Origin of the sequence: Acinetobacter qingfengensis (assembly GCF_008693185.1) — a bacterium.
In the GTDB taxonomy this organism is placed as follows: Bacteria; Pseudomonadota; Gammaproteobacteria; order Pseudomonadales; family Moraxellaceae; genus Acinetobacter; species Acinetobacter qingfengensis.
This window is the reverse complement of record NZ_VXKN01000003.1, coordinates 1-115,343: the sequence shown is the minus strand read 5'-3', so window position 1 is coordinate 115,343 and position 115,343 is coordinate 1. Positions and strand designations below refer to the sequence as shown.

The following is a 115,343-nucleotide window of genomic DNA, read 5'->3' as shown; positions in this document are numbered from 1 at the left end:
ATCTGGCACATCAGCGCATTGATCGGAATGTGTTTTGGCGTGGTACAGATGTTTGTTTATGTTTTTATCCCTGAACATTGGACAGTGCCGTTTTTTGCTTCAATCTGGGGATTTTTGACCAATTGGATTGCAATATGGATGGTATTTAACCCGATTAATCCACATCCTGTAAAATATCCGAAGTTTTTTACCCGATTAAAAAGTAAAAAAATTCCATGGATTCGCCCTGTCATTCCGCATATTGCCACCTATAATATTCAAGGTGCTTTTATGAAACGTCAGGAAGAGGTTTCTGATGTGTTTGCAGAGGTAGTAACCAAGGACTTAATTACCTTAAAAACCATCATGACTGAAATGATGTATGGTGAGCGCAGAGCAAAAACTCGGCATATTATTAAAAAATATATCAATAAAATTCTCGAATCACCTATTGTTCTGGCGTCTTTACATTTATTATTTAAACCAGCCGAATTTGCCGACTTCAAAACAGACTTGATTGATCGCTCAATTGAAATTACGATGGTTCCGGTAAGTGATCCAGAGTTTAACGCAAGTCGCGCCCGAAAAATCTTTACCATGTTTCGGGATCGAATACGTATGCTGACACCAAAAGAATTCCAGAATTTATTGCGTCCGGCTTTTCAGGAGGACGAATGGATTTTGATTGTACTTGGCGGGGTTACAGGCTTTGGGGCAGGTCTGATTCATTTATCCATAGCATTTTTATAGTGAACTTTTACATAGAGCATCACAGATAAGTGTGCTATAGACCTGTGGTTTAAATAATAATGGCTTTAAAAGCCTAAATTTTTTTCTTTAAAGTAGAGGATGTTTCCATATGCGCATTATATTACTCGGACCACCTGGGGCAGGTAAAGGAACACAAGCTCAGTTGATCTGTAAGCGCTACAATATCCCACAAATCTCAACTGGCGATATGCTTCGTGCAGCGATTCGTGAAGGTACAGAACTTGGTTTACAAGCTAAATCAGTCATGGAAAACGGCGGTTTGGTTTCTGATGAGTTAATTATTGGACTGGTCAAGGAGCGTATTGCACAACCTGATTGTGTAAATGGCTGCATCTTTGATGGTTTCCCTCGCACCATTCCACAGGCTGAAGCATTGGAAAAAGAAGGCATTAATATTGATCATGTGATTGAAATTGAAGTGCCTGATGAAGAAATTGTAAAACGTTTATCCGGTCGTCGTCAGCATCCTGCATCAGGCCGTATTTATCACATCGTTTACAACCCACCAAAAGTAGAAGGTAAAGACGATGAAACTGGAGAAGATTTGGTTCAACGTCCAGATGATCAGGAAGAAACAATTCGTAAGCGTTTGCATGCTTACCATGCAGAAACTGAACAGTTGGTTGGTTTCTATCAGGAACGTACTAAATCTAGCCAAAATGCGCCAAGCTATGACAAAGTCAATGGTCTGGATGCAATTGATCATGTACAAGCTAAATTATTTTCAATTTTAGGATCTGTTGAGGTTTAATTTTTAAGCAGCTTTGGATTGATGCAAATAATTTAGTTTGTCTAAGTGATAAAAAAGCTCTATCTTGCAGATAGGGCTTTTTTATTGAAAACAGTGTAATAAATGAAAATTTTAATTGTGATTTTAGCGATACTGAGCATTATTTTACTCATTGGTTTATTTTTAATGAGCGCAAAATTGTTGAAAAATGCGCATAAGCAGCAAAATACCCTGAATCCTGATCAAAAAAGTAAACCGGATTCAAATAAATAACAACTTAATCCTGATAATAAAAGGCGAGGTAATCAATTTTATCCTGTAGCTGAGGAGATTGCCGAATTTCAGGATGTTGCGCAAAATGTTTAAGTAATTGAGAGAAATGCTGTTGGATGAGTGGCTGTTGTAACCATGTTTTAATCCCTGCTGTAACATGATCAAAGTCATCAGCAAAATATTGGTTTTCATCCATCATCACTGCAAACGCAATTAAGGCATATATATCATCTGATTGTTGCCAATATTGCAAAAAACGCTCAGATTGAAATACCTTGGCTTGAAAGCGATAAAACTGTAAAAAAATATCTTTCTCCGGAAAATTTTTAAGGTTTTGGACAAAATGATTAAGGGCAAAATCTGCCAGTATTTGCTTTTCTGTACTTGTCCAGTATTTTATTTTTTTAATAAAACTAAGCTGTTCTGTGATGCTCAATTGTTCTAATTGATCATTGCAACTTAATTGTAAAATGTCTGCAATATAAGGTTTGATATCCGATTCAGACAATTGTTGTAATCGAAACTGTTCAAGCACGTTATAAATTTCTTCTACGCTCCTATGGTTTTTCTGCTTTGCCTGATATGGGGATGAAAATACCGATTCAAGTCTTTCGAGTGCAGTTTTTAGATCAGTATGGATATGTATCAGCATGATTTTCCAAGGAATCAAAATGCCCGGTCATTAAGATCCGGGCAGTTATGTTTAGAACCAGTCAACCAGAGAAATTCCCAGACCAACATAAGTTGCTCGATGATTATAATCGATTAAACTTTCTCCATAACCATCAAATACCTGTAAATGTCCTCGTAAATTATTTTTGATTGGGAATGCCCAGTCAAATTGTACGGCACCTTTATTGTCGCTTTTGAAGTTATTTCGGAACATTAAAGAAAAGTTATGATTATTATGCCGATAAAAAGCAGTCAGATCACCATGACCCAAATAATGGGTAATATCCGGATTATTGTCATCATTAGCATCCTCTTTGAAGCGATACCATGGACGAAGCATGATGGCAAAATTATCTTTTTCCAGACCAATGTTTAAAATAGCACGGTTCCAGCTACGAGAGAGAGGGTTGGAGCGACCATTCGACTGATGATTGAATGTGAGTCCAAGTAAGCGTCCATGTAGCCCCATAAAGTTATAGTTGGTTCTAAACATTAGACTGGCTTCAGGTTCATAATTGGTTTCACGAAAAGGTCTGGACTGCTCACTGTTATAAACCTGCCAGTGAGAGGATTGGGTATAGCCAAGCCATAAATCACCATTGTTTCCAAAAATATTGTCCCACGCTTTGGTTTTCAGGGAAATCTGGAATTTTCCTTCTGCACTTTTAAGTTCCTGTGGATCGGTCACTGTATTTTGTGGATTTGGGCTGGATGGTGTTTCATTCTTTTTGGATGTCCAGAATACTGGAAAAACATATACAGGCTGATAGGGACGAATTTGCCAAGTGCCTAGTTTGGAATCCTCTGACAGTTCCCAACGCTGGTCAAGTAAAGAGGTGTTAGGGTTGAAGGCTGGCGCGCGACCAAATAAGGCGTGTGCATGTACAGTTTCCCGGACTTTATCTCGAAAATTAAGTTGTCGTTGTTCTGTACTTTCTTCGGTGACAGCAGGGGTTTCAGACGCAAGTGCCGTGATCGGTGCTTGATCTTCAATGCTACTGCTTACAGGCTGTTTAAATAAAGTATCGTAGCAACTTAAGCGATCCCGATCTGATGATAGGGCAACGCATGCACTTGGTGAATTTGGTTGCATATTGGCCGTCGTGGTGGAGACTGTTTCATTGGCAAAGCCATAACCACTGATCATGGCTGTACCAAGTGCTGTCATTGGCCAGATAAAACCTTTTTTGATTACATCGGGGTGCATATAAGGCATCCTGTCAAAATTAATTTTCGATACGTTGAATTTTGAAACCAAGTTGAGAAAGTTCTTCCTGACGATTAAATGGTGCAACAACGGCACGCACAGGTGTTTTTTCCCATAAATATTCTTGGGTGATTCTGCGTAAATCATCCAGAGTTACGGCTAGAATTTGTTGACGTAAGTTTTGTCTGAAATCGTGATCACGACCATGCAATTGGGCATAACATGAAGTAATTGCTTCTCCAGCCGGTGATCCTGGCTTGTCCATGCTGGCAATTAATCCCAGAATAGCTTCCTCAAGTAAATGGCTCGGTTGTTGTTCATGCAATAACCATGCAATAGATTGTTCAAAATCTGCAAATGTTTCACTTAGACGTGGGTCACGATAACTGTAAAAACGAAATGCACAAGCATTGCCATCATAACCTGCACCGCCACCATAAGCACCGCCTTGTTCACGAATGACACTATGTAAAAATCCATTGCGTAAATAACCTCCTAGTACCATAAATGCTGCTGCATCTGCATCTAGGACATCAACGACCGGATAGGCTGCTGCACAGAATTGAACATTGCTTTGAATTAACCATGCTTCATCATGATTTTCATCATAATTGGTGTTTAGTATAACGGGTGCTGTTGAATGAATTTGTTGCTGTGCCCATACCTGTTGTAAATGTGCCAGATGCTGCTCACTATATTGTGCTTCACAAACCAGTAAAAAAGATTTGGGTGCAGTCAGAATTCGTTGGTGAATGCCTTTTAAGCGATCAATGAATTGTTGATAGTTGTCAGTGTTGTCGCGAATATCTTCAATCAGCTGACCAAGCCAGCGTAGGGCAGGTAAGCCGGTAATTTCATAATCACGACGAGCGAGTGCACTCATATTACGTGAGGCTATCTGCATGGCATAGCTGTGTGCTGCACCGGAAATACGTGACTGCCAGCGGGCTTTACGTTGCTGTAATAATTCGATAATACGATCTTTTTCGTCAAAACGTATTTGACTAAAAGCGGTATGTAATAAGTCCATAGCATCTTCATGACGATGCAGTGCTTTGGTAGTCAGTGCCAAGACAGCGCTGATCTGTTGCTTGTCATTCAGTTGACTGCGTAGACTTAATCCCATACCGACACCGCCACTGATGGCTGTTTGTTGTTGTTGTAATTCAAGATAATCATAGTCACCTGCACCGACTTCTCCCATCAAAAGACTGAGTAGGTTAAAGTAAGGCGAACGTACGATATCTTGCGGTACCTCAATGAGTACCTGTTGATAGAATAGGCCATTGGTGCCCGTGTGATATAAATGAACAGAACTTTGCTGTTGTCCTAGTTTGATACTGTGTTGAATTTCATTGACACGTTTAAGTTCGGCAGGGATATCATCAAGAGTAACTTTAGGCAAAATATCTAGATTGTCTGGAGTTGCCTGACGCTGTTTTAATGCTTCTGTATTGGCAATAATTTGTTGGTGTTTTTCTTCGTCCAGTTGCGCTTCAATTTGGTCTAATCGGGCTTGTTCAGCGGCTTGTTCACGTTTACTTTGCTGATTATCAGGTACCAGTGTTAGACGAACACGATGAGGATTATCAATCAGGTGTGTTTGAATCAGATTGGATAGCCACATTGGATCTTCAAGTTCTTGTTTGATTTCAGCCAGTGCTGTATCAACATCCCAAATGGTGACCGGATCACCGTGATGGATTGCACCACTTAGACCATTCAATAATAAACTTAAACCATAAGGTGTGCCGTCACCGCCGACTTCCCGTTGATGTAGTTCAATTTGATGCAAAATTGCTTCAACCATATTGGCATCAATTGGTTTCTTGGCAATTTCTTGTAATTTAGCCAGTACACCCTGTTCAAAAGCGTCGGCACAATCTGCTTCAGAACCCTGAATACCACAATAAAAGGTCAGTTCATAATTACTGTCATCTACACCCATTAAAGGTCCTGTAGATTGACCAAGTTTGCTGGTTTCCAGATAGTTGCGCAAAGGCGATGCGGAATTTTCCATTAAGATGCCTTCTACAATACGCATTCCCAAACGTAATTTAACATCTGTCATGACTGGTAATAACCATGCTAGTACATGATAAGTTTTTTGACTTAAATCTGTTTCATCAACAGCGTATGTGTCCTGAACCTGAATTGGATGTTTTAAGCGTTTTTCCGCAACGGAATAAATCGTTTGTCCCTGTTCAAACTGACCAAGTGCTTGAGTCTCAAATTTTTCCTGTAATTCGTAAACATCAGCATCACCAAATGTCATCAAAATGGCATTGGATGGATGGTAGTGGCTACGATAAAATTCTACCAATTGTTCATAAGTTAGATCAGGAATATCTTTAGGATCACCACCTGAGTTGTAGTGATATGTTGTTTCTGGATAAAGATGAAAAGCCAGTTTATGATAAAGCTGATCTGTTGCAGCGCTCATGGCTCCCTTCATTTCATTAAAAACGACACCTTTAAATACTGGCTTATTATTTTCAAGTTCAATACGAATACCTTCCTGAGCAAAATCCAGCGGATTCAGATTGGCAAAAAAAGCGGCATCCAGATAAACAGAAAGTAGATTATCAAAATCTTTTTTGTTTTGTGTAGCAAACGGATAACAGGTCCAGTCTGCTGCTGTAAAAGCATTCATAAACGTATTTAACGATCGGCGAATCATTAAAAAGAACGGATCACGAACTGGATATTTTTTTGAGCCACATAATGCAGTATGTTCGAGAATATGCGCAATCCCTTTATTGTCCATCGGCTGAGTACGAAAGGCTACCAAAAAAACATTTTCGTCATGATTACTGGCAAGATGATAATGTACAGCGCCGGTTTTTTGATGGCGAAACTCATAAACTGTCGTATTTAAAGCATCGATAAATTGTTGACGTACCAATTCAAAAGCAGGATGTACGGTCGCTTGGTTAGAATTTGAAATGGTATGCGTCATAGAAACTCCAGTGTTTTAAATATCATGGGATAGGGCAAGGAATTTGCCAAAGTGCAGCAAATTGAAGACCTGAAAGTATAGCGAATTCGTCTGGTTAATGCTGCTTTTTCATGGTTTTTCTTTTGTGTCACTTAAGTCACGGTAAGCTTTCATGCTAATCTAGGCAAAATTTTTATTGGGTAGTTTTTATGTCAGCGGTTGAATTGTTTTCGATTGGTAATGCGTTGGTTGATCAGGAGTTTTTGGTCAATGATCAGTTCCTTGTAAATGCTGGATTGGCGAAGGGAACAATGCAACTTTGTGATGCACAACAACAACAACAACTGGTTGAACATCTTGTCAAAGCTAGTCACAAAGGGCAGGCCAGTGGTGGTTCAGCAGCCAATACAACCGTAGCTTTTACAGCGTTGGGCGGGTCAGCTTTTTATGCTTGCCGTGTGGGAAATGATGCGTTGGCAGAATTTTATCTGGATGATCTACAAAAAGTTGGCGTAAAAACAGCATCATCTTCTTTAAGTGAAGGTCAAACCGGCACATGTATTGTCATGATTACTCCCGAGGGGGAGCGTACCATGTATACGCATTTGGGGATTACCGCAGAGCTTAGTCCGCAACAAATAGATTATGTCCCATTAAAACAAGCCAGTTGGTTATACATTGAAGGTTATCTGGCAACTAGTCCGACAGCCCATCAAGCTGTTTTGCAGGCACGTACTATTGCAAAACAACACCAAGTAAAAATTGCCTTATCTTTATCTGATCCTGCAATGGTACAGTATGCCAGAGAAGGTCTGGATATTCTGATTGCAGAAGGTGTAGACGTTTTATTCTGTAATGAGCAAGAGGCGTTGATGTATACCAAGGCAATTACCATAGAACAGGCCAGTGAAGCCTTATTAAATATTGCTCAAACAGTGGTGATTACTTTGGGAAATAAAGGCGCTCTAATTGCCAAAGCAGGACAGACTATTCAATTGGTGGTGGGCGAAAGTGTTGAAGCAATTGACAGTAATGGTGCTGGCGATGCTTTTGCCGGAGGATTCCTGTATGCTTTATCCAACAATAAAACGCCCGAACAAGCTGCAAAACTTGGCAATCGTGTGGCAGCGCAGGTGGTATCGCAATATGGACCACGATTGACTCAGGCACAATATCAGCAGATCGCACAGCAAATCTAAATTGAGGTCGCCATGCATTTAATTTGTCGAACAGAAGATATTCCAGAACGTGAAGCACGCGGTTTTGAAACGCCTTTAGGTGATATCTTCATTACACAAAGAGATGGATCTTTTTATGCATATCAAAATTTATGCCCTCATCTTCAGGTCAGTCTGGAGTATATGGAAGATCAATTTCTGGATAGGGACAAGGAATATATCACTTGTTCGACTCATGGCGCTTTATTTAATGTTGAAGATGGTGCGTGTATCTGGGGACCTTGTCAGGGTGAATCCTTAACTAAGGTGGCTATTGAAATTCATTCGGATGGCGGTATTTATTTGAACACATAGTATGGTATTCATTTGAAGATCATCTATAAAACGTTGCTCCATAGATTTTAAGGTAATTCATAAAATGATGATGTCCAGGGACTGGTTATTACAATCTGCATTTATGCCATTTCATCTTTGTGTAGTGGCAATTTTTATTTTGATTATTACGGAAACATTGGGAATCTACATTGGTCATCGTCCATCTAATCTCATTCGTAAAATCATTCCGTTATGGATTAAAGATTCTCCTATCTTCAGGGTAAAAATTTCACGTTATTTTGTACTATTATTTTTCCTGATTAATCTAAGTTTTGCAGGATATTTTATCCAGCTTATTTTTTTTGCATTCAAACAACATTTTATTAATTCTGGCGTTGTTTTTATTCCTGCATTCATGTTGGCATGGTTTTTTACATTGTTTATGCTGCACTGTCTGGATCAGGTTATTAAGCCAAATCAAAAAGTCGATCAGACCGAACTAATTGGTCGTTTTGGTATTATTTTATATCGGTCTGCACGTCCTGATGCGAGCACAGAAGCCAGTGTGCGTGACCAATTTGGTCAATTGCATCGAGTGCAAGTTGTGCCTGAATTTGGTGAACTAGAACCGAATAGTCAGGTTATTTTGATAGATTATCATGAGCATTGCTATATTGCACATAGGATTACGCCTTTACGAGATGTTTAACTGAAGCTAAATTTATAAAGATGTCTGAATCGATTCAAAACGTGGAATTTTCTGTCCGTCCTCTAGGGTAACCATTTCCAGAAACATCTCAAGTGGACGAACCCATAATGAATAATCGCCATACATACATTGATAAATCACAAGTTCTTCTTGTGTTTCACTGTGTTTTGCAACACTAAACACCTGATATAAATTGCCTTTATAGTGGCGGTAGATACCGGTGGAAATTCTGGACATGCTTTTCCCTTATATGATAATTTGCCTAACAGAATATTAAAAAAAGCTGAATGCGTCATTGTCATTCAGCCTCAAAGTGATTTATTTTAAAAAGCGTTTATAGCCTTCATTTTCACTGATTTCCACAAATGGGTAATTAATGTTTTCCAGCGTTTCAATCAAATCATCTGGTTCCGAAATATCTGATTGTAAGCCTAACAATACACGACCTTCGGCTGCACCATGATTGCGATAATGGAATAGCGAAATATTATGATGTGGGCCAAGACGTTCAAGAAAGGTCAATAATGCTCCTGGGCGTTCGGGAAATTCAACCCGAAACAAACGTTCATTATCAAGATTGGCATGACCGCCGATGAGATAGCGAATATGCAGTTTGGCAACTTCATCATCGGATAGATCGGCAACATCATAATGTTGTTTCAGGTTGTTGAAAATATCCTGACGTTCAACTTCACCACCTTTCAGGCTAATACCGACAAATACCTGTGCAAGATTACCACTACAACGGTAGTTAAATTCAGTAATATTACGTCCCTGCAAAGCTCGGCAAAACTCCAGAAATGAACCTTTTTGTTCAGGAATAGTTACGGCAAAAATTGCTTCACGATGTTCACCAAGTTCAGTCCGTTCCGCAATGTAGCGTAAGCGATCAAAATTCATGTTGGCGCCACAGACAATTGACAACATTTTTTTGCCTTGTAACTGGTGTTGGGTGATATATTTTTTGATGCCTGCAAGTGCTAATGCACCGGAAGGTTCAACAATACTTCGGGTTTCATCAAAAATATCTTTGACCGCAGCACAAATTTCATCAGTATTTACGGTAATAACATCAGGGTCAACAATAGTGCCGGAATGATCTGATTTTTGCATGCGGATAACATCAAATGGTAGAGCACCAATTTGTGCAACAGCAGTGCCATCGGCAAATAATCCAACTTGTGGTAGGACAACACGTTCATTGCTTTCAAGTGCTGCTTTTAAACATGCGGATTCTTCATATTCAACAGCAATGACTTTAACGTGTGGTGCAACTTCGCCCAGATATGCTGCTACTCCGGCAATCAAGCCACCACCACCGACAGCAACAAAGACATATTCTACGTCACGCCATTGACGTAATACTTCTGCAGCGATGGTACCTTGTCCAGCAATGACCAGTTCATCATCATAAGGTGGAATAAAAATTAAGCCTTCATCTTTAGCACGTTGCTGCGCATAACGATTGGAAACATCAAAGCTATCCCCATGTAATACTACGGTACCACCAAGCGCTTTAACTGCTTCAATTTTAATGTCCGGTGTAGTGCTTGGCATCACAATAATGGCAGGGATTCCTAGTTTTTTTCCTGATAGTGCAACACCTTGTGCATGGTTACCCGCAGATGCACAAATCACACCACGTTGTAATTGTGATTTTGGAATTTGACTGATACGGTTATATGCACCACGTAATTTGAACGAGAAGACTGGTTGTAAATCTTCACGTTTAAAACGAATGTCGTTGTTTAAACGCCGACTAATTTTGGGTGCAGCCTCAAGCGGGGATTCGATGGCAACATCGTAAACAGTTGCTTGTAAAATTTGTCTAACCCAATGAGACAGCATGACATTCTTTCCCTTTAGCATTAAAATAGGCGATATTGTAGCAAATCTATCAGCTTTCGGCTGTGCTTAACGTGATTTTAATCATCTTCAACAGAGATTATTCTTTATGAGTTTATATTCTTCTCAGGATGCAAAAAAACAGGCTGCCGCAGAAGCCGCAGTTACCCAACTTCCTAAAGGAGGTATTTTGGGTGTAGGTACGGGAAGTACCGTAAATTTTTTAATTGATTTATTGCCACAGTTACAACTTGAAGCTGCTGTAGCAAGTTCAAAAGCAACCGAAGAACGTCTGAAAAAACTGGGGATAGAAGTTGTTGAATTGAATCATGTCGGAAGTCTGGATGCTTATGTAGATGGTGCAGATGAAATTGATCGGCATTTACACATGATTAAGGGGGGTGGTGCAGCCTTAACCCGTGAGAAAATTGTCGCTTCTGTTGCCAGAGAGTTTGTATGCATTGTTGATGATTCCAAATGGGTTACCCAGTTGGGACGAGAATTTCCATTACCGGTAGAAGTAATTCCTATGGCACGTTCGGCTGTCGCCCGCAAACTGGTAAGCCTTGGCGGTGATCCAGCATATCGAGAAGGTGTTGTGACAGACAATGGTAATGTGATTTTGGATGTTTATAATCTGAATATTCTTAATCCGATTGAACTCGAACAGACCATCAATAATATTCCTGGTGTAGTGACCAATGGTATTTTTGCTTTAAGGCCGGCAAATATTGCCATTGTTGCAACTGATCATGGCATTGAAGTACGTCACGCTGAATGATTATTGATCCAGAACTACCAGCCATTAAAGTTGCTGTGCATCCTCGTGCCAAGCAACTGAAACTGGCGGTTTCCACCAAAGGAATCCGCCTGACTGTTCCACCATTTGCTTCCAGACGACAAGTCATGGTTTTTCTGGAAAATACCAAAGTCTGGTTAAAGCAAACCTGGCTAAAACAAAAAACTGTTCAGAGCGATGCAGTACAACCACAATCTTTACCTTCTCAATTACATTTGAACTTTGGTCTGAAACCTGTACATATTGATTATATTGATTTAGATGATTCTTATTTTTTGGAACAGCCTTCATCAAATCGATTGTATATTCACCAAGATAAGGCAGGACTGGCTTTAACCCATTATGTGATTCAACAGGCAAAAAAAATCCTGCCACAACAACTTAGGCAATATGCTCAGCGACATCATTTAGCAGTGAGGCAGATTCGTATTGCTACACCAACAACCCGTTGGGGTAGTTGTAGCCATGATCAAAACATCATGCTACATGCTGGGTTAATGTTAATGCCTCGGGATTATGCCGACTACGTCATGTTGCATGAACTAGCACATATTCGAGAAATGAATCATCAAGCAGGTTTTTGGCGATTACTGGAACACATGTATCCGGCAGCAAAATCGAAGCAACGTGAAGTAAAAACTTTTAAACTACCGGTATGGTGGCAAAGTAAATAAATAAAATTGAGAGAAAAGCTCAACTTTATAAAATTTCAGCATTTAGTTTAAAAGCACATCCTGTCATACTATGAATAATGTTTTTTATAAGGAAACAACTGTGATTGATGTAGGTATTGTTGGTGGTACGGGGTACACAGGCATTGAATTAATTCGGCTGATTTTACAGCATCCACAAGCCCGTCTTAAAATGCTCACTTCACGAACAGAAGCTGGTGTCAAAATTGCAGACATGTTTCCAAGCCTACGTGGCATACTGGATCTGGAGTTTAGTCCACTTGATATTGAGCAGCTAAAAACCTGTCATGTGGTGTTTTTTGCCACACCGCATGGCGTGGCCATGAAACATGCCAAGGCTTTAACAGAAGCTGGTGTCAAAATTATTGATCTTGCTGCGGATTTTCGTTTACAAAATCTAGATAGTTTTAAAAAATGGTATGGCATAGAACATGAATGCCCTGAATTATTAAAGCAGTCAGTGTATGGTTTATCGGAACTTAACCGTGACAAAATTAAAACTGCTCAGATTGTTGGTAATCCGGGATGTTATCCAACAACAGTACAATTGGGGTTGGCGCCATTGCTTAAATCGACTGAGCAGCTTATTGATTTTAAAAATATTATTATTGATGCTAAATCGGGTGTTTCAGGTGCCGGACGTAAAGCCAGTATGTCAATGATTTATACAGAAAATACAGACAATTTTAAAGCTTATGGTGTTGCTGGACATCGCCATCACCCGGAAATTATAGAAGCACTGGAACATATTTCAGGACAAGAGCGTGTATTTGATGATTTAACTTTTGTGCCACATTTAGTGCCAATGATTCGTGGTATGTTATCCACCATTTATGTCAGCCTAACTGATGCTGGACAAGTCGCAAATCTACAAAAAATATTTGAAGATTTTTATCAGAATGAAACTTTTGTAGATGTAATGCCAGCCAATAGTCACCCAGAAACTCGTAGTGTACGTGGTGCAAATTATTTGCGTATTGCGTTACATCAACCAACAGCACAACGTCTAGTGATTATTGTGACACAAGATAATTTGGTCAAAGGTGCTGCTGGCCAAGCGATTCAAAATATGAATATTATGTTTGGTTTACAGGAATCATTTGGTCTGACCAGTATAGGGCTGTTGCCTTAATAGACAAGAAAAATTGAGATTTAGTCTAAGATGACTTCTGAATTTGGCTTGTAGTTGGCGACCTATGAAAATGTCAACATAATGAAAGTTTTTTTGTTAAGATGTTCGCACATCACAAATCCATTTCTACTTTGGGTGACAATGTGAAGTGTGAACTTTTATTCAGGTGCCCGTGGTTATTATGAACAATACAGAGCAGTCAGATCAAAATTCTGTAATTGAGCAACCAGCAAAAAAGTCTTATTTAAGTCAGAGTAAAGCCTTGATTGCTGCGGCAATTGTGCTTGCTGGAGGAAGTCTTGCTGTAGGCTACAATGTAGGGCATAAACAAGGACTTACCGCTGTAGGGTACGATGCCGATGCACAGGATCTGGCAGAAATTGTTGAAAAACAAAAACAATCCTTGAATTCGGTAAGTGTGGCGTTAAATACTGCAACACAGGAACGTGATGTTGCCATAGATAATGCCAAACAGCTTAGTGATAGTTTAAATCAAGCCAAACAAGACAAAAATCTCTCAGAATCTTTGAGTAATACATATCGACAAAAGTTGCGAGAACGTGGTGGTTTAAGCCTGACAATTCAAAATTTAGCAGTGAAACCATTGCCGGGAAATGCTTATGAATATGTGCTTGATCTGGTACAGGTAAGCCCTAATAATCGGCGCATTGCAGGACGAGCTGAATTACATTTGATTCAGGGTACAGAAGTTGTGGTTATTCCAATGGAAAGTGCAAACTTTAATTTTGATAATTATGAACGATTAACAGGGCGTTGGACCATGCCAAATGGTTTTAACCCACAATTTATTGAAGTCCATTTAAATGCTGCGGGTGAACCGATAACACAGCGTTTTATTTGGCAAAAAGGCAAGCAGGAAATTGAATCCTCTGCATTTATTACCGAAATTCCAAAAACGCAAGCGAATGCTGAATAAAGAGTCGTTATGTCGCACAACTGGTTAAAGCAATTTAAAAAACACAACCGTCCATCACTTGAAATGATGAAACAGCGCTTTATGGCTTCAGGACTGATTGATTGGCATTTACCACACGTACCAATCACTGCCCATATTGAATTGCAGGAACAAAGTGATGGAGATCATGACACCAATGTCATGACTGCACCACCGCAACTTAAGCAACCACCATTGTATGCAGTTGTTGTACTTAATGACGATTACACTCCAATGGACTTCGTTATTGAAATTTTACAAGAATATTTCTCATTAGACCTTGACCACGCCACCCAAGTAATGCTAACTGTACATCATACAGGAAAAGGTATTGCTGGCATTTATCCTCGGGATATTGCTGAAACCAAAGCAAACCAAGTAAATAACTACGCTCGATCTCAAGGACATCCATTACTTTGCCAGATTGAGCCACAAGAATAGAAAAGAGGTCATCACATGCTCAGTCGTCATTTAGAAGTTTCCCTGCGTTTGGCTGTTAGCATGGCTCGTCAAAAACGACATGAGTTTCTAACAGTAGAACATTTACTTCTGGCTCTTTTGGATAATGATTCAGCCGTTACCGCACTGAAAGCATGTGGTGGGGATATTGTTAACTTAAGAAAAGAAATTGAAGAGTATATTGATCAGCACACACCAAAATTACCAGAAACTGCTGATCAGGCACCGCACCCGACCGAAAGTTTTGATCGTATCTTGCAACGTTCAATTTTTCATGTGCAATCCAGCGGTGGAGATCGTGCTGTAGAAGGCGCAGACGTACTGGTTGCCATGTATTCAGAACGTGATTCATTTGCCGTGTATCTACTTAAACGTCAGCAAATCAATCGACTGAATTTGACCCAATACCTTTCTCATGGTGCACGCAAAGAGGATGCACCGGCTGAAGAGGAAACCGAAGAAACAGAACAGGATAGTCAATTAAGTAACAGTAATGCTGGGCCGCTAGAATTATATACTGTCAATTTGAATCAAGAAGCACAAGCTGGCAAAACCGATCCTTTAATTGGCCGACAAAAAGAAATTGAACGTACAGCACAAATTTTATGTCGCCGCCGTAAAAATAACCCATTGTTGGTAGGTGATCCTGGCGTAGGTAAAACTTCAATTGCAGAAGGTTTGGCATGGTTAATTGTTAAGGGGCAAGCGCCTAAACCACTGGCTGACGCAGAAATTTACAGTTTGGATATTGGAGCACTGGTTGCCGGAACCAAATATCGTGGTGATTTTGAAAAACGTTTGAAACAGTTACTGAATGCATTAAAGAAAAAGCCACATGCGATTTTATTTATTGATGAAATTCACATGATTATTGGTGCAGGTTCATCTATGGGAAGTACCATGGATGCCTCCAACTTAATTAAACCTGCGCTGGCAAATGGTTCATTACGCTGCATTGGCTCTACAACCTTTCAGGAATACCGTCAGGTTTTTGAGAAAGATCATGCATTGTCCCGCCGTTTCCAGAAAATTGATGTGGTTGAACCAACCATTACGGAAACAATAGACATTCTGAAAGGCTTAAAAACACGTTTTGAAGAATTTCATAATGTTGAATATGACGATGCAGCATTAACTGCAGCGGTTGAATTATCTGCGAAATATATTCATGAACGTTTTTTACCAGATAAAGCGATTGACGTTATTGATGAAGCTGGTGCACAGCAACGTTTACATGCCGAAGGTGAAACCAAACATATTGGTGTAGCTGAAATTGAAGACGTTGTTTCCAAAATTGCGCGTATTCCACCCAAAACAGTGTCACAGGATGACAAATCTGTACTGCAATATTTGGAGCGAGATTTAAAACGAGTGGTATTTGGTCAGGACGAAGCAATTACTGCTTTGGCATCAGCCATTAAGTTATCTCGGGCGGGACTAAAATCACCAGATAAACCAATTGGTAGCTTTATTTTTGCAGGTCCGACCGGTGTAGGCAAAACTGAGGTTACCCGTCAGCTCGCAAAAATTCTGGGTGTGGAACTGGTACGCTTTGATATGTCTGAGTATATGGAGCGCCATGCGGTTTCCCGTTTAATCGGCGCACCCCCGGGCTATGTTGGTTTTGATCAAGGGGGATTATTGACTGATGCCATCAATAAAACGCCACATTGTGTTTTATTACTAGATGAAATTGAAAAGGCACATCCGGATGTGTTTAATCTGTTGCTTCAAGTTATGGATCATGGTGCACTTACCGATAACAATGGACGTAAATCAGACTTTAGAAATGTTATTCTGGTAATGACCACCAACATTGGTGCAGAGAGTATTTCCAGAACCAGTATTGGTTTTACAGAACAAGATAATAGCACTGATAACACGGAAGCCATGAAACGTGCGTTTACACCTGAGTTTAGAAATCGTCTGGATGGCGTGATTCAATTTAAAGCTTTACCAACCACTGTAATTGATTCTGTTGTGGATAAATTTTTGACAGAATTACAAGCGCAATTAGACGATAAACAAGTGGTGCTGGAAGTAGATCAGGCTGCTCGTGACTGGTTGGCTGAAAAGGGCTATGACAGGCTTATGGGCGCACGTCCAATGCAACGCCTCATCCAAGACCAGTTGAAAAAACCATTGGCAGAAATGATCTTATTTGGTGATCTGCTACAAGGCGGTACGGTTAATGTTTCTGTTTACTCTAAAGATAGCGGACAGGATGGTTTAAAATTAACAGTCATTGAAGAACATCGCCCACAACCAGCATAATGAGTAAGTAAAGACTTGGACTTATCCAGAATTGTTATCACATTTTTTTTGTTTATTTGCACGGCAATAGCAGAAATTGTAGGCTGCTATTTGCCATATCTCATTTTAAGAGAACATAAATCTGCATGGTTGTGGCTACCTACAATTTTAAGTTTATCGATTTTTGTTTGGTTATTGTCTTTGCATCCGACAGCCACGGGACGAGTTTATGCGGCATACGGTGGTATTTATATCAGTATGGCATTGATCTGGTTGCGTTATGTTGATCAGGTCCGTTTAAGCTGGTGGGATATTGGTGGAGGTTGTGTGGTATTAATCGGTGCAGCATTAATTATTTTGCAGCCGCAAGGTTTTGTTCGCTAAATTATTGTTGTACCCAGATATTTTTATATTGATTTGTCGTGAAACATAAAAAATATTTATACTATTTTTGCCATAATTAGAAACAATCTTGCTGATTTATCCAGAACATGATCACAGTTTGAATATATTGAATTTGCTTAGCATTAAGTTTTTGATGTTGTGGAAAATGATGCCATTTTTCCAGACAAGAACGACAACAAGTTGCAGTGGCATGCTGTGCAACAAATACGGGATGTCCACGCATTGGTGTTTGTTTACCATCATTGGTAATGATTGCTGGGGCAAGACGTTTTTGAATAAAATTAAGGGCATGCTGTTCAATAATAGTTATGCCTTTTATTTTTGCATAATTTTTATCTTTTGTATTTAGGCGAAAACGGCTGCGAAATTTGGATTTCGACAACCGTTGCCAGAGTGCAGCAGGAATATAAATGGATGATGTTGTTGTTTCAGGTGGAAATAAATCACCTTGAATCATTATTTATAAACCCTCTTTGTAAATATAAATGGAATTAAATTTTTGCTTGATTTAATAAAAATTCAACTAGTGCTTTTTGTGCATGTAAGCGGTTTTCTGCTTCATCCCAAACAACAGCATTAGGATGATCCAGCATGGTTGCTGAAATTTCTTCACCACGATGTGCAGGTAAGCAGTGCATAAACAGACAATCTTTGTGCGCTAATGCCATAAGCTGTTCATTCACTTGATAATTTGCGAAAGCTTGTTCACGAAGTTTTTGTTCTTCTTCTTGCCCCATGCTTGCCCAAACATCTGTAACAATCAAATCAGCATTTGCGGCTGCGTCTTCAGGTGTGTCAACTAGTTCTACACAATGGGAAAATTCACTTAAAAACTCTTCTTTAGGTGTATAACCTTGTGGTGAAGCGATGTTAAGTTTAAAACCCATGATATGTGCTGCTTCCATATAGGAATTACACATATTATTACCATCACCAATCCATGCTACAGTTTTTCCTTCAATACTGCCACGATGTTCAATATAGGTTTGTAGGTCGGCCAACAATTGGCAAGGGTGGTGATCATCTGTTAAACCATTAATAACCGGAACAGAGGAATATGCTGCAAACTTTTCAACAATATCATGTCCAAAAGTACGAATCATTACAATGTCTAGCATACGAGAAATGACACGTGCCGAATCTTCAATAGGCTCGCCACGGCCTAACTGGGTATCTCTTGGTGATAAGAAAATTGCGGAACCACCAAATTGGCTCATGCCGGCTTCAAACGAAATACGTGTACGGGTGCTGGATTTTTCAAAAATCATCCCCATGACTTTACCGGAAAAAGGTTGGTAGCATTCACCTTTGTTCTGCATTTGTCGTAATTCACTGGCGCGAACAAGAAGTTGCTTAAGTTCAAATTGGGTAAGATCACGTAATGTTAAAAAGTGACGTAGAGCCATATTTACTCCACCTAATTGCTAAAATAACAATTAATTTGTTGGTTAAAAATGAAAAAATGAATAGAAAATCATATCGCTGGCACCATTAAAAAACAAGTTTTTTTCACATTATTTGATGATTATGCTTAATTAATCATCAAATAAATATTTGTATTCTATATAGCAGCATTGATTTAAATTAATTTGTATTTTTAAATAAGATATTGAAAAATAATGAAATTATTCAATTTTTTGATGTTATTTTTATAAAAAATAACTATATTCTACTATAGTCGAATTGCTTTATTTTTGCTTTGAACGAGCGATGGATGTGTTGTCAAGTCAAATATGTAATTGGTACTCTCTTTCAATGCGAAAATGGCTCTCGTCAGTGACTTAAAAATGCGAGAAATTAAGCGCACATTCGATGATCATGTAAATAAATGACCTCATTTGATGACATGATCATGATCTCATTATCCCAGGGATTATCGGTTTTATTACAAGTATAGGAGTACGGCATATTGTGAGTACACAATCTAATTTATCAGGTGGGCTGAAATCACGCCACCTCACCATGATTTCTATTGCTGGTGTAATTGGTGGGGCATTGTTTGTTGGGTCTGGTAAGGCAATTTATAGTGCTGGTGCTGGTGCAGTCCTTGCTTATGCAATAGGTGGTCTACTGGTGTTATTCGTCATGCGTATGCTTGGTGAAATGGCCATTTCCAATCCAGATAGCGGTTCATTTTCAACGTATGCAGAACGTGCTATTGGTCGCTGGGCAGGTTTTACCATCGGTTGGCTATACTGGAGTTTCTGGACATTATTGATGGGATGGGAAGCCTATGTCGCTGGTAAGATTTTAAATAGCTGGTTTCCAATGATTCCAATCTGGGGATATATGTTATTTGTGATCGTATCTTTGACCTGGGTCAATTTTCAGAATGTTAAAAATTACGGTGAATTTGAATTCTGGTTTGCTTTGATTAAGGTGATTGCAATTGTACTATTCCTTGTGGTGGGTAGCCTTGCAGTTATGCACTTGTGGCCTTGGGGTAATCAGGAAGTTTTACATCATAATTACATTGCCGAGCAGGGATTAATGCCAAATGGCTTTTCTGCGGTTGTTACGGCTTTGCTTGGGGTGATGTTCGCTTATATGGGCGCTGAGATTGTAACTGTCGCAGCTGCAGAATCAGAAAATCCAACGCATGAAATTCGTAAAGCTTCTAACTCAATCGTTTGGAGAATTTTGCTATTTTATGTGGGTTCTATGCTCATTACGGTTTTATTAATTCCACATAATAATGAATTATTGAAAGATCCAACTTGGGGTACTTATAGTGTTACGCTGGATATCCTAGGTATTCCTTATGCACGTCAAATTGTCAATTTTGTAGTATTAACATCGGTATGTAGCTGCTTTAACTCGGCTTTATATACTTGTTCACGTATGATGTTCTCATTATCTAAACGTGGTGATGCGCCAAAAAGTTTTGCATATACCAACATTAAAAGCAGTCCATGGGTTGGTGTGTTGGTCTCAGTTATTTTTCCATTGGTTGCTGTTGTTTTAACTGCAACAGATAGTATGGATATGTACGATTCGCTTATGTGTGCGACGGGTGCGGTTGCATTGTATGTTTACTTAGTAATTGCATTATCTCAACTTCGTATGCGTAAAAAGCAGGAAAGCGAAGGTGTAAAACTGGATTTCAAAATGTGGCTATTTCCATGGCTAACTTATCTGGTGATTGTTTCTATTATTGCTGCATTGATCGTAATGTTAGTTGAGGGAACATATTTTAAAGAAGTGACTTATACTTCTGGATTGGCAATTGTGATTATTATCTTGGGGATCTGTGCGCAGAAATTTAACTGGGGTAAAGAAGCACATGATCGGACAAGTACAAAATCAAATTAAGTCATCAAATTAGCAACTAGAATTAAAGATTAATTTTATGTGAATCAACAACCCGTTTATGAAAATAAGCGGGTTTGTTTTTTGTTGTTTTTAGGGTAAATCATGATGGTGTAATTAAAATATTGTTGCGTTAAATTTTAAAATTACTTGGTGGTTGGTGTCCTTCAATAAAAATATTCACAATATAATCAATCTGTTGTTCAATATTCTCATTTTCATCTAATGGCGGTAGGCCAACCATAATCCGCCAGTGCGTATTATGGAAAAATCCCAGTAAATAAACTGCAGAATTGTGCGGGTTGGAACAATAAATTTGATGTTGCTCATGGGCTTTTTGTAAATGCTTTGCGAGTAACTGGTGCGCATGTTTGGGGCCAAGGTTATAAAGTTCTTGAGATAGATCAGGGTTTTCCTGAGAAACTAAAACCAGTAATTTTGCAAAAGCTGAACTTTTTTCATCAGTAAATGCCTTAAATAAGTCATTTAATAAATTTTTTAATTGTAATTTGAAATCGCTATGATGATGCTGAAAAGCTTGTTCAATCTGTGTGGTGAAGCGATTACATCTTGATTTACATATTTCCAGAAATAATCCTTTTTTACTCCCAAAATATTTATAGATTGTTGCTTTTGAGCCACCAGCCTGTTCTACAATTTGATCAAGGCTAACATTATTAAAACCATGTTTTAGAAAAAGATCTGTAGCCACTTCAAACAATAATGCACAACGTTCTGTACCACGTGTAGTGGATGGGTTGGATTGTTTGAGTGTGGTTGATTTCATCTTTTGCTAAATACCCATATAAGGATTATGTTTTTATTTTAACATAGAGTATCTATTGCTTATAGCGCCTTGCTGTAGAGAATTTTGGAAAAGCTAATACACACAAGTAAGATATAAAATAAAGCTGCTGAATATGGATAATCAAATACTCAGCAGCTTTTATGGAAAATGATAGTAAGTGGCTATTATTTTTCCTTGAGATATGTTGATATCTTAAGGTTTATTTAAGCGTTACTCTTCATCGTCGTCCGTTGAATCCATTCCTAATTCTTTCAGCTTACGAGTAAGCGTATTGCGTCCCCAGCCTAATAATTCGGCAGCATGACGTTTTCTGCCTTTAGTTTGAGCAAGTGCAGCCTGAATTAGGGTTCGTTCAAACATTGGCGTAGCGATGTCAAGAATCTTCATTTCTCCATTTTGCAGTTTTTCGACAGCCCATTGCTCTAGTAATTCATCCCATGCAGATACCGTGAAGTGTGCTGTTGAGTTAGGCGTAGTTGATGTTGTATTGTGACTGATTGCTGATATGGCGGGTGTTATCGTTGAAGTTTTTTCTTCAATTGGAATTTGCTTTAATTCGCTAGGCAAGTCATCTGGATAAATGTCTCGACCAGTAATCATAACAGTTAACCAACGACAAGTATTTTCCAATTGTCTGACATTCCCAGGCCATGGTAATTGCTGTAGATATGTTACTGTTTCAGATTTTAAGATTTTGGGACTAACAGCAAGTTCTTTGGCGGCTTGAGCAAGAAAATGCTGCGCAAGCATTGGAATATCCTCATTGCGATGAGCAAGTTTTGGAATATGAATGCGAATAACATTGAGGCGATGATATAAATCTTCACGGAACTTGCCTGCATGAACTAGTTTTTCCAAATCCTGATGTGTTGCAGCTACGATACGTACATTGACTTTAACCGGAATATGTCCACCTACACGATAGAATTCACCATCGGCCAGCACACGCAGTAGACGAGTTTGTGTTTCAAAGGGCATATCGCCAATTTCATCTAAAAATAAGGTGCCGCCATTGGCTTGTTCAAAGCGCCCTTGACGTTGTGTATTGGCACCGGTAAATGCTCCTTTCTCGTGACCAAAAAGTTCGGTTTCAATCAAATCTTTTGGAATGGCTGCCATATTTAATGCAATAAATGGTTTATTGCTACGTGGCGAGTGGCGGTGTAGCGCATGCGCAACCAATTCTTTACCTGTACCGGATTCACCATTAATTAATACGGTAATGTGAGATTGTGATAAACGACCAATTGCCCGAAAAACTTCTTGCATTGCTGGAGATTCACCAATGATTTCAGTGGAAGGTAAAGCGATACTGGTTTTGGTGTTTTCTTGCTGCTGTAGTTTGGTAATGTGTAAGATTGCACGATTGACCAGTGCCAATGCTTCATCAATATCAAATGGTTTTGGTAAATATTCAAATGCACCAGTTTGATAACTGGAAACAGCAGATTCTAAATCCGAATGTGCAGTCATGATGATTACAGGTAATTCAGGATAGCTACTTTTAACTCTAGATAAAAAGTTTAAGCCATCCATACCCGGCATACGAATATCAGTTAAAATGACATCAGGTTGATTGGTAAGTAACAAATCCAGCGCACTTTGTGCTTCTTCAAAACTTGTGACATCAAAACCTTCTTCCTTAAACGTTTTTTCCAGAACCCAGCGCATGGCCCGGTCATCATCAATTACCCAGATTTTATTACGTGTCACGATTTATTCTCCCAAGGTAAATATAAGCTAAAAATGGTGCGGCCAACTTCTGAATTACATTCAATCATTCCCTGATGTTGGCGCATAATATTCTGTGCAATACTTAATCCTAAACCAGTGCCATTGGCTCGCCCAGTGACCATTGGATAAAATACTGATTCAATAATTTCAGGTGGAATTCCGGGGCCATTATCTTCAATATCAACACGTACAGCACTACGATGATGAACGCCCTGAATCGTAACCAGACGCTGAATTCTGGTTCTGAAAATCAGTTGTGGTTTTTTATCCACATAAAATGCTTTGTTTTCAGTCATGGCTTGTACTGCATTCACACTGATATTTAGGATTACCTGAATCAGTTGATCACGATCTGCAATAATATCGGGTAAAGATAAATCATAATCCCGAAGTACTGGAATTTTATTTTTGGTTTGACTCAGAACCAGTGAGCGCACACGTTCTAGTGGTTCATGAATATTGACAGGTTCATAACTTGGTAGCTGACGTGAACCCAGCATGGTATCGGCAAGATTACGCAAACGATCCACTTCATTGATAATAATTTCGGTGTATTCATTAATATGTGGATCTTTGACATTGCGTGCCAGTAATTGAGTTGCACCCCGAATACCGCCAAGAGGATTTTTAATTTCGTGGGCCATGCTTCGGATTAATTGGCGGGCAACTTGATGTTGTTGATCCTGTAAATCATCTTTGGAAATTCTTAATAAACGATCAATTGATTGGAATTCAATCAGTAGTAATGGGTCTGGATGTTGGGCAGAAGTAGGCAATAAGGATACTGTGTAATCAACATATCGATCCTTTAGACCAATACTGAGTAGCGCTTCTCGATGCGTATAGGGCTGATAGGTGTGTAATGTCTTTTTTAATGCTTCAGTAAAGGTAAAGTGGCTGTCATTTAGCTCGATAAATTGTGCAATTGGCTGTAAATGAATTCTTAAATAGCTAATTTCAAAAAGGGTTTCACAAGATGAATTCATGTAATGTACTGTGAGATCACCATTAACAATCAGTACGGCTGTTGCTAAATGATCAATCATCATTTTATAGTCGATATTGGTGCGCACATTCATAGAGCATTATATCCAAGTGTAAAAATAGCGCATAATTATTAATCTGTTCAAAATGGAACCATGATGTCATTTAAGAATGGATATTTTTCTGCAAAAATTAAGCCAACTTATAAATGATGGTTCATATTTGCACTAAAACAAATCATATCTCGATGTTATTGATATTTTTGATTCAGTACAGTGATAAACATATTTTAAAGGAAAGGGTATTATATTTTAAAATGCACTAATTTGGTTCATTATTTTTATTGGATTAATGGTTTGCACCAAAATAATGCAATCATTCATCTGCATGGGTTGACTATTTTTCTCTGTTAAAACGCCTTACAATATGCGGATTATTTCGGAGTGTGTGTGAATGAAGTCCCCCAAAGTTGGTTTTGTTTCTTTAGGTTGCCCAAAGGCACTGGTTGATTCTGAGCGTATTTTAACACAGTTGAAAACTGAAGGTTATCAGGTTGCACAGGATTATGACGGTGCTGATCTTGTCGTGGTCAATACTTGTGGTTTTATTGAATCTGCCGTACAAGAGTCTTTGGATGCCATCGGAGAGGCAATTAATGAAAATGGCAAAGTCATTGTGACCGGCTGTTTGGGAAAAGATGAAAATAAAATACGTCAGATGCACCCGAATGTTTTAAAAGTTACAGGTGCTGCGGCTTATCAAGATGTCATGGAAGCAGTGCATGAGTATGTGCCACCACCACCAAAACATAATCCATTTATTGATCTGGTTCCAGAACAGGGCATTCGCCTGACCCCAAAACATTATGCCTATTTAAAAATTTCTGAAGGCTGTAATCACCGCTGTACATTTTGTATTATTCCAAGTTTGCGTGGTGACTTGGTTTCTCGCCCGATTGGGAATGTCATGAATGAGGCACAAGCTTTAAAACGTGCCGGAGTAAAAGAATTACTGGTGATTTCTCAGGATACTTCTGCTTATGGCGTAGATACCAAATATAAGTTGGATTTCTGGAATGGCCAACCTTTAAAAACCAAATTCTTGGATTTATGTGAAGCTTTGGGGCAATTGGGGATTTGGGTACGTTTACATTACGTTTATCCTTATCCACATGTTGATGCTGCAATTGAACTTATGGCGCAAGGGAAAATATTGCCATATCTGGATATTCCTTTTCAGCATGCCAGCCCGAATGTATTAAAATTAATGAAACGACCTGCGCACAGTGAAAATACCTTAGCGCGTCTTAAAGCATGGCGTGAAAAATGTCCTGAATTGGTTATCCGCTCAACCTTTGTGGTTGGTTTTCCGGGTGAAACAGAACAGGATTTTGAATATTTATTAGAATGGCTAAAAGAGGCACAACTGGATCGTGTGGGTTGTTTTACTTATTCACCTGTAGAAGGTGCAACGGCCAATGATTTACCAGATCCGGTTCCGGAAGAAATTAAACAGCAGCGATTCGACCGCTTTATGCAAGTACAGCAGGAAATTTCATCAGCAAAATTACAACAACGTATCGGTCAAACCATGACTGTATTGGTAGATGAGCTAGAGTTGGATTATCCTGTTGCAGTAGCTCGTTCCTATGCTGATGCACCAGAAATTGATGGCAATGTTTTTGTTGAAGATATTGACCGTAATCTTATTAAATCAGGTGATTTACTCGAAGTTGAAATCACAGATGCTGATGAATATGACTTATTTGCCAAATTAATTCGTGTACAGAATGCTTAATTCTGTACATCATAAATCAGATTAAAATATCTCTTGGAGTTGAATATGAGCGAAAAAAGCCCTCGCTACTCACGTATCTTGCTTAAATTATCTGGTGAAGCCTTATCTGGTAATCGTGAAATGGGGATTGATGCAACAGTCCTTGATCAAATGTCTTTAGCAATTGCCCATCTGGTAGGTTTAGGCGTACAAGTTGGCATTGTTGTGGGTGGTGGTAACTTATATCGTGGTAGCCAATTGCAAAAAGATGGTCTGGTTGGTCGTGTAACCGGTGATCAGATGGGAATGCTAGCCACAGTAATGAATGGTTTGGCAATGCGCGATGCATTGGTCCGTCGTAATATCAAAACTCGGTTAATGTCTGCATTGGAAATTGGTACAGTGGTTGAACCTTATTCAAGTCGTGATGCCATTCGGCACTTAAACAATGGTGAGGTTTGTGTATTTGTTGCAGGTACAGGTAATCCATTCTTTACTACAGACACGGCAGCATGTTTACGCGGTATCGAAATTGAAGCTAAATTGATTTTAAAAGCCACTAAAGTGGATGGTGTCTATAATAAAGATCCAAATAAATATGATGATGCTGTGAAATATGATCATTTAACATTCGATCAAGTGCTTGATGAAAAACTTGGTGTGATGGATTTAACGGCAATTTGTTTGTGTCGTGACCATAATGTTCCGTTACAAGTCTTTGATATGAATAAGAATGGTTCGTTATTGTCAGTTGTTATGGGCGAAAATGAAGGTACTCGCGTCAGTAATTAATGGCGCATTTTGTACAAAAGCATTTTATAATAGACAAATTTTTTGAAAACCAATACGGAATGATCCATGATTAATGATCTGAAAAAAGATGGCGAACAACGTATGCAAAAAAGCCTTGAGTCTTTAGAACAGGGTTTTGCCAAAGTACGTACAGGTCGTGCGCATCCTTCTATGCTAAATGGTGTAATGGTTCCTTATTATGGTTCAGATGTGCCTCTGAATCAGGTTGCCAATATCGGCGTGGAAGATTCCCGCACATTGATTGTACAACCTTTTGAGCGCACTATGGTTTCTGCCATTGATAAAGCCATTCGTGAAGGTGATCTTGGCTTAAACCCAATCACAGCAGATGCGATTCGAGTACCATTGCCAGCATTGACAGAAGAAACACGTCGTAATATGCAAAAATTGGCACGTTCTGAAGCTGAAAATGCCAAGGTTGCTATCCGTAATATTCGTCGTGATATTTTAGGTGATATCAAAGATTTATTGAAAGAAAAAGAAATTTCTGAAGATGATGAGCGCCGTGCAGGTGATGAAATTCAGAAATTAACTGATAGATTTATTGCGGAAATTGATAAACGTTTGGCAGCAAAAGAAGCTGAGTTGCTGCAGGTATAATGCATTGACTCAACAACTTCATCAGCTTCCCAGGCATGTTGCCATCATCATGGATGGCAACAATCGTTACGGTAAAAAAAATCACCTTGCTACGGGTGAAGGTCATCGTGTCGGTAAAAATCAACTTGATCCGATTGTTGAGCATTGTCGTGAAATTGGCATAGAAGCATTAACAGTCTTTGCCTTTTCCAGTGAAAACTGGAATCGCCCTGAGCAGGAAGTGGCATTACTTATGGTGTTGCTTGAGGAGGCGATTCATGAACAAATGCCTCGAATGGAAAAATATAATATTGCCTTGCGTTTTATTGGCGATCGCAGCAAAGTATCTGCTAAGTTACGGCAATTAATGCTCGAAGCTGAGCAAACAACAGCACATCATACTGCCATGACATTAACCATTGCCATGAGCTATGGTGGGATGTGGGACATTGCTCAGGCTGCCCAGCAAATTGCAATCAAAGTGCAGGCAGGTCTAGTTCAGCCGGATCAAATTGATGCAAATTTATTTAATCATTACACTTGTTTGAGTGATTTGCCACCTGTAGATGTACTAATACGCACGGGTGGGGATTATCGCTTATCTAATTTCCTGATCTGGCAATCTGCTTACGCAGAACTATTTTTTACCGAAACTTTATGGCCGGATTTTACGATTCGGGAGTTTGATCAGATTTTACAATCTTTTGCGCATCGAGAGCGCCGATTCGGGAAAACTTCTGAACAGGTGCAAAGCCTGAAAACCATGCAAGAGAATTAAAACTATGTTAGAGCGTATAGTGACTGCATTGGTGCTGGTTGCGGTAGTACTGGGTTGTATGTTTGCAACGACATCTTATTATCCGATGCTGGGACTTATGACGCTTGCTGCACTTGGTGCAGGTTATGAATGGTCAAAATTAATGCCTCATTCAGAAAATAAACCATTTAAATTAACTGTTGCTTGGGCTTGGGGATTATTCAATGCCATATTTACCCTAATTTCTTTTTATCTTATTAAAGATTTATGGATTTTATTCTGGTTGGCATCAATTGCAGTTTGGCTGGTCAGTATTTATTGGGTGAAACGTTACCCTGAATATGACGGTTGGTACAATACTACGCTATATGGTTTGGGTTCATTGTTGATCGTGTCTGCGGTCACAGCCATTTTTTCACTGTGGAAATTATCGCCATGGTGGTTGATGTATGTATTTTTATTGGTGTGGGGTGCAGATAGTGGTGCATACTTTGTTGGACGTAAGTTTGGTATGCGTAAATTGGCACCGTTAGTCAGTCCAAACAAATCGATTGAAGGTTTGGTTGGCGGATTGATGACTTCTAGTTTGATTATTCTGGTGGTTGCTTTTAGTTTTCTGGATTTACATGTCCTGCCATTTTTATGTTTTATGTTATTGTCATTGATTACAGTCATTGCTTCAGTACAAGGCGATTTGGTGGAATCAATGATTAAGCGCCGTGCAGGTATTAAAGATTCCGGACGTATATTACCAGGACATGGTGGTGTACTGGATCGTGTAGATTCTTTACTTGCCGCAGCACCTATTTTTGCAGCAGGCATGTATCTATTTAAAGTATTAGGATTTGATATTTAATGAAACAGTTAGTTGCGATTTTGGGTGCGACCGGTTCAATTGGACAAAGTACACTTAGAATATTGGAGCAACATCCGGAAATATATCAATTGTATGCGGTATCCGGTTATCAGCATATTGCAGAACTTATAGACATTTGTTTGCAGTTTTCCCCAAAGATTGTTGCATTGCCACAAGCAAAACAACAAGAATTCTTACAGCTTGCGCAACAAAAAAAACTAACGCCTGTTCCTGAACTGGTTTTTGATGAAGCTGGTTTGATTGAAATTGCTTCAGCAACAGAAGTAAATGTTGTTATGGCTGCTATTGTTGGTGCTGCGGGGCTGCAACCTACACTTGCCGCGATTCGAGCAGGTAAACGTGTTTTGCTTGCCAATAAAGAAGCATTGGTGATGTCAGGCGACATTATGTTGGCAGAAGCAAAGCAACATCATGCGTTATTATTACCTGTCGATTCAGAACATAATGCAATTTTTCAATGTTTGCCAGAGCAATATTTTGATTATCGTCAGGCAGATAAGACACCACAATTGGGTGTTGCGCAAATTTTATTAACAGCATCTGGTGGCCCTTTTCTAAATTTTACGCAAGAGCAACTTGACTGTGTAACACCAGTGCAGGCTTGTAAACATCCAAACTGGTCGATGGGACGTAAAATTTCTGTTGATTCGGCAACTTTGATGAATAAAGGATTAGAGCTCATCGAAGCTTGTCATTTATTTTCAATATCAGAACATTTTGTTACAGTTGTTATTCATCCACAAAGTATCATTCACTCTATGGTGCAGTACATTGATGGCTCTACGCTCGCACAAATGGGCAATCCTGATATGTGTACACCAATTGCTCATGCTTTGGCGTGGCCAAAAAGAATTTCAACTCATGTACAGGCTTTGAATTTGTTCGATATTCAGCAACTGGATTTTTATCCACCAGATATAGAGCGTTTTCCTGCATTAACATTGGCACGTCAGGCGATGAGAACAGGTGGTACGGCTCCAGCGATTTTAAATGCTGCTAATGAGGTTGCAGTTGCAGCTTTTTTGACAGATCAAATCAGCTTTATGGACATTACCAGAATTGTGGCGGATACGTTGGATAAAACGACAATTGCTTTGGCACATGATCTGCAAGGTATTTTACAGGCTGATCAGATTGCACGACAAACTGCCAAGCAATGGATTACACAATACGGGGTACAGTGATGAATATTCTATTTATTATTGTTGCAGCAATATTATTGTTGGGTCCTTTAATTGCCATTCATGAATTTGGTCATTATTGGGTTGCACGTCGTATGGGTGTCAAAGTATTAGTCTATTCCATTGGTTTTGGACCAAAAATATTTCAATGGACATCCAAAAAATCTGGTATTCAATATCGTCTTGCGGCTTTACCTTTTGGTGGTTATGTCCGAATGTTGGATGAGCGGGAAGGCAATGTTCCCGAAGATCAGTTACATTTGGCCTTTAATCGACAATCGGTATGGAAAAGGTTTGCGATTGTTGCTGCAGGTCCATTGATTAATTTATTACTTGCGGTGATTCTGTTCTGGATTTTATATTTACCTGCCAGTGAGCAATTAAATACTCGAATTGGTAAAGTTATTCCGCAAACACCGGCAGCGCAAGTGGATTTACGTGTAGGGGATAAAATTACTGCCATAGATCAACAGGCCACACCAACTTGGGAAAAATTAAATTATACCTTGCTGGAACGTATGGGCGAAACTGGTACGGTAACTGTAGAAGTAGATCGTGCAGGGCAAATATTACAGAAACAATTACCGATTAAAAATTTTATTCAGGATCAAAACCAATCAGCATTGCAAAGTTTAGGTTTTATGCCTTATCAGCCTAAAATTAAACCAATTATTGGGCAGATTAATGCAGATGGTGCAGCAGCCAGACAGGGCATGAAAGTTGGTGATGAGATTGGGGCAATTAATGGGCAAGCTGTCAATGACTGGCTAGATGCAGTTGAAATTATACGTAAATCTCCTGAAAAATTATTATCTTTTACGATATTACGTCAGGGACAAATATATACACTGGAGATTATGCCTCAAGCCAAAAAAGATTCTATGGGTAATGTAACTGGTATGATTGGTGCAGGGATTCAGGCAGAAAAATTTAAAATTCCAAGTGAATATGCTTTGACGGTAAAATATACGCCATTGGAAGCCTTCTCATTAGCAATTGATAAAACATGGCAATTGTCAACCATGACTGTCAATGGTATTGTCAAAATGATTCGTGGTTTAATTGGTTTGGATAATATTTCTGGCCCAATTACCATTGCCAAAGTTGCAGGTCAAAGTGCAGAAATGGGATGGCAAACTTTTTTATCTTTTATGGCACTCATGAGCGTAAGTCTTGGTGTGTTAAATTTGTTACCAATTCCTATGCTAGATGGTGGACATCTAGTATATTACCTGATTGAAGCATTGCGTGGACGCCCTGTATCGGAGCAAGTTCAGCTTTTTGGGCTAAAAATAGGTATGGCGCTACTTGGAACAATGATGCTATTAGCTTTATTTAACGATATTATGCGTTTTTAAAGTATTTTGACCAAATTATTGAAAAACTGGAAATGAACAACATGCGGCACAACCCTCTTTTTATGCCTTTAGCTTTAGTCAGTGCAATGGCGATCGTTCAGACTGCACATGCCGAAAGTTTTCAAGTAAGTGATATTCGTGTTGAAGGCTTAGTGCGTTTAACCCCAGCCAATGTTTATGGTCTTATTCCAATCAGTGCTGGAGATCAAGCAAGTGATGCTTCTATTGCGAATGCAATTAAAGCTTTATATGACTCTGGTAATTTTGATGATGTACAATCTTACCAACAAGGCAATACACTTTTATTTAAAGTTATTGAACGTCCGATCATTGCAAGTGTAGAGCTAGATGGAAATAAGTTAATTCCAAAAGAAGCTTTACTTGATGGCCTAAAAAAAATGGGTATTGCTGAGGGTGAGGTATTAAAAAAAGCCACATTACAAAATGTTGAAAATGAATTAGAACAACAATATTCACAGCAAGGTCGTTACAACGCAAATATTACTGTTGAAACAACGCCTCGTCCAAATAACCGCGTTGCAGTCAAATTGAAATTTGATGAGGGTAAGGCAGCAAAAGTTGTCAGTATTAATGTGATTGGTAATCATGTTTTTAGTGATAAAGACATCGAACGTGCCTTTGCCGTAAAAGAAAGCTCATGGTCATCAATTGTGACACGCAATGACCGTTATGCTAAAGAAAAAATGAGTGCAAGTTTAGAAGCCTTGCGTGCCATGTATTTAAACGATGGTTACATTAACTTTACGGTTAATAGTTCACAGTTAAATTTAAGTGAAGATAAACAGCACATCTTTATTGAAGTAAATGTGGATGAAGGCGAAAAATTTAATTTTGGTGAAACCAAGTTTCTAGGTGATGCCTTATTCGAAAATAAAGATCTACAAGCACTGCAAATATATAAGAATGGCGAAACCTATTCTCAAGCGAAGGTCAACGCACTAAAACAACAATTGCTACGTAAATTTGGTAATGCAGGTTATTACTTTGCTGAAGTAAATGTAGTACCTGAAATTAATGCAGAAACTAAAACAGTTAATCTGAATTATTATATTAATCCTGGCCAGAAAGTAACGGTACGCCGTATTAACTTCTCTGGTAACAGCAAAACCAATGATGCGGTGCTGCGTCGTGAAATGCGTCAAATGGAAGGTGCATTGGCAAGCAATGAAAAAATTGATTTGTCAAAAGTACGTCTAGAGCGGACAGGTTATTTTAAAACAGTAGATATCAAGCCTGTCCGAGTTCCAAGTTCACCTGATCAGGTGGATCTGGATGTCAAGGTTGAAGAGCAGCATTCGGGAACCAGTACTATTGCAGTAGGGTACTCACAAAGTTATGGTGTAACTTATCAATTGGGTTTAAGCCAAAATAACTTTATGGGAACGGGTAATAAATTTAATATTGATTTAAGCCGTTCATCCTACTACGACTCCTACAATATTGGCGTATATGACCCATACTGGACAATTGATGGTGTAAGCCGTGGTTATAATGTTTACTACCGTAAAACCAAACTGGATGATGACTATAACGTTAGTAACTATTATACAGACTCTATTGGTGCAAACGTTACTTTTGGTTATCCCTTAGATGAAAATCAGAGTATTAGTGCAACAGTTGGCGTTGATAAGACTAAGGTAACCACAGGTCCTTATGCATCATCTCTGGTTGTAGATTATTTGCGTGATCATGGAACGAATCGTAAAGAATCAACGGGAAGCTGGTGTCCAAGTGCAAATTATGATACCGATTCTGATAGTGATGGTACTAATGATAGTTGTAGCGATGCAGCATTGGTGACATATCCTGATGGTGTATCAAGTGAATTTTTATCTTATAACTTGAGTTTGGCATGGGCTTATAATTCACTAAACCGCCCAATGTTTCCAACCAAAGGTTTTTATAACAAAGTCAATTTAGACATTGCATTACCAGGTAGTGATCAGGAATACCAAAAAATTACCTATGATGCACAAGCTTACTTCCCAATAGGTAAAGGTTTTGTTGTGCATGGCTACGGTAAACTTGGTTATGGTAATGATTTACCATTCTTTAAAAACTTTTTTGCTGGTGGCTGGGGTTCAGTACGTGGGTATGAATCTAATACTTTAGGTCCTAGATATGACTCATATTATTATACTAATGCTGGGCAATCAGATTCCGATCCAGAAGAAACAGGTGGTAATGCTTTGATTCAGGGGGGGGTAGAATTAGTTCTACCTTTACCAAGCAAGAGTGACTGGGCAAGTCAGGTTCGACCTGTAATATTTGCTGAAGGCGGACAGGTCTTTGATACTAAATCAGCAGATTATGATATTGATATGAGTGAGCTACGCTATAGTGTGGGAGTTGGTTTCACTTGGAATACTATGATTGGGCCATTATCACTTAGTTATGCATACCCGCTAAACAAAAAAGATGGCGATGATACACAAAGTGTTCAATTCCAGATTGGTACAACCTTCTAACTGCAATACATCATCACATTTAAAAATTAACCAAGGAGTTTGTTGTGAATAAATTACTTGTATCATCTATGCTAGCAATCGGTTTATCCATGACTACAGCTGCATTTGCAGAAAAATATGCAGTTGTGGATATGCAAAAAGCCGCAACTGACACAAACTATATGAAAGCTCAAAAGGCAAGTCTGGATGCAGCACTTAAGCCGCAACAACAAACACATGAGCGTTTGACCAAAGAAATTACAAGCCTTCAAAATAAAGCGCAAGCTGAAGGTAAAAACATGAAAGAAGCAGACCTACGTAAATTGGAACAAGATTATGCTGCAAAAATGAATGCGTATAATGAAAATGCTGCCAATATGCAAAAACGTGTACAGACTTCTTTGGAAACAATTAATCAGACTTTAGGTCCTAAAATTGAGCAAGTGGTTGAAAACTTGCGTAAACAGGGTGGTTATAGCATGGTGATTGATCGTAAAGCAGTGGTAAGCTATGACCCATCTATTGACCTAACCATGCAAGTCACTCAACAAGTGAATACTGTATTAAAATAAGGTTGTATTGTGAGTTTTAACCTTGCTGATATTTGTCGCCATGTTCAGGGAACTGTACATGGTGACACTGAATTTATTGTCGAACAATTAAAAAGTCTCGAACAAGCTGGCGTGCAGGATATTTCTTTTGTCAATGGTGAAAAATATCTCGATCAGGCTAAAGCATCTCGAGCAGGTGTACTGATCGTATCTTCTGATCTGGTAGATCAATTGAAAGATCAATGTATTGTCCTTGAAGTGAAATCACCTTATTTGGCATTTGCAATACTGACACATTTATTCGCTAAACCGCCATATAACCAGCAGGGTATAGCCAACACTGCCAAAATTCATCCAACAGCAACAATTGGTCAGAATGTAACAATTGGTGATTTTGTTGTGATTGGTGAAGATACTCAAATTGGTGATAATAGCATTATCCACCCATCAGTATTTATTGCTGATCATGTCAAAATTGGTCATTCTGCTTACATTGAAAGCCATGTAACGATTTCTGAGGGTACGGAGATAGGTGATTATGTTAGAATTCATGCCAATACCAGTATTGGTGGGGAAGGTTTTGGTTTTGCTCCGTATCAGGAGCAATGGCATCGTATTGCACAGTTAGGTAAAGTACGTATAGGAAATAAAGTGCGTATTGGTTCAAATTGTAGTATTGATCGAGGTGCTTTGGATGATACGGTCATTGACGATGGCGTAATCATTGATAATCTAGTACAAGTTGCCCATAACGTACAAATCGGTTCACATACTGCGATTGCAGCCAAGACAGGCATTGCTGGCAGTACGAAAATAGGTGCACATTGTATTATTGGCGGTGCATGTGGTATCGCAGGGCATCTAGAAATTACAGATCATGTGCATTTGACCGGAATGTCAATGGTAACTAAATCCATTGATAAATCTGGTTTATATTCTTCTGGTACAGGGTTATTTGATAATCTTAACTGGAGAAAAGCAGTTATCGGATTTAGGCAATTAACAGAAACGCCAATCAATAAACTCGTTAAGCAACTCAATCTTTTGCAAAACCGCATTGAGAAGCTAGAACTTGAAAAACACACTGATACAAAAGATTAAATATGACAGATATACAAACTCAGGATGATTTAATCATTCCACAATTACCAATGAATATTCAGAAAATTCGTGAATATTTACCCCATGCTTATCCATTTTTATTAGTAGATCGGGTCACTGCGATTGAAAATGCTACTAAAATTCAAGGGTATAAGAATGTTAGCATGAATGAGGAGTTTTTTCAGGGGCATTTCCCTGCATATCCAATCATGCCAGGTGTATTGATTATGGAAGCCTTGGCACAACTGTCAGGAATCTTGGGCATGATGATTATTAATAAAAAACCGCAAGATGGTGATACTTTCCTATTTGCAGGTATGGAAAATGTTCGCTTTAAAAAACAGGTTGTACCAGGGGATCAACTTGTTTTAAACTCTGAACTGATTTTAAATCGTCGTGGCGTATTTAAATTTAATGCAACAGCGTGTGTTGATGATAAAGTCGTAGCACAGGCAGAAATTATTTTATCTAGACAAACATTATCTTTATGATCAATATTGAGTTGATTCATCCAACGGCGATTATTCATCCGGATGCACAATTAGCAGCTGATGTACAGGTCGGACCTTATTCAATTATTGGTCCAAATGTTAGCATTGCTGAAGGCACTAAAATTTTCTCCCATGTTGTAATTGCTGAAAATACCCGTATTGGTCGCCATAACGAAATTTTTCAGTTTTGTAGTATTGGTGAGCGTTGTCAGGACTTAAAATATAAAGATGAAGATACTTGGCTGGAAATTGGCGATTACAATTCTATCCGTGAACACAGTACTTTACATCGTGGAACAATACAAGATCAGGGACTAACCCAAGTAGGGAGTCATAACCTATTGATGGTAAATACCCATATTGCACATGATTGTATTATTGGTGATCATAATATTATTGCCAATAATGCCGGCATTGCAGGGCATGTTCATATTGCTGACTATGTCATTATTGGTGGCAATTCAGGTATTCATCAATTTTGCCATATCGACTCTTATAGCATGATTGGTGGTGCATCACTGATTGTGAAAGATGTTCCAGCTTTTGTCATGGCATCGGGTAACCCGGCACATGCTCACGGAATGAATTTTGAAGGTATGCGGCGTAAAGGCTGGACTAAAGAAACAATAGATGGTTTAAAGCAGGCATTTAAGATTCTATATCGTTCCAATGCAACGACTAAAGAAGCCATTGAACAAATTGAACAAGACATTTTGCCAACAGTTCCTGAAGCACAACTATTAATTGATTCACTGAAAAATTCCAAGCGTGGTATAGTCCGTTAGTTTTTTTATATAAAATGATCAATTTCAAAGCCTTTTCATTTATTGAAAAGGCTTTTTGCTTTAAAGATTAATCTCTTTTTTTGCCTTTTGGGCTTCATCACTATTTGGATATTTTTGAATCAGTCTTAGATAATAATCCTTAGCTTCAGGAATGTTGTGAGTAATATTTTTACTGATTTCGCTCAAACGATATAAGGAAATAGGTGCCTTGGAAGATTGGGGATAATTGCCGGCGACAATAGAAAAATTGTCTTTGGCAGCTTTAAAATTGGGTGGAGTAGTTGATAAATGAAATTCTCCTAACCAGTAATATGCATGACTGACATACGGACTGCGAGGATATTGGTTAATGAAATTTTCCATCGGTTTAATGGCTTTTGCTGCGCCGCCTTGTTGGTAGGCTTCATAAGCTAGTTCATAAGCTTCCTGATCATTTTTTGCAGTGTTGGGCTTATTTGTTGTTGCAGTATTGGAACCAATCGGACTTGAAGCTGGCGTTGCATCTGGCTTTTGGTCAGTTTCGGCTGGACCATTGTTTTCATCATCTGTATTTGCTGAATCTGGATCAACTTTTTGATTTAATAATTCTAAACGTTGATCAAGGTCATCATAACGACTTTTTATATCTTGCGTAAGTTGATCAATCTGATTATCTTTTTCTTCTAGTTGACCGCGTAGTTGACGAACTTCTGTTTGTAATTGGTCTACAAGTTGCCGTAACTCCCACAATTGAGAAGGCTGTTGCTGTAGGGGCGTTGTGCCACTATTGTTTTCAGCAATAGGTGTGTTTACAGATAGAGAGCCTTGTTGAATTGGCGCGGCAAAAACAGAACAAGAAAGCAGTGTACAACTTAAAAATGCTATTTTCTTCATAAGAAAAATCAATACTGTTGTGTAACAATGTTAATGATAATGCCAACTCTGATCAGGGATGTAAACTAGAGATTGTTATGGATTTGCTATTGATATTGTGAAAATTGCGGAGAAATTAAACAAGTCTATAATCTCTAATAGAATTTTACTTGCAAGTAATCAAAATTACTCTATAATTTGCATTGCAATGGTAGCCCTGCTGGTGGCTTCGCAATTGTACTCTGTGAACCCCGCCAGGACCGGAAGGTAGCAACGGTAGCAGATCTATGATGTGCCGAAGTATTGCTAGTAGGGTTGCCACCAGTCTTTATAATTACAATAATATTGCGTCTTAATCATTTTCTTTATATTTTACAACTTTCATGATGATATCTATTGCATAACCACGATATTGTAAAAATCGGATTTGTTTTGCCAGTTGTTTTTGATCTTGCGCAATGTTTTCACCAAATTTTTTAATTTTTAATTGTAATGCCTGTTCAAACCAGTCTATTTCTGCCAAATCTGGCTGAGCCAAGTCATGATCAATTTGGTGTTTTTGTAGGCGCTGTTGAATACGTCTAGGGCCACGTCCCTGCCTAATTTCCTGCCTAACTAGCATACCTGCCATACGTGTATCACTTTGATAATTCGCCTGAGATAATTCCTCAAGTAGTAATTTAACTTCGTCAGCATCGGCTGCATATAGCATCAATTTTTGATATAGCTCTGTTTTGGAATACTCTCGTTTTGCCAAAAGTGCAAAAGCAAAAGCACGTAGTTTTTGACCTCGATAAGCAGGTTGAGAGGGTGTAGATTGAGAATGTGATGTCATTATATTCTGGAAAAGCAGCCTGAATAATCTCAGGCTGCAAAGTTTTTTAATTAGTGATTTAAATCAAATGTAGCTTCATTATCTGATTCAGCCATTTGATCTGCCGGAACAACTTTAACTAATGTATTTTGGCGGATAATTCCTTCAATTTCCTGAGCAATCTGTGGATTTTCCTCAAGGAATCGGATGGTATTATTTTTACCTTGACCAATTTTATCGCCTTTATACGAGTACCATGCACCTGCTTTTTGTACAATTTCCTGAGCAACTGCCAAATCAATCACTTCTCCAAGTAGATTGGTACCTTGGCCATATAGAATCTGGAATAGTGCTTCTTTGAATGGTGGCGCCATTTTGTTTTTGACGACTTTGACTTTGGTTTCATTACCAATAATTTCATCACCTTCTTTAACTGCACCAACACGGCGAATATCCAGACGAACAGAAGCATAGAATTTTAAGGCATTACCACCAGTTGTTGTTTCTGGGCTACCAAACATAACACCGATTTTCATACGAATCTGGTTAATGAAAATGACCATACAATTGGATCGTTTGGCATTACCAGTAATTTTTCGTAATGCCTGACTCATTAGTCGGGCTTGAAGTCCCATGTGTGAATCGCCCATTTCACCTTCGATTTCGGCTTTAGGTGTTAAGGCTGCTACGGAGTCGATAACAATCAGATCAATTGCACCTGAACGAACCAACATGTCTGCAATTTCCAAAGCTTGTTCACCATTATCTGGTTGTGAAACTAACAGATTATCGATATCAACACCAAGCTTTTTGGCATATTCTGGATCAAGGGCATGTTCTGCATCTACGAATGCGCAGGTACCACCAGCTTTTTGACATTGTGCAATTGCTTGTAATGTCATTGTGGTTTTACCAGAAGATTCAGGGCCATAAATTTCGATAATACGGCCTTTTGGTAAACCTCCAATCCCAAGAGCAATATCAAGGGTGAGTGAGCCAGTAGAAATTGCTTCTACAGGTTGTACGGTTTCATCACCCAAACGCATAACAGTGTTTTTACCAAATTGTTTTTCAATTTGACTGAGCGCTGCGTTGAGTGCTTTTGCTTTATTATCATCCATCTCAAAACCTCTAAACTGTAAATTGTTAAATTAATGACCAAAGTGGATGCCTTAGTTTGTATTCAGGATCAGGTGATCATTTTGAATGCAAGCATAATGGCAGAATTTGTAGAACAATGCGAGTGTTGTAAAACATGTTTGCGACAGATTGTGTCGTATAATTAATTGGTATAATCAAGCCAGTCATCACTGAAATTATTTTCCTGTTTGAATTTGTTGATCTGACGACGATCCTTTTTATTGGGACGATGATCTGGCCGTGCCAGATTGTTTAATTTACGTTGTGAGCTAATTAACTCTCTGCGGGCAATACTGGTCGGTGTTTCTTCATACAATAATTGTGCTTGTGGCGCACCACCACGTTTGGCAGATAAAGCTTTAATCACAACGGTTTTTTTATCAAAGCCTTGTTGGATAGTGAGTTCCATACCTATTCTAATTTCTTTAGAAACTTTTACTCGCTCACCTTCATGGTGTACTTTGCCACCTTCAATTGCTGTTTTGGCGATTGAACGGGTTTTAAAAAAACGTGCGGCCCATAACCATTTATCGACACGCATACTGTCGTGATTTAAGCTATCTGATGAATTCATCAATGCACATAGTCCTCGTGATGGATAATGATTTGATCAAGTAAGTCTGTCAGTTGTTGCAAGTGTGTAAAGTCAGCATGATATTGGCTTCGAATAGTTGTGGAATCGGGTTGGCTGATGCTCCACAAATGCTTGATGCCAAATTTTTGCGCACTTTCAAGTACAGCATAATTATCATCAATTAAAGCGACATACTGTTGTTCAAATAGATGCATTTGTTGTAGCTGTTGCCAAAATTGAATCTGTTCTTTGGGAAATCCAAGTGATTCACTACTAATGATATGAGAGAAATAAGGGCGCAAAGTAATAGTTTCAAGTTTTAATTGTAAGGTTGCTTCATCTGCATTGGTAACTAACCAGCAATCAAAGCCTTTTTCTTGAAGTGAAGAGAGTAATTCAAAACACTCAGCTCTTGGTTGAATACGTTGTCGGTAATTTTGTTGTAAGGCAAGAACATCAATCCCTAATTGTTGCTGCCAAAATTTGGATGAATACCAGTTTAATTGTCCCTGATGCTTAAGATAAAACTGATACAGTATTTCTTTTGCCTTTATAATTGAGCATTGCTGTTGTTGAGCCCAGAGTTTGGGGACGCATTCTAACCAGATAAAATTATCAAAAGCGAGATCCAGTAAAGTACCATCCATGTCGAAAAATAAAGTTTGAATAGGCTGTGGTGTGCCAACTGAATGACTGAAATTAATCATGATGAACAGGAATAAAAGAGATGTTTATTGAAGTTGCATTACAACAAATGCCGGAAAAATTGCAACAGCTTTGTCAAATTTTACAACGTGCCAGTGAGTTGCTTGAACAAGAATATCAAGACTATATTGCAGGCGCTGCATTTGAAATTCAACAAAAAGCGGATCAATCTCCAGTAACACAAGCAGATTTGAAATGTAATGCAATGATTCAATCGCAATTACAGCACATTACACCGCAATTACCCATTTTATCAGAAGAGGGGGAACATCAATTACGTCATCAATGGTCACAATTCTGGATGTTGGATCCGCTCGATGGTACTAAGGAGTTTTTACATCAAACTGGCGAGTTCACGATTAATTTAAGCTTGATTGATCAAGGAGAATCAGTCATTTCGGCTTTAGCTGTACCGTTACAACATAAAATTTATATTACACAAAAAGACCTATTGCCTTTTCGTTGGCAGTGGCATCAAGAAAAAAAAGTGATTGTGACACAATATCAGCGACAATTCAGGTATCAGGAAACTTTACGTATTGCAATGAGTCGGCGCCCGGAACGTAGTCCGATATATGCCGAGTTTTTAACTTTTCTGGAACAGCATCATATTAATTATCAAAAAATTATGGCAGGTAGTGCTTATAAGTTCTGTATGATGCTGGAAGATCAAATTGATATTTATCCACGTTTTCATCCGACTTGTGAATGGGATACTGCAGCAGGGCAAGGTTTACTGAAAAGTATTGGTGGAGAGGTCTATAGCCTGAAACATCAGCCATTTTATTACAATCAGCGTAAACAACTTCTTAATGGTAATTTTATTGCTTTGCGTTATGCGGATGATTGGCAAAAAATTTCACAATTTATCGCTCTTCTGTCAAGGAACAATTGAGTCGCGGCCAGATCATGTTATAGTCATCAGGTTGAACTGATGAAGTTTTGATACTGTGACTGTGTTAAATCGTTTACCTAAAAGTATGTTGCAGGCAATAGAATTGTTGCCAGTACAAGCAACACCCGTATTATTATTTACCCGCCATTCTTTACGTGAAGTAGTCCGTGGGATTGGTTTGGCTGGTTATGATTTACAACTGACTGATCAAGGTCGAGAGTTGGCTTTTGCATGGGGAGAACATTTAACCCAACAAACCAGTCGCAATATTACCAATTGTATCAGTAGTCCAATTCAGCGTTGCGTTGATACTGCTGAGCTGATGATTATGGGCGCAGATCAGATTAAACAAAATAATACACATAAAATTGATATTGCGCAGGAATCCTTATTGGTTGAGCCAGGTAGCTTTGTCGTGGATATCAAACAGGCAGCCCCTTATTTTAGAGAGCAGGGAGCAGTTGGTTTTATTAATAGCTTTGTACAGAATTGCCTACCGGGGATGAAACATCCAGTGACAGGTGTATTAGATGTTTTGAAGTTATTGTATCAGACCTATCAGGTGGAACAGCAGCACTTAGACCATTGTGGACATCTATCATTAGCTGTAAGTCACGATACGATTCTTGCTGCATTTATTGCGATCATTGCGGGACATCAACAGGTAGAATCAAAAGATTGGCCTGAAATGATGGAAGGAATATTTGTCTGGTTTGAATATGTAGATGCGCCTTTTGAACAAAATATTGTACATTGGATTTGGCGTGGTCAACATCAGCGTCTAGATATTGCTCGATTGATCAAGCATATTGATAAGAAATGAGCAATCATTCGTGGCAAGTTATTTTTATGTGATTAAAAAACCCAACATTGCGTAAACAAGTTGGGTTTTTATTATTGCTTCAAATTAGTTCGCAGCTAATGCTTTAACTTGAGCATTTAAGCGGCTCTTATGGCGAGCAGCTTTATTTTTATGGATGATACCTTTATCAGCCATACGGTCAATGACTGGAACAGCCTTTTGATATGCTTCAGCAGCAACAGCGTGTTCACCAGCAGCAATCGCAGCAACAACACGTTTGATGTAAGTACGAACCATAGAACGCAAACTTGCGTTGTGTTTGCGCGCTTTAAGGTTTTGACGCGCACGTTTTTTAGCCTGAGCAGAGTTTGCCACTCTTGCACTCCTTGAAATCAGTTAGTCTGGGGCGGGCCTTTTTGTTTATACTTCTACAAATTCAAAGCAAAACCAGCCCGTAAACAAGTCGCATATTTTGAAGACATCCGACTCTAATGTCAAGATCAACAGTTAAAATTGATCTTTTAATTGCCTTAGTTTTTGAAACTCCTCTACATTTTGACACCGTAAAAACGGATTGGTTTTTAGTTCTAGTGCAATTTCTGAGGGTAAGGTGATTTGCTTTTGCTGATGCAATTGTTGAACTTGCTTTAAGCGTTGCTGAAGTATCAGATTGTCAGGTTCAATATTAATAGCAAAGTTTGCATTGGCTTCGGTATATTCATGCGCACAGTAAACTTTGGTATAGGCGGGCAGCGCCGCTAAGCGATTCAGAGAATGATACATTTGTGCATAGGTACCTTCAAAAATCCGACCACACCCCATAGCAAACAGTGTATCTCCGCTAAACAATGCATCTAGTTCATCAACAAAAAAGCAAATATGTCCGAGTGTATGGCCTGCTGTTGCAATTACGTCAATTTTTAATCCAGAAAAATAAAATTGATCTTGATCCGTTAAAGTATGATCAAAATATTCAATACAGTCCATCTCTAGTTCAGGTACATAAATTTTTGCCTGAGTTTGCTGGCGTAATTGTGCTAATCCACCAATATGATCATGATGTTTGTGAGTAATCCAGACTTGTTCTAGAATGAGTTGTCGTTGTTGGCAATAATCCAATACCAGATCTGCTTGAGTTGGATCAATGGCAACAGCAGTACGTTGTTGTTCATCAACCAATATCCAGATGTAATTCTGTAATGAATTTCCAACGTCAATCGGCTGTATAGTAAAGCGTTGACTCATTCTTGTTCCCCAATCACTAAAAGGTTTGTTCCAGTGCCTGTTTCAGATATGGATCCAGATTATCCTGACGTAATAACCATTGTACATAATCAATTGGAATATCAGTCAGTGGATAGCCTTTGTATTTTCCAAAAGGCATAAATTGTGGTAGACGTGCCAATTGTGACTGCTGATATAATGCACCAATATTATCAATATTAAGCAAAGTAATAATTTTTTGTAGCAAAATTGCTGTGAGTAAAATATCTGTTTTGGCATTATGTGCATTACGTAGCATTTCCCGGGTTTTTTCAAAATCATCCGAGATAAAGTAGCTTAAACTACTCAGGGAGTGGCTTTCTAGCTGTGGCCATAAATAACGTGCCAATGCTAGAGTACAAATGGGTTTTATATGCTGAATACTTTGACCGCAACGCGCAATCGCCTGTATATCATAATCAATATTATGACCAATCAGGTAAATACAATCCTGCGGTAATCGAAATTGACGGAAACTGGGTTTATTTAATAAGTCCTGCGGTAAAATATGATGTACAGCCATTGATGCAAAATGAATGGATGTATCTGCATCCAGACTATAATATTCATCAAAAATACCTGTTTGATCTGTATGCAGGATTTGTTGCTCTAAGGTTATGGGTAAATACGCAATTTCGATGGGATAACCATTTAAGGTATGCGTTTCGGTATCTAGAATTAAACTAAGACAAGACATGATTTCAACCATTAAAATTAAATTAGTTTAAAAAATTCGGGTGACTTAAACGATATAAGAATACTGAAATAATCCGTGGTTCCAGCAAGATAGTGCAGAGAATGCCGTAAGCTGCTCCCCAAAGATGTGCGCTGTGATTGATTGCTGTATTACCACGTCTGGCTGCCCAGATACTATAAGCAATATATAAAATGGCAAAAATGATGGCAGGCACAGGAATGAAAAATACAAAAATCAGATTCCATGGTTGAAACAAAATAAAGGCAAATAATACTGCTGATACTGCACCAGAAGCACCTAAGCTCATCCATTGTGGATCATCACGATGTTGTAGATAACTCGGTAAAATAGAAACAATCAAGGCGCCAAGATAAAACAAGGCAAATCCCATATTGAATGCATATTGACGATAAAATTGTTCGATGAAACTACCAAAGAAAAATAAGGTAATCATATTAAATAGTAAGTGAAAACCATCAGCATGTACAAAACCATAGGTAATAAAGCGATCAATCTGGCCTTGTCGTATTGCTGGACTCCAAAAAATCAGTCGTCCCATAACTCTTGGTTGACTAAAAGCTACGAGTGAAACGACAACGGTAATAATAATGAGCGAGATGGTATGATTTATCGGTAAATTAAACATGAAATCTTGATCAAGGAATCGAATGAAGTTAATGATCTAAACATAACTGTTGAGATGGTAGTCGGTCAATGCATTTTCCGTGATCTATAAGAATCTGCATGGGATTATGAGTGAAATTCGCTGAATACAGTATGATTGGATGTAGTTTAGTCATTTAATGACTTCATCACTTGACGGATAGCAATGAAAATATAATAATGCGTCCACAGTTTACGGCTATGTAGCTCAGTTGGTTAGAGCACAGCACTCATAATGCTGGGGTCACAGGTTCGAGTCCCGTCATAGCCACCATTTTCAAGACCATACATCCCAGTATGGTCTCTTTTTTTGTCTGTAAAAAATAAAAAATGCCATCAATTATGAATTGATGGCGCTGTAGTTTACTTAAAAATTATAATCCAGCTGTCCAACCATTAACGATTGGATAGCGACGTTCACGGCCAAAAGCACGAGAACTGATGCGTGGGCCAATTGCACCTTGACGGCGTTTATATTCGTTACGATCGACCAGTCGGATGATTTTTTTCACCACATCTGCATCAAAACCTTTTTGAATAATATCTTCCTGACTTAGATCTTCTTCGATGTACATATATAAAATTGCATCAAGAATATCGTAGGTTGGTAAGGAATCTTGATCTTTTTGATCTGGGCGCAATTCTGCGGAAGGTGGGCGGGTAATCACACGTTCAGGAATCACAGGAGTTTCTTCAATGGAGTTACGATATTTGGCGAGTTCAAAAACAATGGTTTTGTAGACATCTTTAAGTGGTGCAAATCCTCCTACCATGTCGCCATATAACGTACAGTATCCAACAGCCAATTCTGATTTATTACCTGTAGATAGAACCAGATTACCAAATTTATTGGATAACGCCATTAATAACGTACCACGTGAACGCGCCTGTAGATTTTCCTCGGTTGCATCTGCCGGACTATTCCCAAAAAATGGAGTCAAAGTCTGCATAAAACCATTTACAATTGGATTGATTTCTGCGATACCAAAGGTAATTCCTAAGCGCTGTGCCTGTGCAGCAGCATCTTCAACACTGATTTGTGCAGTATAAGTATAAGGCATCATGACCGCTTGTACACGATTTGCGCCTAATGCATCTACGGCAATCGCCAGTGTGAGTGCAGAGTCAATTCCACCAGATAAGCCCAAGATAACGCCGGGAAAACCAGAATTGTTGACATAGTCACGTACAGACATCACCAGTAATTGATAAATTTCAGCAATCGTATCAAGTGTCTGTGGCTTTTCCTGAGAAATAAACTTTTTATGTTGCGCATCAAAATCAACGTAGAGCATTTGTTGTTCGATAAGTTTGGCTTGTGCAACAATTTCGCCATCACCATTAATGACTGTTGATGCACCATCAAAAATTAAATCATCCTGACCACCTACCTGATTGACATAAACAATATTCAAGTTGTATTGTTGCGCCAGTTTGCTGACCAGTGCTTGACGTTGTTGTGGTTTACCAGCTTCGTAAGGTGAAGCATTTAAAACTAAAATCGTGTCTACACCAAGTTTTGATAATTGCTGGGTATTTTTTTCAATCCAGATATCTTCACAAATTAAAATACCAAACTTATGTCCTGCATGTTCAAAAATCAGGTGTTGATGTCCTGCTTCAAAATAACGTTCTTCATCAAAGACACTGTAGTTGGGTAGATTTTGTTTATGATAAATCCCAAGAATTTCACCATTTTTGATAAGAGCAGCAGAATTATAGCGTTGACCATTTTCATCCACATGTACATAACCTGCCAACATAATGATATCTTTGGCTTGCTGTAATGTGCTTAGTCCTTGTTGAGTACGCTTGAGTAAACTTGGACGAAGTAATAAATCCTCTGGTGGATAACCGATCAATGCTAGCTCTGGGAAGACGATAATGTCTGCACCTTGTTGTTGAGCTTGCTGCGCAAGTGCCAACATATTTTGCGCATTTTGGGCAATATTGCCGATAGATGGAGAATATTGTGAAAGAGCGACTTTAAAATTACGCATTTGAAATTTATTCCTGTTTTTTGGGGTGCTTTAATATTGTCATCATCAAAATTTTTGCTTTTATATTGATAACAACAATCATAGCAAAATGATACATTTGCCTATCGGAAATTTGGCTAATCACGCTAGTATACAGTACCGATATTGCTAAAGTTGTTTTTTGAAATTCAACTTTGGCTATTGTATTTTAAAATTTTATTTAAATCATAGCATTTTAGATGGCTTTTTGTTCTATAGATGCTTATTTATACAGTGAATTCTCAATGATACAGATTTTAAAGCATTTTTTATTCTCAAAAAAAATGGTTGTACAGCGGCGTTTTCTTACTGTAGGGGAGAAAAAACTGGCTTTCGAGGTTTTTGCAGAGCATTTAAAACTTGATCAGATTGAAATTGTAGCGCATCGGTTGATGTTAAGACACTATGCTATGAGTCCAAACGGTAATGTTTATTTTCATCCAAAAGATTGGGTCGAGGATTTTTCAAAAGAATCGATTGCGACACAATCATGGTTAATTCATGAATTGACGCATGTATGGCAGGTACAGCAGGGGATGGCGTTAATTCGTAAGGCTTTATTTGATCGACGTTATCGTTATGTTTTAAAAGAAGGTAAAAAATTTTTACAGTATGGCGTCGAACAGCAGGCTCAGATGGTACAAGATTATTTTTTGAAATCCAAAACGGGGCAGTCTTGTCAGGATTTGGCAGATTGTATTCCATTTATTGCAGCATCAATGCCAATCAAAAATCAGAAATTGCTTTAAAACCATTATGATAATTTTCTTTTTTATTATTAATTCAATCAAAAAAGCATCCAATAATGATATTGGATGCTTCCTAGCAAGTGGTCTGAGCCACTCTTTATGTACTAAAGCATAAAAAATACAGTGCAAGGCAGAGTTGTTTGATATGCTTTGTTACGTTAGGCAGTTTTTTCAGCAGCAATAGAAGCAATCGCGTCATCAACGCCTTCAATAGAATCTGCTGCTTTTTTGATACGAGCCAGCGCATCTACAAGCACTTCATCCGCTGTTGCGTAAGAAATACGTATATAACCGCCTAAACCAAACGCATCACCCGGAACAACGGCAACACCGGTTTCTTCAAGTAACCATGCTGAAAACTCTGTGCAGGATTTTAATCCTTTGGCGCGAATTAATGGGCGAATGTTGGCATACGCATAGAATGCACCGTCAGCAGGTAGACAAGAAATACCTTTGATGTCATTTAAGCCATTGACCACTAAATCATGGCGACGTTTAAATGCTTCAATCATTGGATTAAGTACATCTTGAGGGCCATTTAATGCCGCTTCAGCAGCAACTTGCGAAATAGAGGTTGGGTTAGATGTAGATTGCGACTGGATTTTTTTCATTGCACCAATGATTTTTGCTGGACCTGCAGCATAACCAATACGCCAACCTGTCATGGCATAGGCTTTGGATACACCATTTAGTACAAAGGTACGATCATAAAGATCAGGTGCTACAGTTGCAATATTGAAGAATTCATCTTCCCAGCGAATTGGTTCATACATATCATCAGATGCAATATAAACCTGAGGATGTTTGCGCAAAACTTCTGCCAGTGCTTCAAGTTCAGCTTTGCTATAGATCATGCCTGTTGGGTTGGATGGGCTGTTCAATACCAATAACCGGGTATTTGGTGTGATGGCTGCTTCCAGTTGTTCTGGTGTGATTTTGAAGCGTTGTTCTTCACCACATTTGACAATAACTGGCGTACCTTCTGCAATGATCACCATATCTGGATAGCTTACCCAATATGGTGCAGGAATAATGACTTCATCGCCTTTATTTAATAATGCAAGGGCAAGGTTAAAAAATGATTGTTTACCGCCACAAGATACCAGAATCTGGTTAGCTTCATAATCTAAATGATTGTCACGTTTGAATTTTGCAATAATAGCTTTTTTTAGTGCTGGCGTACCGTCTACCGCTGTGTATTTGGTAAAACCATCATTGATGGCTTTAATGGCTGCATCTTTAATATGTTGAGGGGTATCGAAATCTGGTTCCCCTGCACCTAAACCAATAACATTTTTACCCGCAGCTTTTAATTCAGCAGCTTTGTTGGTGACTGCAAGTGTTGGGGATGGTTTGATGGCATTGACACGATCTGACAGACGTACGTCCACGGCAGCATTCCTTCTATTTGGGATTGATAAATGTTTCACAAAAACGAGTGCTATCTTAGCGCAAAAAGATACACTGCGTGGAATTTAAATCAGGATATTTTTAAAAAAGTTTTAGGAAAAGTAAACAATTGCAATTCTTGATTTTATCTGTTGTTATGATTTTAAAGGTTTCTTCACGATAATGCACAAAAGGCTACAAGACTATAAACAAGAATCAGAGAAAATATCTTTATAAATAAAGTATCATGCGCTGTTGCTTTCGATGAGTTTTGGGAAAATCATGCGATATTACGCAATGATATTGAAAATAAGTGTATATTGCATCGCCATATTCTGTGGAGTGTTTAGTCATGCCAATGTAATGCCTGTACCTGCACATCTACAACAAACTCAAATCAGTTCAATTCCTGTCGATCATCCCAAAATTGCATTGGTTCTCGGAAGTGGTGGTGCCAGAGGGTATGCTCATATTGGTGTAATTAAAGTTCTGGAAGATTATGGTATTAAACCTGATATGATCATTGGTGTGAGTGCTGGAAGTATTGTTGGTGCTTTATATGCCAGTGGGAAAAGCCCGGCTGAATTAAAAAATATTGCAATGAACTTTAAGCCTTCAGATGTAAGAGATTTTACCTTGAGTAAACAGGGTTTTTTTGATGGACAAAAAATAGAAGATTTTATTAATAAAAATATTAATCAAAAAACGCTTGAAGAAATGCCAATTCCGCTTTATGTGGTTGCGACTGAATTACAAAGTGGTAAGCAAACTATTTTTTATCAAGGAAATACTGGGCAAGCTGTACGTGCATCGACCAGTATTCCCAGTATGTTTGTCCCTACTAAAATAGGTGACACTGAATATGTCGATGGTGGCTTGGTTAGTCCTGTACCTGTTGAAGTTGCCAAAAAACTGGGAGCAGATATTATTATTGCGGTTGATATTTTAGCCCGTCCAGAATATACAGAAACCACCAATGTTTGGGGATTATTTAATCAAAATATTAATGTCATGCAAAATCGCCTTGCGGCCTATGAGTCGCAACAAGCAGATATTTTGATTCAGCCAGATATTCGTGAAAAACAGCATGTGTTTTCTACGAAATCAAGACAGCAATCCATAACAGCAGGAGAAAACTCAGCAAGGCAAAAGATCAATCAAATCCGTGCGGTGATTGCACAAAAACAACAAAGCTATATCACGCGACAATCCAGTCCGTTAAATGAAATGAATGGTAATATTCAATAGTAAAAGGCAATAGATAGCGTAGCGATCTAAGATGATTTATTTGGTAATTTAAAATATTATAAATTAATTATTTGCATGTAAAATTAAGTGCTTAACGGTTAATTGATAAAGTTTTAATACGCTTTGTCATATAATTGTCATAAAATAAGATAAAACTATGCGAATTTTATAATTGTTACACTTTTATGACTGCAAAGATCATGACTACAGATTCAAAGTTACAACAAGTTTCCAAAAATGTTCATACCAAGCAACCCAAGTATTTTATGGTTGTATTTCTCTCGATCATTATTGGTACTTTAATCTATATTGGGTTACAAGTGAGCGCTGAATTATCACATGTCCCACCTTTAAGTTTGTATTCAGTGGTATTGCTGTCTACGGCATTATTTATTGCTCTGGGTTTTGAGTTCGTCAATGGTTTTCATGATACGGCCAATGCGGTCGCTACGGTTATTTATACCAACTCTCTTTCTGCGCCTGTTGCAGTGATGTGGGCAGGATTTTGTAACTTTCTAGGTGTAATGCTTGCCAGTGGTGCAGTTGCATACGGTATTATTGCATTGTTGCCTGTTGAGTTAATTATGAATGTCAGCAGTGGTGCAGGCTTTGCCATGGTTTTTGCATTACTGATTGCAGCGATTATCTGGAATCTCGGAACATGGTTTTTGGGTATTCCTGCATCTAGTTCTCATACAATGATTGGTTCAATTCTTGGTGTGGGCATAATGAATCATATTTTGAATGTTCAGGCTGGTATTGCAAGTAGTGGTATTGATACAGCCCAGGTGCTGAAAGTAGGTAAGGCTTTACTGTTTTCGCCATTAATTGGTTTCGCTTTTGCGATTATTGTATTTTTATTGGTGAAAAAGATTTTTCGTAAGCAATTGGAATTATTCAAACCTCCTGTAGGTAACCGTCCACCTCCACCAATCATCCGTGCGGTACTTATTTTTACCTGTACTGGGGTGAGCTTTGCACACGGATCAAATGATGGTCAAAAAGGTATGGGGTTAATTATGCTGATTTTAATTGGTCTAGTACCTATGGCATATTCCTTGAACAAAAATCTTGATCAGACACATATACAGTCTTTTAAAAAACTGTCTCAACAAGCCGCTGTTGCGATTGCTCCAAATCATCAACAAGTTCCGGATGCGCAAGCACGACAAGTAATCACCCAGTATATTCAGAATAAACAGGTTACACCTGAGGTTGTGCCTGCATTGGCAAGTTTAACTGATCATTTAGGACAGCGAGTTGCTGTACATGGAGATCTTAAAAATATTCCTGAAGATCAGGTGAATAGCATCCGTAATGATATGTATCTCAGCACTACAGCCTTTAAGAGTCTGGATAAAGCAAAACAATTACCTGAAATGACTGCTGAGAATACAGTGGCAGTTAAGGACTACCGTAAAAGTCTGGATTCATTTCTACAATATATTCCAACTTGGGTAAAAGTTGCTGTAGCGTTGGCTTTAGGTCTGGGCACTATGGTGGGTTGGAAACGTATTGTGGTAACTGTTGGTGAACGTATTGGTAAACATCACATGACTTATGGTCAGGGAATGTCGGCTGAGCTGGTTGCGATGACAACAATTGCTGCAGCGGATGGTTTTGGATTGCCTGTTTCTACAACGCACGTGTTAAATAGTGCAGTAGCCGGAACGATGGTTGCAAATAAATCGGGGCTACAGTGGTCAACGGTTAAAAGTATCCTATCGGCATGGGTACTGACTTTACCGGCAACTATTGTGTTGTCAGGTACTTTATATTGGTTATTTCTACAGATTTTTTAATTTCTACAGATTTTAAACGACCTCTCACTCAATAGCATGAGAGGTTTTTTTTATGTCTATTCTTCAGGATAAGCTGCTTTTTTTAACGCTTTAATATCAGTTTCAGGGGAGCAGAGAGAAATAAAATCATATCCATACCCGCGAAGTAAATGTCCTTTGCGTACAGCAATCCATGTGGTATTTAATCCAAATAAATCAGTTTTGATTTGTTTTAAGCGAAAATCCCGCTCGGGATCGTAAGCCAAATGGTTAACGATACCAATTCCCATGCCGAGTTCAACATAGGTTTTAATGACATCGGCATCAAGTGCAGCCATCACAACATTCGGGTCAATATGAGCATCCTTAAAAGCCTGGTCTATTTTTGAACGTCCAGTAAATCCACCATGATAAGTAATCAATGGGTATTGGGCAATATGTTCCAAAGTAATATGGGTTTGATTTGCCAATGGGTGATTGACAGGTGTAATAATGCAGTGCTGCCATTGGTAATAAGGAATACTGGCCAGTTGCTCTTCTGTAGTCAGAGATTCTGTTGCAATGCCGACATCTGCTTCACCCTGTAAAAGCATTTCTGAAATTTCGATTGGACTGGCTTGCTGTAATATCAAATGTACTTTAGGAAATTGTTTTTTAAAGCGACTCACAATTGGTGGTAATACATAACGTGCTTGTGTATGTGTGGTGGCAATGGTCAGTGTTCCCTCATCCACACGATTAAAATCATCCGATAAACGTTTGATATTATCTGCATCGACTAACATACGCTCAACGATACTTAATAATGCCTGTCCAGGTTCAGTTAAACCTAGAATGCGTTTACCTTTACGAATAAACAACTGTACGCCTAATTCATCTTCCAAATCTTTAATATGCTTACTTACACCGGATTGGGACGTGTATAATGCTGTCGAGGCTTCGGTCAGATTGAAATTCTGACGTACTGTTTCACGTATGATACGAAGTTGCTGAAAGTTCAAAGTATACCTTCCTGTTAAATCATGATGAGTCTTTGCTCATTGTTGAGGATAAAATAATGTGAATTAGCATAAATACACAATGTTTTATCCTTATAAGAGATATAGGTGTCATTCTATATGAAAAAAACAGAAATAAGATAATTGTTTTTAATGCTTAGCTTATGCAAAAAGGTCATTAGGATAGAGTGATGTTGTATCAAAAAAATGCAAATTTAATTACTACACAAGTTGTTTCTGTAGAGGATCGGGCATTTCAATACGGTGATGGCTGTTTTACTACAATTCGTTTTAGACATGGGGAAATATTATTGTGGAATAGGCACTTACAGCGGTTTGAACAAAGTCGGCAACAACTAGATCTAAATTTGGATTTGTCTAGATTAATACAGGAAAAAGATATATTTCTGGGGCATTTGAATCAGCAGAAATATACCGATGGCGTGATCAAAATTCTACTAAGCCGGGGTGTGGGGCCTAGAGGTTATGCATTACCAGAGCAACCGGTTGATGTTTATTTTTATTTTTATCCTGATCATAATGTCGCGATGGAATCTCCTAAAGTGTTGTCCAGAGTGGGAATTTTAAAGGATACACTTGGCACAGTGATGCCACAATTAGTGGGTATTAAAAGTCTGAATCGGTTAGAACAAATTGTACTCAAGCGGCAAGCCATGCAATATTGTTGGGATGAAGGTTTATGTTTAAATCAACAACAACAACTCATTGAAGCAATTTCCAGCAATTGCTTCATTTTTATTGATGGACAATGGTGTACGCCAACCCTTGAAAATGCAGGAATTGATGGCACAATGCGGCAAGAAATTCTGACACGAATGCACGACTACCAAATTCCTTGTCAAATCCGTATGATTAGCCTTGTAGACTTGCAACAGATAGACGCTGCATTTTTATGTAATGCTTTACATCCCATGCAAATCATTGCTCAGCTTGAGCAGAGATTACTGGCACAACATCCATGCCATAATCTGTTTACAACCTTGCAACTGGCAGAACTGGTTTAATATTTATGGCGCAAAAACGCAAACCTGTAAAAAAGAAAGTAACCTCTAGCATAAAGCTCTGGTGGAAATGGCCCTTACTGATCGTCATTGTATTTGTGTTAATTGTGAGCTGGATTCTTTCACAAAGTTTATTACAAACCTTTCCGATTAAAGGCAAATCACAGTGGTTATCTGTTGAAAAAGGACAGAATTACAGTGCATTCATTGGTAAACTGGAAAAGCAAGGCATCAAATTCCCTGTTATTTTAAAGCTTTATCAAAAATTATTTATTCATGACAGTATGAAAGCTGGTGTTTATGAGATTCATCAGGGAATGAGTGTCAGGCAAGTGCTGATTATGGTGAGTGATGCCGATAATGCACACATGAATCGTATTCAGGTAATTGAAGGTACAACATTTAAACAACTTAAACAGCGTTTAAAAAATGATGCAAATGTTAAAAATACTATTTTGAATTTATCTGATCAGCAAATTATGCAACAACTGGGTGCTAATAATACACATCCTGAAGGGTTATTTGCTCCCAATACTTATTTTTTTGCTAAAGGTGAAACAGATTTAAATATTTTAAAACGTTTATACGAACGTCAAACAGATATTTTGGATCAAGCCTGGCAGAAAAAAGCTGCAAACTTGCCTTATGAGAATAAATATCAGGCATTAATTATGGCATCAATTATTGAGAAAGAAACCGCCGTTGAAGCCGAACGAAAAAAGGTTGCCGGAGTTTTTGTCCGCCGTTTACAAACAGGTATGCGTCTACAAACTGATCCAACAGTAATTTATGGCATGGGGGATAAGTATCGGGGGAATATTAGCCGAGAAAATTTACGCACACCTACGGCATATAATACCTATACCATTAATGGATTACCACCAACACCCATTGCCTTACCAAGTCAGCGCTCTATTGAAGCAGCATTACATCCTGATCAGTCTAATAATCTATATTTTGTAGCAACTGGGAATGGTGGTCATCAATTTAGTGCAACACTAGAGCAGCATAATCAGGCAGTTCAACAATATCTTAAGGTTTTAAAAGAAAAGCGTCAGGGTAATTAATATGTTTATTAGTTTTGAGGGGACAGAAGGCGTAGGTAAAAGTACGTTAATTGCGACCTTGCAAGCGACTTTGGTTGCACAACAATATGATGTGATTCTGACTCGAGAACCAGGTGGAACGCCTTTGGCAGAAAAAATTCGTCAATTATTATTACAACCTGATCAAGAAAAAATGTGTGCCTCAACAGAATTATTGCTGATATATGCTGCACGGGCACAACATCTGGATCAGGTGATTTTGCCTGCGCTTAATGCCAATAAAATTGTTCTATGTGATCGTTTTGTTGATGCAAGTATTGCTTATCAATGTGGTGGACGAGGATTGGATCGGCAGCATATTGACCTATTAACTGAAAATTTTGTTTCAAGATTACCTGATATTACATTTTGGTTAGATGCTCCGGTTGAAGTGGGTATGCAACGTGCGCAAAAACGAGCCGCATTGGATCGCTTTGAACAGGAAAAAACCGAATTTTTTAATCGAGTCCGACAAACATATCAAGCTATTGCCACGCAGTCACCACAACGAGTTGTTTGTCTAGATGCGACACAAACACCAAAACAGATTGCAGAGATTGCATTACAATATATTCGACAGAAAATTTAGTTTTTTACTTAAAAACCAGATATTTAAACAATATCTGGTTTTTTTTATATCATTTTAAACGATAGGTTAAGTAAAAAAGGTATTTATTTGACATAATTTACTATTATTGTATATAGTGTGATGCATTTAACATTATTTATTTTGTCGGTTGTTAAGATGCTGCACATTAGAAAGATTTTAATAAAAAGATTTCGTTCACTCTCGATTACAAGTATTGCTGTATTATCTGCACAAAATGTAATCGCTCAAAGTCTGCAACAAGATCATTTGACTGCTGAACGAGAGCAGGCAGTATTATTGGTTAGACAAGGAAATGTTGATCAGGGATTACAACAATTAAAACGCCTACTTCAACAATATCCCTATGACCAATTATTACTGGCAGATTATTTGACATTGGCATCACAACAAGACAGATTTAGTTCTAAAGAGCTTGGATTATTAAATTTTGTTCAGTTACAACAATTTCCGGAATATGCTTATTTGCCTGTAGTGCAAGGTTTAAGAAATACCCAACAATTTGATCAGGCATTATTCTGGGCAAAAAAGTTTAATCAGCAACGATACTATAAAGATTTAATCCTGATACAGGCGGTGTTATATGCAGAATTAAAGGATACGCAGCATGCTGTACAATTATTGGTGACTTTACCTTTATCACAGTTAAAAGTAGATCAATTGATACAGGTATCCTATGCTTATAGAATTTCTGAAAAACCAGTACAAAGCCTTGATGCAGCGACCAGAGCATACCAAAAAGCCCCTGATCAATGGGCTGTGCAGGAAGAGTATGTTCGAGCGCTATTATCTATGGGGGGAGTTACTAAGGCTTTTCATGTGATTAAGGAAATCAAGAAAAAACCTCAGCAGCAGCAATTATATTTAACTGCAAAACTTTTGCAGTTTAGTCAGGATATTAATTTTGCAATTTCAAGGTATCGGTTTTTATCTGCAAAAGGCGAACCTGATGTTTTAAGTTATGCTGATTTTGATCATGTTCTTAATACTGCCGCGCAGTTAAAACAACAAGTTATAGTTGGTAGTCCAGAATACTTTAATTTTTATTATAATTATATTTATGCCTTGAGTGTACGTAGATCGTCTAAACAAGCTATTTTTGAAGCACAAAAATTAAATAAACCCATAGACACGATGCCGGCTTATGTCAGACATGCACTTGCAGATAGTTATCTGGCGTTAAAACAACCCAAAATAGCTGAAAAATTATATCTTGGCTTATTAAATGAAAAAAATTATCCCGATATGACAGTTTATAGTGGTTTGTATTACAGCTATATCGAACAGGAAAAATATCAACAGGCACAGCAATTTATTCAGAAAGTAGATCGATTAATTCCAGTATATCAATACAGTGCAGCAAAAGGTGTGGATCGAACAACTGCGCCGGATCGTTATGATTATATTGGACTCACTGGATTAGATCTGGCGTATCGCAATCAACTTGATTTGGCTGAACGTTATTATCAATCCGTAACGAATAAAGCGCCCAATAATGCTGGATATTTAAATAATTTAGTACAAATTCAACGTTGGCGTGAGCAACCCTTAACTGCGCAAAAGACACTTGAGCGATTAAATGGTATGACACCTGTTGATAAATCAACCAGAATTAATCAGATACAAAATACGCAGGCTGCCGGAGATATTCAAGCATGGAAAAGACAATTACATGAATTAAATCAATATTATCCTAATGATGGCAGTGTGATTTTAAGTACAAAAGAATTCAATGATCGTTCCAGATTTAGCATTCAACATGAAACAAATTGGGGCAGAAGTCGTCAACATGATCAAATTACTGAGTCTCTAAAAGGTAATCATGACAGGACATCTAATACCCGATTGAATGCGCCTTGGATATTTGGAAATTATCGTATTTTTGCGACTCATCAGGATCGTAGCGCTGAGTATGAATCCGGCAGTGTCCGTGATCAGCGCTATGGCTTCGGATTGGAGTGGGCATCAAAACGTAAAAATTTGTCGGTTGCTTTGACACAGGATACGGACCAGCATAACACCGGAATTATGTTGAACTGGTCGCAATGGTTAAATGATCATTGGCAATATTCTCTGGCTTATAACAGTCAGGCAGCAATTGCCTTGCAAGCCATACGTGACCGATATGATGGACAATCCTATACAGCCGGCATCACGTGGCAGCAGAATGAATCGCGGTCTGCCAATATCAATTATCTTGCAACTGATGTGTTAGATGGTAATTTTCAGCAGGATTTATCTGCGTCATTCACTCAAAGATTATTTGCATTGCCACACCATATCACCGACATGACGATTGCTGCTGGAATCGGAAGTAATCGTTCACAAAATGTTAATTATTTTAGTCCGGAAAATTATTATGCAGCATCACTGAATTTCAGTCATGACTGGTTGACTTGGCGTTGGTATGAACGTTCGTTTACTCAGCAATTTGATGTAGGGGCTGGTTTTTATCATCAACAGGATTATGGTGCCAAGCTAACATGGAATGTGCAATATCTGCATTTATGGTCATTATCCCGTACATGGAAATTAAGCTATGGCATAGGATTATCACAGCATCCATACGATGGAAAACAAGAACGTTATAGCTACGGTCTATTTGGTTTTCAGGGGATTTTTTAATGTATAACAATATTCTAAAAAAAGCCATGAGTTGTATTTTAGGGATTACAGGCTACTTTATGACTGTTTCCTGTATGGCAGAAAATTTTAATGAAGATTTACAATACAATCAGTCTATTGCTCTAAATTTTCATGATGTACGTGATGATGTTGCCAAGCGTGGTGACCGTGACGTGTATGCAATTCATAGTAAAAATCTTGCGCAGTTCTTTGACTGGTTAAGTACATCAAAATGGCAACCTGTCACTTTAAAACAAATCAAAGCTGCACGGGAAGGTATTCAGCCACTTCCTGCAAATGCCATTTTATTAACCTTTGATGATGGCATGCTCAGTAGTTATTCCAAAGTTTTTCCACTATTAAAAACGTATAAAATTCCGGCGGTGTTTGCCATTGTAACTGGTTGGACAGAAGGCACTAATCAAGGGGGTATTGAAGCGTATGGTGCAGGAAATTTAATGACTTGGCCTCAGATGCAGGAAATGCAACGATCCGGACTAGTAGAATTTGCTAGCCATAGCCATAATTTACATCAGGGTATTTTGGCTAATCCTCAAGGTAATCAGCAACCTGCAGCGATTACTAGACAATATTTTGCAGATAAAAAACGTTATGAAACCGATCAGGAGTTTCAACAAAGAATTTATCAGGATTTAACGACATCCAAGCGAATTCTGGATGAAAAGTTGGGTATTCATATTGATACCATGATTTGGCCTTATGGTGCAGTGACCACAGAAGTTGAAAAAATTGCACATCAGGCAGGTTTGACATTTTCTTTTAGTCTGGGAAATTCTGGCGTTAATACTGTAACAGATGGAACATTAAAGCGCATGCTGATGGTTGATAACCCAACCGAGGAAAGTATTCAGGAGGAACTATTAAGTTTAACGCATTATCATGATGAATTAAAAATAGAACCACGACATAGTCTTAATCTCAATCTGGATGGGTTAGTTAGTTCATCAGTAGTACAATCAGATCAACAATTGGGTAAAGTTCTGGATAAAGTTCAGGCATTAGGTGTGGATCGATTAATTGTCAATGTATTTAATTCCGATCAACAGCACCCAAAAACTTATTTTCCTAATCAAATTTTTCCAATGCAGGAAGATTTATTAAATCGCTTTCTTTGGCAATCAAAAACTCGATTATTTACCAGAGTTTATGCAAATATTCCATTTAATAAATTTCATACGCATCCGGATCAATTGGTACCATTTATAACTGATTTAATGAAAAGTAATCATAGTATTTCCGGTATCCAACTTGATATTAAAAATGATTTACAACAGATGATATTTGGGGGAGAAAAGACTAATTTAATGCAGCAACGTTTAAAATTAATAGAACAAGCTCAGCAGCAAGCCAGTATTTATACCAATATTAGCGAAACTATGTTACCAATTAAAATTATTTTAAATGGTGAAGTTGATATTAAAAAAATAACCAATTTTCAACAACTATTACTTAAAATATTGGATCATGTCAGTATGGTGAGTTTTGAAATTAATCAGCCTCAAGATAAACATAATTTAAAAGACTGGCAGAAAAAACTTGATGCATTAACGCCAATGATCAAAGAACGTATTTTAATAAACATAAATGTTACTTCACTAAAAACATCAAAAGACTGGAAAAATACACAGGAATTTTTATATACCATACAAAGGGCAGGTATACAAAATATTAGTTTAAGTGGATATCAAGAAAATAATGCAAAATATGTTCATCAATATTTATATTCTCCAATGAGTAAAAATATCAGCCCATTAAATTATCGTGATCCGTTTATGCAATATAAAAATCAGGGAGTACGATAATGAATTGGTTAAGTATATTGTTTGACTTTGCATTTTATTACCCATTACTAATGGCATGGATCTGGATTATTGGTGGATTATGGTTTTTTTTCAAAAGAGAATTTCCTACACCTGAAATTCCAATACCTACAAGTGATGGGTGCAGCATTATTATTCCATGTTTTAATGAAGAAGACCATGTCAGGGATACGATACGCTATGCCATACAGACGCAATATCAAACTTTTGAAGTGATTGCAGTCAATGATGGAAGTTCAGACCAAACTGCACAAATTCTGGATGAATTACAGCAACAATACGATAATTTAAGAGTTGTACACCTTGCAACAAATCAGGGAAAAGCGATTGCCTTACGTTCAGGTGCATTGGTAAGTCAATATGAATATTTAATTTGTATTGATGGAGATGCTTTACTGCATCCACATGCGGTACTTTGGATGATGCAACAATTGGTTCATTTACCAAGGGTTGGCGCAGTGACAGGAAATCCTAGAATTTTAAACCGCTCAAGTATATTAGGTAAATTACAGGTAGGTGAATTTTCTTCCATTATTGGATTAATTAAACGTGCCCAACGGACTTATGGACGAATTTTTACAGTATCTGGTGTCATTGCAGGTTTTAGAAAAACAGCCTTGGAACGGGTAGGCTTCTGGTCAGACGATAAAATCACTGAAGATATTGATATTTCTTGGAAGCTTCAGTTTGACCACTGGGATATTCATTATATACCACAGGCCTTATGTTACATTTATATGCCAGAAACATTTCAGGGATTATGGAAGCAACGATTACGCTGGGCACAAGGCGGTATAGAAGTTTTACGTGATTATTTACCAAAAATGTTTAAATGGCGGTTACGGCGAATGTGGCTTGTCATTCTGGAAACATTTATTAGTGTGACTTGGGCATATTCTATGACTTTGATTATTGTCTTATTTTTGATTGGATTAATTATTCCAATGCCTGAAGCATTATATGTAAAAACCTTATTGCCAGAATGGTATGGCGCCATGTTGGGATTAACTTGTCTGATTCAATTTTCAGTCAGCCTTTGGATTGATAAAAGATATGATGGAGATTATCGGTTTTTTCGAAATTATTTCTGGATTATCTGGTATCCCATATTTTTTTGGTTACTTACAACATTAACTACTGTTGTTTCTGTACCTAAAGCATTATTTCAAAAAAGAAAACGTGCCCGATGGGTCAGCCCGGATCGTGGTTTCACAGGAAAATAATTATGAAAAATATACTACAGGAATTCCATATTGTCACTGATCCATCAAAACTGGATTTACCAGAATATATCGATAATCCTAAATATGTGACCAATAAATTATCTGGTTATACCTTACAAATTATTGGTTGGGCATTATGGATGTTGATTTGCATGCCATTATTTACATTATTTTTTTGGTGGTATGAAGCAAAAACTATTTCAAGTTATATTTTTATTGATTATGATGTGGCGCGATATAATAATTTAAAGCACATTGGTTGGGCTATTCTAGTTTGTGGTGGTTTATTATTGCTTTGGGCAAATTATAACTGGTTAAGATTTAGGAAAACAGAAAGACGTTCTAAATTTGCAAATACTAGACCAGATATTTTTGCGGAAAATTTTAACTTAAATACACAACAACTTATAGAACTACAAGAGAGTAAAAATATTATCTTGGCATATACTGATCATGCAACAATCGATTATTATAAAATTAAAAATAAATAGCCAGTAATCGCAAAGCAAAAGTCAGCTCAGTTAAGCTGACTTTTTTAATTATTGAATTTAAATGAGAAGGCATAAAAAAACCAGCTTACGCTGGATATTTTACACCATTTTATATAATAAAAATGGTGCCCGGGGCCGGACTCGAACCGGCACGCTTTGTGGGCGGGGGATTTTAAATCCCCTGTGTCTACCTATTTCACCACCCGGGCATGTGCGCAATCATAGAGGATGAGCGGATCATTAGCAAGACTACAGTTGATCTGATTGTGGAAGTTTTATGCAAATATAAGGAATAGATTAATTTTAATCAATGATTTGCTGTAATTGATTAAAACAGCATTAAGGATTCGGCATCAAAGTAGTTTGTTGTAAAATCCATTGCCCCAAATCTTGTAAAACTGTTTGATCCACATGTTGAATAGAGGCAGAAGTATATTGATCGGGATCAATAAATAAGTGATGAAGATTTGGATACAATTTAAAACTTACATTTTTTCCAAGTGGCTGTAATACCTGTTGCCATTCTAAAAAGTCTTTTGTCGCAAGAACGTTATAATCTTTACCACCTTGTAGGACCAGTGTTGGTAAAGCTAAGGCTTTTATTTCTTCTGTTGGATGCAAATTTTTTAGATATTGTAAATAATTTGCAGATACTCCAAATGGAAAATTACCAGATTGAACACTAGTTTTTTCATAATTTTCCCAATGGTTAATTTCAGTTTCTAATTGATTAATTTGTTGTTGAAACAATGCCTGATTTTTCTGGGGAGAAATAGATTGGAGATAAACCATTTGCCGTAAAGCTGCTCTTGGTAGATCGGAATCACTAGGTGATGCAAACAAAATCAGACCTTTTACATGTGGATTCAGTTGTTTGGCAACTCTTGCAATGATCGTTCCTCCTTGACTATGTCCCAATAAAATTACGGGTAAATCGTGATTTCGAGAATCTTTCATTAGCGTTTCAGTAGCATCAATTGCATCAAATACAAATTCTTGATCAGGTGTAAAAGATTTATTTTTGAACTCTTCTGGATGGGAAAAAGTGCGTTTATCAAAACGAATTGAGGCAATACCCTGATCAGCCAAGCCATTGGCAATATCCAGAAAAGGATAAAATGGGCCGACGTGTTCATTTTTATCCATCTTACCACTTCCTGCAATAAGTACCACGAGAGCTTTTGCAGGTTGATTTGGCCAGACAATGGCTGCTTCAAGTGGAGCACCATGTTGTTGTCCGATCTGTACAATTTTTTCAGTCAATTGCGACGCTAATTTAGTTTTAACTTCCGCGTATGATGGCGCTGAAAACATAATGATTGTAAGAAATAGGATCGTTAAAATTCTAAGGAAGCTAGGTACAAGCATTTTTATTTGTTCTAGTGTGTAAGTAATTGTCAAAATATTCTCAAATTATTGCAATTTTTTAATAGGATTACAGCAAAAAATTATGACAGAATTTTGAATTATTTAGATTTCTAAGTCATAAGTTATAAAATTACTTACATAAAAAAACCAGCTTACGCTGGATATTTTACACCATTTTATATAATAAAAATGGTGCCCGGGGCCGGACTCGAACCGGCACGCTTTGTGGGCGGGGGATTTTAAATCCCCTGTGTCTACCTATTTCACCACCCGGGCTTTTACCAAATTGGAGGCGGAGGTCGGAATCGAACCGGCGTACACGGAGTTGCAGTCCGCTGCATGACCACTCTGCCACCCCGCCATATTTGGTGAAGCACATATTAGCAATCTTTGAGAAAAAAACAATAGCATAGCCAATGAATATGCACATAAAAACAGCATATAAAATAAAAAATTCAAAATTATCATGTATCATTGAAGAAATTGATTTCTTTATCCTTATTTGGAGATGTGTCATGACGTTGGTTTTAGATGGTCGTGCATTAGCAAAAAAAATTGAAGCAGATTTATTAGCTAGAGTAGAAGTATTAAAACAAAAATCAGGACGTACCCCGATTCTGGCAACTATTTTAGTAGGGGATGACGGTGCTTCAGCAACTTATGTACGAATGAAAGGTAATGCTTGCCGTCGTGTTGGTATGGATTCCTTAAAAATTGAATTACCACAACAAACCACAACTGAGCAGTTATTGGCTGAAATTGAAAAGTTAAATGCCAATCCTGATGTGCATGGTATTTTGTTACAGCATCCTGTGCCTGCTCAGATTGATGAGCGTGCTTGTTTTGATGCAATTCGTCTAAATAAAGATGTAGATGGTGTGACTTGTCTGGGATTTGGTCGTATGGCAATGGGTGAAGCTGCCTATGGTTCTGCCACTCCGCAAGGTATTATGACTATTCTTAAGGAATATGGTATTGAAATCGCAGGAAAGCATGCTGTAGTCGTCGGACGTTCTGCTATTTTAGGTAAACCAATGGCTGCAATGTTGTTGGAAGCGAATGCAACGGTTACAATTTGTCATTCACGTACACAAAATCTGCCAGAATTTGTGAAACAAGCTGATATTATTGTCGGTGCTGTGGGTAAAGCTGAGTTGATTCAAAAAGACTGGATTAAACAGGGTGCTGTTGTGGTTGATGCAGGTTTTCATCCACGGGAAAATGGTGGTGTAGGTGATATTCAGTTACAGGATATTGAAGACATTGCCTCTGCATATACACCAGTACCGGGTGGCGTTGGACCAATGACCATTACTACGTTAATTCGTCAGACAGTTGAAGCAGCAGAACAAGCATTATCTAAATGATGATAAAAGATCCTGTCGTGCCTCAAGATTTACTTGAAGCACTACAGCACATTATTCCCAATGTTAAACTTCAGGCGCAACAATTGCCTGAAACGTCTATTTCATTATGGCTTATTCCACCGTTATTCGATCATGATCGTTTAGATGATGAGGTGATTCGGCGAATATGGAATGATACACCATACTGGATTTTTTGTTGGGCATCGGGTTTGGCGATGGCACAGTGGTTGCTGGCGGAACCTTGGCATGTTAAAGGTAAAACAGTGCTTGATTTTGGTGCTGGTTCAGGTGTGGTTGGAATTGCAGCCAAACTTGCTGGTGCCAAGAAAGTCATTTGTTGTGATATTGATCCGGTTAGTTTAAAAGCCTGTTATGCGAATGCACAGTTAAATGATGTTTCACTTGATTATCTGGATGATTTATATCAGACAGAGCATGTCGATATTCTGCTTGCGGCAGATGTGTTATATGATCAATGTAATCGCTTCTTTTTGGATGATTTTTTGAAATTTGCAACAGAAGTATGGGTTGCAGATAGTCGGGTGAAGAATTTTACTCACCCGAGGTATCAAAAACTTGACCAACGATATGCAACCACATGGCCTGATTTAGATGAGGCAAAAGAATTTAATTCTGTAAGTTTTTATCGGACACTTGCTTATTCACAAATATAACGAATAACTTTTAGCGTATCAGGGCGGGCGTCCAAAGCTTGATTGGCGGCATAATTATCTGCATTTTTTAAATCAGGTGTATTACTCAAACCAAACGATGCACGAGAATGTCCAATTTGTATTCCCTGTGATGAATTGTCTTGTTGAGGATTAATAATTTCATTTTGACTGAGAATTTTAATCTGATAGTTTTGTCTTTGTCCTAGAACTTTTTGACATGCTGCCTGTAAGCGTTGAGCGGTCTTCTGTTCACTGGTTCTTGCAGCAAGTGTATAGCTGAGTAATGCTGTATTCTGATTTTGTTGTTCAATCTGATAACCGGAAACACCATTATAACCTTGGGGTGCAGTTTGACAGGCTGTAAATAGTATTGTGCTGATACCAATTAAAAGGAAGTGGACCTTTTTCATGTTGTTAATCCTATATTTTGCTTTGCAATAAGTATCGCATATTTATCTTTTTGTAAGTCTAGGTAATTGTAGGCTTTTGTGTTTTTATTCTTGGCTCCACTTTAAATTGATAAAGTGGAGCTTGCTGAAATTAATATTTAAATTTTAATGCCACAGTATAGTTGGCTGGTGCACCATAATAGCTTTGTCCGTATGCAATGCTATTTAAATATTTTGTGTTGGTAACATTGTAACCATTCGCTTGAATTGTAATGTGCTTGTTAATATCATAACTGGCCATTAAATCTAGCAGTGCATAGGCATCTTGGCGTACTGTACCGTATCCATCAAAATACTGTTCTATGTCATTCTGATAACGTGCTGCTATACCAACTTTTAATTGTGGTAGAGAATCTAAAGTATAAGTTGCAGCGAGATTAATGGTTTGCGTAGGATTATATGTTCGTGCAGCACCGCCATTTTTTAGATCTTTTAGACTAAATTGAGTAAAACCAAAAGATAGATTCAGGTTGTCATTTAATTTCCCAGTTAATCCGACTTCTACACCTTGTGAACGCATATCTGTTGTATCGATGATACGGTTAAATGGGTTGTCGCTTGTGCGCAGAGGGTAATTGCTTTCTGTTGTTCTAAAGATGGCAAATGTTCCTGTTAAGCGATCATTTAACCATGCGCTTTTTATACCGATTTCATAGCTGTCACCATCAATTGGATCATTGACTTTACCCTGTGAATTTGTACTGGTTTGCGGGCGGAAAATTGAAGTATAACTTAGGTAACCAGTGTATTCAGGTGTAAAGTTATAGGTTAAACCTGCATATGGTGAAAATTTATTTACATCATAATATACACTTGTCCCATAACTGGTTCCTTCACTTTTTGCGTTTACAAAATTTCCACCTAGAATAAGTTTTAGATCGTCATTCAGATGAAAACGCGTGGCTGCAAAAATAGAGTGAATAGTTTGTTTGTAATTTGCTGCTTCATAAAAATCTCCCATACTAAATTCAGAAAGACTTGATGGTGTCCAACTGGCCAGATCGGTCGTATAAAGATAATTTGTTGCAGCTGCTTCAGATTGTATATAACTGTACTGGCTCCATGTATAACCAAGCATAGCTTCATGTTGACGTCCAAACAATGTATATGATCCATCTAAATTAATATTGGCTTGGCGAGTTTTAATTTCACCGGCATAGTTTCCAGGCCATAATAATATTCCACTCGTATTGTCTGTACTTGATGGTGTGCCGTATAGGTAAAGTAGTGAGGATTTATTTTTTTCTTTGGTTTCATCATAGCCAAGTTTTAATTTCCAGTTGTCACCAAGCTTCTGTTCTAAATTAACAAAATAATTGGTAACTTTATGATCTTTATAGCTCCAGTCTGGACTATAGTTATAACTACTAGAATAGCTTAATTGTTCACCAGCGGTATTGTATATTGGGTTGGCTCCCCAGTTTGGGGCGTTCGCATAACTCCTTGTTTGGGAAATTCCTGTAGTTAATAATGTGGAATCTGTTAAATCTGCTTCTATAATTGCCGCAAGGCCATTTTTTTCTTTAGAATAATTATTCAGATAGGAGTTGCCAGTTTGTTCATATCCCATGATACGACCACGGACATTACCACTTTTTGTCAATGATCCTGAAATATCTGCTTCATAACGTTTTGTGTCCCATGAACCATAACTGATATTTGCAGATGCATTAAAATCTTTGGTTGGTCTTTTACGAATCATATTGACTGTAGCACTTGGATCACCAAAAGCATTTGTTAAGGCATCAGCACCTTTAACGACTTCAATGCGGTCATAAATGAAAGTATCTTGATTTAGATCATTATAGTTATAACTACCAAGTGGAAAACCGACACCATCTATTAGAATATTTGAAATTTCAAAACCACGAGCCAAATATGAACTTCGATCAGTTTCTTCATTAGATACCGTTACACCGGGTGTTAAGCTCAGCGCATCACGGATACTATTTATACTGAAATCCTGTAATTGTTGTTGTGTGATGATGTTAATTGTCTGTGGAGTTTCTTTGGTTTCAATATCGAGTTTTGTCGCACTTGATGTTTTTTTGACAGTATAAGCCTGACTTTGTTCAGAGCTTTGAGATGAATCGTTAGCTTGAACTTCTAGCGTAGGGAGCTGCTGAATATTATGATCTTCTGAATAAGCATGGGAGCAGATGATACAGGAGATCATGGCTGTGTAGAGTGCATGGTAACGATAAGACTGACGAAAATTCATTTTCAAGATCCATGAATAATAATTATTTACATTATCGTTATAATTATGTGAATATTGTGGAGATTTTAATCAAATAACAAAAAAGTCGAATAAGCGTATTTGGGAATTTGGATGATTTTTAAACTAAAAGTTGGAGAATATAATAAGAACAATATTTTAGCGTACATCGCAAAGTCATGGCTTGATTTTCAAGTTATCAATTATTGATCAGTTTAAAAATTAAAGTTCATCATAGAAAAATTAAATTAATAAATTTTTTTATAATATTTTATTAATTTAAATAAAATATATTTGTTCCATGATATAACGATATTATTAAAATACCTGAGGAGAAAATAAATGATATTTAGAGGATAATATATCTATTTATTTAAATAAAAACATACAGATATATATTGAGATTTATGAGGTCATATAATGGTGTTGTTAAAATACAAATGCCTCATGAAATTTATGAAGCATTTGCTGCAAATGACTATTTTACAATAAGGTAAGGGAGTTGATTAGTTTATTGGCCAATTTTCGTTTGTGTGTTAATTTGCTCAATAATCTGTTCTCCTAATGTGTCATCTTTAATAATTTTACCATTGTGATCCCAATATTGATTTGTGAGCATTTTATCGTTGAGATATAAAGTTTCAGCAGCTTTCTTACCAGATGGATAATAGTAAATCGCATGTATCTTCTGATCGGTTTCTGTCCAGTCTAAGGCTTTCTGACCTGATGGATAGAACATTTGATATAAGCCAACAATTTCACCATTTTTATAAGTACCTTTAAAATGGAGTTTTCCATTTTTGTAGTAGCTTTGAATAAAACTGTCTATATGGTCAGTACCAAAGTCATAAAAGCCAGTAATAGTATCCAACCAGAAAGGATCAGTTTGTTTTTGTTTGCTGTCAGTGAAAAAATCCTGCGCCAAAAAACGTCCTTGATGATCACGCCCTAGCAGGATTCGATAAAAGCCACCTTTGACAGGCGTTGCCGAATAATTACTTTCTAGATCGTAATAGGCAATAATTGGTTGTGTTGTGGTAATTTGTGTCTGATTTTCAGATGGCTGAGGTTGAGCTGGCGCAACTGTGGATGATGTTGGCGGTGTGCTACTACATCCCGTAACCATCAACACACTGCTTATAAACATTCCGGTAAATAATGTCTTTTTTAACATAATGATACTCTGTTATTTTGAAATATAATTTTGCATATCAATCTATGAAATTAAATTTGACCTTTATTGATCAAGCTCAATTTTGGTATAAATCGTATCTAGAATATCTTGGATCTGATTTTTATCCGTGATTTTGCTACCAGTGTTATTCCAGCCAGTTTCATTGATGAGTTCATCATTACGGTATTCTAAAATGGCTGCTTTTTTACCATTTTCGTAAAAATATTCATCGCTATATTCATTATTGCCTTTAGGTTGATAACGACTGGCCAGTCGACCATTTGGATAAAAATTATCATATTGTCCCGAAAATTCTCCATTCTTAAATGTTCCTTTGAAAGACACATTACCATTGCTGTAGTAACCGGTGATTGGGCCGTCAATATAATCAATTTCAAAACTGGCAAGACCTTGAATGTCATTGACCCAGTAAGGATCACTTTGCTTTTTGTTAGTTTGTTGAAAAAAATCCTGAACTAGAAAACGACCGTTTGCATCACGTGCCAAATAAACACGATAAAAACCATTGGATGCAGGTGTTGAACTATATTTGTAGTCATCTTTTGAATTTTTGAAATAAGCGACAATGGCCTGTGTTGTACTCACCTGACTGCCGGCAATTGTTTGGTTGGCAGCTATAGGTGTGGGTGCAGCGTATGTCAGTACTGTGGTGCTCAATAATGCAGTGAGAATTAATGTTTTTTTTAACATATTAAAATACCCTGAATGTGATTATATCCTGATAAAACATTTCTAAAATAAGTTGAGTGTTTTGATACCCTCAATGTTTAAGATTGCATTAAAACATAATGTTGTAAACCGTTTAATAATAAATCAGATACGATCTTTGGTTTAAATTCTGTTAAATAACTTGAAAAAATTGCAGCATCGCCGCCAGTAAAAATGAGTTGATAATCCGGATGAGAGTGCATGGTATAGCGAATGGCACCCAATAAACCCAGTAAAATGCCATGATGTACAGCATCACTGGTATTACGTCCAGCACTGAGAGAATCAAAGTTTTTTTCAGGGATTTTAATACCTTTGGTGCCTTGTAACAGTGAATCACGTTGTAAATAGAGATTAGGTAAAATGTATCCACCTAAGTGTTGATGATATTCAAGTAAGTCGATGGTCAGTGCTGTGCCACATCCGATAATGCAGTATTTTGCAGGTTGGCGTGTCATTGCCAATACTTGTAACCATCGATCAATCCCCAGTTGTTTAGGCTGATCATAGCCTGTGATCAATCCTGCATATTCAGCATGAACCTGCGCAAAATAAACAGGAGCTTTTAGATTAGACAGAATTTGCTGAATACGTAGATTGGTGGTTTGATCAAGAACAGAAGAAATTCCAATAGATTGGATGTGTTGCTTTTTAAGATAAGGAATTAAACCAAGAAGTAAATCGACAGGGGATTGTAGATGTAATTCTGCACCATGCTCAATAATGTGTTGTTCGCTATTACAGATCCAGTACTTTAGACGGCTGTTGCCTAAATCCAGCCATAAATTATGATGCATTGTGATGGTCGTCCGCAGTTGGATGTGTAGGAATGACTAATCGGCCATCATAACAAGCGATTGGATTGGGTTGATCAGTAACCTGAATCAGTAATGCACCATCGTCTTGTATGCCTTGATAAATACCGGATAAGTCCGGATTATTGTGACGCGTGATATGCATGTTTTGTTGCCTGAATGCAGCAACTGCATTGAATCGCTGTGCCAGATTTTGGCTACCAAAATTAAACCATTGTATCGCCTGTTGCATGGCGACATACATCTGAGCAATCAATTCACTACGCTGATAGTCTTTTAAACCAAGCGTAAGTAAATTGGTATTTGGGGGTAATCCTTGTTGTTGTACAATAGGAAGCACATTAATCCCGATACCGATGATAACTTGTTTTTGTTGTACTGGTTCAACCAGAATTCCACCCCATTTTCCTTGCGGGCTATAAAGGTCATTGGCCCATTTTAGTTGCAATTGTTCTAATTCAGCGAACATTGGACAGTGAATTAGACTTAAGCCACATTCTAATGCCAGACGACCATCAATAGGACGTTGCAATGGTAATAAGGCGCTAAAAAAAATATTACCTGATTGTGAAACCCACTGTCGTTGATGTTGTCCACGTCCCTGACTTTGTTGCTGACTAGTCACCAGTGCAGTCTGATAACCTTGTTGAAAAAGTTGTAATGCATCATCATTGGTTGATTGTGTATTTTGTTTGCAAATCACTATTTCTGGCGTAGCATGTGCAGCAGCAAGGCAGGCAGAGATTTCCTGTTGCTCTTGCTCAGGTGTTTGAAGATGCAGGGCAAAATTCATGGTCATACTCGTTTATTTATTGGTTGGTGCATGTGCTGGATTTACCGCAGGGCTATTTGGCGTGGGTGGTGGGTTGATCATTGTGCCAATTCTGTACTGGGTATTTCTACAGCAGGGATATGATCCTCAGTATGTGATGCATATGGCGCTGGGGACATCATTAGCGACAATTATTATTACATCATTAAGTTCAGTCTCTGCGCATCATAAAAAAGGTGCTGTCATTTGGCAAGTTGTAAAGAATTTAACCCCGGGATTAATCATTGGTTCATTATTGGGTGCGGGTATTGCAGATTTACTGCCTAGCCATGTTTTACAATTGATTATTGGTTGTTTCGCTGTATGGGTAGCATATCGAATGCTAAAAGGTGTAAGTGCTATTGTAGATACGACGAAACAACTGCCTTCAACATTTAGACAGAATTTGGCAGGTGGGGTTATTGGCATTGCATCTGCAATCTTTGGGATTGGTGGTGGGAGTTTAACTGTACCGTATTTGAATCGTCATGGTATTGTGATGCAAAAAGCGGTGGCAACATCTGCTGCTTGTGGTTTCCCTATAGCAATTGCCGGGGCGATTGGATTTATGTGGTTTGGTTCACATGAAATGCAACATATTCCTGGAGCAATTGGTTATATCCATCTTTATGCTTTTTTTGGCATTAGTTTTATGAGCTTTTTTACAGCCAAAATCGGTGCCAAAGTTGCACATCAACTTTCACCAGCAATGTTGAAAAAGTGTTTTGCATTGTTGCTAACCTGTGTAGGAACATTTTTTATTTATAAGGCCATGATGTGGTATCTGGTCGTTTAAAAAAATATATACAGTATCTCGATTAAAGTTTTAACTAAAAATATGAAAATGGTAGGTAGCCGCCAGAAAGTGTAAAACGTTAATATTTACGAATTAGATCAATGATCACTCCAAGTTAGGATAAATCGGTTGTGGGATCATCAATATGCTTTTTTAAATTTGAAGGACTATCTGAACAAATTGCAGCGGAGATTGCAGAACAAATTATTACAGGACAATTGATTGCTGGAGAGCGTATACAGGAGGTGCGTATTGCCAATGCCATGCAGGTGAGTCGTGCATCGGTACGGGAAGCTCTACAAATTTTAAAACGTACAGGATTAATCAACGTTTATCCCAGACGTGGAGCATTAGTCAGTGAGTTGGATCAACAACATATAGAATCATTATTTCGGATGGCTGACTTACTGATTACTGAGATCATAATGCAGCATGATAAGGTGGATCATCATCAATTTGATGGGTTGTTACAGACATTACAACAGCGTTTATTTCAGCAGGTACAGGCATTTCAGCCACAACAGTTTTATGATGAAATTTTTGCTTATCTATCGCAATTCTCTGCAAGCTGTGAACATTTATATTTACATTGCATGTTTACAGATTTATTGCCGGCAATACGCCGTGGTTATTTTTATGCGATTCATGTGTCAAATTATGCGCTACAGGAAGAATTTTTCCTGATTTCTAAAGTGATTGATGCAATAACAAGCAAAAATACACATCAAGCCGCTTTATTTATGCAGGATTTTTGCCGAAACTTATGCAAGCTCGTGCAGGCATCGCTGATTCATATTAAACAGGCGGAATTGGCATGGGCGCAATGCTCACCCCATTAATTGAGAAGTTATGCGTTTAAGTCGTTTAAAACTGGCAGGCTTTAAGTCATTTGCTGATACTGCAACCCTGAATTTTAAAGATAATCGTACTGCGATTGTTGGTCCCAATGGCTGTGGAAAATCCAATGTCATTGATGCTATACGCTGGGTTATGGGAGAGTCCAGTGCCAAACAATTACGTGGCGGTAATATGCAGGACGTTATTTTTGCAGGTACATCCCACCGTAAACCTATAGGTCTGGCCAGTGTAGAACTTCATTTTGATAATACTTATGGCAAATTAGGCGGTGAATACAATGCCTATACTGAGTTAAGTGTTAAGCGTCAGGTGACGAGAGAAGGTAAATCTGATTATTTTTTAAATGGTACGAAATGTCGGCGCCGTGATATTACCGATATTTTTCTTGGAACGGGATTGGGACCACGTTCTTATGCTGTCATTGAGCAAGGTATGATCAATCGTCTGGTTGATGCAAAGCCAGACGAAATGCGTGTCTTTATTGAAGAAGCTGCGGGAATTTCACGTTATCAGGCTCGCCGTCGTGAAACCTTACAACATCTTGAACATACTCAAAATAATTTATTTCGTTTAAATGATATTGCACTTGAATTGCATAGCCAGATTAAAACGTTAAAACGACAAGCCGAACAGGCAGAAAAATATCAAAGCTTGCAAAAACAAATTGTCCAATACAAAATTCAATTGTTATCGGCGCAATATCATCAAGAATTTGATCAGGTTGAACAGTTGACCCAAAGCCTGAAAAATTTGACTGACCAATTTCAACAGCACCATCAACAACTTGAACAGATAGAAATTGAAAGTCATTTATTACAGCAAAATATCCAACAACAATTACCGCAAGCTGAACAATTACAACAAAGCTGGCAGCAGGCACAGCAGCAACATCAACATGTGTTATGGCAACTTGAGCAAGATCAGCAGCAGCAACAGCAATTACAACATTCTTTGATGGGGTTAGAACAGCAACATCAGCAATTACAGGATGAACATCAGCAATTAAATACTGAGATTGAACAACTTCAGCATTTACAAGGCAGTTATCAACAACAGTATAAAGTGTTGCAGCAAACGACTGAAGACAATCAAATTGAATTAATACAGATTGAGGAAAAATTTCAGTATTATCAACATAGAAATCAAAATCACCAGCAGCAGCTCACGCAATTGTTGCAACAGCAAAAGCAGTTACAGTTTCAATTACAACAGGCCGAAAAAACCGTTCAGCGATCAGTGCAACTGTTACAGCAGTTACAATTGCAAAAACAACAAATTGAAATGACAGATCATCGGCAACAGTTGGAAGATGTGCAGCAATTGCTTATACAGATAAATGGGCAAGTGAATGAATTAACGAAAGAGCAGCAACATCAACAAGATCATGTGGAACAAACGCAGCAGCAACAAGAAACGCTAAAGCAGCAATTGCAGTCCGCACGCATGTTGCACCAAAATTTACAAAGAGAAATTCGGCAGACACAAAAATTACTGAATAATTTGTCTAAATCAGACCAGCCGAAAAGCTCATATACACTACTGGATCAATTACAGCTAACTCAGGAAGGGCAACATTACGGTGCATTACTGGAAAAATTATTGGCACCTTGGTTAAGCGCTGATGTTGTCGAAAATTTTGAAAGTTGTACAGAAATTGCCAGACAAATAAAAATTTTGTTTGATCAACCATCCCACAGGCTCGATTTGCCACATATTTCAAACTGGATTGCGCAGCCTTTAACCTCATTGTGGCAAACCATTTGGATTGCAGAGGATCTAAATCAGGCACAGCAGAAATTGGCACAATGTTCTAATCTGGACAGTATTTTAAGCAAAGATGGTTATTGGTGTAGCCATTATTGGCAGATTAATTTAAATATTGATCAACAAGATTCTGCATACGGACAGTTACAGTATCGAATACATTTACAGCAACTGGAGCAACAATTTTCACAGGTTGCCGAACAGGTTGTACCTTTGCAACAGCAACTGGAACAAATTGAGCAACAGTTTAATTTTCAGCAACAGCAACTGAAACAAACGTTATCTACATTAAAACAGGCGCAGCAACAACAGCAGAAATATCAACAGGAAGAAATTCGTCTGCAAACAATTTTGACCAGTAATCAAGAAAAAACACGACAACTGGAACAGCAAATTCAACATCTTCAGCAACAAATGTATGATGACCAGCAAGATCAGGTACAAATCAATCTGGATCTGGTGAGTTTAAAACTTAAGCTGGAAACTGTTCAACCAGAAGCGACTGCAATGCAAGATAGCTTCCAACAATATCAAAAGAAATTACAGTGCATACAGCAGCAGGTACAGCAGGATCAACAGACATTACAGCAATTTGATCAGCAATGTGTGCAGCAACAAAACAAACAAGCATTACTTACACAGGATATTGCATTCAAACAGCAACGTATTGAAGATTTAAGTGAACAAATATTGCAACAACGACAACAATTACAGGGGCTAAGTGCAAGATTACAGTCAGCAACATCGCAAGAGCAGCAGGCTGGTAATCAGGCTGAGATTGCACATCAGGCATGGCAGGAATGGCAGCAGCAACTAGAGCAGCTTCAACAAACCCATCAACATTTAAATCAACAACGTGTCGATAAACAACAGATTGAAAACCAGTTACGTGATCAACTGGAAAATGTACGTTTAGATTGGCAAAAGCACAAGGCTGAACAACATCATGTCATGGCGCAATTGCAGGAGATTGGACAGCCACAGCCAATTCGTGAAGAAATCAATACGCAACAAATTAAACAGCAATTGGAAAAAACCGAGCAACAATGCCAAAAAATTGGTGCAATTAATTTGGCAGCCTACGAAGAATTACAACAATTGCAACACCGATATGACGAACTTGATCATCAAATTCAAGATCTTACCCAGACAGTTGAGCAATTACATGCGGCAATTCAGGATATTGATCAGGAAACTCGTCAAATATTTATGCATACCTTTGAGAAAATTAATCAGGAATTGCAAGTGTTATTTCCTAAAGTATTTACTGGCGGTGAAGCAAGTTTAAGTTTGGAAGATGGCTGGCAATCTGGTGTAAAACTAATGGCTCGCCCACCCGGTAAAAGAAACAGCACTTTAGCGCTATTATCTGGTGGTGAAAAAGCATTAACCGCTCTATCATTGGTATTTGCAATATTTAGACTTAATCCGGCGCCTTTTTGTGTGCTGGATGAAGTAGATGCACCTTTAGATGATGCAAATGTGAATCGTTTTTGTAATTTGGTAAAAGAGCTATCGCAACAAGTACAATTCATTTACATTACACATAATAAACTTGCCATGACAATGGCAACAGATTTACTGGGGGTTACGATGCCGGATGCAGGTAGCTCAAAGCTGGTGGCAGTAAGTTTGGCACAGGCTGAATCTTACGTAATGACAACGGAGTAAAAAAATGGATCAAGCTTGGCAAATCGCAGGAATTGTTATTGCGGTAGTTATGGTACTCATTGGATTAGTACTTATTTTTCGTAAACCCAAACCTACAGCACCGATTGAGCAAACAGAGCTGATCGTAGAGCCGCAAAGTCTGCAACCCATCGTGCCACGTCACTTACGCCAGATGCCAGAAACAACTATTCAGCCTACCAACAATGTCATAGACAGTGCCGAGAAAACAGTCGTACCTGTTAGTACTATCGATGAAAAAGCCTCAGCGATATCAACTTCCGTGGTTGAGCAAAAACATACTGATTCACCTGCTGAAACCGAAACTGACACGACATCGGATGAACTGGATCAAGTATTAAAGCAATTGGATGTCGAACCAGAATTACCGGCTGACAGCAAACAAAAAAATCAACAGCAACAAACACAGCACACAATCTCAGAACCCATTCAGCAGCAGGCTGAACAAGTAAATGAAGTTGTGGAAGAAATTGAAGATAAAAGTTTACTTGATGCTGTAGAACTTTCTGAATGGCAGGGAGAAAGTGATGTATTGGATGCACATATCAGTGAACAAAATCGTCAGGATGAAGAAAGCGCCTTGGCAACAGCACAGCAGTTTGTCGCATTGTATTTATATCCAAATCCAGCACGTGCTTTATCCGGTGAACGCGCATTAAGAATGTTATTAAAATATGGCTTGCGTTATGGCGAAATGTCTTGCTTCCATCGTTATCAGGATCCTGAACATAGTAGTCCCTTAATGTTTAGCGTATTAAGAATTAATGAAGAAGGTGCACCTACAGGTTTTGATCTGGAAACATTGCTAAGTGAGGAAGTGAAAGGATTGGCATTCTTTTTAGCTTTGCCAAATGCAAATGCAGTTGAAGGTTTTGATATGATGATTAGCCTTTCTGGCTTAATGGCAAGAGATATGGAAGGTACAATTTATGATGAACAATCTTTAGAGCTTACACCACAACTTCGTGATCATTGGCGTCATTTTGTGATTGAATATAAACCGCAATAATATACTGCTTTGCTGGTTTTTATCGAAGCAATTCATTGATATGAAAGAATGGCAATAGTCATTCTTTTGTTTTTTGAGCAAGCCATTATTTTATTCCGAGTGTTTTAGTCAAAAAACCATACAACTTGATGTATCATATAGGCAGATACCAGAGGAGTAATATTTATGTCAGAAGACGTGACAAATTCAACTGTAGCTGAAGAAACCATCCCAAATATGATCATCACCCCATCAGCACAGGAGTATTTGAGAGACTTATTGGCGAAACAAAATACTCCCGGAATTGGTGTACGTATTTTTGTTGAAAGCCCGGGAACCGCACGTGCAGAATGTTGTATGGCCTATAGTGCACCAGATGAAGTTAATCCGACCGACTATCAGCAAGATTACCCTGATTTTCCTGCGTTTATTGATACACCATCTATTCCTTATCTTAAAGATGCTGTGATTGACTATAACAAGGATCGATTTGGTGGTCAGCTTACCTTTAAAGCACCTAATTCCAAAGTACCGCGTGTAGGACCGGATGCATCCATTGAAGAACGAATTGCATATGTTTTACAGGCAGAGATTAATCCGGGACTTGCTGGTCATGGCGGCAATTGTAGTCTGGTTGAAATTTTTGAAGATCCGGAACATGGCTTAACTGCGGTATTACAATTCGGTGGTGGATGTCAGGGGTGTTCCGCAATTGATATCACTTTGAAACAAGGCGTAGAAACCACATTGCAATCACATATTCCAGAATTGGGTCGAGTCATTGATAAGACTGACCATACGCAAAATGCTGGTGCATACATGAAATAAGCGATTATTCATGGAAAATTTGAGTAATTAAGATATCGTAAGGTTAAATAACAATTTAACCTTATTTTTATGAAGTTAGATGCAATAAGTTATTTTTTAATATAAATATTATAGGCTTAAGTCATGAGCTTGAATACCAATCCGATTGAGATAAAAAATTAACATTCGATTTAAGCTGATTGAGTTTCTAAGAAATGGTATAAAATCTCTTGGACAAGAAATATAGATATTTTGACAAGAAAGCTAATATTCTAATTCCAAGAATTCCGATCAAATTTATTAAATATAAATTGATGCAGATATGCGATTTAATAAAAAAATCTGTAAAGTACAGCAGCATAATTTATATGATCATGATTTGTTTATTGTTATGATTGCCAATATTTTTAAAGCCGCATATAAATTTCATATTAATGTTTAATTTGTATGAATCTTTAAAAAATACTGGATAAGTTGTCCACTTTTTGCAACTTTACTGCTTTGGAATATGGCAATTAATATATTATTAATTTTCATGCCATAATAATCTACTTTGATTGAAATGATAAAGCATATTTGAGAGATAAAGTGCTTTAGCTGATTAGGATAAATCTATGAAAAAGCTTATTGGTCTTTTCCTGAGCATATCTGTATTGTTACTTGCTGCATGTGGCAAACAAGAGAGTGCTTCCACAACAGCCACCAGCAACGATACGGCAAAAACACATACCGTACTTTTGGCTTCAACAGGTTCGGATGCTGATGTCTGGCGTTATATTGCCGCCTTACCTGAAACAAAAGCAGCAGGTATTGAATTAAAAGTACAGAATTTTACTGACTATGTTGCCATGAATACTGCAGCAGCAAATAAAGAAGTAGATATTAATGCCTTCCAATCCTATGCTTACCTATTGGCATTTAATGCTGAAAATAAAGATAAAATAGCACCAGTGTCGACAACCTATCTTGAGCCAATGGGAATTTATACTAATAAATACAAGAAAGTGGAAGAATTAGCTCAAGGTGCAACCATTGCTATTCCAAATGATGCCGCAAATGAAGCACGTGCGTTATTGTTACTACAAAGTGCTGGTTTAATTAAATTAAAAGCTGATTTTAACCCTGCTAAAGGTACACCTTCAGATATTATTGAAAATAGTAAAAACTTGGCGGTAAAACCAGTTCAAATGGCCTCAGCAGTTCGTGTAAAAGATGATGTTGATGCAATTGTGCTTGGAAATACTCTGGCAATGGAAGGCGGTCTGAATGTATTGAAAGATGCAATTTTTTATGAGCCAGTCGATCAAAGTACAAAATTAAATGTCAATATTTTGGCTACTGCTGCTGGGCGTGAAAATGATCCAATCTTACAAAAATTGGGGGCTCTATATCATACAGAAGCTGTGAAAAAGTATGTACAAGACCATTTTGGTGGTACAAAAGTTGATGTGAATAAACCAATCAGCTATCTCACTGGTTCAAACTAGTATTATAATATCCAATCCATCTGAAACAGGCAGGGTAACCGCCTGTTTCTTATTTTTAGACGGTTTTTTCTGGCAAAATGATTCAATTTAAACATATTTCTAAACAGTATCAGTTAAAAGGGCAAACCTTAAATGCACTGGATGACATTAACCTGGAAATTCCGGAAGGTTGCATATTTGGCATTATCGGCTATAGCGGTGCTGGAAAAAGTACACTGATTCGTTTGATGAATTTGCTGGAACGGCCTAATCATGGGCAAATTATTGTCGATGGGCAGAATTTAACACAATTAAATGCCAAAGCCTTACGTCAGGCCCGAGCAAATATTGGGATGATTTTTCAGCATTTTAATTTACTGGAAAGCAAAACAGTCGCTGCAAATATTGAAATGCCATTAAAACTTCTCGGTTATGCGAAAGCTGAGCGCGAGAAACGTTTAGAAGAATTACTGGAATTTATTGATCTAAAACAAAAACGTAATGCCTTTCCAGATGAATTGTCAGGTGGACAAAAACAACGTGTTGGTATTGCGCGTGCCTTGGCCAATCATCCTAAAATTTTATTATGTGATGAAGCCACATCAGCACTTGATCCTCAAACTACGCAATCTGTACTAGATCTATTAAAAAAAATTAACCGTGAACAAAATATTACTATTGTCATGGTGACCCATGAAATGGATGTCATTGAACGTATTTGTGACAAAATTGCTGTTATGGAGGCAGGTAAAGTTATTGAAACTGGAAATACTGTAGATTTGTTTAGTCGGCCACAACATTCAACCACCAAAAATTTTATTCAAACTGTTTTGCAGCAACAACTTCCCGAAAATATTTTGGCAAGATTAGAAAATCAGCATCATCACAGTATTTATTGTTTCCAATTTCTTGGAAAAACTGCACAGCAACCGGTGATTCAGTCATTAATCAGACAATTTGATCTGAGCTTAAATATTCTATTTGCCAATATGACTGAAATTAATGGCACGGTGATTGGTCAAATGTTTGTACAACTTTTGGGCGAAGAAACGATCCTTAACGATGCAATTACATTTTTAAGACAACAGGGTGTACGTGTAATTCAATCTGGAGCATCAGTATGAGAGAATTATTTGTACAATGGTTGACAGAGATTACTGCACCTTATTGGCATAGTAGTCTGACGATGGATCAGTTTGTGACTGCGTTACAAGAAACCTTCCAGATGGTATTCTTTGCATTGATCTTTGGGGGATTATGGGGGTTCGCACAAGGGATTCTCATGCTAGTGACCCGACCAAATGGTATTTTACAAAATCGCCTTATTTATCATGTGATGAATCCGATTATCAATGCTTTACGTTCGTTACCATTTATTATTTTATTGATCGCTGTGATTCCATTAACCAAATTACTCGTAGGGACCACAATTGGGACATGGGCGGCAATTGTACCCTTGACTATTTATATTGGTCCATATATGGGACGTTTAATTGAAACATCATTGCTTGAAGTGAATGATGGCATCATTGAGTCTGCTCAGGCAATGGGTGCAACACCTTGGCAAATTATTTTTCAATTTATTCTGCCTGAGGCACGAAGTTCCCTGATTCTGAATTTAACTACAGCGACTATTAGTTTGATTGGCGCAACAGCAATGGCTGGTGTAGTGGGTGCGGGTGGTGTAGGAGATTTGGCTGTTTCGTATGGCTATCAGCGTTTTGATACCAGTGTCGTGATTCTGACAGTGATTGTTTTATTGCTGATTGTTCAATTGGTTCAAATGTTAGGTGAGTGGTTATCACGTTTGCGTTAAATGGCTTGAGGTTAAAAAAGCCCATAATTGAAAATTTTGATTATGGGCTTTTTTATAACCATCAGGCATCAATTACAGATGGACACTTGATTGCATAACAACATAAAATTTATTTTGCATTAAATTTTTTGAAGCCTTTGTTGGCATATTCAATAGGTTTGCGTGTTGTCGGCGCCGTTGCGTTTGCCTGTTCAGCAGCTTCAGCTTCATGATCGCGGCGTTGTTGACGTAAAAAACCACCGCGACGCGCAGGCATTGGTTTATCAATCATTTTTTCGGCACGGCGTTTTGCCATACCATATAAACCTGTACCTTGACGAGGTTTGAGTTCTACCAGTTTTGTCAGATTATCAATGTCTTGCTTGTCTAGTTCTAACCAGCGACCAGTACGTAATTCACGAGGTAAAATGACTGAACCATAGCGGGTACGTAATAAGCGACTGACTTTAAGGCCTTGTGATTCAAATAAACGGCGTACTTCACGATTACGGCCTTCCTTTACTACGACTTGATACCAACGGTTAATTCCTTCACCACCCAGTTCACTAAAAGATTCAAATTTAGCTGGACCATCATCCAGCTCTACGCCTTTTAATAGTGTGGTACGAACCTGTGGCGTGACTTCACCCATGACACGTACAGCGTATTCACGTTCGATCTCATTAGATGGGTGCATCAGTCGATTTGCCAGTTCACCATCATTGGTAAATATGAGTAAGCCTGTACTATTAATATCCAGACGACCCACCATTACCCAGCGATCATTGGCAATTTGTGGTAAATGATCAAATACAGTTGGACGGTTTTCCGGATCATTGCGTGAGCAGATTTCACCTTCAGGTTTGTAGTAAATCAATACACGACGACGAATTTCATCTTCCACTTGATAGTTGATTTTACGACCATCAATACGTAATTCATCTCCTTGTTCGATGCGTTCACCGACCTGAGCGATATGACCATTGACGCTAACACGTCCGGCAGCAATGACTTCTTCCATGTAACGGCGTGATCCGAGTCCAACCCGGGCAAGTACTTTCTGTAATTTTTCACTCATAATTGCAAACCTTAAAAATTAAAATTTAATCAGTACACTTGCTTAAGAACGTAGCATAGTATTTTCAAGCTGCGTTAAAGCATCCTTGTGATTCTGAATAACCGGGAGATCGCCTAGAGATGCCAAACCAAAGGCATTGAGAAAGTGCGAAGTTGTTACTAATAAAGCTGGGCGTCCGGGAATATCCCGAAAACCTGACTCTTTAATCCAATTCCATTCAAATAACGTTCTCAGAATTTGACTATTATTGCTGACACCTCGAATTTGTTCGATATCAGCACGTGTTACAGGTTGATGGTAGGCAATAACTGCCAGAACCTCTAATAAACTTGGAGATAGTTTGATTGGGCGTTCCGGCCAAGCCTGATGAATGGCCTGACGATAACGAGCACGAACCTGAAATTTAAAGCCCTGTACAGTTTCTATCAGTTCAACTGAACGGCCATGCTGTAAAATGGATAGTTGTTGTAAAAGTTGGCGAATTTGTTGGCTACTGAATTTTCCAGCTAACGCTTGTTTCAAACGAGCGATCGAGACGGGTGCATCACTAGCAAAAATAATTGCTTCAATTTGCATCAAGGCTTCATGATGTAATTCGTCCAGAGATGTACTTTTGTCAGAATAATTTGGATTAGGCATAGTATTTTCCCTGAATACTTAAGGCATGTTGATTGCCATCATGAACAATACTGATTTGTTGTTGCTTTACTAATTCAAGAATTGCCATAAAAGTGACCACCATTCCCATACGTCCTTGCAAAGGATTGAGTAGTTCGGTAAAACCAAGGATACCGCCAGATGCAACTTTTTCACAAATATAATGCATGCGTTCTTCAAGCAAGACGGGTTCATGCTCAACTTGATGGATCATTGGATCAGGGCGAGTAAAGATACAGGTTAATGCATCCTGTAGGCTTTGTGCATTATATCCTTCGTAGATAATGCCTCGTTCTCCCAAGCTGACTTGTGCATCAAATACATCACGTTCCAGAATATTGAATTGCCCTAAACGTTCTGCTGCCTGTTTAATTGTCAAGTATTGTTCAAGGCGATCAACCAAAAGTTTTTTTGGGTCATGTTCAAGAGAAGAGTTGTTTTCGGGTTTAGGCAATAATAAACGGGATTTTAGATCCGCCAATAAAGCTGCCATCACCATATAATCAGCCGTCAATTCGATATTTAGAGATTTCATTTTCTCCATATAAGATAAATATTGACGTGCGATTGGTGCAATATCCAGAGTTTTTAGATCAAAGCCATTTTTTTTAACCAAATAAAGTAAAAAATCCAATGGGCCTTCAAATTGTTCAAGTAAAATGGCAAATGCTTCAGGAGGAATATATAAATCGTCAGGAAGATCAGGATAATATTCATCTATGACACGTATAGCATGCGTATCTTCTTGTTTAATACAATCTGAGTTATTCATTACAGTTATTAGGCCACGCGAATTTTCAAAAGCATGAAATTGTGCAGATCACAAAAAAAAATTGCACATCAAATCCAAGTTGGATTTTAGCTGATTTACACAGTGAAAGAAATAATTAGACTGTATAAACTTCAAGCTACTGCAATACTTTTATTTCAAACTGTAAAGTTTTTATGAGGCTTGATAAATTTTATATTATTCAAAGGCACTTACATCGCCTAATCCTCGGCGGATGATGATTGGGTGATCCTGAGATAAATCGATGATACTGGTGGTCGCCAACATCCCTAAACCACCATCAATAAATACATCAATTCGTTTACCTAATTGCATTTCGATATCAAATGGATCATCCAGAGGGTCTTGTTGTCCTGGTAAAACCAATGTACTGGTAATTAGTGGCTCACCGAGTTCTTTTAATAACATCTGACAAATCGGATTAATAGGAATACGAATACCAATAGTTTTCTTTTTAGGATGCATCAAACGGCGAGGGACTTCGCTTGTTGCTGGTAGAATATATGTAGTTAAGGCCGGAGTATTGGCTTTAAGCAAACGATACATGGCATTATCGACTTTGGCATACGTTGCTATGTCTGATAGATCCTGACATAAAATGGCATATTGGTGTTTAGCATCAAGTTGTCTAATTTGCGCAATGCGTTCCATTGCCGATTTATTACCAATCTGGCAACCAATTGCGTAGGCGGCATCTGTAGGGTAGACCACAACATCTCCGGCACGAATACGCTCTACAGCCTGTTGAATCAATCGTGCTTGCGGATTCTCTGGGTGAATGCGTAAATGTAACATTGTGGCTATCCTAAAAGTTTTGCTGACGGAAATTATAGCACTTTTTGCAAGTATTGTTTAATCAAGAGCTTGCCTTAGGAATTCTTCCTGACGTAATGTTTGACCTTTTCGGATATGCCAACATAAATGTTGGATAAAACACAGGCCATCTTTAGGAATACGATGCGGATTTTTTAGATAATCTTGTACTTGATGGTAAACATTGTCTTTAAATGTTGTTCCATCTCCGCTTACGCCGGTTAAATTATCCAGAGATACTCGAAAAGGACGCAAACAGGCTTGGGCAAATAACCATTCAAGTGCTTGCGGTTTTACTTCTACTTGTTCAAATAATGCTTGTTGTTCAGCCGTTCGACCATCGGGTGCGTACCAGTAACCTAAATCTGGCAAAGTGCGGCGTTTATGACCTGCAATACACCAATGACTGATTTCATGTAAGGCACTATTAAAAAAACCATGTGCAAATTGAATCCTAGCCGGTTGCCTGCTATCTGCCGGAAAATATTCAGGTTCATGTTCACCACGGATTAAAACAACATTATGGTGGGAAAACCATTGGTTAAAGTGTAAAATTAACCAATCTACCTGCTGAATTTCATTGTTGCATAATGACCATGTACTCGGTACAGTAGTGTTTATCGTAGATGATGTTGTAATTGCATTATTTTGTGCTTGCAACAGACTCATAACCAGTGATTTCTCTCAAACGATGCAAAATTTAGCGACGAAATTGTATCTTAATCTTTGACATTAGTTTGATGAATTTGTAGAATTGCCGCCTTAATTATGTCAGCAAATACCTTTCCGGCACAGATTGAGCCGTTTAAATGGGCCGAGCAAGGCTTTACATGGTCAGGACAACTGCCATTATCTCGCTTTACTCGAATTGCTCATGAAGCTGTTGGATCGATTGATAATCAATGGGTTCAGGTCGACTGTAAGTTATCTATAGATGCTTATCATCGAATAGTATGGTTAGATGCACATTTAACAACACAAGTGACTTTACAGTGCCAGCGTTGTCTGGAAGGTGTAACGTTACCTGTTCAGTCAGATGTACATATTGCCATTCTAGATGATGAATCTGAAATAGATCATTTGGATGAGGATGCTGATTTCATCATCTTGGGTGAAGATCCGGGGACGCAAAAAGGCGACTATAAGACGCCCGCTATTGTTGATCTGATCTATATTCTTGAGGATGAATTGCTGTTGTCGGTGCCAAATTCACCCAAGCATCAGGCTTGTGAATTAAAGCATCGACCTGTAGTTCAAGCCATCGCTGAGGAAAAACGTGACAATCCGTTTGAAATTTTAGCAGGTTTGAAAGGCAAACTTGGTTCATAATGTGTTATACTAGACCAAGATATTGATTGTTTGATCCATTTTTTCGATCTTTGTAAGGAGCCTATCATGGCTGTTCAGCAAAACCGTAAAAGTCGCTCACGCCGTGACATGCGCCGTTCTCATGACGCTTTGACTGCGAGCACTTTGACTGTAGACCAGACTACTGGTGAAACTCATCGTCGTCACCACGTAACCAAAGATGGTTTATATCGTGGTCGTCAATTATTCGCTCAAGCAACTGATGCGGAATAATTGTCACGCATAAAGCGTAAAAGACAAAAAAGGGAGCGTTTGCTCCCTTTTTTATGGCTTGGGTATTATGATTGCCTTAAGTTGATCGTTATACAATCAAACACTATAAATTTAGTAATCAAAGGATTGAGAAGAAAAATTTTGCAGCGATATTGTCGTATTTTTAAGTGATTCAAGATAATTCCGTCAATATTTTATAAAGTTAAATAAATGTAAAAACGGTATTTTTTGCGATAGCGCACTGTATTTAAGCTTGTTAAGCTAAGCGAAATTTAAAGTTAATACAGAGTCAATGGGAAGTTTTATGTCCACATTACAATCTGCTTTGGCATCACAAGCTGTAAAAACAGCATTTGTTTTTCCTGGGCAAGGTTCACAAAAAGTTGGCATGCTCGCAGAGCTTGCAGAACGTTTTCCAAGTATTCTGACAACATTCAAAGAAGCCTCCGACGCTTTGGGTTCTGATTTATGGGAAATTGCCCAGACTGGTGACAAACTGGATCAAACACAATATACACAACCTGTTTTATTAACGGCTAGCATTGCCTTGTGGCGTATATGGCTTGAGGGGGGGGGACCTGCACCAAAGTATTTGGCTGGACATTCATTAGGTGAATACAGTGCATTGGTTGCAGCAGAAGCTTTGAATTTGGTGGATGCAGTCAAGCTGGTAAATCTACGTGGTCAATTAATGCAACAGGCTGTACCTCAGGGAACAGGCGCCATGGCTGCGATTCTTGGCTTAAGTGATGAGCAGGTCATTACACTTTGTCAGGATGCATCGCAGCAAAATAAAGGACAAGTTGAAGCAGCAAACTTTAATGCGCAAGGTCAGGTGGTGATTGCTGGCGCAACTGAGGCTGTACAAATTGCAATTGAAAAAGCCAAGGAATTGAGCGGAAAAGCCATTGTTCTACCGGTATCAGTTCCTTCACACTGTAGTCTGATGAAATCTGCATCAGAACAGTTTGCACAGGCATTGGCGAAAGTTGATTTGCAATTACCAAAAATTGCTGTGATTAATAATGTGAATGCACAAATTGCCAATGACCTTGATAGTCTAAAACAAGCTTTGGTTAATCAACTGTATCAACCTGTACAATGGACTAAAACACTTGCATATTTGGAACAATATGATGTGCAATATCTTGTGGAATGTGGTTCTGGAAATGTATTGAGTAATCTTGCAAAACGCTTGCCATTTGTAAGCAAAGCATTGCCAATTGATACGGTCAATCGTTTTGAAGACGCATTACATACTATTTTAACTGCTGAAGGGAAAATTGCATGACTGAACAAAATAAACGTATTGCATTAGTGACTGGTGCAAGTCGTGGAATTGGTGCAGCCATTGCACAGCAACTGGTACAGGATGGATTTTTTGTGGTAGGAACTGCAACCAGTGAGTCTGGTGCTGCAAAAATTGCACAGACATTAGCTGAAAATGGTACAGGTTTGGTTCTGGATGTGCGTGATCAAAATGCGATTGATACAGTTCTCTCACAGATTGAACAACAATATGGGGCTGTACTTGTACTTGTCAATAATGCGGGTATTACCAAAGACAATCTTTTATTGCGCTTGAGCGAAGATGATTGGGATGATGTTATGAATACTCATCTTAAAGCTGTTTTTCGCCTATCTAAGCGTGTTTTAAAAGGAATGACCAAAGCACGCTTTGGACGAATCATTAATATTAGTTCTGTGGTGGCACATTTTGCTAACCCGGGGCAAACCAACTATTCTGCTGCCAAAGCTGGAATTGAAGCTTTTGGTCGTAGTTTAGCCAAAGAAATGGGTAGCCGCCAAATTACAGTCAATGCAGTGGCGCCTGGATTTATTGCAACAGATATGACAGATGCACTTGATGATAGTCTTAAAGACAAGATGATTGCACAAGTGCCACTTAATCGTTTGGGGCAACCACAAGATATTGCTGATGCAGTGAGTTTTCTGGCAAGTGAGCGAGCAGCTTACATTACAGGTACTGTACTGCATGTGAATGGTGGTATGTATATGAGCTAACCGAATAGGATTAGCTTTAATAATTTTGATTTTTAATCTAAACTATGGCGAGATTCAAACACCGCCACAAGCAATGAGGAGAATTCCTGTGAGCGATATCGAACAACGTGTCAAGCAAGCAGTCGCAGAGCAACTAGGTATACGTGCTGAAGATATTAAAAACGAAGCATCTTTTATGGATGATTTGGGTGCAGATTCACTAGATTTAGTAGAACTTGTTATGTCTTTTGAAAATGATTTTGATGTCACTATCCCTGACGAAGATTCAAATTCAATTACAACAGTTCAATCTGCAATTGATTATATCACTGCAAAATTAGGACAATAATTACAAATACTGTATTTATTATCCCCAAAAGACCGCAATAATGCGGTCTTTTCTATATAAATGATTTGATTATGAACAGAAATTAACAAGAAAACGTGACCAAATTCTTGTTTTTATTGATATGAACAGTTAAAACAATAAATGCGTTATAAATGATATGAAATAAACATAACAGGAGAACGATATCATGGGCTTTTTTGATTTTGTAAAAGGTATTGGTAAAAAGAACACAGCATCACCAGTTGAGCAAAAGCCAGCAGTACAATCTACAAGTGAACCTGCTGTACAAAATGAACCTTCTGCACAAGAAGTTGCAAATAAGTTACTGGGTTTATTACAAGGATTGGATTTAGGAATAAAGCAGCTTGTGGTTGAATATAATGCGACCACAGATCTGGCAACCTTAAAAGGTGAAGCACCCAGTCAGGCTGCTAAAGAAAAAGCAGTATTGGCTGTAGGAAATGTGGACCATGTTGCACGTGTTGATGATCAATTAACGGTTGCAACTCCTGAACCTGAAAGCAAATTTTATACGGTAAAATCTGGTGATAATCTCTCGAAGATTGCTAAAGAAGTTTATGGTGATGCCAATAAATATCAGCAAATTTTTGAAGCCAATAAGCCTCTTTTAAAGGATCCGAATGAAATTTTTCCGGGGCAAGTGCTGCGTATCCCATAATAAGTTTGATGTTTTGGTAAATATTAAGTCTAAGTTATATTCTATATTTGGACTAGAAATAACAAGCTTTTAATTTATACTTTTCTCAGGCAGAGAACGCATCTCAATAGACTTTAAAAGAGCAGTAGGATAAGCTGCTCTTTTCGTTTTGAATGTGACGATGCTTAACAATAACTTGGCTATTTTTAAATAAAGCGTCTTGGCATGCGCTGTCCATCAGCATGTGGGACATCGGCACGTTGTAATGCACGAAACAGCCATTTTTCGGCAATATCTACTGCTTTTTCCAATGAGTCATTTAATGCTAGTCGACCGGCAATAAAACTGGCCAATGAACAGCCTGAACCATGAAATTCACCATCAAGTCGGGGCTGTTCGCTTTCATGTACCAGTTGCCCCTGAATATATAACCGATTAATTAACAGATCGGCAGGTAACTTTTCATGGCCGCCTTTTACTAAAACGGCTTGTGCACCTAATTCAAAGATTTTTTGTGTGGCATCTTGAAGATTTTCACAACCTGTTAACGCTCTTAATTCAACTGTATTTGGGGTAATGAGTGTTGCACGTGGAATCAGGATTTTAAAAGCTTCGACCAGTGTAGGCAGATCGCCAAGAGAGCCGCCACTATTTGCCACCAGAACCGGATCTAGTACATAGTTTAAATCTGCATGCTCATTTAAAAATTCAGATAACGCAAAAATATTGTCCGTTGTTCCCAACATACCGGATTTAACAGTATTAATGGGTAAGTCATCTATAACTGCATTGGCCTGCGCCAGTAAGAGTTCTTTTGATGTGGCTTCAAAACCAAATACTTGTTGTGAGTTTTGAATGGTCAGGGCAGTACAGGCAATCGCAGCATGCGCACCACTTTGTCCAATGGCCTCGATATCGGCTTGTAAACCAGCTCCACCGGAAGGATCTAAACCTGAAAAACATAAGACGGTCGGGCGCATTTTTAATCTTCCTGAATAATTGATAATTTATTGTTTTCTATTTTAACAAGGGTTATGGCACACTTAACAGTGATATAAATGATTTTCTTGAAGATATGGCGATTCAAAATATTTTAATTGATCTGGATGGTACATTAACCGATCCGAAAGTTGGCATTACCACCTCTATTCGTTATGGGCTGGAAAAAGTAGGATATCCTGTTGCAGAAGATGTTTCGCTGGACTGGTGTATTGGTCCGCCTTTAAAGCAGGCATTGGCAAAAATTCTAAATACTGATGATGATGCCTTAGCTGAGCAAGCCTTACAAATGTATAGGGAACGATTTAGTGTGACGGGTTTGTTTGAAAATGAAGTTTATCCTGATGTGGCAAATACCTTGATGTTACTTCATCAACGTGGTTATCGTTTATTTGTTGCCACAGCCAAACCGACTGTTTACGCCAAACGTATTCTGGAATATTTTGATTTGGCAAAATATTTTCAACATATTTACGGTAGTGAGCTGACAGGTGAACGTACCAATAAGGGGGATTTAATTGCTTATATTTTACAGCAACAAAATTTATTAGTAGAGCAATGTATCATGATTGGTGATCGTGAGCATGATATTCTTGGGGCTAAACGTCATGGCATAAATACCATTGCAGTACGTTATGGATATGGTACACAGCAAGAAATAGATGCAGCACAACCTTTTGCGCAAGTGAATGGCTTTTCTGAGTTATTAGATTATTTTCATTCACACTAGACTAGTTTGAAGACAATATATATCAATGACTGTTCACTGTCGTTGTTTAAAGGCTTAAACAAAACAATTGGATTGATTGGTTTAAGCCTTCAGCCATGTTTTTAGTCTATAAAAGTCATTTGTTTGGATCTGGACTGAAAAATAAATAAACCTAAAGCTAATAATGCAAATATGGCACCAATTCCAGAAAGATAAGTTAAACCAGCATATTGAATGATCATACCACCAAGTAAAGATCCGCCGACTACACCTGCATTGAATGCGGCGATATTTAAACCAGAAGCAATATCAACTGCATAAGGGAGCTGGTGTTTGGCAAGTGCAATAATTCTGGTTTGTAATGGTGAAATGGCACCAAAAGTTGCTAGCCCCAAAAGCGTTACACATATCGACATTGTCAGAGCATGGGGAAGATTGGTTTGAATCATCATCAGAACAACGACAATGCCTGTTAACATTAAAGTGGCCGTTTTAACATAGCCCAATTTATCGGTTAATACACCTCCAAGATAGTTTCCAATAGCAGCACCAATCCCAAAACTAAGCAATAACAAGCTGTTAAAAAAAGGTGTTAAATGCGTCAATTGCAAAAGTGTAGGGGAAATATATGTATAGAAGGTAAAAATACCCAGATAAGAAATCAAAGGAATTAAAGTCGTCAATAATAATTGTGGATTAAAAATAACGCCAAGATGTTGGGATAAACTTAATGTCGTTACATTGGCGGGCTGAAATGGCATAAAATAAGTTAAACCCAGTACAGCGAAAAAACCGCACAGACTAAGCATAAAAAAGACCCATTGCCAATGAAATAAATTACCTAACCATGTACCCACAGGTACACCAAAAGCCATTGCGACGGTTGCGCCGCCAAATACTAGAGAGATCGCCAGACCTTCCTGTTGTTTTTTTACCAATTGCGTTGCTGCACTAGCAGCAACGGCAATAAAAATACCGTGTGCAAATCCTGAAATTAGACGTGCGCTTAATAGTATGATGAGTTGTGAAGAGAATCCGGCAACAGCATTCGCAAGCACAAACATCAACATAGCAAAAATTAATAACCTTTTTCTAGGCCAGTGGCTGGCAAGTGCAGTAAGAAAAGGAGCACCAATCACAACGCCTAGAGCATAAATGGTAACTGCTAAACCTACGGTAGGAATAGATACGGCTAGATCCTGAGCAATGGCAGGAACCAAACCAATCGTAACAAATTCAGTAAACCCGATGGCAAAGGCACATAGCGCAAAGATATAAATAATAAAGGGCATAGATGATCCAAAGAAAAATATTTCAAGGAACACTATATGGGTTTTAATTTATGCTAAAAATCTGTATAAAAGTAAAAAATATATGATGAATTGTCATGAATCAAACCTTAAAAAATCTGGAAGATATACGTATTTTTATTAAAGTGATTGAAAGTGGAAGTTTTACTGCTGCTGCCAATCGACTGAATTTATCGCCTACAACAGTCAGTAAACAGATTACAAGATTGGAAAAAAACTTAAATATTCATCTTTTTGAGCGCAGTACCAGATCAATGCGTTTAACACAGGAAGGTAAAATACTGGCAAGTAAATTTCGGCAAGCCTTGATATTATTAGATGAAGCAGAACAATTTGCTCAGGACAGTCATGAAAAACTCACAGGTATCATTAAAATTACAGCACCATTGCCTTTAGGACGTCAGCAATTGGCGATCATGACCGCAAAATTTCAGCAATTATATCCGGATATTGGTTTTATGGTGCATTTAAGCGATCATCTGGTGAATTTATATGAGTGTGATATTGATTTGGCTATTCGAGTTGCACATTTGACAGACTCTAATCTGGTTGCAAGGAAATTGGCCAATAATCAGCGTATTTTGGTTGCGGCACCAGAATATTTACAAAAATATGGCATACCCAAACATCCTGCTGATTTATATCAACATCAATGTTTATTATTTTCGACACAAGGTATGTCTCAAATCATTTGGAAATTGAACAACACTCATGAGCAAATGCAGCTTACTTTATCGAGCCAAATGGTTGCGGATAGTGGAGATATTTTAACCTGTTGGAGTGAATTGGGTTTAGGTATTGCATTACGTGAAAGCTGGGAAGTGGCTGAATTAATTCGGGCAGGGAAATTGATTCATGTTTTACCTGACTGGCACGATGACAATACGCCCATTTATATTGTCCGAACCATCCGAGCACCAATTCCTGCACGTATTAAATATTTTATTGATTTTTTAATTCAGGAGTGGCGTATCTGTTTCCCGGAAGTTTAAATTAAAATAGTTTTATAGCACAATGAATGGGGTCGCGATACTCAGCTGTCGGATATAACACAGTTGAGTATCATATTATTTGTATAGCGATGATGTATCAATTCGCAGATTAAACTGCTTGAACCTGAAATGACTTTAGCTGTACTTTTTGATCATGGCTAAACACATCATTGCGCCACAGATCATGGCGATACCCGCCAAAGGTGTCTGGCTGAGTTGCTGTTTTGCGACAAAATAACTTCCCGATGTTTCTCCAAGGGTAATACCAAGATTAAATGCAGAAATATTTAATGCCGAACTAAAGTCGATAGATTTGGGACTATAGCGTTCTGCCATAGTCAAAACCCCGGTCTGTAATGTTGGAGAAACACCAAAAGCAGCAATCCCCCAAACGAATAACAGCGGTACCATTAGTACTTGATATGACATCAACATGCTTAAACACGTTAAAGTGATCAGTAGGGCTATACAAAAATAAAATAACGTTTTTTGCCAGCCTAATTTGACGGTCAGCGTGCCACCGAGTGTGTTACCGATAAATGTTGCGATACCAAATATAATCAATAACATGCTGGCGATGGTATAGCTAAAACCTGTGATATTGACCAGAATGGGAGTGATAAAAGTAAACGCACTAAAGCTTGCACCAAAACTCAATATGGTCAGTAGCAGCATAAGCCAGATCGGGTAGTGTGTTAAAGCATCTAATTGCATTTTAAAATGAAAATGATTGGTCGTGGTGAGTGCAGGAATATACTTAAACACAGCAACCAATCCCATGACTGCAAACAGAATGACTGCAAAAAATGGAATAGACCAGTGCCAGAGATAACCGATTAAACTGCCTAAAGGTACACCAATGACCATGGCGATCGTCAAGCCTGAAAACATAATGGCGATTGCACGACCAGTCTGTTGTTTTACCACCAGTTGCATGACCATACTGGCACCAAATGCAAAAAAACTTCCATGGGCAATCGCAGTGACAATCCGACCCAACAATAACATGGGGAAATTAACCGCAAAAATACAGATCCCATTGCCAAGTATAAAGGTGATGATCAGACCAATCAGGACATGTTTTCGATTAAATTGGCTGAGCAGTAATACCAGAACAGGGGTGCCAATGGCGAGGGCAAAGGCATAAATACCCACCAGTTTACCAGCTAGGACAATCGAAATATCAAATGTATGTGCTATGGTCGGTAATATACCAACCACAATAAATTCGGCCAGACCGATGGCAAAAGAGGTGATCGCAAGTGCCCAAACACCAGAATGTATTTTTTCACGCTTCATGATGAGGCTATTCCGCAGCAGCAAGTGCAATACTTTGATCTGCCTCGACACTGGCGCCGGCTACACCGATTGCACCCACTAATTCCTGATATTCATTATATAAAACAACACCACCGCCAAAGCTAATTAAGCCACCATTGGTATGTTCAATACTATAAATTGCACCATTGGGATTGGCAAATTGACCAAAATTAAAGCTGTTCATGCCAAAAAGTGCAGCCGTTCTGGCTTTTTTTATTGATACATCAATGGTTCCAGCAACAGCACCATCCATACGCATAAATTGTCTTAATAACCCCGATGAATCTACAATACTAATGGAAATCGAAAACCCTTGTTCTGTTGCCAGTTGATAAGCTTTTTCCAGTTTTTCTTTAAACAAGTTTTCTAACAATAAATGATCACGCATATTCAAACCCTTTTCAATTGATACATAAAAATGTCTGAAAAAGAGTTTAGAAGAATGATTTTTCAGAACCTAGTGTTGAACAGCAAAAGACCCAAAAGTTTGATAATGACAAACTTGTTAAAAAATTTTAGGCAATAATGCCAACATATTTTCTTGTGTAAAATCTGACTTGCTACCGGAAATACCCAGGGCAGCAGTAAATACACCTTGCTTAAACAAAGGGATCGCTATGCAGTTGAGACCTTGTTGCGTGTTTTCCAGATCAAGTGCATAACCCTGTATTTGAATTTGCTTAAATTCATGCACTAATTCGGAGGGAAGTAAATCGGCACGTCCCAAACTTCGGATCAAATCCGGTGAATTGGCCAGAATGACTTTTCCAATTGCCGAAGCAGTGAGGCTTTCACGAGGACTGCGAATATGTTGTTCGATATTTAGTGCTGTTGTACCATGATAAGCGGCTAAATATAAGTATTCTTTACTGCCACAAGCGATAGCAAGATAACAGGTTTGCCCACTAAGTTTTGCAATCTGTTGTATAAAGGTATGATAATATTGTTTTATTTCATCTTCCAGATGGATAACGTGTTTTGAAATGGTATTTAAGCGCAGTCCTAAAGTATAGGCAGTGCCTTGTCTGGAAATATAACCCAATGCAGCCAGTGTATTTAATAAACCATAAACAGTACTTTTGGGCAGGTTTAGGGCACTGGCAAGTTCAGAAAGTTTTGCAGAGCCTTGTCGTTGTGCAATATGTTCCAGAAGCAACATACTGCGTTCTACCGACTGAATACTACGATTTTCATTAATCATAAATATATACCAAATTTTAGTTTTGATACCTTAAGTGTGTGTCTTGGTTTGAAATGGTCAGCCTATACTAAACATAAATTAGGGATAAGATGAGTAAAAGAAATTTGTTTTATAGCAATGTCTGCTGCTTGTTTGAGGTCTACTCATCATTTGTAAGATAATGTTTGTCAATTCACTTATTTTTTAGCGGTATTTGACCGAATTTGCAGTGAGCAGCTTTACGAAATATATTTCTCATGCGCAAGATGGTTTTAATGTTGCAAAACAATGTTCCTGATACTAAAAGAAAAGTAGGTCAAATCGAAGGTTGATCCTAAAATATGCTTCATTTAGTAAAACTCAGTCGTGACTCTTTGATTAACATTAAATTTATTTGTAGAAAATAAAAAATTTTGTCTTGAACTGACGTTATATTAAATCAGGACGGATATATTGTATTTAAACCATAAAAAAAGCCTTAGATATAGTATAAGGCTTGGAAAAACAATATAGTTTTAAAAATTAAAACTGAGGCTTGACAACAACAAGAATAATGACAGCAACTAAAATTAACGTGGGTAGTTCATTAAACATACGCCAGAATTTATGTGATTTATAATGGGCATTTTCAATCAGTTTCTTGCGGTAATATCCACATACCAGATGATAGATAATCAAAATCGCAACCAATGCTACCTTAAGGTAAAACCAGATCGCTTCATGATAATGATAAATCGGGTCACCCCAGGCAACCAAAAAATGTGCTGTAATTAAGGTTGCAATCATAGAAGGCCACATGATGCCACGGTAAAGTTTGCGCTCCATGATTTGAAAGCGTTGATGACTGATGTTGTCATCACTCATGGCATGGTAAACATATAATCTTGGAAGATAAAATAACGCAGCGAACCAACAGATCACTGCGATAATATGTAATGCTTTTACCCAAAGAAAAGCATCAGATGGCGCATCCATGAATAACCCTTAAATGTGAGTAGTGTTAATTAGCCCATTTTTTGAAAATCAGGCAAGCATTTACACCACCAAAACCAAAACTATTACTCATGATAGTATTCAGTTTTGCATCACGTTTTTCAAGTACAATATCAAAGCCTTTTGCACCTTCGTCTAGGTCGGTAACGTTAATATTTGGCGCAATAAAGTCATTTTGCATCATCAGTACAGAGTAGATCGCTTCATGTACACCAGCAGCGCCTAAACTATGGCCTGTCATGGATTTAGTTGAGCTAATTGGTGGAACTTGACCTTCACCAAAAGCACGTTCCATAGCCTTAAGCTCAGTTACATCGCCAGCAGGGGTAGATGTGCCATGTGTATTGACGTAATCAACCTGTTCAACTCCATGTTGTTTGGCTTCATCTAATGCCATCAGGATACAGCGTGTTGCACCTTCACCACTTGGCGCAACCATATCTGCACCATCACTATTGGCAGCATAAGCCACAACTTCAGCAAGAATGTTTGCACCACGCGCCTGTGCATGTTCAAGTGATTCAAGAATAACAAAACCACCGCCACCAGCAATGACAAAGCCATCACGATCAGCAGAATATGGACGGGAAGCCTGTTCCGGTGTGTCATTATATTTTGAGCTAAGTGCACCCATAGCATCAAATAATAGACTTTGTGACCAATGATCTTCCTCACCACCACCAGCGAGCATCAAGTCTTGTTTACCCAATTGAATCAGATTGTATGCATAACCAATGGCATCAGCAGAAGTTGCACAGGCACTGGTGATTGAATGTGCAACACCTTGTAATTTGAATGCGACACCCAGATTGGCTGTAATGGTGTTACTCATATTGCGAGGGACGAAAAATGGACCAATTTTGCGTGCGCCTTTTTCTTCTAATAATTTGGTCATTTCAACGACAGATGCAGTAGAGTTACCACCACTACCTCCTGCAATTCCATAACGAGGGTTATTGGTGAGGTCTTCTGTTGTTAACCCAGCATGTTTGATTGCATCAACTGCTGCATTGTAGGCATACATGGCACAAACGCCCATAAAACGTTTTAATTTGCGATCAATTCCATCAAAATCTTGTTCTGCGGCAGCACTTACATGACTTTTAAAGTTAAGGTCGGCATAGGTTTGATTAAAACGGGTGCCTGAAATACCATTTTTTAATGCATGGGTAACATCTTCAAGTGTATTTCCAATACATGAGTTAATACCCATACCTGTGATCACAACACGACGAGTCATGTAAAATCCCTTATATTCGTTACTAAAAAGATTAACGTCATTTAAGCTTGTTTATTATCTGGCTGCAATGGCGAAAGATATTAGATTTACTGGTGAACTGGATTATTTTTCAATAAAAGTTTTACTGTTAGCGATCGTCTGATTTGGATCGGTGGATACAATGTTGTAATTTAACATTGTATCCCGTATCTCAAAAAATAATTGAATCTATCCAAAAGAAATATTGGAAGAGTTTACCACGGTGTTTTTTTCTCCCATTCTGGATCATAACCTGAACATGCAGCGGCAAGTTTAAGATAGTCTGCATAACATTCAGCCAGTAACACTTTTGGTATTTGATCAAGTGGTATTCCCTGTGCCGACCATGTGCGAATCTGATTTTTTTCAAAAGTAAGGTCATATAACACGGCAGGAATATTTTCTTCAGGAACAAAACTGCCACTAAAGTGAATTACTGCAGAAATTTCCAGTTGACTAAAAAATTTGTAATAACTGTCAAAAGAGCCTCCATCTTCAATACTGGCACGCTGATAACCTAATTTGCTAATTACGCCACGTAGAGTATAGGTATCCGTTAACCAACCTTTACGATCTTCAATAAATGTACTGGTTGCGTCTTTAATTTCGGGTAGGGCATGCTGCATTTGTTCAAATAGGAATTTAACTTTGTAATCTTTAAAATGTGTTTGCCATGCCTGTGTTTGCTCATGATTAAGTAACACTGTGTGAGCAATTTTAATTTTATTTTGGCTATTCAGTTGAATTTCATCATCTTCAAGATTAAGCAGGCTACCATCATCACTTGGACGGAAAGTTTGTATAATTTGTCCTTGATCATCGACTTCCAGCCATACTAGGCGCTGGATCAAGCGTTGCATAACTGGATGTGCAAAAATATATTCCTGCCAATCTGCAACAGTCCATAATCGTTCACTACACATAGCTTCACATAAACGTTGAGTTTGTAAGTTTATGATTTGTTTAAATTCTTTTTTACTGTTGTTGAATAACGCTTTGGATTCTTTAATGGCACTTTCATCATCGCCTTGACGGGCTGCTGGTAATGCTTTAATTATTTTTCCATCTTCATTGTTCAGGATAAATTTGTCATTTGCATCAACATGAGCTGTGAGTGTACGACTACCATAATCTAGTGTAAGGATCCCTGTGTCATCCAGACCTGCGGTTGGAATGGTTCGATCTGCTAATTCGTCACTACTCCAATGGTTGCGATCAGCAATTTGTTCAATAAATTGTTTCGCAAGTTTTTGTACTGAGGCTGTGCGATAACGTCTTGAAATTGAGAGTAGCAGCTGAATAATCAGTGGATCATTACTCACTGATAAGGCACTGAGCATGGATTCAATTTGCGCACGTCGTTGATAATGCTGCTTCATATAATCCTGTAACAATTTGACCGCTTGAGCGCCAGCTATCGGATAGGTCAATGCCAGTATGCCTTTACTTTTAATGGCAGAACCCAGATAGATTCCCAGATGTTCACGTTTGATTTCATCTTGTACTTGTTCTAGTGTGACGTGTTCATATTTGCCGTAATATTCGGGATATTTTTGTCCGTAACGTTTAAACATATCCTGATAGTTATTCAGGCGTTGAGGAGCATGATGAATGGCTTGCTCTATTGCTTCTTCAATACTTGGGTGTAGGGTGTCTTGTTGAATAAAACTTTGTAGCAGGAATAGCGCTAATATTTGCTGACTTTTATGCTCCAGTAACTCCAGATACCGTTGTAACAAAGCATTGGGAATCGGATCCTTGAGTTTTTCTGCTAAAATTACCCACCATTGAATGATTTGTGGGTTGATATCTGTGCCATCTTTCCATTTTAGTTGTGGCAATAGCGCAAGATTAAACCAGTGAAAACTACTGGAAACTTTCGCTTGTAAGCCTTTTTCAGCTTCTTTTTGTAATAGATCTGGTGAAAGGTAAGCCGAAATATCTTGTCCTAATTGCTCAATTGCAGTGAGTAAAGCTGCACGTACCACTTCTTTTTTTTCTTTCTTCAGCAATTCATTCAAAGGTTGTATGGCTTCAGGATGTTGAAGTCGTGCTAGCCACTCAATGGCGGTAATTCGAATTTCCTGTTTGCCTGATTGTAAGGCCTCAATGGCACGTTGCTGGATGTTTGGGACATTTTTTAACAGTTGCTGAGCTTCTACTCTTAGATTCTTGTTTTCTCCCAAAGCCAGTTCCAGTAAACGAGGAATATATTGCGCAGGCAAAGTTGGGAAAGTACCGAGAATCATAATGGCTTTGCTTGGAGAGTATTGGTAATATTGATTTTTTTCCTGATTTGGCAATAACCCTAAAGCCTCAGAAATCAGATCTAGATGCTCTGCAAAAAATGGCCAAATGGCATCTTTATCCTGAAAGTAATGATTTAGGGAATCCCAATAATCATGGATCAAAATGGTTCTGGCAATCTGTCGTTCAGGCTGATGCACACCGATTTGTTGTAAAATTTGCTCAAGTTGACGCAGTTCAAGATGTTGATAATGCTCCGGCTTGAGTTTCTCAAAAACACTACTCCAATGAATATAATGATCCCGACCTCGATTAAAAATAATCCGAATTGCATGTAATATGCTGTATTCAGGATAATTTAGTAACTTATTTTGATGATAAATAATCGGATAACTATCGGCTTTTTTGAGTTTGTTCGCGCCATTGATGGCATTAAAGATTTGATCGATATCCTGTTGCGTATATGCCGATAGTTCTTTATAACGCCGTTGCGCCCAGTCATATTTATACTGGCGGGTTTTATTATCTTGTTTTTCACTCTCTGCCGATTGTCTGGCTTTGTCCAGAACTTGTTGATAATTTTCCTGAAGAACCTGTTTAAATTGTTCTGGAATGTCCTGAAATGTTAATGGTTTTAATTCCGGTAATACAAGTGTATTGCTGTGTTCTGCTTGAGTCACTGCCTGTACACTATTAATACGGTTAATTGCAGCCTGAATATTGTCCTGCACCGATTTCTGTTTTTCCTCAGATAAGGCGTGCTGCAAAATCGTTAGATTATGCTCTCCAAGTCTTGCCAATTGATCTGCGGCATAGCCTCTTTGTTTACTGGAACCTTGTTGTAAATAATGCTTGAGATAGTATTGGCTGTCTTCTGTTTTTAGTTGCGAAAGCATCGGTGTTGCTTGGTTACGAACAGTTTTACTATTACTCAGACTTAATGCTGTTATCAGTTCAGGAACTTGTTTGCGAAATTCAGGAAACTTTTTGCAGAATTCAATAAATTGTAATTGTCCTGATGCACTGAATTGCGGAAGTATCTTGGTAACGGTGTCGATATGCTGGAGTAAAAAGCTGCTACAATCTTGTAGGCGAAACATGGTTTGCAGGCGATCGTGATGATAACTGTCTACTTCATTGCGTTCAAATAGCACATAAAAAGCTTGTATACCCGTTCCTTCCTGATTTTGCTCCAAAAGTTGATAAAGTTTTTCCAGACGCCAACTTTCCAGATATTTTTTAATTTCAGGTAGGTTGTGCTGGTGGGAATGATCGGTTTTGATAAATGCATCGACAACCAGATAGATAAACCATTTGGGTGCATCTGGTGTAATCTGTTTGAAATTTCGAAGTTGGGTGGCAGCCTCTAAAAATTTGCTATAACGAATAATTTGTTCTGCACTGAGTTTTTCAAATAAATGAATATAGAGTTTGGTACGGGCATTAACAGATGCCTTGATCAGTTTTTTTTCTTCATGATTGGGATGATATTGTGGGTGATACCAGCCATACGTTCCCGGATGATCTAATAAGGTACAAAGTCTATCATCAGGATACTGAGATAATGTTAGTAAAATTTCAGGATTATTCCCTTCAACAATATAGTTGACGGCCTGTAAAGCCAGTTGCTCATCTATTTTTGCAAGTGGCATCACAATGGTTTGAATGAGTTGCAATGAAGCTTGGTCTTGTAACCCAAGTAAATTACCTAATTTATTAAATAATTGATTCAGCATAATTCGGTTCCGTCTATCTTACAGATGGTTTTTTTCATTAAAAAAATTTTAGGAAAAAAGATATTGATAAAAAAGTATAGTATTGTTGTTGCACGACACAAATTGTCACTTTAAAGGTAACTGTTGACGCAGGTTATGTAACATCTCTATCAAAAATCGAGTCTTTAAAAGCATGGTTGTAAACGGTTGTTGTTGTAATACTTCTGCCATGATATTTAATCCAAGCGACCGAAATTGTTCAATTAATGCATTAATTTGTAGTTGATCATCTTCATCAAATTGTTGTCTGCCTGTATTGGCATAAAATTCCAGCAAGGTCAGGGTATGTGTTAAACTCAGATCAATCTGATTTTGAGGAAAGTTTGCCACGAAAGCTTGCTGTTGTTGCTTTTCGAGTAATTTAGTGATTCGTCCGGCCAGATTTTCCAATAGACTTTTTTGTTTTTTGACTACCGGAATACGATCATAATCCAGACTAAAAATTTCCGGATGTTCACGATTTAGCATTAAGCTGACGGGGATAAAATATAATGCTTGCGCTTGGCGTTGTATGCGTACCAATATACCGATAATTTTTTGCTGTTTACGCCAGTAATCCAGTTGTTCAATTTTGTATTGTTGCCCGGATTGAACAGCTAAGGAAAGCTGTAATTGTTGTCCGTTGACATCCTCTACCCAGAATTCAAAACGCTGGTTAATTTCATTAAGTTCAATTTCACTCATACTTTCAATATTCAGGAAAAAATATTGTGTAGTTTGTGAAAATAATGGGTTGTTTTGCTGAATTTTATCTTGTAATTGTTGCCAATTCTGAATGCCAATCTGCTTATCCCGAAAAACCGATGGCGATAGTTCGGCTAAAGGTGCTAAAACGTGTACAGTGGTCTCTTTTGATGGGCTGATCTGCATCGATTCAGTCATTTTGGCCTGAGAAAGTTGTATCTGGTTTTTAAGCAAAAAGGATAATGAACACCCCCATATTCCATTGTTGGCAACACTACTTTGATCAAAACTTAAATCCAGTGCATTACTACGAGCTTGAGTCACCTCGACCAAAGTGTTTTGTTGATCATCCCAAAAGCATAACGTCAAGCCACGTGCGCCACTAGGTATTTGCCACCATTCTGCGCCCAGAGCTAGTAAGTGGTTGAAGGAGGTGTTTTGGTAATCACGCCGTGCTTGTCCTTTAAGTAACATAAGCTGTTTTGGTTCATGACTTTGTTTTAAAACATTTAAATAAGCATATAAGCCAGCAAGTTCTTGGAAAATATGGCTTTCATGACAATGTATATCTTCTGCCAGTAATTGTTCAATTTGACTATAAAGTTGACGTAATTGTGCAGCAAGTCGGGGTAAATCCTGTGTACGCGCCTGCATGTTCAATAAATGTAGTGCCATGACAGATGTCTGAGTAATATGTGATAAGCCGTGTTGAATGAGATTTAGACAAAAATCAAGAATATCTTCAATGAATTGGCGTTGATCAGGTTGTAATTGTTCAGATGCTACGTCTATAAATTGTGTTTGGTCTTGCCAGTGCCAAAATTGTTGCTGTTGCTGAAATAAATAGGCAATACAGGCCAAATGAACTGCTGACTTTTGTGAATTAGCGATGTCCGACAACATACCGGAAAATCCTGTATTGGCAAAATAATTAATCGCAGAACTTGAGTATTGAGTGTAAAACAAGATTTTTTCTGGTTGAAGGTCAATGCGGCAATGATCTGGAGTTTGCAACCAGTCCTGTACGATTTGTTGAGCCAATAAACGTTGTGCTTTACCAACCTGTTTTTGCAGTTTTTCTATGTCCAAAGACATTGCTGATTGTAGTGCAGAACATTGATTCTCAGATGATGGTATTGTGATCGTTGCGGTATCAGTTGCAATAAATTGCTGTGTTTGTAGCCATAAAATACTACTCAGAATATGTTTACAGCACTCCTGTGCCGGACAATTACAACTGGCTGCAACAATACCTTGCTCAGGTAAAATTACCTCATATCCCTCTACCATAAATTTAAAAGGTAAGACTGTAGTTGCGATATCCTGTTGTGGTTGCACCGTATCCAGTGATTTTTTGGCACGTCTAAGTAAACCAGCATTAGCAAAAGTCATCAGACTGTCTTCATCATATTGAGTGTAAATATGCTGACTCATTGCATGACCTCGGCAAACCAGTCGGCCAGATGTTCAGGTGTCATGGCAGCAACCTGCATGCCACGTTGCTGTAGCTGTTGTGCGGTATTTTTATCATAAACAGGATGTGCCGCTTGATCCAGTGCGGCAAGTCCAAGCAAACGACAACCTTGTTCATTTAATTGAGCGGTTACTCGTAACATATCTTGAATCGATCCACCTTCTTCAAAATCACTGATTAAAATAAATATACTTCTCTGGGGCTGGGTGATCTTTTGGGCACAATAGTGCATGGCTTGAGCAATATTCGTTCCACCACCTAATTGAATCGTCAGTAAAATTTCAACCGGATCATGTGCCAGATGTGTTAGATCTACCACTTGTGTATCAAACAATACGAGATGTGTTGTAACTGCTGGTAAAGCTGCCAAAATACTGGCACAAATTGCTGCGTACATCACGGAATCCATCATGGAGCCGCTTTGGTCAACGCACAATACAATTTCCCAGGGTAAATGTTGCTGTACACGAGCATTAAACACAGGCTGTTGAATAATCAATTGTTGTAGAGAAGGTTGATAATGTTTTAAATTCAATGCAATTGTACGGCGCCAGTCAAAGTTTTGTGATTGTTTGATGTGTGAGCGTTTAAAACGATGACGCCGACCCTGTATGGTTTGTAAAAAACGTGGACGAATCTTTTCCAGCATATCTGCAACGACTTGAGTAATTAAGTTTTTAATTGCAGTACGCATTTCAGCATTTAATTGTCCTCGCATACTCAATAAGGCTTTAGCAATTTCGGGACTGGGATCTAATTGCTGAATATGTTCAGGACTTTTTAATAAATGACTCATTTGGTAGCGTTCGATCGCTTGCTTCTGCATGCGCTCAAATGTAGATTTGGGAAAAAGTTTACGACTTTGATTGAGCCAGTTAATTGCCGTCAGTTGTGAGGCATCCAGACTACCATGACGGTGTTGGTGTTGATGGATACCACGGCGTTTATATTCGTGTTGATATAAAAAATCCAGAGAGCGTTCCAATTGCAATTGCTGACCTGAAAGATTGGCTTGTTGTAAATTTTTATCTGCATATCGTCCCAGAATGAGCCGCCAACGTCTGGCTTGTTCCAATGGATCGTGAGGTGGGTGTTCGACAGTAGAATCGGGTTTTGTCATGATGATTCTCCTGTTTGAATAGATGTATTTATCCACTCTTGTAACTGATTTTTTTCTAGCATGGTTTTTAATTGCTGATTCAGTGCTGCGCCTAGCAACATTTCCTGTTCAGAAATATGACCATAGACCTGATCAAGGACTAGATCATTTTGTAAGCCTGTATATTGGGAAATCTTTTCTGAAATACATTGACTCTGTTGAGGGCTAAGTTGACTGAAGATATAGCGTAAATCCGGCAAAAGTCTTAAAAATTCCTCATCTTGCCATTTTCCGATCAATTGATGTAAAGTTTTGATGGCAATGTCAGATTGTACAAAGATCTCAGGTGCGATAAATAATATACCTTGAAGATATTGTATGGCAGACTCAGGATGTGACCCAGAGCCAAACGCCTGTACGATGGATTGTTGAAGTGCAGAGCTACTTAAATGGCCATCCAGGTAAAGTAAACATTGCAAAGCGCCAAATAATTTAGCAAGTTGAATATGTTGCAGTCTGGAAACATCGATATTTTGATAAAATAATTCCAAAGGATTGTCGATATTAAATTGTTGTCTGCTGTTATGAAGTAGTGTATGCAATGTTTTTAAATTTTTAAGATTCTTTTCAATTTTTTCTTCATGTTCATCATAAATTTGATCCAGTGCAAAACACGCTTGTTGCAGTGCCAAAATAATATTTTCTTTTAATAATTGCTCAGGTAATTGTAATAGTGTTTTGCCATGCCAGAGATAAAAAAGTTGTTCTGTGGCATTAATCAGTGAACCTAAATTTTGATCCTGATGCAAATATTGATTTAATTGCTGGCTAAACAAAGCCAGTTGCTGATTCAATCCCAATTGACACGCTTGTGCAAATAATTTGGCGGTATGATCTGCCGATTGCCCAAGCCCCTGTTTTTGTAATTGTTGCTGTGTTTGTAATAGTTGCCGACTAGCAATTATTTTAAGCTGATCACCTTGTTCTGCCAGTTCAATTAATCGCGCTTCTACACTTGGTGTCCATGCATAACGCCATTCTTCAAATAATAATGACATGCTGACACCATGAACAAAGTCAGGGCCAGACAAGCATTCAGCAAATCCCACATTGATATAACTCAGTAAATGTAAAAATTGGCTGATTTTTTGGTGTAGGGGTTTTCGATAAATATCCAGTTTTCGTTGTTTATTTAGAGTGTCATCCAGTTTAAAGCGAAAATTTTGGGCAAGCTGATAAGTATTTTGTAATAAAGCCGGGCTACGCTGAGTTTTTGCTACTTGTCCCAATTGCTGTCCACTTACATAGTCATGGATACATTTTAGTAAATAGTGTTGACCATCATCCATTTCACCTTTAATTAATGCTGTTTGTAGTGCATCTAAGATATCATAACGACTCGGGCGATAATGTCCTCTTAACTGTGCCAGACCAAGCGCCAATTCTGATGTATGCTTCAAGGCAATGTATGGCGTGACTTCCAGAGCTTGTTTATCTGCCAACTCTCGGCATAGTCGGCTAAGATAATCAAGACAGTGTTGTGTGGTATTTTCTGACGGATGTTCTTGCTTCGACAAAGGATTACCAGTCATCTGGTTCAGATTTTGCCATAAACTTTGATAATATGCAGGTGAAGGCATGCCAGATGCATAACCATTTAATGCATCCAGCCGATCAAAACTATAGCGGATTAACCAGTTTTGTTCTGACCATTTGACTGCTCCGGAGTCAATTAAATATTTGTGTGGTGTTTGATCAGTTAATTGCTCAATCAATGCCAATGTGTGAAATCCACCTGTCACAACCAAAATCTTATGGTCTTGTCCCATCAGCGGCTGAATATGCTGTAGCATACAATATTCACGATGTAGTGAGCCTTCCCTTAATAATACTTCTTGTTCATAGTCTAGCCGTGCTAAAGCACACCAGCCAAACACATGCTTAAAGAAATCCTGTGCCTGATGCAGTTGTTCAGGAGTTTGTAGTTCAAATAAATGATCCCATAATTCATCATGGTTGCGGCAATGTAAACGTTGTGCAAGTTGCTGAATAAATTGGCTATGTGCCAAATAACGTTCTTGCATTAAATTATTTTGTTGTGTTGAGTTCTGATTAAGGGACATTTGCTGGTGACATTGTTCTGCCCAGCTTTGATCAATAAATTGTAATTTTGCCTCAAGATTGTGACCTTCATGCAAAGCAATCCATTCGGGTGAATAATCGCAAAAAGGAAAATAAGCAGAATGTAATAAATTAGCCGTATCTTCACAATCTTCGCTTTTACGATTATTTGGCATGTGTGCCTGAGCAAAAATTGCGATAGGAGGTACGGTATGTTCAGATAATAAATCGGTAAGTAACGGTTGAAAGCTATATGGTGCTTCAATCAGAATATGTGTAGGCTGTAAATCTTGAATGTAATATTTTAGTGTATACGCACAGGCAGGACTATGATGGCGAATCGGTGCAAAGAAGATATTCTGTTGCATCAATTGTTGCTGTTTTTGCAGTGCCTCAGTTAAACGTTCTGGCCAACATACTGTGGAAAAAACATCCATGATTTAAAAATTCCGACTGGCTTCAAAAAATGCTTTCCAGTGTCGATCCTGACGACTACGTTCTTTAACGACGGTATCAAGGTAATAACGTAATCGTCTAGCATCATCTGCATTATCTTTAAAAACGACACCTAAAAGTTGTTGCGCAAGGTGAGCTGCACTTAATTCACCACCATCCAGATAAATTGCTTGTAAACAGGCAGCATGCGCAATATTTACTGCTTCGGCTGTTGACATCACTGCATCTGGTGTTTTTAATTGCGTTCCTTGTTGCGTTTGCCCTGAGCGTAATTCCTGAAAAACAGTTACCAGCAACTCAATAATATCAGGCTGAATATTTACTTCATTGTTAAGCTCCTGAAGTTCGTTTTTAAGTTGTAATTGTAATAATTCAACTTCAAACGCACGATCTTTAATGGGTTTAACCGTTTCAAAGTTAAAGCGTCGTTTGAGGGCTGAAGACATTTCATGCACGCCACGATCACGTAAATTGGCAGTTGCAATCAGATTAAATCCTTTATTGGCATGTAGGCTAAAATTTTGTCCCATTTCTGGAATCATGATCTGTTTTTCTGACAATAACGATACCAAAACGTCCTGAATTTCCGCAGGGCAGCGAGTAATTTCTTCAAAGCGCGCAATACAACCTTGTTGCATAGCATAAAAAACTGGAGAGGGAATCAATGATTGTTCAGTAGGGCCTTGTGAAAGTAATAAAGCGTAATTCCATGAATATTTAATATGGTCTTCAGTCGTGCCTGCCGTTCCCTGAACAGTAAATTGTGAACTCCCTCCAATTGCTGCACTCAATAATTCCGAAAGCATGGATTTTGCGGTTCCGGGTTCGCCAACCAGCATTAATCCTTGCTTTCCCATTAGCGTAACCAATGCACGATCAACCAGTGCATCATCACCATAAAATTTTTTACTAATTCTCAGATGCTCATTACCCAAAATAAAATCTCGTACAGCGTGGGCAGAAAGTTGCCAACCGGAAGGTCTGACTTTTTTGTCTTGTTGCCGAAGTAAATTTAATTCATCAGCATATTTGTGTTCTGCACTTTGTCTTAATTGTTCTGTAGTGGCAATATTGTTGATAGTCATCTGAATCTATTCATAAAAGTGATGATTTTTATATTATGGTTTAGCGTGTTAAAGTCAAAAGTTTTCGTGTTATAAGTCGGTAAGTGAAATTCTTTTCAAGGTAAAATAAAGATAATTTTTAAACGCTTTAATAACATAACAAACTTGCATCACGACACAAAACTGCTTTTAATGAGAATAAATACACACAATTTATTAGAGAAAAGATATGAGTAAAACATCAGCTATTTTGGGTATGGTCAAACAACTGAAAACAATTGCAAAAAAAAATGCTGCTTCCTCATCTTCAAAAGTTCAGAATCATCAGGTCATTGAAGGAGAAGCAAAAATCCGAGATCCCTTAGATACAGATTATGCGGATGTACAGCAAATGTTCCGTCATCAGTTTCCATCCATTACCCGTCAGGTTTTGGGTCGGCATTATACAACTGTAAATCAATTGGCGAGATTTGTAGTCCCAAATGGTCTGGATCAGGCCGCTGATGAAGTGTTTAAATTATTGAGTGATTTTTCTCGACAAATTGCTACAACAGATCATGTGCTTCATCAAACAGGACAAAAAAATATCGAGGAATTACAGCAAAATCTTGAACGCTCACAACGAGCAAGTCGTGCATTTAAAGAAAACAATAAAATCCTGGCTGTGACACAAGGGGCAATTTGTGGTGCAACAGGTGTGGTTGGTGCCGCGATTGATTTACCTGTTTCAGTGATTATTAGCTTAAAAACCATTTATGAAATTGGTCATGTGTATGGTTTTGAACTGGATAATGATGAAGATCAACGGGCGGTATATCATGCACTGTCAAAAGCAGACATTGGCTTGGTTGCAGAAAAACAAACCATTCTTCTGGGATTGCGTACATTACAGAGTATTTTTAAATCTGGTGATTATCAACAACTACAAAATTTCTTGGGTACAGGTTACTCAATTGCACAATTCCAAGATTATTTTAAAGATCAGCAAGGACAGTATAAATGGTCTAAATTGCAATGGCTGCATAAAATTTCTGTATTAAAGTTTGTGACACCGGTCATTGGTGGTGCAGTGGCAGCATACTATAATGTAAAAATGATTGATGCTGTGGCTAAACAGGCCGATGAAATGTTTGCCTCAGCGCGTCAATATTTACAAATTCATCATGATCAACAGATCTCTGTATTTGATGCTTACCAGCAAAATAGAGTAGATGAAAATAAAAAAGCATTTATACCTGAATTACATGAGTCATCTTCCTATCAGAAATCAAGTAGTGCTACAGAACCAAAGAATGATGCCATTGTAGAAGTACAAGTTCAGGACAAAGACCAACAGCAAAATACCGAACAGGCTGTTGTTGAAGTGCCGGATGATATTGCCATACAAAAAGGGATTGAAGCACTGGCAGAGCAGTACGTTGAAACTCCTGTAGCCGAAAAATCTCTAAATCCAGAGTATGAAAACCAGCAAACGACGCATAATACAGTGCCACAAACTACCCAAAAAACACCTTCTGGTCAGGCAAAAGCAAAACGATCACCTCGTCAGAAAAAAGTAACAAAAGCGCAGGGTAGTGACCAATAGTCTGATTAATTAGTAAATAGTCGTACGTAAATGGTTTGCTGGAATTTTATTCGTCACACATAAAATTTCAGCAGGCCTTAGTGTTTTATAAATATCGTGATTAATCCATAATTCAATACCGTATTTTAAACCTCATGTTTGATTACTAATTGTTGACCGGCATTCTGATATAGACTACAATTCCATGCCCTTAAAAAGTGGCATTTTTTACTTTTTAAGGTTGTTTAATAACGGGAGAATTGCCATATGGCAACAACAAATCAGTTGATCCGTAAGGGTCGTTCTACTTTGGTTGAGAAATCCAAAGTTCCTGCGCTTAAGGCTTGTCCTCAGCGCCGTGGTGTGTGTACTCGTGTATATACAACTACACCTAAAAAACCTAACTCAGCAATGCGTAAAGTTTGCCGTGTTCGCTTAACTTCTGGTTTTGAAGTTTCTAGCTATATCGGTGGTGAAGGCCACAATTTACAAGAACACAGTGTTGTATTAATCCGTGGTGGTCGTGTTAAAGACTTACCGGGTGTACGTTATCACACTGTTCGTGGTTCTTTAGACTGTGCTGGTGTGAAAGATCGTAACCAGTCACGTTCTAAATATGGTGCAAAACGTCCTAAGAAATAATTTTTAGGAAAAAAAGTACCAAAAATCCTTTAGCGTTTCGCTTGTTTGAATGTGTGTAACAGATTTGAAATTCAAGCGACGTATAGTAAGGCCAGCGTAGCGTGCATGACACTTGCACAAACTGCTGGATTATCCTGAAGTGTCATAATATTAGGTGTATTAAAATGCCAAGACGTCGCGTAGTCGCTGCCCGTGAAATCCTTCCGGATCCTAAGTTCGGTAGCCAAACAATTGCTAAATTTATGAACCACGTGATGCAAGATGGTAAAAAATCTATTGCAGAAAGTATCGTTTATGGTGCTTTAGACCGTGTTCAAGAAAAAAATAAAGTCGATCCAGTAGAATTTTTTGAAACCACTCTTGAAAAAGTTCGTCCAATGGTCGAAGTAAAAGCACGCCGTGTTGGTGGTGCTACTTATCAAGTACCTATGGAAGTACGCCCATCCCGTCGTACTGCCTTGGCTATGCGTTGGTTAGTAGATGCTGCTGCAAAGCGTTCTGAAAAAACTATGGCTTTACGTCTTGCTGGTGAGTTGCTTGATGCAGCTGAAGGCAAAGGTGCAGCAATCAAAAAACGTGAAGACGTGCACCGTATGGCTGAAGCTAACAAAGCCTTCTCTCATTACCGTTTCTAAACGGATAAAACAGTCCCTGATCAGGAGAATACTTATGCGTACCGCAGCTCGATTTAACCTCGCACTTTACCCAAGTGGGGGATTTGCGGGTATTTAAGTTGCCCGATATTAAGTATTCGTACGCATCAAATCTTGATGCGTCCTGTTTTAACAAAATATTTAGGAATGTAAGACATTATGGCTCGCCAAACTCCGATTTCCCGCTACCGTAATATCGGTATCTCTGCGCACATTGACGCAGGTAAAACAACTACCACAGAACGTATTTTGTTCTACACAGGTGTATCTCACAAAATTGGTGAAGTACATGATGGTGCAGCAACAATGGATTGGATGGAACAGGAACAGGAACGTGGTATTACCATTACTTCTGCGGCAACAACCTGTTTCTGGTCTGGTATGGGTAACCAATTCCCACAACACCGTATTAACGTAATTGATACTCCGGGGCACGTTGACTTTACCATTGAAGTAGAGCGTTCAATGCGTGTTCTAGATGGTGCATGCATGGTTTACTGTGCAGTTGGTGGCGTACAACCTCAGTCTGAAACTGTATGGCGTCAAGCAAACAAGTATCAAGTACCACGTTTGGCATTTGTGAATAAGATGGACCGTACTGGCGCCAACTTCTTCCGTGTTGTAGAGCAAATGAAAACACGTCTTGGTGCAAATCCTGTACCAATCGTTGTACCAATTGGTGCTGAAGATAGTTTCCAGGGTGTTGTTGACCTTATTGAAATGAAAGCCATTATCTGGGATGAAGCATCTCAGGGTATGCAGTTTGAATATGGTGATATTCCTGCTGAATTGCTTGAGACTGCAAATGAATGGCGCACCAATATGGTTGAGTCAGCTGCGGAAGCTTCAGAAGAGTTAATGGACAAGTATCTGGAAGAAGGTGATCTTTCTAAAGAAGACATCATTGCAGGTCTACGTGCCCGTACTTTGGCATCTGAAATTCAAGTCATGCTTTGTGGTTCTGCGTTCAAAAACAAAGGTGTTCAACGTATGTTGGATGCAGTGATTCAGTTTTTGCCATCACCAACAGAAGTAAAAGCAATCGAAGGTGTACTTGACGATAAAGCTGAAACTAAAGCATCTCGTGAAGCATCTGACGAAGCACCGTTCTCTGCACTTGCGTTCAAAATCATGAACGACAAATTCGTAGGTAACTTGACTTTCGTACGTGTTTATTCTGGTGTACTTAAACAGGGTGATGCGGTTTATAACCCAGTTAAATCTAAACGTGAACGTATTGGTCGTATCGTACAGATGCATGCCAACGAGCGTCAGGATCTTGATGAAATTCGTGCAGGTGATATCGCAGCGTGTGTAGGTCTTAAAGACGTTACTACGGGTGATACATTATGTGATGAAAAAAATATCATTACGCTTGAACGTATGGAATTCCCAGAACCAGTAATTGCACTTGCAGTTGAACCAAAAACTAAAGCTGACCAAGAAAAAATGTCAATTGCTTTGGGGCGTTTGGCCAAAGAAGATCCATCATTCCGTGTACGTACTGATGAAGAATCTGGTCAAACCATTATTGCTGGTATGGGTGAGCTTCACCTAGACATCATCGTTGACCGTATGAAACGTGAATTCGGTGTTGAAGCAAATATCGGTAAACCAATGGTTGCATACCGTGAAACCATCAAAAAGACTGTTGAACAAGAAGGTAAGTTCGTACGTCAAACAGGTGGTAAAGGTAAATTTGGTCACGTTTATGTTCGTCTAGAACCACTTGATGTCGAAGCTGCTGGTAAGGATTACGAGTTTGCAGAAGAAGTTGTTGGTGGTGTTGTACCTAAAGAATTCTTTGGTGCGGTAGACAAGGGTATTCAGGAACGTATGAAGAACGGTGTCCTTGCAGGCTATCCTGTTGTAGGTGTAAAAGCTGTTCTTTATGATGGTTCTTACCATGATGTCGACTCTGATGAATTATCTTTCAAAATGGCGGGTTCTTATGCCTTCCGTGATGGTTTCATGAAAGCAGATCCTGTACTTCTTGAGCCAATCATGAAAGTGGAAGTAGAAACTCCAGAAGATTATATGGGCGATATCATGGGTGACTTAAACCGTCGTCGTGGTATGGTTCAAGGTATGGACGATCTTCCTGGCGGAACAAAAGCAATTAAAGCAGAAGTTCCACTTGCTGAGATGTTCGGTTACGCAACTCAAATGCGTTCTATGTCTCAAGGTCGTGCAACGTACTCTATGGAATTCGCTAAATATGCTGAAACTCCACGTAATGTGGCAGAAGGCATTATCACCAAATTCCAGACTGGCGGCAAAAAAGGTGACGATGAGTAATCTTTGGATTACTATATTAACCAACTAATTTTAGTTAAAAAACCAAGCGCTCATGAGCGATCCTCATGAGCAGTTTAAGAAAGGAAGATCATCATGGCTAAAGCCAAGTTTGAACGTAATAAGCCGCACGTTAACGTGGGCACAATCGGTCACGTTGACCATGGTAAAACAACTTTAACAGCTGCTATTGCAACCATTTGTGCAAAAACTTATGGTGGTGAAGCGAAAGATTATGCAGCAATCGACTCTGCGCCTGAAGAAAAAGCACGTGGTATTACGATTAATACTTCTCACGTAGAATATGACTCTCCAACTCGTCACTACGCACACGTAGATTGTCCGGGACACGCTGACTATGTGAAAAACATGATCACTGGTGCTGCGCAAATGGACGGTGCGATCCTTGTCTGTGCAGCGACTGATGGTCCAATGCCACAAACA

The 115,343-nt window shown here is 38.3% G+C and carries 106 protein-coding genes, 4 tRNA genes and 1 other RNA gene (1 of these 111 running past the window's edge); 62 read left to right on the top strand and 49 right to left on the bottom strand.

Translation table 11 applies throughout. The features are described 5' to 3' along the window. On the top strand, nt 1-729 hold the 3' portion of the coding sequence (locus F4V57_RS05465; protein WP_070068917.1) for a hypothetical protein. 588 nt of this gene lie to the left of the window's left edge; 729 of the gene's 1,317 nt are visible here — the last part of the coding sequence; the start codon falls outside the window, past its left edge; its stop codon occupies nt 727-729. A gap of 109 nt (nt 730-838) precedes the next feature. Next, nucleotides 839-1,501 (top strand): adenylate kinase, encoded by a 663-nt coding sequence (gene adk / locus F4V57_RS05460; RefSeq protein WP_070068918.1) that lies wholly within the window; start codon nt 839-841, stop codon nt 1,499-1,501. A gap of 256 nt (nt 1,502-1,757) precedes the next feature. On the opposite strand, the gene F4V57_RS05455 is transcribed toward adk, so the two are convergent. From F4V57_RS05455 to F4V57_RS05445, 3 genes are all read right to left on the bottom strand, one after another. Continuing rightward, nucleotides 1,758-2,405 carry a hypothetical protein gene (locus F4V57_RS05455; protein ID WP_070068919.1) on the bottom strand — a complete coding sequence of 216 codons (648 nt, stop codon included), beginning with the start codon at nt 2,403-2,405 and terminating at the stop codon, nt 1,758-1,760. Between the two features lie 51 nt (nt 2,406-2,456). Beyond that, nucleotides 2,457-3,572 (bottom strand): phospholipase A, encoded by a 1,116-nt coding sequence (locus F4V57_RS05450; protein WP_406564511.1) that lies wholly within the window; start codon nt 3,570-3,572, stop codon nt 2,457-2,459. 79 nt (nt 3,573-3,651) lie between these two features. Next, nucleotides 3,652-6,591: an insulinase family protein gene (locus F4V57_RS05445; RefSeq protein WP_070068920.1), complete on the bottom strand. Its 2,940-nt coding sequence runs from the start codon at nt 6,589-6,591 to the stop codon at nt 3,652-3,654. A gap of 188 nt (nt 6,592-6,779) precedes the next feature. On the opposite strand from F4V57_RS05445, the gene F4V57_RS05440 reads away from it, so the two are divergent. The 3 genes from F4V57_RS05440 to F4V57_RS05430 all read left to right on the top strand — a co-directional run bounded on the left by F4V57_RS05440 (nt 6,780) and on the right by F4V57_RS05430 (nt 8,772). Continuing rightward, nucleotides 6,780-7,769 carry an adenosine kinase gene (locus tag F4V57_RS05440; RefSeq protein ID WP_070068921.1) on the top strand — a complete coding sequence of 330 codons (990 nt, stop codon included), beginning with the start codon at nt 6,780-6,782 and terminating at the stop codon, nt 7,767-7,769. Nucleotides 7,770-7,781: 12 nt separating this feature from the next. Then, on the top strand, nt 7,782-8,102 hold the full coding sequence (locus F4V57_RS05435; protein ID WP_070068922.1) for a Rieske (2Fe-2S) protein: 321 nt from the start codon (nt 7,782-7,784) through the stop codon (nt 8,100-8,102). 70 nt (nt 8,103-8,172) lie between these two features. Further along, entirely contained in the window at nt 8,173-8,772 is a 600-nt protein-coding gene (locus F4V57_RS05430) for an OB-fold-containig protein (protein ID WP_141729211.1), read from the top strand. A 12-nt stretch (nt 8,773-8,784) separates the two neighbouring features. On the opposite strand, the gene F4V57_RS05425 is transcribed toward F4V57_RS05430, so the two are convergent. After that, nucleotides 8,785-9,009 (bottom strand): DUF1653 domain-containing protein, encoded by a 225-nt coding sequence (locus F4V57_RS05425; RefSeq protein ID WP_070068923.1) that lies wholly within the window; start codon nt 9,007-9,009, stop codon nt 8,785-8,787. Between the two features lie 81 nt (nt 9,010-9,090). Continuing rightward, nucleotides 9,091-10,620, bottom strand: a complete 1,530-nt coding sequence (gene ilvA, locus F4V57_RS05420; RefSeq protein WP_070068924.1) for a threonine ammonia-lyase, biosynthetic — start codon at nt 10,618-10,620, stop codon at nt 9,091-9,093. A gap of 106 nt (nt 10,621-10,726) precedes the next feature. Here ilvA and rpiA point away from each other — a divergent pair, with 106 nt between their 5' ends. The 7 genes from rpiA (at nt 10,727) to F4V57_RS05385 (ending at nt 17,291) form a co-directional block, all read left to right on the top strand. Further along, nucleotides 10,727-11,398, top strand: a complete 672-nt coding sequence (rpiA, locus tag F4V57_RS05415; protein WP_070068925.1) for a ribose-5-phosphate isomerase RpiA — start codon at nt 10,727-10,729, stop codon at nt 11,396-11,398. Further along, nucleotides 11,395-12,090, top strand: coding sequence for a M48 family metallopeptidase (locus tag F4V57_RS05410; RefSeq protein WP_070068926.1), 696 nt, complete (start codon nt 11,395-11,397; stop codon nt 12,088-12,090). Before rpiA ends, F4V57_RS05410 begins: the two co-directional genes overlap by 4 nt. A 100-nt stretch (nt 12,091-12,190) precedes the next feature. Further along, nucleotides 12,191-13,240 carry an N-acetyl-gamma-glutamyl-phosphate reductase gene (gene argC, locus F4V57_RS05405; protein WP_070068927.1) on the top strand — a complete coding sequence of 350 codons (1,050 nt, stop codon included), beginning with the start codon at nt 12,191-12,193 and terminating at the stop codon, nt 13,238-13,240. Nucleotides 13,241-13,421: 181 nt separating this feature from the next. After that, on the top strand, nt 13,422-14,177 hold the full coding sequence (locus tag F4V57_RS05400) for a DUF6776 family protein (RefSeq protein ID WP_070068928.1): 756 nt from the start codon (nt 13,422-13,424) through the stop codon (nt 14,175-14,177). Between the two features lie 9 nt (nt 14,178-14,186). Next, nucleotides 14,187-14,636 (top strand): ATP-dependent Clp protease adapter ClpS, encoded by a 450-nt coding sequence (gene clpS / locus F4V57_RS05395; protein ID WP_070068929.1) that lies wholly within the window; start codon nt 14,187-14,189, stop codon nt 14,634-14,636. 15 nt (nt 14,637-14,651) lie between these two features. Next, the gene (gene clpA / locus F4V57_RS05390; protein ID WP_070068930.1) at nt 14,652-16,928 is read left to right on the top strand and encodes an ATP-dependent Clp protease ATP-binding subunit ClpA; all 2,277 of its coding nucleotides are present in this window, start codon (nt 14,652-14,654) and stop codon (nt 16,926-16,928) included. Nucleotides 16,929-16,943: 15 nt separating this feature from the next. Beyond that, nucleotides 16,944-17,291, top strand: coding sequence for a YnfA family protein (locus F4V57_RS05385; protein WP_070068931.1), 348 nt, complete (start codon nt 16,944-16,946; stop codon nt 17,289-17,291). Between the two features lie 76 nt (nt 17,292-17,367). Here F4V57_RS05385 and F4V57_RS05380 read toward each other — a convergent pair whose 3' ends face one another. After that, a complete protein-coding gene (locus F4V57_RS05380) occupies nt 17,368-17,769 on the bottom strand; it encodes a DUF4186 domain-containing protein (protein ID WP_081409148.1) in 402 nt (133 codons plus the stop codon). 34 nt (nt 17,770-17,803) lie between these two features. After that, complete coding sequence (gene argF, locus F4V57_RS05375; RefSeq protein WP_070068932.1) at nt 17,804-18,718, bottom strand: ornithine carbamoyltransferase; 915 nt, start codon at nt 18,716-18,718, stop codon at nt 17,804-17,806. 505 nt (nt 18,719-19,223) lie between these two features. Here argF and F4V57_RS05370 point away from each other — a divergent pair. After that, nucleotides 19,224-20,624 carry an amino acid permease gene (locus tag F4V57_RS05370; protein WP_406564510.1) on the top strand — a complete coding sequence of 467 codons (1,401 nt, stop codon included), beginning with the start codon at nt 19,224-19,226 and terminating at the stop codon, nt 20,622-20,624. A 130-nt stretch (nt 20,625-20,754) separates the two neighbouring features. Here F4V57_RS05370 and F4V57_RS05365 read toward each other — a convergent pair whose 3' ends face one another. The 3 genes from F4V57_RS05365 to glnL all read right to left on the bottom strand — a co-directional run bounded on the left by F4V57_RS05365 (nt 20,755) and on the right by glnL (nt 24,242). Next, a complete protein-coding gene (locus F4V57_RS05365) occupies nt 20,755-21,408 on the bottom strand; it encodes a TetR/AcrR family transcriptional regulator (RefSeq protein WP_070068934.1) in 654 nt (217 codons plus the stop codon). 231 nt (nt 21,409-21,639) lie between these two features. Beyond that, entirely contained in the window at nt 21,640-23,142 is a 1,503-nt protein-coding gene (gene glnG, locus F4V57_RS05360; protein WP_070068935.1) for a nitrogen regulation protein NR(I), read from the bottom strand. Then, on the bottom strand, nt 23,139-24,242 hold the full coding sequence (gene glnL / locus F4V57_RS05355; protein WP_070068936.1) for a nitrogen regulation protein NR(II): 1,104 nt from the start codon (nt 24,240-24,242) through the stop codon (nt 23,139-23,141). The genes glnG and glnL overlap by 4 nt, the downstream gene beginning before the upstream one ends. 358 nt (nt 24,243-24,600) lie before the next feature. Here glnL and rimO point away from each other — a divergent pair, with 358 nt between their 5' ends. The 12 genes from rimO (at nt 24,601) to lpxA (ending at nt 36,884) form a co-directional block, all read left to right on the top strand. Beyond that, nucleotides 24,601-25,944, top strand: coding sequence for a 30S ribosomal protein S12 methylthiotransferase RimO (rimO, locus tag F4V57_RS05350; RefSeq protein WP_070068937.1), 1,344 nt, complete (start codon nt 24,601-24,603; stop codon nt 25,942-25,944). 45 nt (nt 25,945-25,989) lie between these two features. Next, nucleotides 25,990-26,715 (top strand): UMP kinase, encoded by a 726-nt coding sequence (gene pyrH, locus F4V57_RS05345; RefSeq protein ID WP_070068938.1) that lies wholly within the window; start codon nt 25,990-25,992, stop codon nt 26,713-26,715. 66 nt (nt 26,716-26,781) lie between these two features. Beyond that, nucleotides 26,782-27,336 carry a ribosome recycling factor gene (gene frr / locus F4V57_RS05340; RefSeq protein ID WP_070068939.1) on the top strand — a complete coding sequence of 185 codons (555 nt, stop codon included), beginning with the start codon at nt 26,782-26,784 and terminating at the stop codon, nt 27,334-27,336. Nucleotides 27,337-27,340: 4 nt separating this feature from the next. Next, nucleotides 27,341-28,093 carry a polyprenyl diphosphate synthase gene (gene uppS / locus F4V57_RS05335; RefSeq protein WP_081409149.1) on the top strand — a complete coding sequence of 251 codons (753 nt, stop codon included), beginning with the start codon at nt 27,341-27,343 and terminating at the stop codon, nt 28,091-28,093. Nucleotides 28,094-28,097: 4 nt separating this feature from the next. Continuing rightward, entirely contained in the window at nt 28,098-28,928 is an 831-nt protein-coding gene (locus F4V57_RS05330; protein WP_070068941.1) for a phosphatidate cytidylyltransferase, read from the top strand. After that, the gene (gene ispC, locus F4V57_RS05325) at nt 28,928-30,133 is read left to right on the top strand and encodes a 1-deoxy-D-xylulose-5-phosphate reductoisomerase (protein WP_070068942.1); all 1,206 of its coding nucleotides are present in this window, start codon (nt 28,928-28,930) and stop codon (nt 30,131-30,133) included. The genes F4V57_RS05330 and ispC overlap by 1 nt, the downstream gene beginning before the upstream one ends. Next, nucleotides 30,133-31,488, top strand: coding sequence for an RIP metalloprotease RseP (gene rseP, locus F4V57_RS05320; protein WP_070068943.1), 1,356 nt, complete (start codon nt 30,133-30,135; stop codon nt 31,486-31,488). The genes ispC and rseP overlap by 1 nt, the downstream gene beginning before the upstream one ends. 41 nt (nt 31,489-31,529) lie before the next feature. Beyond that, entirely contained in the window at nt 31,530-33,977 is a 2,448-nt protein-coding gene (gene bamA, locus F4V57_RS05315; RefSeq protein WP_070068944.1) for an outer membrane protein assembly factor BamA, read from the top strand. A 44-nt stretch (nt 33,978-34,021) separates the two neighbouring features. After that, nucleotides 34,022-34,528, top strand: a complete 507-nt coding sequence (locus F4V57_RS05310) for an OmpH family outer membrane protein (protein ID WP_141729208.1) — start codon at nt 34,022-34,024, stop codon at nt 34,526-34,528. Nucleotides 34,529-34,534: 6 nt separating this feature from the next. Beyond that, nucleotides 34,535-35,608 (top strand): UDP-3-O-(3-hydroxymyristoyl)glucosamine N-acyltransferase, encoded by a 1,074-nt coding sequence (gene lpxD, locus F4V57_RS05305; RefSeq protein ID WP_070068946.1) that lies wholly within the window; start codon nt 34,535-34,537, stop codon nt 35,606-35,608. Nucleotides 35,609-35,610: 2 nt separating this feature from the next. Continuing rightward, on the top strand, nt 35,611-36,099 hold the full coding sequence (gene fabZ / locus F4V57_RS05300; protein ID WP_070068947.1) for a 3-hydroxyacyl-ACP dehydratase FabZ: 489 nt from the start codon (nt 35,611-35,613) through the stop codon (nt 36,097-36,099). Next, nucleotides 36,096-36,884: an acyl-ACP--UDP-N-acetylglucosamine O-acyltransferase gene (gene lpxA / locus F4V57_RS05295; RefSeq protein ID WP_070068948.1), complete on the top strand. Its 789-nt coding sequence runs from the start codon at nt 36,096-36,098 to the stop codon at nt 36,882-36,884. Before fabZ ends, lpxA begins: the two co-directional genes overlap by 4 nt. 60 nt (nt 36,885-36,944) lie before the next feature. Here the strand turns inward: lpxA and bamD are convergent, their stop codons facing one another. Next, nucleotides 36,945-37,757: an outer membrane protein assembly factor BamD gene (gene bamD, locus F4V57_RS05290; protein ID WP_070068949.1), complete on the bottom strand. Its 813-nt coding sequence runs from the start codon at nt 37,755-37,757 to the stop codon at nt 36,945-36,947. A gap of 197 nt (nt 37,758-37,954) precedes the next feature. Between bamD and ffs the strand changes: the two genes are divergently transcribed. Next, nucleotides 37,955-38,051: signal recognition particle sRNA small type (gene ffs / locus F4V57_RS05285), an RNA gene on the top strand. Between the two features lie 37 nt (nt 38,052-38,088). Here the strand turns inward: ffs and F4V57_RS05280 are convergent. The 4 genes from F4V57_RS05280 to F4V57_RS05265 form a co-directional block, all read right to left on the bottom strand. Next, entirely contained in the window at nt 38,089-38,574 is a 486-nt protein-coding gene (locus F4V57_RS05280) for a regulatory protein RecX (protein ID WP_406564512.1), read from the bottom strand. 47 nt (nt 38,575-38,621) lie between these two features. After that, nucleotides 38,622-39,671: a recombinase RecA gene (gene recA, locus F4V57_RS05275; RefSeq protein WP_070068951.1), complete on the bottom strand. Its 1,050-nt coding sequence runs from the start codon at nt 39,669-39,671 to the stop codon at nt 38,622-38,624. 161 nt (nt 39,672-39,832) lie between these two features. Next, nucleotides 39,833-40,264, bottom strand: a complete 432-nt coding sequence (locus F4V57_RS05270) for an RNA-binding S4 domain-containing protein (RefSeq protein WP_070068952.1) — start codon at nt 40,262-40,264, stop codon at nt 39,833-39,835. Further along, a complete protein-coding gene (locus F4V57_RS05265; RefSeq protein ID WP_070068953.1) occupies nt 40,264-40,971 on the bottom strand; it encodes an HAD hydrolase-like protein in 708 nt (235 codons plus the stop codon). The genes F4V57_RS05270 and F4V57_RS05265 overlap by 1 nt, the downstream gene beginning before the upstream one ends. 20 nt (nt 40,972-40,991) lie before the next feature. On the opposite strand from F4V57_RS05265, the gene F4V57_RS05260 reads away from it, so the two are divergent. Then, on the top strand, nt 40,992-41,864 hold the full coding sequence (locus F4V57_RS05260; protein WP_070068954.1) for a 3'(2'),5'-bisphosphate nucleotidase CysQ family protein: 873 nt from the start codon (nt 40,992-40,994) through the stop codon (nt 41,862-41,864). A gap of 85 nt (nt 41,865-41,949) precedes the next feature. Beyond that, complete coding sequence (locus F4V57_RS05255; RefSeq protein ID WP_070068979.1) at nt 41,950-42,687, top strand: phosphoglycerate mutase family protein; 738 nt, start codon at nt 41,950-41,952, stop codon at nt 42,685-42,687. 84 nt (nt 42,688-42,771) lie between these two features. Here the strand turns inward: F4V57_RS05255 and rpsT are convergent, their stop codons facing one another. The 4 genes from rpsT to F4V57_RS05235 form a co-directional block, all read right to left on the bottom strand. Then, the gene (gene rpsT / locus F4V57_RS05250; protein ID WP_070068955.1) at nt 42,772-43,041 is read right to left on the bottom strand and encodes a 30S ribosomal protein S20; all 270 of its coding nucleotides are present in this window, start codon (nt 43,039-43,041) and stop codon (nt 42,772-42,774) included. Between the two features lie 132 nt (nt 43,042-43,173). Next, complete coding sequence (gloB, locus tag F4V57_RS05245) at nt 43,174-43,911, bottom strand: hydroxyacylglutathione hydrolase (protein ID WP_070068956.1); 738 nt, start codon at nt 43,909-43,911, stop codon at nt 43,174-43,176. A 16-nt stretch (nt 43,912-43,927) separates the two neighbouring features. After that, a complete protein-coding gene (locus F4V57_RS05240) occupies nt 43,928-44,626 on the bottom strand; it encodes a putative quorum-sensing-regulated virulence factor (RefSeq protein ID WP_070068957.1) in 699 nt (232 codons plus the stop codon). A 22-nt stretch (nt 44,627-44,648) separates the two neighbouring features. Further along, nucleotides 44,649-45,272, bottom strand: a complete 624-nt coding sequence (locus F4V57_RS05235) for a rhomboid family intramembrane serine protease (RefSeq protein WP_070068958.1) — start codon at nt 45,270-45,272, stop codon at nt 44,649-44,651. A 214-nt stretch (nt 45,273-45,486) separates the two neighbouring features. Here F4V57_RS05235 and F4V57_RS05230 point away from each other — a divergent pair. Continuing rightward, a tRNA-Met gene (locus F4V57_RS05230) sits at nt 45,487-45,563 on the top strand. Between the two features lie 100 nt (nt 45,564-45,663). On the opposite strand, the gene F4V57_RS05225 is transcribed toward F4V57_RS05230, so the two are convergent. After that, nucleotides 45,664-47,289 carry an NAD+ synthase gene (locus F4V57_RS05225; RefSeq protein ID WP_070068959.1) on the bottom strand — a complete coding sequence of 542 codons (1,626 nt, stop codon included), beginning with the start codon at nt 47,287-47,289 and terminating at the stop codon, nt 45,664-45,666. Between the two features lie 263 nt (nt 47,290-47,552). On the opposite strand from F4V57_RS05225, the gene F4V57_RS05220 reads away from it, so the two are divergent. Further along, nucleotides 47,553-48,056 carry a type IV secretion protein Rhs gene (locus F4V57_RS05220; RefSeq protein WP_070068980.1) on the top strand — a complete coding sequence of 168 codons (504 nt, stop codon included), beginning with the start codon at nt 47,553-47,555 and terminating at the stop codon, nt 48,054-48,056. Nucleotides 48,057-48,214: 158 nt separating this feature from the next. On the opposite strand, the gene F4V57_RS05215 is transcribed toward F4V57_RS05220, so the two are convergent. Next, on the bottom strand, nt 48,215-49,447 hold the full coding sequence (locus F4V57_RS05215) for a pyridoxal phosphate-dependent aminotransferase (RefSeq protein ID WP_070068960.1): 1,233 nt from the start codon (nt 49,445-49,447) through the stop codon (nt 48,215-48,217). Nucleotides 49,448-49,727: 280 nt separating this feature from the next. Here F4V57_RS05215 and F4V57_RS05210 point away from each other — a divergent pair, with 280 nt between their 5' ends. Next, nucleotides 49,728-50,693, top strand: coding sequence for a patatin-like phospholipase family protein (locus F4V57_RS05210; RefSeq protein WP_070068961.1), 966 nt, complete (start codon nt 49,728-49,730; stop codon nt 50,691-50,693). A gap of 200 nt (nt 50,694-50,893) precedes the next feature. Then, nucleotides 50,894-52,495, top strand: a complete 1,602-nt coding sequence (locus F4V57_RS05205; RefSeq protein ID WP_227515658.1) for an inorganic phosphate transporter — start codon at nt 50,894-50,896, stop codon at nt 52,493-52,495. A gap of 56 nt (nt 52,496-52,551) precedes the next feature. On the opposite strand, the gene F4V57_RS05200 is transcribed toward F4V57_RS05205, so the two are convergent. Beyond that, nucleotides 52,552-53,475 (bottom strand): CysB family HTH-type transcriptional regulator, encoded by a 924-nt coding sequence (locus F4V57_RS05200; protein WP_070068963.1) that lies wholly within the window; start codon nt 53,473-53,475, stop codon nt 52,552-52,554. A 188-nt stretch (nt 53,476-53,663) separates the two neighbouring features. On the opposite strand from F4V57_RS05200, the gene pabC reads away from it, so the two are divergent. The 7 genes from pabC (at nt 53,664) to pgaD (ending at nt 62,366) form a co-directional block, all read left to right on the top strand. Beyond that, nucleotides 53,664-54,497: an aminodeoxychorismate lyase gene (gene pabC, locus F4V57_RS05195; RefSeq protein ID WP_070068964.1), complete on the top strand. Its 834-nt coding sequence runs from the start codon at nt 53,664-53,666 to the stop codon at nt 54,495-54,497. A gap of 5 nt (nt 54,498-54,502) precedes the next feature. Beyond that, nucleotides 54,503-55,561, top strand: coding sequence for an endolytic transglycosylase MltG (mltG, locus tag F4V57_RS05190; protein ID WP_070068965.1), 1,059 nt, complete (start codon nt 54,503-54,505; stop codon nt 55,559-55,561). A gap of 1 nt (nt 55,562) precedes the next feature. Further along, on the top strand, nt 55,563-56,168 hold the full coding sequence (gene tmk, locus F4V57_RS05185; RefSeq protein ID WP_070068966.1) for a dTMP kinase: 606 nt from the start codon (nt 55,563-55,565) through the stop codon (nt 56,166-56,168). Between the two features lie 156 nt (nt 56,169-56,324). Then, on the top strand, nt 56,325-58,811 hold the full coding sequence (pgaA, locus tag F4V57_RS05180; RefSeq protein WP_081409150.1) for a poly-beta-1,6 N-acetyl-D-glucosamine export porin PgaA: 2,487 nt from the start codon (nt 56,325-56,327) through the stop codon (nt 58,809-58,811). Further along, nucleotides 58,811-60,634 (top strand): poly-beta-1,6-N-acetyl-D-glucosamine N-deacetylase PgaB, encoded by a 1,824-nt coding sequence (pgaB, locus tag F4V57_RS05175; protein WP_070068967.1) that lies wholly within the window; start codon nt 58,811-58,813, stop codon nt 60,632-60,634. Before pgaA ends, pgaB begins: the two co-directional genes overlap by 1 nt. Further along, complete coding sequence (gene pgaC, locus F4V57_RS05170) at nt 60,634-61,875, top strand: poly-beta-1,6-N-acetyl-D-glucosamine synthase (protein WP_070068968.1); 1,242 nt, start codon at nt 60,634-60,636, stop codon at nt 61,873-61,875. Before pgaB ends, pgaC begins: the two co-directional genes overlap by 1 nt. Before the next feature lie 2 nt (nt 61,876-61,877). Beyond that, nucleotides 61,878-62,366: a poly-beta-1,6-N-acetyl-D-glucosamine biosynthesis protein PgaD gene (pgaD, locus tag F4V57_RS05165; RefSeq protein WP_070068969.1), complete on the top strand. Its 489-nt coding sequence runs from the start codon at nt 61,878-61,880 to the stop codon at nt 62,364-62,366. Nucleotides 62,367-62,489: 123 nt separating this feature from the next. On the opposite strand, the gene F4V57_RS05160 is transcribed toward pgaD, so the two are convergent. The 4 genes from F4V57_RS05160 to F4V57_RS05145 form a co-directional block, all read right to left on the bottom strand. After that, nucleotides 62,490-62,575 (bottom strand) — tRNA-Leu (locus F4V57_RS05160). A gap of 130 nt (nt 62,576-62,705) precedes the next feature. Next, entirely contained in the window at nt 62,706-63,629 is a 924-nt protein-coding gene (locus F4V57_RS05155; RefSeq protein ID WP_171257517.1) for an alpha/beta hydrolase, read from the bottom strand. 295 nt (nt 63,630-63,924) lie between these two features. Beyond that, nucleotides 63,925-64,010 (bottom strand) — tRNA-Leu (locus F4V57_RS05150). An 11-nt stretch (nt 64,011-64,021) separates the two neighbouring features. Further along, nucleotides 64,022-64,095 (bottom strand) — tRNA-Cys (locus tag F4V57_RS05145). 154 nt (nt 64,096-64,249) lie between these two features. Here F4V57_RS05145 and folD point away from each other — a divergent pair. Then, nucleotides 64,250-65,101, top strand: coding sequence for a bifunctional methylenetetrahydrofolate dehydrogenase/methenyltetrahydrofolate cyclohydrolase FolD (gene folD / locus F4V57_RS05140; RefSeq protein WP_070068971.1), 852 nt, complete (start codon nt 64,250-64,252; stop codon nt 65,099-65,101). Next, nucleotides 65,098-65,775, top strand: a complete 678-nt coding sequence (locus F4V57_RS05135) for a class I SAM-dependent methyltransferase (RefSeq protein ID WP_070068972.1) — start codon at nt 65,098-65,100, stop codon at nt 65,773-65,775. The genes folD and F4V57_RS05135 overlap by 4 nt, the downstream gene beginning before the upstream one ends. Here F4V57_RS05135 and F4V57_RS05130 read toward each other — a convergent pair. From F4V57_RS05130 to F4V57_RS05105, 6 genes are all read right to left on the bottom strand, one after another. Beyond that, a complete protein-coding gene (locus F4V57_RS05130; RefSeq protein WP_070068973.1) occupies nt 65,760-66,185 on the bottom strand; it encodes a hypothetical protein in 426 nt (141 codons plus the stop codon). The two genes, F4V57_RS05135 and F4V57_RS05130, sit on opposite strands and share 16 nt — an antisense overlap. A gap of 130 nt (nt 66,186-66,315) precedes the next feature. Continuing rightward, nucleotides 66,316-68,445, bottom strand: coding sequence for a TonB-dependent siderophore receptor (locus tag F4V57_RS05125; protein ID WP_070068974.1), 2,130 nt, complete (start codon nt 68,443-68,445; stop codon nt 66,316-66,318). A gap of 508 nt (nt 68,446-68,953) precedes the next feature. Further along, a complete protein-coding gene (locus tag F4V57_RS05120) occupies nt 68,954-69,616 on the bottom strand; it encodes a hypothetical protein (RefSeq protein ID WP_141729220.1) in 663 nt (220 codons plus the stop codon). Between the two features lie 63 nt (nt 69,617-69,679). Continuing rightward, nucleotides 69,680-70,327, bottom strand: a complete 648-nt coding sequence (locus F4V57_RS05115; protein ID WP_070069475.1) for a toxin-antitoxin system YwqK family antitoxin — start codon at nt 70,325-70,327, stop codon at nt 69,680-69,682. A 77-nt stretch (nt 70,328-70,404) separates the two neighbouring features. Next, a complete protein-coding gene (locus F4V57_RS05110) occupies nt 70,405-71,142 on the bottom strand; it encodes a type III pantothenate kinase (RefSeq protein WP_070069474.1) in 738 nt (245 codons plus the stop codon). After that, nucleotides 71,132-71,953 (bottom strand): biotin--[acetyl-CoA-carboxylase] ligase, encoded by an 822-nt coding sequence (locus tag F4V57_RS05105; protein ID WP_081409182.1) that lies wholly within the window; start codon nt 71,951-71,953, stop codon nt 71,132-71,134. The genes F4V57_RS05110 and F4V57_RS05105 overlap by 11 nt, the downstream gene beginning before the upstream one ends. Between F4V57_RS05105 and F4V57_RS05100 the strand changes: the two genes are divergently transcribed. The 8 genes from F4V57_RS05100 (at nt 71,952) to F4V57_RS05065 (ending at nt 82,155) form a co-directional block, all read left to right on the top strand. Beyond that, the gene (locus F4V57_RS05100; protein WP_070069473.1) at nt 71,952-72,767 is read left to right on the top strand and encodes a sulfite exporter TauE/SafE family protein; all 816 of its coding nucleotides are present in this window, start codon (nt 71,952-71,954) and stop codon (nt 72,765-72,767) included. The two genes, F4V57_RS05105 and F4V57_RS05100, sit on opposite strands and share 2 nt — an antisense overlap. Before the next feature lie 131 nt (nt 72,768-72,898). Continuing rightward, nucleotides 72,899-73,606, top strand: coding sequence for a GntR family transcriptional regulator (locus F4V57_RS05095; RefSeq protein ID WP_081409181.1), 708 nt, complete (start codon nt 72,899-72,901; stop codon nt 73,604-73,606). Nucleotides 73,607-73,616: 10 nt separating this feature from the next. Continuing rightward, nucleotides 73,617-77,060 carry a chromosome segregation protein SMC gene (smc, locus tag F4V57_RS05090; protein WP_070069472.1) on the top strand — a complete coding sequence of 1,148 codons (3,444 nt, stop codon included), beginning with the start codon at nt 73,617-73,619 and terminating at the stop codon, nt 77,058-77,060. A gap of 4 nt (nt 77,061-77,064) precedes the next feature. Beyond that, nucleotides 77,065-78,087, top strand: coding sequence for a cell division protein ZipA C-terminal FtsZ-binding domain-containing protein (locus F4V57_RS05085; RefSeq protein WP_070069471.1), 1,023 nt, complete (start codon nt 77,065-77,067; stop codon nt 78,085-78,087). Between the two features lie 165 nt (nt 78,088-78,252). Beyond that, nucleotides 78,253-78,894 (top strand): Fe-S biogenesis protein NfuA, encoded by a 642-nt coding sequence (nfuA, locus tag F4V57_RS05080; protein ID WP_070069470.1) that lies wholly within the window; start codon nt 78,253-78,255, stop codon nt 78,892-78,894. Between the two features lie 593 nt (nt 78,895-79,487). After that, nucleotides 79,488-80,360: a MetQ/NlpA family ABC transporter substrate-binding protein gene (locus tag F4V57_RS05075; RefSeq protein ID WP_070069469.1), complete on the top strand. Its 873-nt coding sequence runs from the start codon at nt 79,488-79,490 to the stop codon at nt 80,358-80,360. A 77-nt stretch (nt 80,361-80,437) separates the two neighbouring features. Further along, entirely contained in the window at nt 80,438-81,463 is a 1,026-nt protein-coding gene (locus F4V57_RS05070; protein WP_070069468.1) for a methionine ABC transporter ATP-binding protein, read from the top strand. Next, nucleotides 81,460-82,155 carry a methionine ABC transporter permease gene (locus tag F4V57_RS05065; protein WP_070069467.1) on the top strand — a complete coding sequence of 232 codons (696 nt, stop codon included), beginning with the start codon at nt 81,460-81,462 and terminating at the stop codon, nt 82,153-82,155. Before F4V57_RS05070 ends, F4V57_RS05065 begins: the two co-directional genes overlap by 4 nt. Nucleotides 82,156-82,264: 109 nt before the next feature. Here F4V57_RS05065 and rluB read toward each other — a convergent pair whose 3' ends face one another. The 5 genes from rluB to F4V57_RS05040 form a co-directional block, all read right to left on the bottom strand. Further along, on the bottom strand, nt 82,265-83,212 hold the full coding sequence (gene rluB, locus F4V57_RS05060) for a 23S rRNA pseudouridine(2605) synthase RluB (RefSeq protein ID WP_070069466.1): 948 nt from the start codon (nt 83,210-83,212) through the stop codon (nt 82,265-82,267). 42 nt (nt 83,213-83,254) lie between these two features. Continuing rightward, entirely contained in the window at nt 83,255-83,851 is a 597-nt protein-coding gene (scpB, locus tag F4V57_RS05055) for an SMC-Scp complex subunit ScpB (protein WP_070069465.1), read from the bottom strand. Next, on the bottom strand, nt 83,844-84,641 hold the full coding sequence (locus F4V57_RS05050; RefSeq protein ID WP_070069464.1) for a segregation and condensation protein A: 798 nt from the start codon (nt 84,639-84,641) through the stop codon (nt 83,844-83,846). Before F4V57_RS05050 ends, scpB begins: the two co-directional genes overlap by 8 nt. 195 nt (nt 84,642-84,836) lie before the next feature. After that, entirely contained in the window at nt 84,837-85,454 is a 618-nt protein-coding gene (locus F4V57_RS05045) for an L-threonylcarbamoyladenylate synthase (RefSeq protein WP_070069463.1), read from the bottom strand. 57 nt (nt 85,455-85,511) lie between these two features. Further along, nucleotides 85,512-86,141: an elongation factor P hydroxylase gene (locus F4V57_RS05040; protein ID WP_070069462.1), complete on the bottom strand. Its 630-nt coding sequence runs from the start codon at nt 86,139-86,141 to the stop codon at nt 85,512-85,514. Nucleotides 86,142-86,240: 99 nt separating this feature from the next. Between F4V57_RS05040 and F4V57_RS05035 the strand changes: the two genes are divergently transcribed. From F4V57_RS05035 to lysM, 6 genes are all read left to right on the top strand, one after another. Further along, the gene (locus tag F4V57_RS05035; protein ID WP_070069461.1) at nt 86,241-86,801 is read left to right on the top strand and encodes a YceD family protein; all 561 of its coding nucleotides are present in this window, start codon (nt 86,241-86,243) and stop codon (nt 86,799-86,801) included. Between the two features lie 66 nt (nt 86,802-86,867). After that, entirely contained in the window at nt 86,868-87,053 is a 186-nt protein-coding gene (gene rpmF / locus F4V57_RS05030; RefSeq protein ID WP_070069460.1) for a 50S ribosomal protein L32, read from the top strand. Between the two features lie 304 nt (nt 87,054-87,357). Further along, nucleotides 87,358-88,344 (top strand): ACP S-malonyltransferase, encoded by a 987-nt coding sequence (gene fabD, locus F4V57_RS05025; RefSeq protein ID WP_070069459.1) that lies wholly within the window; start codon nt 87,358-87,360, stop codon nt 88,342-88,344. After that, nucleotides 88,341-89,078 carry a 3-oxoacyl-ACP reductase FabG gene (gene fabG, locus F4V57_RS05020; protein ID WP_070069458.1) on the top strand — a complete coding sequence of 246 codons (738 nt, stop codon included), beginning with the start codon at nt 88,341-88,343 and terminating at the stop codon, nt 89,076-89,078. The genes fabD and fabG overlap by 4 nt, the downstream gene beginning before the upstream one ends. A gap of 88 nt (nt 89,079-89,166) precedes the next feature. Then, nucleotides 89,167-89,406 (top strand): acyl carrier protein, encoded by a 240-nt coding sequence (gene acpP, locus F4V57_RS05015; protein ID WP_070069457.1) that lies wholly within the window; start codon nt 89,167-89,169, stop codon nt 89,404-89,406. A gap of 187 nt (nt 89,407-89,593) precedes the next feature. Then, on the top strand, nt 89,594-90,085 hold the full coding sequence (lysM, locus tag F4V57_RS05010; RefSeq protein ID WP_070069456.1) for a peptidoglycan-binding protein LysM: 492 nt from the start codon (nt 89,594-89,596) through the stop codon (nt 90,083-90,085). Between the two features lie 185 nt (nt 90,086-90,270). Here lysM and F4V57_RS05005 read toward each other — a convergent pair whose 3' ends face one another. After that, nucleotides 90,271-91,044, bottom strand: a complete 774-nt coding sequence (locus F4V57_RS05005; RefSeq protein WP_070069455.1) for a hydroxymethylpyrimidine/phosphomethylpyrimidine kinase — start codon at nt 91,042-91,044, stop codon at nt 90,271-90,273. A 95-nt stretch (nt 91,045-91,139) separates the two neighbouring features. Here F4V57_RS05005 and F4V57_RS05000 point away from each other — a divergent pair, with 95 nt between their 5' ends. After that, a complete protein-coding gene (locus tag F4V57_RS05000; RefSeq protein ID WP_070069454.1) occupies nt 91,140-91,793 on the top strand; it encodes an HAD-IA family hydrolase in 654 nt (217 codons plus the stop codon). A 101-nt stretch (nt 91,794-91,894) separates the two neighbouring features. Here F4V57_RS05000 and F4V57_RS04995 read toward each other — a convergent pair whose 3' ends face one another. Then, nucleotides 91,895-93,064, bottom strand: a complete 1,170-nt coding sequence (locus F4V57_RS04995) for an MFS transporter (protein ID WP_070069453.1) — start codon at nt 93,062-93,064, stop codon at nt 91,895-91,897. A 95-nt stretch (nt 93,065-93,159) separates the two neighbouring features. Between F4V57_RS04995 and F4V57_RS04990 the strand changes: the two genes are divergently transcribed. Further along, the gene (locus F4V57_RS04990) at nt 93,160-94,074 is read left to right on the top strand and encodes a LysR family transcriptional regulator (RefSeq protein ID WP_070069452.1); all 915 of its coding nucleotides are present in this window, start codon (nt 93,160-93,162) and stop codon (nt 94,072-94,074) included. A gap of 135 nt (nt 94,075-94,209) precedes the next feature. Here the strand turns inward: F4V57_RS04990 and F4V57_RS04985 are convergent, their stop codons facing one another. The 10 genes from F4V57_RS04985 to F4V57_RS04940 all read right to left on the bottom strand — a co-directional run bounded on the left by F4V57_RS04985 (nt 94,210) and on the right by F4V57_RS04940 (nt 109,766). After that, the gene (locus F4V57_RS04985) at nt 94,210-95,373 is read right to left on the bottom strand and encodes an MFS transporter (protein WP_081409180.1); all 1,164 of its coding nucleotides are present in this window, start codon (nt 95,371-95,373) and stop codon (nt 94,210-94,212) included. 7 nt (nt 95,374-95,380) lie between these two features. Beyond that, nucleotides 95,381-95,782, bottom strand: coding sequence for a GlcG/HbpS family heme-binding protein (locus tag F4V57_RS04980; protein ID WP_070069451.1), 402 nt, complete (start codon nt 95,780-95,782; stop codon nt 95,381-95,383). Nucleotides 95,783-95,899: 117 nt separating this feature from the next. Next, nucleotides 95,900-96,595, bottom strand: a complete 696-nt coding sequence (locus tag F4V57_RS04975) for an IclR family transcriptional regulator (RefSeq protein ID WP_227515671.1) — start codon at nt 96,593-96,595, stop codon at nt 95,900-95,902. A 501-nt stretch (nt 96,596-97,096) separates the two neighbouring features. Then, complete coding sequence (gene hemJ / locus F4V57_RS04970) at nt 97,097-97,549, bottom strand: protoporphyrinogen oxidase HemJ (protein ID WP_070069449.1); 453 nt, start codon at nt 97,547-97,549, stop codon at nt 97,097-97,099. A 25-nt stretch (nt 97,550-97,574) separates the two neighbouring features. After that, nucleotides 97,575-98,807: a beta-ketoacyl synthase N-terminal-like domain-containing protein gene (locus F4V57_RS04965; protein ID WP_070069448.1), complete on the bottom strand. Its 1,233-nt coding sequence runs from the start codon at nt 98,805-98,807 to the stop codon at nt 97,575-97,577. Nucleotides 98,808-99,040: 233 nt separating this feature from the next. Continuing rightward, nucleotides 99,041-102,808, bottom strand: a complete 3,768-nt coding sequence (locus F4V57_RS04960) for a DUF4132 domain-containing protein (protein ID WP_070069447.1) — start codon at nt 102,806-102,808, stop codon at nt 99,041-99,043. 105 nt (nt 102,809-102,913) lie between these two features. Beyond that, nucleotides 102,914-104,965, bottom strand: a complete 2,052-nt coding sequence (locus F4V57_RS04955; RefSeq protein ID WP_070069446.1) for a hypothetical protein — start codon at nt 104,963-104,965, stop codon at nt 102,914-102,916. Beyond that, nucleotides 104,962-106,125 carry a VWA domain-containing protein gene (locus F4V57_RS04950; protein WP_070069445.1) on the bottom strand — a complete coding sequence of 388 codons (1,164 nt, stop codon included), beginning with the start codon at nt 106,123-106,125 and terminating at the stop codon, nt 104,962-104,964. Before F4V57_RS04950 ends, F4V57_RS04955 begins: the two co-directional genes overlap by 4 nt. Continuing rightward, nucleotides 106,122-108,662 (bottom strand): DUF5682 family protein, encoded by a 2,541-nt coding sequence (locus F4V57_RS04945; protein ID WP_070069444.1) that lies wholly within the window; start codon nt 108,660-108,662, stop codon nt 106,122-106,124. The genes F4V57_RS04950 and F4V57_RS04945 overlap by 4 nt, the downstream gene beginning before the upstream one ends. A gap of 3 nt (nt 108,663-108,665) precedes the next feature. Next, a complete protein-coding gene (locus F4V57_RS04940; RefSeq protein WP_070069443.1) occupies nt 108,666-109,766 on the bottom strand; it encodes an ATP-binding protein in 1,101 nt (366 codons plus the stop codon). A gap of 208 nt (nt 109,767-109,974) precedes the next feature. On the opposite strand from F4V57_RS04940, the gene F4V57_RS04935 reads away from it, so the two are divergent. The 5 genes from F4V57_RS04935 to F4V57_RS04910 form a co-directional block, all read left to right on the top strand. Then, the gene (locus tag F4V57_RS04935) at nt 109,975-111,330 is read left to right on the top strand and encodes an EcsC family protein (RefSeq protein WP_070069442.1); all 1,356 of its coding nucleotides are present in this window, start codon (nt 109,975-109,977) and stop codon (nt 111,328-111,330) included. 246 nt (nt 111,331-111,576) lie between these two features. Then, nucleotides 111,577-111,951: a 30S ribosomal protein S12 gene (rpsL, locus tag F4V57_RS04930; protein WP_070069441.1), complete on the top strand. Its 375-nt coding sequence runs from the start codon at nt 111,577-111,579 to the stop codon at nt 111,949-111,951. A gap of 164 nt (nt 111,952-112,115) precedes the next feature. Further along, the gene (rpsG, locus tag F4V57_RS04925; protein WP_070069440.1) at nt 112,116-112,586 is read left to right on the top strand and encodes a 30S ribosomal protein S7; all 471 of its coding nucleotides are present in this window, start codon (nt 112,116-112,118) and stop codon (nt 112,584-112,586) included. Between the two features lie 177 nt (nt 112,587-112,763). Then, on the top strand, nt 112,764-114,902 hold the full coding sequence (gene fusA / locus F4V57_RS04915) for an elongation factor G (RefSeq protein WP_070069439.1): 2,139 nt from the start codon (nt 112,764-112,766) through the stop codon (nt 114,900-114,902). 93 nt (nt 114,903-114,995) lie between these two features. Next, nucleotides 114,996-115,343, top strand: a 348-nt coding sequence (locus tag F4V57_RS04910) for a GTP-binding protein (RefSeq protein ID WP_228268225.1), incomplete at its 3' end; no start/stop codon positions are given.

Bases quoted from the DNA above. Each gene is read 5' to 3' on its own strand.
- adk (WP_070068918.1), top strand. From the start codon at position 839: ATGCGCATTATATTACTCGGACCACCTGGGGCAGGTAAAGGAACACAA.
- F4V57_RS05455 (WP_070068919.1), bottom strand. From the start codon at position 2,405: ATGCTGATACATATCCATACTGATCTAAAAACTGCACTCGAAAGACTT.
- F4V57_RS05450 (WP_406564511.1), bottom strand. From the start codon at position 3,572: ATGATCAGTGGTTATGGCTTTGCCAATGAAACAGTCTCCACCACGACG.
- F4V57_RS05445 (WP_070068920.1), bottom strand. From the start codon at position 6,591: ATGACGCATACCATTTCAAATTCTAACCAAGCGACCGTACATCCTGCT.
- F4V57_RS05440 (WP_070068921.1), top strand. From the start codon at position 6,780: ATGTCAGCGGTTGAATTGTTTTCGATTGGTAATGCGTTGGTTGATCAG.
- F4V57_RS05435 (WP_070068922.1), top strand. From the start codon at position 7,782: ATGCATTTAATTTGTCGAACAGAAGATATTCCAGAACGTGAAGCACGC.
- F4V57_RS05430 (WP_141729211.1), top strand. From the start codon at position 8,173: ATGTCCAGGGACTGGTTATTACAATCTGCATTTATGCCATTTCATCTT.
- F4V57_RS05425 (WP_070068923.1), bottom strand. From the start codon at position 9,009: ATGTCCAGAATTTCCACCGGTATCTACCGCCACTATAAAGGCAATTTA.
- ilvA (WP_070068924.1), bottom strand. From the start codon at position 10,620: ATGCTGTCTCATTGGGTTAGACAAATTTTACAAGCAACTGTTTACGAT.
- rpiA (WP_070068925.1), top strand. From the start codon at position 10,727: ATGAGTTTATATTCTTCTCAGGATGCAAAAAAACAGGCTGCCGCAGAA.
- F4V57_RS05410 (WP_070068926.1), top strand. From the start codon at position 11,395: ATGATTATTGATCCAGAACTACCAGCCATTAAAGTTGCTGTGCATCCT.
- F4V57_RS05400 (WP_070068928.1), top strand. From the start codon at position 13,422: ATGAACAATACAGAGCAGTCAGATCAAAATTCTGTAATTGAGCAACCA.
- clpS (WP_070068929.1), top strand. From the start codon at position 14,187: ATGTCGCACAACTGGTTAAAGCAATTTAAAAAACACAACCGTCCATCA.
- clpA (WP_070068930.1), top strand. From the start codon at position 14,652: ATGCTCAGTCGTCATTTAGAAGTTTCCCTGCGTTTGGCTGTTAGCATG.
- F4V57_RS05380 (WP_081409148.1), bottom strand. From the start codon at position 17,769: ATGATTCAAGGTGATTTATTTCCACCTGAAACAACAACATCATCCATT.
- argF (WP_070068932.1), bottom strand. From the start codon at position 18,718: ATGGCTCTACGTCACTTTTTAACATTACGTGATCTTACCCAATTTGAA.
- F4V57_RS05365 (WP_070068934.1), bottom strand. From the start codon at position 21,408: ATGAAATCAACCACACTCAAACAATCCAACCCATCCACTACACGTGGT.
- glnL (WP_070068936.1), bottom strand. From the start codon at position 24,242: ATGAATGTGCGCACCAATATCGACTATAAAATGATGATTGATCATTTA.
- rimO (WP_070068937.1), top strand. From the start codon at position 24,601: ATGAAGTCCCCCAAAGTTGGTTTTGTTTCTTTAGGTTGCCCAAAGGCA.
- pyrH (WP_070068938.1), top strand. From the start codon at position 25,990: ATGAGCGAAAAAAGCCCTCGCTACTCACGTATCTTGCTTAAATTATCT.
- frr (WP_070068939.1), top strand. From the start codon at position 26,782: ATGATTAATGATCTGAAAAAAGATGGCGAACAACGTATGCAAAAAAGC.
- F4V57_RS05330 (WP_070068941.1), top strand. From the start codon at position 28,098: ATGTTAGAGCGTATAGTGACTGCATTGGTGCTGGTTGCGGTAGTACTG.
- ispC (WP_070068942.1), top strand. From the start codon at position 28,928: ATGAAACAGTTAGTTGCGATTTTGGGTGCGACCGGTTCAATTGGACAA.
- rseP (WP_070068943.1), top strand. From the start codon at position 30,133: ATGAATATTCTATTTATTATTGTTGCAGCAATATTATTGTTGGGTCCT.
- bamA (WP_070068944.1), top strand. From the start codon at position 31,530: ATGCGGCACAACCCTCTTTTTATGCCTTTAGCTTTAGTCAGTGCAATG.
- fabZ (WP_070068947.1), top strand. From the start codon at position 35,611: ATGACAGATATACAAACTCAGGATGATTTAATCATTCCACAATTACCA.
- lpxA (WP_070068948.1), top strand. From the start codon at position 36,096: ATGATCAATATTGAGTTGATTCATCCAACGGCGATTATTCATCCGGAT.
- bamD (WP_070068949.1), bottom strand. From the start codon at position 37,757: ATGAAGAAAATAGCATTTTTAAGTTGTACACTGCTTTCTTGTTCTGTT.
- recA (WP_070068951.1), bottom strand. From the start codon at position 39,671: ATGGATGATAATAAAGCAAAAGCACTCAACGCAGCGCTCAGTCAAATT.
- F4V57_RS05270 (WP_070068952.1), bottom strand. From the start codon at position 40,264: ATGAATTCATCAGATAGCTTAAATCACGACAGTATGCGTGTCGATAAA.
- F4V57_RS05265 (WP_070068953.1), bottom strand. From the start codon at position 40,971: ATGATTAATTTCAGTCATTCAGTTGGCACACCACAGCCTATTCAAACT.
- F4V57_RS05260 (WP_070068954.1), top strand. From the start codon at position 40,992: ATGTTTATTGAAGTTGCATTACAACAAATGCCGGAAAAATTGCAACAG.
- F4V57_RS05255 (WP_070068979.1), top strand. From the start codon at position 41,950: ATGTTGCAGGCAATAGAATTGTTGCCAGTACAAGCAACACCCGTATTA.
- gloB (WP_070068956.1), bottom strand. From the start codon at position 43,911: ATGAGTCAACGCTTTACTATACAGCCGATTGACGTTGGAAATTCATTA.
- F4V57_RS05240 (WP_070068957.1), bottom strand. From the start codon at position 44,626: ATGTCTTGTCTTAGTTTAATTCTAGATACCGAAACGCATACCTTAAAT.
- F4V57_RS05235 (WP_070068958.1), bottom strand. From the start codon at position 45,272: ATGTTTAATTTACCGATAAATCATACCATCTCGCTCATTATTATTACC.
- F4V57_RS05225 (WP_070068959.1), bottom strand. From the start codon at position 47,289: ATGCGTAATTTTAAAGTCGCTCTTTCACAATATTCTCCATCTATCGGC.
- F4V57_RS05220 (WP_070068980.1), top strand. From the start codon at position 47,553: ATGATACAGATTTTAAAGCATTTTTTATTCTCAAAAAAAATGGTTGTA.
- F4V57_RS05210 (WP_070068961.1), top strand. From the start codon at position 49,728: ATGCGATATTACGCAATGATATTGAAAATAAGTGTATATTGCATCGCC.
- F4V57_RS05205 (WP_227515658.1), top strand. From the start codon at position 50,894: ATGACTACAGATTCAAAGTTACAACAAGTTTCCAAAAATGTTCATACC.
- pabC (WP_070068964.1), top strand. From the start codon at position 53,664: ATGTTGTATCAAAAAAATGCAAATTTAATTACTACACAAGTTGTTTCT.
- mltG (WP_070068965.1), top strand. From the start codon at position 54,503: ATGGCGCAAAAACGCAAACCTGTAAAAAAGAAAGTAACCTCTAGCATA.
- tmk (WP_070068966.1), top strand. From the start codon at position 55,563: ATGTTTATTAGTTTTGAGGGGACAGAAGGCGTAGGTAAAAGTACGTTA.
- pgaA (WP_081409150.1), top strand. From the start codon at position 56,325: ATGCTGCACATTAGAAAGATTTTAATAAAAAGATTTCGTTCACTCTCG.
- pgaB (WP_070068967.1), top strand. From the start codon at position 58,811: ATGTATAACAATATTCTAAAAAAAGCCATGAGTTGTATTTTAGGGATT.
- pgaC (WP_070068968.1), top strand. From the start codon at position 60,634: ATGAATTGGTTAAGTATATTGTTTGACTTTGCATTTTATTACCCATTA.
- pgaD (WP_070068969.1), top strand. From the start codon at position 61,878: ATGAAAAATATACTACAGGAATTCCATATTGTCACTGATCCATCAAAA.
- folD (WP_070068971.1), top strand. From the start codon at position 64,250: ATGACGTTGGTTTTAGATGGTCGTGCATTAGCAAAAAAAATTGAAGCA.
- F4V57_RS05135 (WP_070068972.1), top strand. From the start codon at position 65,098: ATGATGATAAAAGATCCTGTCGTGCCTCAAGATTTACTTGAAGCACTA.
- F4V57_RS05130 (WP_070068973.1), bottom strand. From the start codon at position 66,185: ATGAAAAAGGTCCACTTCCTTTTAATTGGTATCAGCACAATACTATTT.
- F4V57_RS05125 (WP_070068974.1), bottom strand. From the start codon at position 68,445: ATGAATTTTCGTCAGTCTTATCGTTACCATGCACTCTACACAGCCATG.
- F4V57_RS05120 (WP_141729220.1), bottom strand. From the start codon at position 69,616: ATGTTAAAAAAGACATTATTTACCGGAATGTTTATAAGCAGTGTGTTG.
- F4V57_RS05115 (WP_070069475.1), bottom strand. From the start codon at position 70,327: ATGTTAAAAAAAACATTAATTCTCACTGCATTATTGAGCACCACAGTA.
- F4V57_RS05110 (WP_070069474.1), bottom strand. From the start codon at position 71,142: ATGCATCATAATTTATGGCTGGATTTAGGCAACAGCCGTCTAAAGTAC.
- F4V57_RS05100 (WP_070069473.1), top strand. From the start codon at position 71,952: ATGGTCATACTCGTTTATTTATTGGTTGGTGCATGTGCTGGATTTACC.
- F4V57_RS05105 (WP_081409182.1), bottom strand. From the start codon at position 71,953: ATGAATTTTGCCCTGCATCTTCAAACACCTGAGCAAGAGCAACAGGAA.
- smc (WP_070069472.1), top strand. From the start codon at position 73,617: ATGCGTTTAAGTCGTTTAAAACTGGCAGGCTTTAAGTCATTTGCTGAT.
- F4V57_RS05085 (WP_070069471.1), top strand. From the start codon at position 77,065: ATGGATCAAGCTTGGCAAATCGCAGGAATTGTTATTGCGGTAGTTATG.
- nfuA (WP_070069470.1), top strand. From the start codon at position 78,253: ATGTCAGAAGACGTGACAAATTCAACTGTAGCTGAAGAAACCATCCCA.
- F4V57_RS05075 (WP_070069469.1), top strand. From the start codon at position 79,488: ATGAAAAAGCTTATTGGTCTTTTCCTGAGCATATCTGTATTGTTACTT.
- F4V57_RS05070 (WP_070069468.1), top strand. From the start codon at position 80,438: ATGATTCAATTTAAACATATTTCTAAACAGTATCAGTTAAAAGGGCAA.
- F4V57_RS05065 (WP_070069467.1), top strand. From the start codon at position 81,460: ATGAGAGAATTATTTGTACAATGGTTGACAGAGATTACTGCACCTTAT.
- rluB (WP_070069466.1), bottom strand. From the start codon at position 83,212: ATGAGTGAAAAATTACAGAAAGTACTTGCCCGGGTTGGACTCGGATCA.
- scpB (WP_070069465.1), bottom strand. From the start codon at position 83,851: ATGCCTAATCCAAATTATTCTGACAAAAGTACATCTCTGGACGAATTA.
- F4V57_RS05050 (WP_070069464.1), bottom strand. From the start codon at position 84,641: ATGAATAACTCAGATTGTATTAAACAAGAAGATACGCATGCTATACGT.
- F4V57_RS05045 (WP_070069463.1), bottom strand. From the start codon at position 85,454: ATGTTACATTTACGCATTCACCCAGAGAATCCGCAAGCACGATTGATT.
- F4V57_RS05040 (WP_070069462.1), bottom strand. From the start codon at position 86,141: ATGAGTCTGTTGCAAGCACAAAATAATGCAATTACAACATCATCTACG.
- F4V57_RS05035 (WP_070069461.1), top strand. From the start codon at position 86,241: ATGTCAGCAAATACCTTTCCGGCACAGATTGAGCCGTTTAAATGGGCC.
- rpmF (WP_070069460.1), top strand. From the start codon at position 86,868: ATGGCTGTTCAGCAAAACCGTAAAAGTCGCTCACGCCGTGACATGCGC.
- fabD (WP_070069459.1), top strand. From the start codon at position 87,358: ATGTCCACATTACAATCTGCTTTGGCATCACAAGCTGTAAAAACAGCA.
- fabG (WP_070069458.1), top strand. From the start codon at position 88,341: ATGACTGAACAAAATAAACGTATTGCATTAGTGACTGGTGCAAGTCGT.
- lysM (WP_070069456.1), top strand. From the start codon at position 89,594: ATGGGCTTTTTTGATTTTGTAAAAGGTATTGGTAAAAAGAACACAGCA.
- F4V57_RS05005 (WP_070069455.1), bottom strand. From the start codon at position 91,044: ATGCGCCCGACCGTCTTATGTTTTTCAGGTTTAGATCCTTCCGGTGGA.
- F4V57_RS05000 (WP_070069454.1), top strand. From the start codon at position 91,140: ATGGCGATTCAAAATATTTTAATTGATCTGGATGGTACATTAACCGAT.
- F4V57_RS04995 (WP_070069453.1), bottom strand. From the start codon at position 93,064: ATGCCCTTTATTATTTATATCTTTGCGCTATGTGCCTTTGCCATCGGG.
- F4V57_RS04990 (WP_070069452.1), top strand. From the start codon at position 93,160: ATGAATCAAACCTTAAAAAATCTGGAAGATATACGTATTTTTATTAAA.
- F4V57_RS04985 (WP_081409180.1), bottom strand. From the start codon at position 95,373: ATGAAGCGTGAAAAAATACATTCTGGTGTTTGGGCACTTGCGATCACC.
- F4V57_RS04980 (WP_070069451.1), bottom strand. From the start codon at position 95,782: ATGCGTGATCATTTATTGTTAGAAAACTTGTTTAAAGAAAAACTGGAA.
- F4V57_RS04975 (WP_227515671.1), bottom strand. From the start codon at position 96,595: ATGATTAATGAAAATCGTAGTATTCAGTCGGTAGAACGCAGTATGTTG.
- hemJ (WP_070069449.1), bottom strand. From the start codon at position 97,549: ATGGATGCGCCATCTGATGCTTTTCTTTGGGTAAAAGCATTACATATT.
- F4V57_RS04965 (WP_070069448.1), bottom strand. From the start codon at position 98,807: ATGACTCGTCGTGTTGTGATCACAGGTATGGGTATTAACTCATGTATT.
- F4V57_RS04960 (WP_070069447.1), bottom strand. From the start codon at position 102,808: ATGCTGAATCAATTATTTAATAAATTAGGTAATTTACTTGGGTTACAA.
- F4V57_RS04955 (WP_070069446.1), bottom strand. From the start codon at position 104,965: ATGAGTCAGCATATTTACACTCAATATGATGAAGACAGTCTGATGACT.
- F4V57_RS04950 (WP_070069445.1), bottom strand. From the start codon at position 106,125: ATGACAAAACCCGATTCTACTGTCGAACACCCACCTCACGATCCATTG.
- F4V57_RS04945 (WP_070069444.1), bottom strand. From the start codon at position 108,662: ATGGATGTTTTTTCCACAGTATGTTGGCCAGAACGTTTAACTGAGGCA.
- F4V57_RS04940 (WP_070069443.1), bottom strand. From the start codon at position 109,766: ATGACTATCAACAATATTGCCACTACAGAACAATTAAGACAAAGTGCA.
- F4V57_RS04935 (WP_070069442.1), top strand. From the start codon at position 109,975: ATGAGTAAAACATCAGCTATTTTGGGTATGGTCAAACAACTGAAAACA.
- rpsL (WP_070069441.1), top strand. From the start codon at position 111,577: ATGGCAACAACAAATCAGTTGATCCGTAAGGGTCGTTCTACTTTGGTT.
- rpsG (WP_070069440.1), top strand. From the start codon at position 112,116: ATGCCAAGACGTCGCGTAGTCGCTGCCCGTGAAATCCTTCCGGATCCT.
- fusA (WP_070069439.1), top strand. From the start codon at position 112,764: ATGGCTCGCCAAACTCCGATTTCCCGCTACCGTAATATCGGTATCTCT.